The organism is Desulfosporosinus acididurans, from assembly GCF_001029285.1.
In the GTDB taxonomy this organism is placed as follows: Bacteria; Bacillota; Desulfitobacteriia; order Desulfitobacteriales; family Desulfitobacteriaceae; genus Desulfosporosinus; species Desulfosporosinus acididurans.
In genome coordinates this window covers 173,015-288,357 of record NZ_LDZY01000003.1, presented here as the reverse complement: position 1 = coordinate 288,357, position 115,343 = coordinate 173,015, and the positions used below count along the sequence as shown (strand labels likewise).

The 115,343-nt window shown below is 42.7% G+C and carries 117 protein-coding genes, 5 tRNA genes, 1 pseudogene and 1 riboswitch (2 of these 124 running past the window's edge); of the genes and pseudogenes, 112 read left to right on the top strand and 11 right to left on the bottom strand.

Annotated features, from left to right (window positions below; genetic code table 11):
- Positions 1 to 1,232: the 5' portion of a chromosomal replication initiator protein DnaA gene (dnaA, locus tag DEAC_RS05225; protein WP_047808968.1), read on the bottom strand. 130 nt of this gene lie to the left of the window's left edge; only the first 1,232 of its 1,362 coding nucleotides appear in the window; the start codon lies at positions 1,230 to 1,232; its stop codon lies beyond the left edge, outside the window.
- A 357-nt stretch (positions 1,233 to 1,589) separates the two neighbouring features.
- Between dnaA and rpmH the strand changes: the two genes are divergently transcribed.
- The 13 genes from rpmH (at position 1,590) to DEAC_RS05160 (ending at position 14,401) form a co-directional block, all read left to right on the top strand.
- Positions 1,590 to 1,724 (top strand): 50S ribosomal protein L34, encoded by a 135-nt coding sequence (gene rpmH / locus DEAC_RS22595; protein ID WP_007777819.1) that lies wholly within the window; start codon positions 1,590 to 1,592, stop codon positions 1,722 to 1,724.
- Positions 1,725 to 1,958: 234 nt separating this feature from the next.
- Positions 1,959 to 2,300, top strand: coding sequence for a ribonuclease P protein component (gene rnpA, locus DEAC_RS05220; RefSeq protein WP_047808967.1), 342 nt, complete (start codon positions 1,959 to 1,961; stop codon positions 2,298 to 2,300).
- A gap of 7 nt (positions 2,301 to 2,307) precedes the next feature.
- Positions 2,308 to 2,517, top strand: a complete 210-nt coding sequence (gene yidD / locus DEAC_RS22590) for a membrane protein insertion efficiency factor YidD (RefSeq protein ID WP_083995911.1) — start codon at positions 2,308 to 2,310, stop codon at positions 2,515 to 2,517.
- Between the two features lie 11 nt (positions 2,518 to 2,528).
- Entirely contained in the window at positions 2,529 to 3,203 is a 675-nt protein-coding gene (locus tag DEAC_RS05210; protein WP_047808965.1) for a YidC/Oxa1 family membrane protein insertase, read from the top strand.
- A gap of 31 nt (positions 3,204 to 3,234) precedes the next feature.
- Positions 3,235 to 3,861 carry an RNA-binding cell elongation regulator Jag/EloR gene (jag, locus tag DEAC_RS05205; protein WP_047808964.1) on the top strand — a complete coding sequence of 209 codons (627 nt, stop codon included), beginning with the start codon at positions 3,235 to 3,237 and terminating at the stop codon, positions 3,859 to 3,861.
- 195 nt (positions 3,862 to 4,056) lie between these two features.
- Positions 4,057 to 5,415 carry a tRNA uridine-5-carboxymethylaminomethyl(34) synthesis GTPase MnmE gene (gene mnmE, locus DEAC_RS05200; RefSeq protein WP_047808963.1) on the top strand — a complete coding sequence of 453 codons (1,359 nt, stop codon included), beginning with the start codon at positions 4,057 to 4,059 and terminating at the stop codon, positions 5,413 to 5,415.
- A gap of 8 nt (positions 5,416 to 5,423) precedes the next feature.
- A complete protein-coding gene (mnmG, locus tag DEAC_RS05195) occupies positions 5,424 to 7,325 on the top strand; it encodes a tRNA uridine-5-carboxymethylaminomethyl(34) synthesis enzyme MnmG (RefSeq protein WP_047808962.1) in 1,902 nt (633 codons plus the stop codon).
- Between the two features lie 3 nt (positions 7,326 to 7,328).
- On the top strand, positions 7,329 to 8,048 hold the full coding sequence (gene rsmG, locus DEAC_RS05190; RefSeq protein WP_047808961.1) for a 16S rRNA (guanine(527)-N(7))-methyltransferase RsmG: 720 nt from the start codon (positions 7,329 to 7,331) through the stop codon (positions 8,046 to 8,048).
- Positions 8,049 to 8,205: 157 nt separating this feature from the next.
- Positions 8,206 to 9,651 carry a VanW family protein gene (locus DEAC_RS05185; protein WP_053006287.1) on the top strand — a complete coding sequence of 482 codons (1,446 nt, stop codon included), beginning with the start codon at positions 8,206 to 8,208 and terminating at the stop codon, positions 9,649 to 9,651.
- Between the two features lie 154 nt (positions 9,652 to 9,805).
- On the top strand, positions 9,806 to 10,567 hold the full coding sequence (locus DEAC_RS05180; RefSeq protein WP_047809070.1) for a ParA family protein: 762 nt from the start codon (positions 9,806 to 9,808) through the stop codon (positions 10,565 to 10,567).
- Positions 10,560 to 11,414, top strand: coding sequence for a ParB/RepB/Spo0J family partition protein (locus DEAC_RS05175; RefSeq protein WP_047808960.1), 855 nt, complete (start codon positions 10,560 to 10,562; stop codon positions 11,412 to 11,414). The genes DEAC_RS05180 and DEAC_RS05175 overlap by 8 nt, the downstream gene beginning before the upstream one ends.
- A 1,752-nt stretch (positions 11,415 to 13,166) precedes the next feature.
- The gene (locus DEAC_RS05165; protein ID WP_047808958.1) at positions 13,167 to 13,868 is read left to right on the top strand and encodes a DUF554 domain-containing protein; all 702 of its coding nucleotides are present in this window, start codon (positions 13,167 to 13,169) and stop codon (positions 13,866 to 13,868) included.
- A gap of 29 nt (positions 13,869 to 13,897) precedes the next feature.
- Complete coding sequence (locus DEAC_RS05160) at positions 13,898 to 14,401, top strand: DUF4446 family protein (RefSeq protein ID WP_083995907.1); 504 nt, start codon at positions 13,898 to 13,900, stop codon at positions 14,399 to 14,401.
- Position 14,402: 1 nt separating this feature from the next.
- Here the strand turns inward: DEAC_RS05160 and yyaC are convergent, their stop codons facing one another.
- On the bottom strand, positions 14,403 to 14,972 hold the full coding sequence (gene yyaC, locus DEAC_RS05155; protein WP_047808957.1) for a spore protease YyaC: 570 nt from the start codon (positions 14,970 to 14,972) through the stop codon (positions 14,403 to 14,405).
- A gap of 116 nt (positions 14,973 to 15,088) precedes the next feature.
- Here yyaC and DEAC_RS05150 point away from each other — a divergent pair, with 116 nt between their 5' ends.
- The 24 genes and pseudogenes from DEAC_RS05150 (at position 15,089) to DEAC_RS05040 (ending at position 37,376) form a co-directional block, all read left to right on the top strand.
- Positions 15,089 to 16,123, top strand: coding sequence for a YkvI family membrane protein (locus tag DEAC_RS05150; RefSeq protein ID WP_047808956.1), 1,035 nt, complete (start codon positions 15,089 to 15,091; stop codon positions 16,121 to 16,123).
- 31 nt (positions 16,124 to 16,154) lie between these two features.
- Positions 16,155 to 18,050: a selenocysteine-specific translation elongation factor gene (gene selB / locus DEAC_RS05145; protein ID WP_047808955.1), complete on the top strand. Its 1,896-nt coding sequence runs from the start codon at positions 16,155 to 16,157 to the stop codon at positions 18,048 to 18,050.
- Between the two features lie 227 nt (positions 18,051 to 18,277).
- Positions 18,278 to 18,901, top strand: a complete 624-nt coding sequence (locus DEAC_RS05140; RefSeq protein ID WP_047808954.1) for a CBS domain-containing protein — start codon at positions 18,278 to 18,280, stop codon at positions 18,899 to 18,901.
- 187 nt (positions 18,902 to 19,088) lie between these two features.
- A tRNA-Sec gene (locus tag DEAC_RS23205) sits at positions 19,089 to 19,186 on the top strand.
- A gap of 237 nt (positions 19,187 to 19,423) precedes the next feature.
- Complete coding sequence (locus DEAC_RS05135; protein WP_047808953.1) at positions 19,424 to 20,161, top strand: CvpA family protein; 738 nt, start codon at positions 19,424 to 19,426, stop codon at positions 20,159 to 20,161.
- A 100-nt stretch (positions 20,162 to 20,261) separates the two neighbouring features.
- Positions 20,262 to 21,635 (top strand): aminopeptidase, encoded by a 1,374-nt coding sequence (locus DEAC_RS05130; protein WP_053006286.1) that lies wholly within the window; start codon positions 20,262 to 20,264, stop codon positions 21,633 to 21,635.
- A gap of 146 nt (positions 21,636 to 21,781) precedes the next feature.
- Positions 21,782 to 22,657, top strand: coding sequence for a mechanosensitive ion channel family protein (locus tag DEAC_RS05125; protein ID WP_047808952.1), 876 nt, complete (start codon positions 21,782 to 21,784; stop codon positions 22,655 to 22,657).
- A gap of 90 nt (positions 22,658 to 22,747) precedes the next feature.
- Positions 22,748 to 22,954, top strand: a complete 207-nt coding sequence (locus DEAC_RS05120; RefSeq protein ID WP_047808951.1) for a DUF951 domain-containing protein — start codon at positions 22,748 to 22,750, stop codon at positions 22,952 to 22,954.
- 2 nt (positions 22,955 to 22,956) lie between these two features.
- Positions 22,957 to 24,057, top strand: coding sequence for a redox-regulated ATPase YchF (gene ychF, locus DEAC_RS05115; RefSeq protein ID WP_047808950.1), 1,101 nt, complete (start codon positions 22,957 to 22,959; stop codon positions 24,055 to 24,057).
- 118 nt (positions 24,058 to 24,175) lie between these two features.
- The gene (gene rpsF / locus DEAC_RS05110; RefSeq protein WP_047808949.1) at positions 24,176 to 24,463 is read left to right on the top strand and encodes a 30S ribosomal protein S6; all 288 of its coding nucleotides are present in this window, start codon (positions 24,176 to 24,178) and stop codon (positions 24,461 to 24,463) included.
- An 18-nt stretch (positions 24,464 to 24,481) separates the two neighbouring features.
- Positions 24,482 to 24,886, top strand: coding sequence for a single-stranded DNA-binding protein (locus tag DEAC_RS05105; RefSeq protein ID WP_047808948.1), 405 nt, complete (start codon positions 24,482 to 24,484; stop codon positions 24,884 to 24,886).
- A gap of 19 nt (positions 24,887 to 24,905) precedes the next feature.
- Positions 24,906 to 25,136 (top strand): 30S ribosomal protein S18, encoded by a 231-nt coding sequence (gene rpsR, locus DEAC_RS05100; RefSeq protein ID WP_014829502.1) that lies wholly within the window; start codon positions 24,906 to 24,908, stop codon positions 25,134 to 25,136.
- A gap of 144 nt (positions 25,137 to 25,280) precedes the next feature.
- Positions 25,281 to 25,583, top strand: a complete 303-nt coding sequence (locus DEAC_RS05095) for a MazG-like family protein (protein ID WP_047809067.1) — start codon at positions 25,281 to 25,283, stop codon at positions 25,581 to 25,583.
- A gap of 22 nt (positions 25,584 to 25,605) precedes the next feature.
- Positions 25,606 to 26,535: a DUF2232 domain-containing protein gene (locus DEAC_RS05090; RefSeq protein ID WP_047808947.1), complete on the top strand. Its 930-nt coding sequence runs from the start codon at positions 25,606 to 25,608 to the stop codon at positions 26,533 to 26,535.
- A 12-nt stretch (positions 26,536 to 26,547) separates the two neighbouring features.
- Entirely contained in the window at positions 26,548 to 26,994 is a 447-nt protein-coding gene (gene rplI, locus DEAC_RS05085; protein WP_047808946.1) for a 50S ribosomal protein L9, read from the top strand.
- 120 nt (positions 26,995 to 27,114) lie between these two features.
- Positions 27,115 to 29,013, top strand: a complete 1,899-nt coding sequence (gene lonC / locus DEAC_RS05080; RefSeq protein ID WP_047808945.1) for a Lon family ATP-dependent protease — start codon at positions 27,115 to 27,117, stop codon at positions 29,011 to 29,013.
- A gap of 38 nt (positions 29,014 to 29,051) precedes the next feature.
- On the top strand, positions 29,052 to 30,386 hold the full coding sequence (dnaB, locus tag DEAC_RS05075) for a replicative DNA helicase (protein ID WP_047808944.1): 1,335 nt from the start codon (positions 29,052 to 29,054) through the stop codon (positions 30,384 to 30,386).
- 356 nt (positions 30,387 to 30,742) lie between these two features.
- Complete coding sequence (locus DEAC_RS05070) at positions 30,743 to 32,155, top strand: NAD(P)/FAD-dependent oxidoreductase (RefSeq protein WP_047808943.1); 1,413 nt, start codon at positions 30,743 to 30,745, stop codon at positions 32,153 to 32,155.
- A gap of 170 nt (positions 32,156 to 32,325) precedes the next feature.
- Positions 32,326 to 33,621 (top strand): adenylosuccinate lyase, encoded by a 1,296-nt coding sequence (gene purB / locus DEAC_RS05065; protein WP_083995905.1) that lies wholly within the window; start codon positions 32,326 to 32,328, stop codon positions 33,619 to 33,621.
- A 64-nt stretch (positions 33,622 to 33,685) separates the two neighbouring features.
- A complete protein-coding gene (locus DEAC_RS05060; RefSeq protein ID WP_047808942.1) occupies positions 33,686 to 34,969 on the top strand; it encodes an adenylosuccinate synthase in 1,284 nt (427 codons plus the stop codon).
- 72 nt (positions 34,970 to 35,041) lie between these two features.
- Positions 35,042 to 35,117 (top strand) — tRNA-Lys (locus tag DEAC_RS05055).
- A gap of 82 nt (positions 35,118 to 35,199) precedes the next feature.
- A riboswitch (cyclic di-GMP riboswitch) is annotated at positions 35,200 to 35,281 on the top strand.
- 81 nt (positions 35,282 to 35,362) lie between these two features.
- A pseudogene (locus DEAC_RS05050) lies at positions 35,363 to 37,141 on the top strand (methyl-accepting chemotaxis protein).
- Between the two features lie 77 nt (positions 37,142 to 37,218).
- Positions 37,219 to 37,294 (top strand) — tRNA-Glu (locus tag DEAC_RS05045).
- A gap of 6 nt (positions 37,295 to 37,300) precedes the next feature.
- Positions 37,301 to 37,376 (top strand) — tRNA-Phe (locus tag DEAC_RS05040).
- 225 nt (positions 37,377 to 37,601) lie between these two features.
- On the opposite strand, the gene DEAC_RS05035 is transcribed toward DEAC_RS05040, so the two are convergent.
- Positions 37,602 to 37,676 (bottom strand) — tRNA-Gly (locus tag DEAC_RS05035).
- 222 nt (positions 37,677 to 37,898) lie between these two features.
- Here DEAC_RS05035 and DEAC_RS05030 point away from each other — a divergent pair.
- The 11 genes from DEAC_RS05030 (at position 37,899) to DEAC_RS04980 (ending at position 49,045) form a co-directional block, all read left to right on the top strand.
- Positions 37,899 to 38,288 (top strand): hypothetical protein, encoded by a 390-nt coding sequence (locus DEAC_RS05030; RefSeq protein ID WP_047808941.1) that lies wholly within the window; start codon positions 37,899 to 37,901, stop codon positions 38,286 to 38,288.
- A 264-nt stretch (positions 38,289 to 38,552) separates the two neighbouring features.
- Positions 38,553 to 39,569 (top strand): metallophosphoesterase family protein, encoded by a 1,017-nt coding sequence (locus tag DEAC_RS05025; protein WP_053006285.1) that lies wholly within the window; start codon positions 38,553 to 38,555, stop codon positions 39,567 to 39,569.
- A 143-nt stretch (positions 39,570 to 39,712) separates the two neighbouring features.
- Positions 39,713 to 40,162, top strand: a complete 450-nt coding sequence (locus tag DEAC_RS05020; RefSeq protein WP_053006284.1) for a MarR family winged helix-turn-helix transcriptional regulator — start codon at positions 39,713 to 39,715, stop codon at positions 40,160 to 40,162.
- 90 nt (positions 40,163 to 40,252) lie between these two features.
- Positions 40,253 to 40,444: an aspartyl-phosphate phosphatase Spo0E family protein gene (locus DEAC_RS05015; RefSeq protein ID WP_242847074.1), complete on the top strand. Its 192-nt coding sequence runs from the start codon at positions 40,253 to 40,255 to the stop codon at positions 40,442 to 40,444.
- Positions 40,445 to 40,604: 160 nt separating this feature from the next.
- On the top strand, positions 40,605 to 40,745 hold the full coding sequence (scfA, locus tag DEAC_RS22585; RefSeq protein ID WP_083995903.1) for a six-cysteine ranthipeptide SCIFF: 141 nt from the start codon (positions 40,605 to 40,607) through the stop codon (positions 40,743 to 40,745).
- Positions 40,746 to 40,846: 101 nt separating this feature from the next.
- Positions 40,847 to 42,313 (top strand): thioether cross-link-forming SCIFF peptide maturase, encoded by a 1,467-nt coding sequence (scfB, locus tag DEAC_RS05005; RefSeq protein WP_047808938.1) that lies wholly within the window; start codon positions 40,847 to 40,849, stop codon positions 42,311 to 42,313.
- 49 nt (positions 42,314 to 42,362) lie between these two features.
- Entirely contained in the window at positions 42,363 to 44,336 is a 1,974-nt protein-coding gene (locus DEAC_RS05000) for a molybdopterin-containing oxidoreductase family protein (RefSeq protein ID WP_047808937.1), read from the top strand.
- A gap of 66 nt (positions 44,337 to 44,402) precedes the next feature.
- Positions 44,403 to 45,107 (top strand): tetratricopeptide repeat protein, encoded by a 705-nt coding sequence (locus tag DEAC_RS04995; protein ID WP_047808936.1) that lies wholly within the window; start codon positions 44,403 to 44,405, stop codon positions 45,105 to 45,107.
- A gap of 57 nt (positions 45,108 to 45,164) precedes the next feature.
- Positions 45,165 to 45,974, top strand: coding sequence for an MBL fold metallo-hydrolase (locus DEAC_RS04990; protein WP_047808935.1), 810 nt, complete (start codon positions 45,165 to 45,167; stop codon positions 45,972 to 45,974).
- Between the two features lie 20 nt (positions 45,975 to 45,994).
- The gene (locus DEAC_RS04985) at positions 45,995 to 47,149 is read left to right on the top strand and encodes a S1C family serine protease (RefSeq protein ID WP_047808934.1); all 1,155 of its coding nucleotides are present in this window, start codon (positions 45,995 to 45,997) and stop codon (positions 47,147 to 47,149) included.
- Between the two features lie 240 nt (positions 47,150 to 47,389).
- Positions 47,390 to 49,045, top strand: coding sequence for a glutamine--tRNA ligase/YqeY domain fusion protein (locus DEAC_RS04980; RefSeq protein WP_083995919.1), 1,656 nt, complete (start codon positions 47,390 to 47,392; stop codon positions 49,043 to 49,045).
- A 52-nt stretch (positions 49,046 to 49,097) separates the two neighbouring features.
- Here the strand turns inward: DEAC_RS04980 and ybaK are convergent, their stop codons facing one another.
- Entirely contained in the window at positions 49,098 to 49,580 is a 483-nt protein-coding gene (gene ybaK, locus DEAC_RS04975) for a Cys-tRNA(Pro) deacylase (protein WP_047808932.1), read from the bottom strand.
- A 172-nt stretch (positions 49,581 to 49,752) separates the two neighbouring features.
- On the opposite strand from ybaK, the gene DEAC_RS04970 reads away from it, so the two are divergent.
- On the top strand, positions 49,753 to 50,904 hold the full coding sequence (locus DEAC_RS04970) for a UDP-N-acetylglucosamine--LPS N-acetylglucosamine transferase (RefSeq protein ID WP_047808931.1): 1,152 nt from the start codon (positions 49,753 to 49,755) through the stop codon (positions 50,902 to 50,904).
- 40 nt (positions 50,905 to 50,944) lie between these two features.
- Here DEAC_RS04970 and DEAC_RS04965 read toward each other — a convergent pair whose 3' ends face one another.
- Positions 50,945 to 51,820 (bottom strand): radical SAM protein, encoded by an 876-nt coding sequence (locus DEAC_RS04965; protein ID WP_047809063.1) that lies wholly within the window; start codon positions 51,818 to 51,820, stop codon positions 50,945 to 50,947.
- 327 nt (positions 51,821 to 52,147) lie between these two features.
- On the opposite strand from DEAC_RS04965, the gene sleB reads away from it, so the two are divergent.
- The 42 genes from sleB to DEAC_RS04755 all read left to right on the top strand — a co-directional run bounded on the left by sleB (position 52,148) and on the right by DEAC_RS04755 (position 88,911).
- Positions 52,148 to 52,840 carry a spore cortex-lytic enzyme gene (gene sleB / locus DEAC_RS04960; RefSeq protein ID WP_047808930.1) on the top strand — a complete coding sequence of 231 codons (693 nt, stop codon included), beginning with the start codon at positions 52,148 to 52,150 and terminating at the stop codon, positions 52,838 to 52,840.
- A gap of 11 nt (positions 52,841 to 52,851) precedes the next feature.
- Positions 52,852 to 54,216: a PepSY1/2 domain-containing protein gene (locus tag DEAC_RS04955; protein ID WP_047808929.1), complete on the top strand. Its 1,365-nt coding sequence runs from the start codon at positions 52,852 to 52,854 to the stop codon at positions 54,214 to 54,216.
- A gap of 228 nt (positions 54,217 to 54,444) precedes the next feature.
- Positions 54,445 to 54,888, top strand: coding sequence for a YwiB family protein (locus tag DEAC_RS04950; RefSeq protein WP_047808928.1), 444 nt, complete (start codon positions 54,445 to 54,447; stop codon positions 54,886 to 54,888).
- Entirely contained in the window at positions 54,875 to 56,554 is a 1,680-nt protein-coding gene (gene argS, locus DEAC_RS04945) for an arginine--tRNA ligase (RefSeq protein WP_047808927.1), read from the top strand. The genes DEAC_RS04950 and argS overlap by 14 nt, the downstream gene beginning before the upstream one ends.
- Before the next feature lie 70 nt (positions 56,555 to 56,624).
- Positions 56,625 to 57,071: a DNA-directed RNA polymerase subunit delta gene (rpoE, locus tag DEAC_RS04940; RefSeq protein WP_047808926.1), complete on the top strand. Its 447-nt coding sequence runs from the start codon at positions 56,625 to 56,627 to the stop codon at positions 57,069 to 57,071.
- Between the two features lie 239 nt (positions 57,072 to 57,310).
- Positions 57,311 to 58,903, top strand: coding sequence for a CTP synthase (gene pyrG, locus DEAC_RS04935; protein ID WP_047808925.1), 1,593 nt, complete (start codon positions 57,311 to 57,313; stop codon positions 58,901 to 58,903).
- Positions 58,904 to 59,204: 301 nt separating this feature from the next.
- The gene (gene alr / locus DEAC_RS04930) at positions 59,205 to 60,416 is read left to right on the top strand and encodes an alanine racemase (RefSeq protein WP_047808924.1); all 1,212 of its coding nucleotides are present in this window, start codon (positions 59,205 to 59,207) and stop codon (positions 60,414 to 60,416) included.
- A gap of 19 nt (positions 60,417 to 60,435) precedes the next feature.
- The gene (locus tag DEAC_RS04925) at positions 60,436 to 60,798 is read left to right on the top strand and encodes a response regulator (RefSeq protein WP_047808923.1); all 363 of its coding nucleotides are present in this window, start codon (positions 60,436 to 60,438) and stop codon (positions 60,796 to 60,798) included.
- A gap of 217 nt (positions 60,799 to 61,015) precedes the next feature.
- Entirely contained in the window at positions 61,016 to 61,702 is a 687-nt protein-coding gene (locus DEAC_RS04920; protein WP_047808922.1) for a hypothetical protein, read from the top strand.
- 80 nt (positions 61,703 to 61,782) lie between these two features.
- Positions 61,783 to 62,427, top strand: a complete 645-nt coding sequence (gene fsa, locus DEAC_RS04915) for a fructose-6-phosphate aldolase (RefSeq protein WP_047808921.1) — start codon at positions 61,783 to 61,785, stop codon at positions 62,425 to 62,427.
- Between the two features lie 270 nt (positions 62,428 to 62,697).
- Positions 62,698 to 63,684: a class II fructose-bisphosphatase gene (glpX, locus tag DEAC_RS04910; RefSeq protein ID WP_047808920.1), complete on the top strand. Its 987-nt coding sequence runs from the start codon at positions 62,698 to 62,700 to the stop codon at positions 63,682 to 63,684.
- 72 nt (positions 63,685 to 63,756) lie between these two features.
- Positions 63,757 to 64,437, top strand: a complete 681-nt coding sequence (locus tag DEAC_RS04905) for a M23 family metallopeptidase (RefSeq protein ID WP_083995901.1) — start codon at positions 63,757 to 63,759, stop codon at positions 64,435 to 64,437.
- 176 nt (positions 64,438 to 64,613) lie between these two features.
- Entirely contained in the window at positions 64,614 to 64,811 is a 198-nt protein-coding gene (gene rpmE / locus DEAC_RS04900) for a 50S ribosomal protein L31 (protein ID WP_047809061.1), read from the top strand.
- Between the two features lie 273 nt (positions 64,812 to 65,084).
- A complete protein-coding gene (locus DEAC_RS04895; RefSeq protein WP_047808919.1) occupies positions 65,085 to 65,972 on the top strand; it encodes a DUF1385 domain-containing protein in 888 nt (295 codons plus the stop codon).
- An 18-nt stretch (positions 65,973 to 65,990) separates the two neighbouring features.
- Positions 65,991 to 67,061, top strand: a complete 1,071-nt coding sequence (gene prfA, locus DEAC_RS04890; RefSeq protein ID WP_047808918.1) for a peptide chain release factor 1 — start codon at positions 65,991 to 65,993, stop codon at positions 67,059 to 67,061.
- A gap of 30 nt (positions 67,062 to 67,091) precedes the next feature.
- Positions 67,092 to 67,934, top strand: coding sequence for a peptide chain release factor N(5)-glutamine methyltransferase (gene prmC, locus DEAC_RS04885; protein WP_047808917.1), 843 nt, complete (start codon positions 67,092 to 67,094; stop codon positions 67,932 to 67,934).
- Between the two features lie 6 nt (positions 67,935 to 67,940).
- A complete protein-coding gene (locus tag DEAC_RS04880; RefSeq protein ID WP_047808916.1) occupies positions 67,941 to 68,987 on the top strand; it encodes an L-threonylcarbamoyladenylate synthase in 1,047 nt (348 codons plus the stop codon).
- Between the two features lie 66 nt (positions 68,988 to 69,053).
- The gene (locus DEAC_RS04875; RefSeq protein WP_047808915.1) at positions 69,054 to 69,638 is read left to right on the top strand and encodes a manganese efflux pump MntP; all 585 of its coding nucleotides are present in this window, start codon (positions 69,054 to 69,056) and stop codon (positions 69,636 to 69,638) included.
- Positions 69,639 to 69,650: 12 nt separating this feature from the next.
- Positions 69,651 to 70,103: a low molecular weight protein arginine phosphatase gene (locus tag DEAC_RS04870; RefSeq protein ID WP_047808914.1), complete on the top strand. Its 453-nt coding sequence runs from the start codon at positions 69,651 to 69,653 to the stop codon at positions 70,101 to 70,103.
- Between the two features lie 145 nt (positions 70,104 to 70,248).
- Complete coding sequence (gene rpiB / locus DEAC_RS04865; RefSeq protein ID WP_047808913.1) at positions 70,249 to 70,698, top strand: ribose 5-phosphate isomerase B; 450 nt, start codon at positions 70,249 to 70,251, stop codon at positions 70,696 to 70,698.
- Between the two features lie 153 nt (positions 70,699 to 70,851).
- Positions 70,852 to 71,412 carry a TIGR01440 family protein gene (locus tag DEAC_RS04860; protein WP_047808912.1) on the top strand — a complete coding sequence of 187 codons (561 nt, stop codon included), beginning with the start codon at positions 70,852 to 70,854 and terminating at the stop codon, positions 71,410 to 71,412.
- Between the two features lie 37 nt (positions 71,413 to 71,449).
- The gene (locus tag DEAC_RS04855) at positions 71,450 to 72,706 is read left to right on the top strand and encodes a serine hydroxymethyltransferase (RefSeq protein WP_047808911.1); all 1,257 of its coding nucleotides are present in this window, start codon (positions 71,450 to 71,452) and stop codon (positions 72,704 to 72,706) included.
- 16 nt (positions 72,707 to 72,722) lie between these two features.
- On the top strand, positions 72,723 to 73,352 hold the full coding sequence (gene upp, locus DEAC_RS04850) for a uracil phosphoribosyltransferase (RefSeq protein ID WP_047808910.1): 630 nt from the start codon (positions 72,723 to 72,725) through the stop codon (positions 73,350 to 73,352).
- Entirely contained in the window at positions 73,352 to 73,822 is a 471-nt protein-coding gene (locus DEAC_RS04845; protein ID WP_047808909.1) for a deoxycytidylate deaminase, read from the top strand. Before upp ends, DEAC_RS04845 begins: the two co-directional genes overlap by 1 nt.
- Positions 73,823 to 73,880: 58 nt before the next feature.
- Positions 73,881 to 75,002, top strand: a complete 1,122-nt coding sequence (gene wecB, locus DEAC_RS04840) for a non-hydrolyzing UDP-N-acetylglucosamine 2-epimerase (RefSeq protein ID WP_282434436.1) — start codon at positions 73,881 to 73,883, stop codon at positions 75,000 to 75,002.
- A gap of 210 nt (positions 75,003 to 75,212) precedes the next feature.
- Positions 75,213 to 75,437, top strand: coding sequence for an AtpZ/AtpI family protein (locus tag DEAC_RS04835; protein ID WP_047808907.1), 225 nt, complete (start codon positions 75,213 to 75,215; stop codon positions 75,435 to 75,437).
- Positions 75,427 to 75,795 (top strand): hypothetical protein, encoded by a 369-nt coding sequence (locus tag DEAC_RS04830; protein WP_047808906.1) that lies wholly within the window; start codon positions 75,427 to 75,429, stop codon positions 75,793 to 75,795. Before DEAC_RS04835 ends, DEAC_RS04830 begins: the two co-directional genes overlap by 11 nt.
- Positions 75,788 to 76,546, top strand: coding sequence for a F0F1 ATP synthase subunit A (atpB, locus tag DEAC_RS04825; protein WP_047808905.1), 759 nt, complete (start codon positions 75,788 to 75,790; stop codon positions 76,544 to 76,546). Before DEAC_RS04830 ends, atpB begins: the two co-directional genes overlap by 8 nt.
- 108 nt (positions 76,547 to 76,654) lie before the next feature.
- The gene (gene atpE / locus DEAC_RS04820) at positions 76,655 to 76,888 is read left to right on the top strand and encodes a F0F1 ATP synthase subunit C (protein WP_047808904.1); all 234 of its coding nucleotides are present in this window, start codon (positions 76,655 to 76,657) and stop codon (positions 76,886 to 76,888) included.
- Positions 76,889 to 76,999: 111 nt separating this feature from the next.
- The gene (gene atpF, locus DEAC_RS04815) at positions 77,000 to 77,497 is read left to right on the top strand and encodes a F0F1 ATP synthase subunit B (RefSeq protein WP_047808903.1); all 498 of its coding nucleotides are present in this window, start codon (positions 77,000 to 77,002) and stop codon (positions 77,495 to 77,497) included.
- Positions 77,494 to 78,060, top strand: coding sequence for a F0F1 ATP synthase subunit delta (locus DEAC_RS04810; protein ID WP_047808902.1), 567 nt, complete (start codon positions 77,494 to 77,496; stop codon positions 78,058 to 78,060). The genes atpF and DEAC_RS04810 overlap by 4 nt, the downstream gene beginning before the upstream one ends.
- A 4-nt stretch (positions 78,061 to 78,064) precedes the next feature.
- A complete protein-coding gene (gene atpA, locus DEAC_RS04805) occupies positions 78,065 to 79,573 on the top strand; it encodes a F0F1 ATP synthase subunit alpha (RefSeq protein ID WP_047808901.1) in 1,509 nt (502 codons plus the stop codon).
- A 24-nt stretch (positions 79,574 to 79,597) separates the two neighbouring features.
- Positions 79,598 to 80,440, top strand: coding sequence for an ATP synthase F1 subunit gamma (gene atpG, locus DEAC_RS04800; RefSeq protein WP_047808900.1), 843 nt, complete (start codon positions 79,598 to 79,600; stop codon positions 80,438 to 80,440).
- A gap of 36 nt (positions 80,441 to 80,476) precedes the next feature.
- Entirely contained in the window at positions 80,477 to 81,874 is a 1,398-nt protein-coding gene (gene atpD / locus DEAC_RS04795; protein ID WP_047808899.1) for a F0F1 ATP synthase subunit beta, read from the top strand.
- A 3-nt stretch (positions 81,875 to 81,877) separates the two neighbouring features.
- Complete coding sequence (locus DEAC_RS04790; protein ID WP_047808898.1) at positions 81,878 to 82,285, top strand: F0F1 ATP synthase subunit epsilon; 408 nt, start codon at positions 81,878 to 81,880, stop codon at positions 82,283 to 82,285.
- Between the two features lie 343 nt (positions 82,286 to 82,628).
- Positions 82,629 to 83,285 carry a YwmB family TATA-box binding protein gene (locus tag DEAC_RS04785; protein WP_047808897.1) on the top strand — a complete coding sequence of 219 codons (657 nt, stop codon included), beginning with the start codon at positions 82,629 to 82,631 and terminating at the stop codon, positions 83,283 to 83,285.
- Between the two features lie 110 nt (positions 83,286 to 83,395).
- Positions 83,396 to 84,646, top strand: coding sequence for a UDP-N-acetylglucosamine 1-carboxyvinyltransferase (murA, locus tag DEAC_RS04780; RefSeq protein WP_047808896.1), 1,251 nt, complete (start codon positions 83,396 to 83,398; stop codon positions 84,644 to 84,646).
- A 153-nt stretch (positions 84,647 to 84,799) separates the two neighbouring features.
- Entirely contained in the window at positions 84,800 to 85,729 is a 930-nt protein-coding gene (spoIID, locus tag DEAC_RS04775; protein WP_047808895.1) for a stage II sporulation protein D, read from the top strand.
- A 126-nt stretch (positions 85,730 to 85,855) separates the two neighbouring features.
- The gene (locus DEAC_RS04770) at positions 85,856 to 86,497 is read left to right on the top strand and encodes a murein hydrolase activator EnvC family protein (protein WP_242847073.1); all 642 of its coding nucleotides are present in this window, start codon (positions 85,856 to 85,858) and stop codon (positions 86,495 to 86,497) included.
- Positions 86,498 to 86,631: 134 nt separating this feature from the next.
- On the top strand, positions 86,632 to 86,880 hold the full coding sequence (spoIIID, locus tag DEAC_RS04765) for a sporulation transcriptional regulator SpoIIID (protein ID WP_009619498.1): 249 nt from the start codon (positions 86,632 to 86,634) through the stop codon (positions 86,878 to 86,880).
- Positions 86,881 to 87,070: 190 nt separating this feature from the next.
- Positions 87,071 to 88,051, top strand: a complete 981-nt coding sequence (gene mreB, locus DEAC_RS04760; RefSeq protein ID WP_047809059.1) for a rod shape-determining protein MreB — start codon at positions 87,071 to 87,073, stop codon at positions 88,049 to 88,051.
- Between the two features lie 134 nt (positions 88,052 to 88,185).
- Complete coding sequence (locus tag DEAC_RS04755; protein ID WP_047808894.1) at positions 88,186 to 88,911, top strand: WecB/TagA/CpsF family glycosyltransferase; 726 nt, start codon at positions 88,186 to 88,188, stop codon at positions 88,909 to 88,911.
- A 21-nt stretch (positions 88,912 to 88,932) separates the two neighbouring features.
- Here DEAC_RS04755 and DEAC_RS04750 read toward each other — a convergent pair whose 3' ends face one another.
- Positions 88,933 to 90,036, bottom strand: a complete 1,104-nt coding sequence (locus DEAC_RS04750; protein ID WP_047808893.1) for a glycosyltransferase family 4 protein — start codon at positions 90,034 to 90,036, stop codon at positions 88,933 to 88,935.
- Positions 90,037 to 90,206: 170 nt separating this feature from the next.
- Here DEAC_RS04750 and fabZ point away from each other — a divergent pair, with 170 nt between their 5' ends.
- The 14 genes from fabZ (at position 90,207) to DEAC_RS04680 (ending at position 103,979) form a co-directional block, all read left to right on the top strand.
- Positions 90,207 to 90,644, top strand: coding sequence for a 3-hydroxyacyl-ACP dehydratase FabZ (fabZ, locus tag DEAC_RS04745; protein ID WP_047808892.1), 438 nt, complete (start codon positions 90,207 to 90,209; stop codon positions 90,642 to 90,644).
- A 251-nt stretch (positions 90,645 to 90,895) separates the two neighbouring features.
- Positions 90,896 to 91,267 carry a hypothetical protein gene (locus DEAC_RS04740; RefSeq protein ID WP_047808891.1) on the top strand — a complete coding sequence of 124 codons (372 nt, stop codon included), beginning with the start codon at positions 90,896 to 90,898 and terminating at the stop codon, positions 91,265 to 91,267.
- Between the two features lie 34 nt (positions 91,268 to 91,301).
- Entirely contained in the window at positions 91,302 to 93,020 is a 1,719-nt protein-coding gene (locus DEAC_RS04735) for a helicase-related protein (protein WP_053006282.1), read from the top strand.
- A 20-nt stretch (positions 93,021 to 93,040) separates the two neighbouring features.
- A complete protein-coding gene (locus DEAC_RS04730; protein WP_047808890.1) occupies positions 93,041 to 93,781 on the top strand; it encodes a ComF family protein in 741 nt (246 codons plus the stop codon).
- A gap of 64 nt (positions 93,782 to 93,845) precedes the next feature.
- Positions 93,846 to 94,148 (top strand): zinc-ribbon domain containing protein, encoded by a 303-nt coding sequence (locus DEAC_RS04725; protein ID WP_014829426.1) that lies wholly within the window; start codon positions 93,846 to 93,848, stop codon positions 94,146 to 94,148.
- A 463-nt stretch (positions 94,149 to 94,611) separates the two neighbouring features.
- On the top strand, positions 94,612 to 95,412 hold the full coding sequence (locus DEAC_RS04720; RefSeq protein ID WP_047808889.1) for a basic amino acid ABC transporter substrate-binding protein: 801 nt from the start codon (positions 94,612 to 94,614) through the stop codon (positions 95,410 to 95,412).
- Positions 95,413 to 95,687: 275 nt separating this feature from the next.
- Positions 95,688 to 96,365, top strand: a complete 678-nt coding sequence (locus DEAC_RS04715) for an amino acid ABC transporter permease (RefSeq protein WP_047808888.1) — start codon at positions 95,688 to 95,690, stop codon at positions 96,363 to 96,365.
- The gene (locus DEAC_RS04710) at positions 96,352 to 97,071 is read left to right on the top strand and encodes an amino acid ABC transporter ATP-binding protein (protein WP_047808887.1); all 720 of its coding nucleotides are present in this window, start codon (positions 96,352 to 96,354) and stop codon (positions 97,069 to 97,071) included. The genes DEAC_RS04715 and DEAC_RS04710 overlap by 14 nt, the downstream gene beginning before the upstream one ends.
- Before the next feature lie 257 nt (positions 97,072 to 97,328).
- The gene (locus DEAC_RS04705) at positions 97,329 to 97,526 is read left to right on the top strand and encodes a cold-shock protein (protein WP_047808886.1); all 198 of its coding nucleotides are present in this window, start codon (positions 97,329 to 97,331) and stop codon (positions 97,524 to 97,526) included.
- Between the two features lie 153 nt (positions 97,527 to 97,679).
- Positions 97,680 to 98,207 carry a ribosome hibernation-promoting factor, HPF/YfiA family gene (hpf, locus tag DEAC_RS04700; protein ID WP_047808885.1) on the top strand — a complete coding sequence of 176 codons (528 nt, stop codon included), beginning with the start codon at positions 97,680 to 97,682 and terminating at the stop codon, positions 98,205 to 98,207.
- A 158-nt stretch (positions 98,208 to 98,365) separates the two neighbouring features.
- A complete protein-coding gene (gene secA, locus DEAC_RS04695; protein ID WP_047808884.1) occupies positions 98,366 to 100,879 on the top strand; it encodes a preprotein translocase subunit SecA in 2,514 nt (837 codons plus the stop codon).
- A gap of 155 nt (positions 100,880 to 101,034) precedes the next feature.
- Positions 101,035 to 102,139, top strand: a protein-coding gene (gene prfB / locus DEAC_RS04690) for a peptide chain release factor 2 (RefSeq protein ID WP_152671351.1) whose coding sequence is annotated in 2 segments (ribosomal slippage) — positions 101,035 to 101,103 and positions 101,105 to 102,139 — 1,104 coding nt in all. Because the reading frame shifts where the segments join, the coding sequence is not laid out codon by codon here.
- A gap of 78 nt (positions 102,140 to 102,217) precedes the next feature.
- Entirely contained in the window at positions 102,218 to 103,048 is an 831-nt protein-coding gene (locus tag DEAC_RS04685; protein ID WP_047808882.1) for a transketolase, read from the top strand.
- The gene (locus DEAC_RS04680) at positions 103,041 to 103,979 is read left to right on the top strand and encodes a transketolase family protein (RefSeq protein ID WP_047808881.1); all 939 of its coding nucleotides are present in this window, start codon (positions 103,041 to 103,043) and stop codon (positions 103,977 to 103,979) included. Before DEAC_RS04685 ends, DEAC_RS04680 begins: the two co-directional genes overlap by 8 nt.
- Positions 103,980 to 104,241: 262 nt before the next feature.
- On the opposite strand, the gene DEAC_RS04675 is transcribed toward DEAC_RS04680, so the two are convergent.
- Positions 104,242 to 105,693 carry an IS1182 family transposase gene (locus DEAC_RS04675; RefSeq protein ID WP_047808880.1) on the bottom strand — a complete coding sequence of 484 codons (1,452 nt, stop codon included), beginning with the start codon at positions 105,691 to 105,693 and terminating at the stop codon, positions 104,242 to 104,244.
- Positions 105,694 to 105,797: 104 nt separating this feature from the next.
- On the opposite strand from DEAC_RS04675, the gene DEAC_RS04670 reads away from it, so the two are divergent.
- Entirely contained in the window at positions 105,798 to 106,175 is a 378-nt protein-coding gene (locus DEAC_RS04670) for a hypothetical protein (protein WP_047808879.1), read from the top strand.
- A gap of 117 nt (positions 106,176 to 106,292) precedes the next feature.
- On the opposite strand, the gene DEAC_RS04665 is transcribed toward DEAC_RS04670, so the two are convergent.
- From DEAC_RS04665 to DEAC_RS04655, 3 genes are read right to left on the bottom strand one after another with little or no spacing between them, the layout of a single operon-like run.
- The gene (locus DEAC_RS04665) at positions 106,293 to 106,991 is read right to left on the bottom strand and encodes an ABC-2 transporter permease (RefSeq protein ID WP_047808878.1); all 699 of its coding nucleotides are present in this window, start codon (positions 106,989 to 106,991) and stop codon (positions 106,293 to 106,295) included.
- A complete protein-coding gene (locus DEAC_RS04660; RefSeq protein ID WP_047808877.1) occupies positions 106,985 to 107,860 on the bottom strand; it encodes an ABC transporter ATP-binding protein in 876 nt (291 codons plus the stop codon). Before DEAC_RS04660 ends, DEAC_RS04665 begins: the two co-directional genes overlap by 7 nt.
- Positions 107,861 to 107,914: 54 nt before the next feature.
- Complete coding sequence (locus tag DEAC_RS04655) at positions 107,915 to 108,289, bottom strand: GntR family transcriptional regulator (RefSeq protein ID WP_047808876.1); 375 nt, start codon at positions 108,287 to 108,289, stop codon at positions 107,915 to 107,917.
- Positions 108,290 to 108,528: 239 nt separating this feature from the next.
- Between DEAC_RS04655 and ftsE the strand changes: the two genes are divergently transcribed.
- The 5 genes from ftsE (at position 108,529) to DEAC_RS04630 (ending at position 113,794) form a co-directional block, all read left to right on the top strand.
- Positions 108,529 to 109,215 carry a cell division ATP-binding protein FtsE gene (gene ftsE / locus DEAC_RS04650; RefSeq protein ID WP_047808875.1) on the top strand — a complete coding sequence of 229 codons (687 nt, stop codon included), beginning with the start codon at positions 108,529 to 108,531 and terminating at the stop codon, positions 109,213 to 109,215.
- Positions 109,205 to 110,095 carry a permease-like cell division protein FtsX gene (gene ftsX, locus DEAC_RS04645; protein ID WP_047808874.1) on the top strand — a complete coding sequence of 297 codons (891 nt, stop codon included), beginning with the start codon at positions 109,205 to 109,207 and terminating at the stop codon, positions 110,093 to 110,095. The genes ftsE and ftsX overlap by 11 nt, the downstream gene beginning before the upstream one ends.
- 87 nt (positions 110,096 to 110,182) lie before the next feature.
- Positions 110,183 to 111,328 carry a murein hydrolase activator EnvC family protein gene (locus tag DEAC_RS04640; protein WP_047808873.1) on the top strand — a complete coding sequence of 382 codons (1,146 nt, stop codon included), beginning with the start codon at positions 110,183 to 110,185 and terminating at the stop codon, positions 111,326 to 111,328.
- A gap of 72 nt (positions 111,329 to 111,400) precedes the next feature.
- On the top strand, positions 111,401 to 112,582 hold the full coding sequence (locus DEAC_RS04635; RefSeq protein WP_047808872.1) for a S41 family peptidase: 1,182 nt from the start codon (positions 111,401 to 111,403) through the stop codon (positions 112,580 to 112,582).
- 165 nt (positions 112,583 to 112,747) lie between these two features.
- Complete coding sequence (locus tag DEAC_RS04630) at positions 112,748 to 113,794, top strand: hypothetical protein (protein ID WP_047808871.1); 1,047 nt, start codon at positions 112,748 to 112,750, stop codon at positions 113,792 to 113,794.
- Positions 113,795 to 113,797: 3 nt separating this feature from the next.
- Here the strand turns inward: DEAC_RS04630 and DEAC_RS04625 are convergent, their stop codons facing one another.
- Positions 113,798 to 114,640 (bottom strand): HDOD domain-containing protein, encoded by an 843-nt coding sequence (locus DEAC_RS04625; RefSeq protein WP_047808870.1) that lies wholly within the window; start codon positions 114,638 to 114,640, stop codon positions 113,798 to 113,800.
- A 151-nt stretch (positions 114,641 to 114,791) separates the two neighbouring features.
- Between DEAC_RS04625 and DEAC_RS04620 the strand changes: the two genes are divergently transcribed.
- Positions 114,792 to 115,343 carry the 5' end (the start) of a substrate-binding domain-containing protein gene (locus DEAC_RS04620; RefSeq protein ID WP_047808869.1) on the top strand. It continues 840 nt past the right edge of the window, so 552 of the gene's 1,392 nt are visible here — the first part of the coding sequence; its start codon is at positions 114,792 to 114,794; the stop codon falls past the right edge of the window.

Genomic DNA, 115,343 nt, shown 5'->3' with positions numbered 1-115,343 from the left:
CCAATTTTCGGTAATGAAGAGTCTGTTAATTGACGTGATAAGTACATAGCGATTTGCCTTGGAAATGCTACTGCACGTGTTCTTTTTTTAGCTTTAAAATCATTGGGTGAAAGGTGATAATAATCTGCAACAGCGTTTTGGATAGTGTCAATAGTTATTGGTTTTGATGAATTGCTGGGTAAAATATCTTTTAATGCTTCCATGGCAACTTCGGCTGTTATTGGCATTGAGCTTAACGATGCGAAAGCAATAACTCGAATTAAGGCACCTTCGAGTTCTCGAATATTAGTATGAATTTTATCTGCGATATAAACCATTACTTCATTCGAAACTTGCAAGTTTTCAACTTTAGCTTTTTTTCTCAAAATAGCAATTCGTGTTTCTAAGTCCGGTGCTTGAATATCTGTGATCAGGCCCCATTCAAATCTTGAACGCAAACGATCCTCTAAGGTTGGAATTTCTTTAGGAGGCCTGTCTGAGGAGATAATTATCTGTTTGTTGGCCTCATGTAAGGCATTAAACGTGTGGAAAAACTCCTCTTGTGTTCGTTCTTTTCCCGCCAAAAATTGAATATCATCAATTAGAAGAATATCAACATTTCGATAATGATTACGAAATTCAATGGCATTTTCATCGCGAATTGAATCAATGAGTTCATTTGTAAATTTTTCACTAGAAACATAAAGCACTCTCGTATTCGGGGAACGTTGTAATATATGATGGCCAATGGCATGCATAAGATGAGTTTTGCCTAAACCTACGCCGCCGTATATGAATAGAGGATTATAAGATTTCGCGGGAGATTCGGCAACAGCAAGTGATGCAGCATGCGCAAAGCGATTACTATTGCCAATAACAAAGGTATCAAAGGTATATTTAGAGTTAAGACAATTTGGTACTTGTTCATTTTGTTTTGGAGCACTTTCTGGTATAGGGGACTCTAAAATTGGGTCTTTTTTTAAAGAATCCTCTGGTGAAGGGATAACAAAGCGGAGGCTAATCGAGTGGCCTAAAATTGATTGAACGGAGGACCTTATTAAAGATGCATACCGACTTTCTAACCAATCTTTAGCAAAATCATTAGGAACACTGATTACCAATGTATCCCCATCAATCTCAATTAGCTGAGTTGAACTTAACCATGTCTCAAAGCTAGGTCTAGTAAGTTCATTTTTCAGTTTTTCGAGTGTTTCCTGCCACAATAAATGAGGTGTGATTGGTAGTGGTGGCATGAATGGACCTCCCTTATTTTAAGAAATTAGTAATTACGACAATAAAAAAGTTATACACAAACTTATACACATTTGTGGATAACTTGGTCAAAATTCGAACTGTGGATAATATTAACTATGATTTGCAGTAGTGCAAGAAGGTGTGAAATTATAATATCAAGTTTTTTAAGGGTTATCAACAGGAAGATATCGTGTTTTTATAAATTATTCACAAGTGGATAACTTTTTTAATCCAGATGTTATCCACATCCTTTCCAGTGTAGTTGCTTGACAGAATAAAAATTGTTAGAGTATAATCTGTTAGTAAGTCTGTTGCTTCGTAAGCTTCTTCGCTTTTATAAAGGAGGTGTCTTTAAATTGAAAAGAACATATCAACCGAAGAATCGTCGCCATAAGCGAGTTCACGGTTTTTTAAGTCGCATGAGTACGCCAACTGGGCGAAATGTTATAAAACGCCGTCGATTAAAAGGTCGTAAAAAATTATCAGTCTAAGGCCGCAATTATGTGGCCTTTTTTAGTATAACTAGGATAAATAAGCTAACGGCTTTCGCTTAAATGTAGTGAACTCGTTTAGCTGAAGCTGAACATCGGGTCTTCGGTGGGACATTACCTCCCACCGAAGCAAAGTATTGGATAAATTTAATTCGCTCCGCAAAGCAGGTTTAATTTTTAGCTTAAGGAGTTAAAATATGATAGGATTGTCTCTTATATAAGCCTGGAGGGTTTATGCTTAAAAAAGAATTTCGACTACGCAAAAAATCAGGCTTTAAAGTAATTTTTGATAATGGCAATAATTTTTCCGAGAAATATGCCGCTATCTATATTTTAAAAGGTAAACAACAACAACGGTTTGGTTTTATTGCATCAAAAAAGATAGGTAATTCTGTTCAGAGAAATCGTGCGAAGAGATTGCTTCGCGAAGTTGTTCGATTACATATTTCTGAAATTAAGCCAGATATTCAAATTATTTTTATTGCAAGGCCTCGGATCAGAGGAGTTTACTTCCCGGAAGTAGAAACTTCTATTATGATGATGTTGAAAAAAGCAAAGGCTTTAACCACGAAATGAGTCGTTAATGATGAAGAAACTACTAATTCTGCTCTTGCGCTTTTACCAAAAATTTATTTCTCCTCTGAAAGGACAAACATGTCGTTTTTATCCGTCTTGTTCTGAATATGCGATTCAAGCGCTGCAAAAGTATGGCTTATTTCGAGGAAGCTATAAATCACTTGTGAGAATATTGAAATGCCATCCGTTTCATCCGGGAGGGCATGATCCAGTTTAAGGAGGGCTTTTGTGAGTATCATTGTGCAATGGATGACCTATTTATTAAATATTTTTTACAATCTATCATCTGCTTTGGGTCTTCCTAATTATGGTGTAGCCATTATCTTATTAACAATTTTGATTAAAACTATTATTTATCCTCTAACCTACAAACAAATGGCTTCGATGCGTAAAACTGTTGATTTACAGCCCAAGATTAAAGCAATTCAAACAAAACATAAAAATGATAAAGAAAAAGCTAATGCCGAAATAATGGAGTTGTATAAAGAGAACCAAGTAAATCCTATGGGTGGTTGTTTACCTATTGTAATTCAATTGCCAATCTTTTGGGGTTTGTACAGTACTCTGCGGAATTTTCCTTATGGGGCTTCTGCTAATGCAGCACATTGGTTTCTTGGATTCGATTTAACAAAAATTTATGGTTTTAGTTTAAGTTATCATATTATTTTACCTCTTTTTGCCGCTGCTACGACCTATTTGCAAACGAAGGTCACGAATCCTAATGCTTCATCAGATCCGACTCAGAAAACAATGTTGTACATAATGCCTATATTTTTTGCCTATATTAGTGCTACGGTGCCGTCAGGTTTAGCCTTATATTGGGTTACGATGAATTGTGTTTCAATTCTGCAGCAGCTTTATATTAATCGTAAATTGACAAATCAAAAGAAAAGCGTTGCCTAGATAACGGGGAAGACGTGAGGAGGGATCGTTCATGAGAGTTGTAGAGAAAACCGGCAAAACGGTTGAAGAAGCGATCGCCACGGGGGTTCAAGAATTAGCTGTTGACAGAAAATATGTTCAGGTTGAAATCCTTGAGGAACCTACGAAAAAAGGATTATTTGGTCTTTTTGGTACAAAACTTGCAAAAGTTAGAGTTACTTATGAAGATGATCCAGGACTTCTGGCAACTGGATTTATTCAAAATATTTGTCAAGCTATGGGAGTCAAGGCAGAAACTCAGGTAACTAGGAATTCTGAAAATTGTCATGTTAATATTACTGGACCCGAACTGGGAATTTTAATTGGACGTCGAGGGGATACCCTTGATGCTTTGCAATATTTAACCAATTTAGCAGTATCTAAAAAATTATCTGATCGTGTTCGCATTATTGTTGATGTGGAAGGATATCGGTCTCGTCGTGAAGAAACTCTTATTCGCTTAGCTAAACGATTGTCTGATAAAGTGAAAAGAACAGGTGTTAGAATCGTTTTGGAACCTATGAATCCTCATGAACGCAGAATTATTCATACTTCTTTACAAGATGACAGTAGGATTTCTACGTTTAGTGAAGGTGATGATCCTAATCGTCGTGTTGTAATTGCTCTAAAAAGAGGTTAAAAGGGTATTACTTTTTAACTGCCTTAAACTTAATGAAATGTGAAGCAAGATATTAGTTGAGTTGAGGGGGAATAACCCCTCTTTTTTATATTAGATACATCCAGACTTCGGTGGGGGACTCTACCTCCATCGAAGCAGCACTTATAGAAGTGGGAGTTTTACGATTGGATAAATAGTTGCTTTGGAGATGATTAAGTGGAAGATACAATTGTTGCTTTGGCTACTGCTATGGGAGAAGCAAGTATCCATATAGTTAGGTTAAGTGGTCCAGAGGCAAGACGAATTATTGATGAATGTTTTATACCTAGATCAAGAGAACGATGGTTACGTCAGGATAATTTCACACTTACTCTTGGTGTTTTCCAAGATGAGGATCGTGTCCTTGATGAGGTTCTGATTGGCAGGATGTCTGCTCCTAACTCTTTTACAGGAGAAGATGTTTATGAGATCAATTGTCATGGCGGACCTTTTGTTGCGCAGAGAATTCTCCATACCTGTCTTCGCTATGGTGCTCACCCTGCTGAACCGGGCGAGTTTTCTAAAAGAGCTTTTTTAAATGGTAAATTAGATTTAATACAGGCGGAGGCGATTATTGACTTAATTACATCTAAGACTGAGACTTCTGCTAATTTGGCTTTATCACAACTTAGCGGTGGATTAACAAAAATAATAATGGATCTTAGAGAAAAAATATTGGAAACTTTAGCCTTTATTGAAGCGAGTATTGATTTTCCAGAGGATGATGTTGAAACTTTAGATCGAGAATCATTAGCGAACCGATTGGAAGAAGCTCTGGCAATAGCGAGGGATTTATTAGAAGGAAGTAAGACTGGAAAAATTTTACGTGAAGGACTTCTTACTGTTATCGTTGGACGACCCAATGTTGGCAAATCAAGTTTATTAAATGCTTTATTAAAAGAAGACCGTGCTATAGTAACTGACATTCCAGGTACGACACGAGATGAGATTAGGGAATATGTCAGCGTGGGAGGAATTCTTCTCCAACTGGTAGACACTGCTGGAATTTGGGAAAGTCAGGATATTGTAGAACGTTTAGGAATTGAAAGAACATGGAATGCCTTAAAAAATGCCGATCTTATTATTCTAGTCATTGAAGCTAATGTTCAACTATCTGAGGATGAATTATATATTTTAAAGACATATTCTGATAAAATAATTGTTTTAGTCAATAAAATTGATTTACTAGAGAATGAAAAAATTGATATACCTAATATTGATCACTGGATTTCTTTTTCGGTTCTTTTACACCAAGGCTTTGATGAGTTAGAGAAGGAGATAAAAAGAAGAGTTTACCAAGGGGAGATAATTAATTCAGCTGATCCTCTGCTCTCTAATACTCGTCAAATCTCTTCTTTAGAACATTGTTATGCTGCTCTTCAACAGGCTAAGATTAGCTTTAATTCAACTATGCCATGGGATATCCTTTCTATAGATATACGTCAAGCACTTCAATACATTTCTGAGCTGACTGGACATCATGTTCAAGATTCTTTGCTAGATGATATTTTTTCACGATTTTGCATTGGAAAGTAGGTTTAGTTTTGGAATACTTCGCTGGTAATTATGATGTTATTGTTGTTGGAGCCGGGCATGCAGGATGTGAAGCAGCTTTAGCTGCCGCAAGGCTTGGCTGTGAGACCTTGTTAATTACTTTAAACCTTGATACGATTGCCCATATGCCTTGTAATCCTTCAATTGGCGGGCCCGCGAAAGGGCATTTAGTTCGTGAAATTGATGCTCTTGGAGGGCAGATGGGTATAAATGCAGATGAAACATCCTTACAAGTTAAGATGTTAAATACCGGTAAGGGCCCGGCTGTTTATGCCTTAAGAGTTCAATCGGATAAACAAGCGTATCAAAATCGGATGCGCGCAGTCTTGTTTAATCAGCCTAATTTGACAGTTATTCAGGGTTTAGCGGAACGATTGGTTATCGATCAATATCAAGTGACAGGTGTTGTGACCAGGACCGGCGCTCGCTTCGAATCTAATAATATTGTCTTAACGAGCGGCACATATCTACGTGGACGAATAATCATTGGTGATTCTATGTACGAGGGCGGACCAAATGGACAAATGCCCGCAATGTCTCTCTCTCAATCTCTGAAGGAGATTGGTATAGAATTAGGAAGATTCAAAACCGGAACTCCGCCAAGGATTCATCGCCATTCCGTTGACTATTCTCAGCTTAAACTCCAACCTGGAGATGACTCTTTATGGACTTTTTCATTTCTTTCCACAGAGAGTATTTTTTGGCATAAGGACCCTTCCCAACAAGTTCCCTGTTGGCTTGGCTATACTTCATCCAAAACTCATGAAATTATTCGTGATAATCTTTATCGTGCACCTCTTTATTCAGGAAAAATTGAGGGAGTTGGTCCAAGGTATTGTCCTTCGATCGAAGATAAAGTTGTTCGTTTTGCTGAACGTGATGCTCATCAAATTTTTCTCGAACCTGAAGGATGGAATACCGATGAACTTTACGTTGCCGGTTTATCGACCAGTATGCCTGAAGAAGTACAGACTGAAATTCTCCAAAGTATTCCTGGTTTAGATCATGTAAAAATGATGCGACCTGGTTATGCTATAGAATATGATTATGTTTATCCCCACCAGTTGTCTTTAAGTCTTGAGGTTCGTCAGTTGTCTGGTTTATTTACTGCTGGTCAGTTAAATGGCACCTCAGGATATGAAGAAGCTGCTGCTCAGGGGTTAATGGCCGGCATTAATGCAGCTTTACGATGCTTGGAGCGAGAACCTTTTGTGCTGCGTCGATCTGATGGATATTTAGGTGTTATGATTGATGATTTAGTTACCAAAGGTGTCAAGGAACCCTATCGGTTATTAACATCTAGGGCTGAGTATCGATTAGTTCTGAGACAGGATAATGCCGATCTCCGACTTACTGAAAAAGGGCGTCTTATCGGTTTAGTTGATGATGAGCGCTGGTTACGATTTCAACATAAAAAACAGGATTTTTATGAAATAAAAAATCTTTGGAAGTCAACGGTTTTTTCTCCCTCCAATCAGGAATTGAAAAAGATAATGGATGAAGTAAATTCTACTCCGCTGCGTGGAGGAATTAATGCTTCTGATTTAATTCGCAGACCTGAAATTACTTTAAATCATATGCTTGAATTAATTCCTGAATTAAAGCGTTATTCCCAAGAAGTGTTAGAAGAAGCAGTTATAGAAACAAAATATGCTGGTTACATTGATAAACAATGGACTGATATTGAAAAGTTTGCCAAGATGGAAGATAGAATATTAGCAGATGATTTTAACTATGGTGAGTTAAAAGGTTTATCTACCGAAGGCAGACAACGTCTAATGGAAGTGCGGCCTCTTAATGTGGGTCAAGCTTCTCGAATTACGGGTGTTACTCCGGCTGATATTTCGGTTTTACTTGTTTTCCTAGAACAACGGCATCGAGGGAGAAAATAAGTAATGTTTAATGTGTTTGCTTCACAAATTAAAGATCTGACGTTATTAAATTTAGGTTATAAATTATCGGACGAACAGGTTAACCAATTTTGTGTATATGGAGATCTTTTACTTGAATGGAATCAGAAGTTAAATTTGACAAGAATTATTGAACCTTTAGATATTATCCTAAAGCACTTTATTGATTCTATGGCAATTGAAAAATATCTAAAAGGAAATAAATTAGCGGACATAGGCACAGGGGCGGGTTTTCCAGGCCTACCAATTAAAATTTTGCGGCCTGAATTGGATGTGATCTTAGTTGATTCATTGAAAAAACGTTTAGATTTCCTTGATGTTGTTATTTCAAAATTGAAGTTAAAGACCACAAGAACAGTACATGCTCGTGCAGAGGACTTTGGTCGAAATGTGCAGTATCGAGGTACATTTGATTGCGTTAGCTCTCGAGCAGTGGCCCGTCTTCCAATCCTGCTGGAGTACTCCCTTCCTATATTAAAGAAAAATGGGCTATTTATTTCTCTCAAAGGATTACAGGCTCAAGAAGAGCTTAAAGAATCCCAAGCTGCTTTGAATGTTTTAGGCGGAAATGTAGAATGCGTTAAAACCTATAATTTTGGTGAAACTGCGGAACATCGAGCTATTATTGTCATAAAAAAGGGTAAGGAAACACCTTCAAGATTTCCACGTAAGGCAGGTATACCTGCAAAGTCGCCAATTCATTAAATCGGAAAATTATATATTTGACGAGAATCAAAGCTCAATCCCCATGCTTTACTACAATATATGGTAAAGCTCTTTTTAACGTTAATGAAGGGAATATGATTTTAACGTCGAATAAATAAGATTAATATCGTTTTAGTTAACAATGAGGAGGTGCGATTTGGACGAGTCACTTGATCAGAGAATTAATAGTCAGACTGAAATGATATCGGCCGAGACATTACCTAATGCATCTAAATCTATTCGAAACCGCCGGATAAGAAGAAATCGCACATCTAAAAGAAAGATTTTTTATATAGCTGCTGGGGTGGTTGTGTTTTTATTTGTTGCTTGTGGTTCCTTCATTGGTTACTACACTTGGGATCAGCATACTATTGTTGACGGTGTAAAAATTTCTGGAATTAATGTTAGTAATATGACTCAATCACAGGCTAAAATCGCTGCTAACAAGGAAATTGATCTTTTGCTAAATCAAACGGTTAAACTAACTGATGGTCAGCATAGTAATGACGTTAAATTAAGAGATTTAGGGCTATCGATTTCAGCCGATAAGGCTTTAAAAGATGCCTATGATCTTAGCAGAACCGGTTCAATATATCATAGAATTGTTGCCAAAATGGATGCTGCCAAAGGGGTTAGTTTTAAGTTCTCTTCGCAGTGGGATGATAAAAAAATGCAAGAGAGCTTAGATAAGTTATTTGGACAATATAATAAGCCGGCTATTGATGCCACCTATAAAATTACTAACGCAAATACGATGCTTATAGAACATGAACAAACTGGATTAATTTATGATGTTGATGCCTTGAAATCCCAAATCAAAGCAATCAATTACTTAAATCCTGTATCAGAGCTTAAAGTTAATTTTAAAGAGCAGCAACCAAAGGTTACTGCCGCACAACTCGAGGGAGAAAAAATTACCGGTCTTTTAGCTTCTTACACAACTCATTTTGATCCTTCTCAGACTGCACGTACCGAAAACGTTCAGCTTGCTGCAAAATCTCTTGATATGGCGGTTATTAAACCTGGTGATATTCTTTCCTTCAATAATATTGTAGGGGAGAGGACAGTCGCAGGCGGGTATAAGGACGCTTACATTATTGTTAATGGTAAATTTATTCCCGGTTTAGCTGGAGGGATCTGTCAGGTTTCCAGCACGTTATATAATACTGGTTTGTTAGCAGATCTTTCTGTTGTTCAAAGAACGAATCATGATCTTGCTATTACGTACGCACCTCTTGGCCAAGATGCAACCGTTGCATATCCTGACTTAGACCTTAAATTTAGGAATAATACCGGAGGTTATGTTTTAGTACGGACAAGGACAACGTCAAATACGTTAACCATTGATCTCTATGGAAAAGTTAAACCTGGCCAGGAAGTTGCGATTACGGATACAACTGAATCGGTAGTTCAACCTGATGAACAGCGGGTTGTAGATAAAACGTTAAAACATGGTGAGTCGGTTGTTAAACAACAGGGTCAACCGGGATATGTCGTAAATTCCATACGAACGGTTAAGTTGGATGGAAAAGTGGTTAGTTCCGAGCCTCTGCAAAAAAGTGTTTATAAGGCTCTCCCTAAAATTATTAATATTGGGCCTTGATATTATTTACTTTGCATTATGGAAATAAATATTTTTGAAACTCTAAAAAAAGCGTTCGAAAACGCTTTTTTTATTACTATTGGTTTGATAGTATTTAAAGTATATGTAAACCCTTCAGAGTGGCAGTTAGATAAAAAGGAAGTGTATGTTATTGATATCGAAAGTGATCGCAATTGCTAATCAAAAAGGCGGTGTGGCAAAAACCACTACGGCTATAAATTTGAGTGCTTGTCTGGCGGAACTGGGATATAACGTTCTACTTATCGACTTAGACCCACAGGGGAATGCTACGAGTGGGCTGGGAATAGCGAAGAATAAGTTAGTACGTTGTGTTTATGATGTTCTAATCAACGATGTTACCATTGAACAAGTGATTCAGAAGTGCGATCAGAAAAACTTAAAGGTAGTGCCGGCTAGAATTCTTTTAGCAGGTGCGGAAATCGAGTTGGTTTCTCAAGAGTATCGCGAGACCAAGCTCAAACTTTCATTAAACAATGTCCTTGCCAATTACGATTTTATTTTTATTGATTGTCCTCCTTCTTTGGGACTTTTGACTATTAATGCTTTGGCAGCTGCAACGGACGTTTTGATTCCTATCCAATGTGAATATTACGCTTTGGAGGGGTTAACTCTCCTGATGAATACTCTAGAAAGAGTTCGCAAACATATTAACCCTAGTCTTAATATTTTAGGTGCTTTATTAACAATGTTTGATGCGCGAACAAATCTAGCAATACAGGTTGTTGATGAAGTGAAAAAGTATTTTCCTCAGAAGGCCTTTCGAACAATAATATCGCGTAATGTTCGGCTAAGTGAAGCGCCGAGCCATGGCAAATCAATTAATATTTACGATAGTCGCTCGAGAGGAGCAGAAGTATACAGGGAGCTGGCGAAGGAGGTCTTAGAACGTGTCTAAAAAGGGTTTAGGTCGTGGCCTTCAAGCACTTCTATCTGACGAGATGGATGAAAATCCTGTAATTAAGGAAATCCCCATTTCAGAAATCGAACCAAATCCTGAACAACCTCGACGGGATTTTGAGCAGAATGCTCTCAATGAGTTAGCTGATTCAATCCGTGAACATGGCTTACTTCAACCTATTTTAGTGAGGCCTGTTGGTGAACGTTATATCATAATCGCTGGTGAGAGACGTTTAAGAGCCGCAAAAATTGCAGGAATCACAAAGATTAACTGTATTGTTCAATTATGTACTGATCAAGAAATGGCTGAGAGAGCAATTGTTGAAAATATTCAAAGGGCTAACCTATCTCCTTATGAAGAAGGAATGGCTTATCATCGACTTATTCAGGAATATGGTTTAACTCAAGATCAAGTTGCACAGAAAGTTGGTAAAGCTAGAACGACCATAGCTAACTTATTGCGGATTATTCAATTACCAGATGTAATTTTAGAGATGTTAAAAGCTGAAAAACTGTCATTAGGGCATGCTAAAGTTTTATTAGGAGTTAAGGATACATCTTTACAAGTTATTGCTGCAGAGAAAACTGTAAGAGAGCAATTGTCCGTTCGTGAAACAGAGGAACTTATCGATCGTCTGTTAAAGCCTACAGAAAAGATTAAAGCCGGTCCTAAAACTTATGGACAGCCTGCTGATCTTAGACATGTTGAAGATCGTCTTCGAGCCAACTTTCAAACCAAAGTACAGCTGAAAGGCAACCTAAAACGCGGAAGAATAGAAATTCAATATTTCTCAGAAGAAGAATTAAACAGACTTTTAGATATTTGGGATATTCAAGTGGAGTAAAGGCATAGGAACCACACTTGAAGAGGTGGGAGTTATACGATTAATAAAGTTTTACTGTTCCACGTGGAACAAAATTTCTAAGTATTTTTCCATTTGTTTTTAAGACTCCCACTTCTATAAGTGTCAGGGGGGAGGTCCTTCGTTAACTTCAGTTGGGGGAGAGCCCTCTTTTCCACTAAGTATTCCTATTGGAAAGACGGATCGGCAATAATAATAATGTTCACTGGAGATTATTGAATCTGAAGTACTGGTAATTCGCTTTTAGTTGAACGAGTTCACTGTGTATTCTAAACAGCAGTATGAATCTATTTAATGTTTGCTTTATTGTTCCACGTGGAACACTCACTTGGACTTACTGAATAGCCCTGAGGTTTAGGAATTGCAATAATGAAAAACGGGGCAAATACCATGTTCTAAAAAGTATGACTAAGTATCGTCAATGAAGTGGTCAAACATAAATAGAAGACTTTGTTTTAGCCTTGGAATGTAAAAAAATAAGAAACATATGCCCAACATTTTAGTTCACGTAAAAGAACAGCCAAATCTCTGAGCATGGCTCCGGAAATAGTTTTTTTCAAAGAAAAAACTATTTCCGATTGTTAATAGGCTTAGAATATGCTCAAGATGATAAACTTCCCTTCGACCCATCACTCATGGTTTACTTTAGAAAGCGATTAGATAAGAAACCATGATGACAATCAACGAAATAATCAGTCATTAGAAAACCAGCCGGCTAAACTTGATATATCATTGAAAATGACGAACAGGATTCTTAAGGTCATGGGGTGCCGCCTCTTTTAGTTGGCGGTTCCGAAGATATGTTAAACAGCAATCAGCAAACAAACAAGGTGAAATTAATCCTGGATGCAACGCGTACTCCGCTGATGCATACTAGCCAACGGATCCTTCACTGCCAAATGAAGCTAGAGAAAACAGCAGCAATCATCGACAGCTTGTATCCTGGGGATTTGGGACTTAAGAAGAAGCCACGCACTTACCGTAAAAAGCCTCCTTAACAATTCTTCTCAGTCCCCAAACAACCTAAGTCTTTAACGAATACCATACGTAAAGCCATAGGTAAAAAGCTTGGATATGTAGGAAGAAACTTAATAACGATAGGCTTCCCACTAAATTCGCACCCTTTACAAAATTGAATGTCTGATATACACCTTAAAGAGAGATCAAGTAAATGATCGAATCGTGAGCATCAGGCAACCTCGTATTCGTCAAATCGTAAGGGGATAAGGCAAAGCATAAACTGAATTTGGAGCAAAGACAGCTACTTTAAAAGATTAAGGGCTACATGCATGTGGGTGAACTTGGTTGGATCCCTTCAATGAAAGTATAAACTGAAGTAAGCGGTAGAAGATTACAAGATACACTCTGGCTATTTTACTGAAGCTGTCTTGTGGATCAAATTCTTGGGAGTTGCGAAAACCGTTGCTACGGCATGAAGAATTGATCCAATCGGAAGACTCCCACTTCTATAAGGGGGAGTGGGACTCTCGTACTCTGCTTTGGTGGGGTAGAGTCCCCCACAGAAGTTTCGTTGTTCGGCTTTAACTGAACGAGTTCACTTCTCATGAGTGGCCCAGGCTCAGGGAGTCGAAAGCTGCAAGTGTTCCACGTGGAACAGAGATTCTAAATTATGTTCCACGTGGAACATAATCAAAGAACTGAGCTAATGTACTTGAGATATAAGGATTATCTCATCACTATTTTTAATGTCTTACGGAAGGTGGTAAACTCAAGTTGTTAGGTACAATAGTAAACGCTATGGCAATTATCTTAGGCGGCCTTATCGGTCTATTCTTTGGACAAGCACTTTCAGAAAAGATGAAGACTACGGTGATCCAAGGAATTGGACTTGTAGTTTTACTTATCGGCATAACAATGGCCATACAAACAAAAAATACTCTGGTTGTTATTGCAAGTCTTGTATTGGGCGGGATAATAGGCGAATTGATAGATATAGAACTGCGCTTAGAAAATTTTGGCCGTTGGTTGGAAAGTAAACTTGCGAGAAATGGAGAAAAATCTGGTTTTACTAAGGCATTTGTTACAGCAAGTTTGATTTATTGTGTTGGTGCAATGGCTATAATGGGTTCTCTGGAAAGCGGGCTAAAGGGTAATTATAATATACTTTTCGCTAAGGCGATGTTAGATGGAATTTCCGCAGTAGTATTTGCTTCCTCAATGGGGCTTGGCGTTTTAGCATCAGCAATTCCGGTATTTATCTATCAAGGGGCAATTACTCTAGGAGCAGGACTGCTTCAGGGGATATTATCAGGTCAAGTTGTGTCAGAAATGGGGGCTGTCGGAGGACTATTAATTGTTGGCATCGGTTTTAATATCTTAGAAATAAAAGAAGTAAAAGTGGGTAATCTATTACCAGGTATTTTTATCGCTATTCCGATAACCCTTTTGTTCACGAAACTTCATCTAGGTATGTAAAGGCTATAAATTAAAGGAGGCAATTTCCCTTGACATTATTATTAGGAACATCACCTGCTATTTGGTGGGGATTTGGAGTATTAGTTATCTTAGTAATTATCGCTTATAGTATTAACATAATATTATTTAGACGTATGAAACGCTTCGAGGAGGCATACTTAACATTAAAAACCTTCATGTCAGGCGATGATTTGGAAAGTATACTTCATGAGTTTCAACAAAAATTAGGCGATCAAGAGACAAAGTTAGAACAATGTGCTAAACGGCTTGATCCAATTGAACTAAAATTGAAAGCAAGTGTTGATCGAGCAGCAATGGTCCGTTATCGAGCATTTGAAAATGTAGGAAGCGACTTAAGCTTTGCCTTAGCATTACTAAATCAAGATGGGGATGGAATTGTCTTAAACTCGATTCATAGTCGGGAAGATTCAAGGGTATATGCTAAACCTATCAGTGGTGGGCAATCTACTTATACCTTAGCTAATGAGGAAAAAGAAGTAATTGCAAAGGCAATGATCGGTCCTAAAATCTAATTTAATGATAGTAAGTTTTTAAATAAGAATGAGCAATAAGGGAGCTAATGTTCTCGGACATTTTCCACACCAAGTTAAGGCGAGTATTTTGTAAAACAATGAATTCCATAAATCCACCGACATTAACAATACCAGTCATATGAGCTTCTCCAACTTCAGGCAGCTTCTTATGAACTCCGGCGCCTGGTTTTAAGGGTCCATCAGCAAGAGTAATGCAGCCAATCGAATCCAGGCGCCCGAGACAAGCATCGACTGCAATAATAAAAGGCTCGTGGTATGATTCTCGGATTATTTGGAGAGTATCTCGGAGGTTAGTTGCATGGACAGGATCATCAAGAGTACCGTAAACATGAAGCTGAGGGAGCTTTAAACGAGAAAGATGAGTTCCGATCAGCGGGCCGAGAGCATCACCTGTAGAACGGTCAGTTCCAATGCAAAATATGATTGGCTGACGTTGTTTTGCCGAGACAAATAACTCCGAAAGCCTTGTTTCCAGTTTTGCCTTCGCAAAACTGTCATCAACATGGGCTTTAATTTTTTGTGGTTCATGGATTAATGAAAAGAAACTCACAAACTACCCTCCTAAATTTCCTAAGGATATTCATCTATTATATTTTCCAAAGGACAAGCCATTTATGCATGATATCCCTCTTAAGACCATAAGTATGATGGCGAGGAGGAAAGTGCATGAAATGGAAAACGTCGTTTCAAGTGGCAGCCACATATGTAGGTGCTGTTATGGGAGCAGGTTTTGCATCGGGCCAAGAAATCCAACAGTTTTTTGCCCGTTTTGGAGTATGGGGACTAGCAGGGATCGTTATAAGTTCTTTTCTGTTTTCACTATTAGGATGGTGTATGATTGATCTTCAAGAACGTTGGAAAGTTTCATCATACCCGATGTTCTTTGACCGTTTATTAAGTTCAAGATGGGGAAATTGGGCTGATGGACTTGTAAGCGTCCTATTATTTGTAGGAATGATGGCAATGATATCGGGGGGCGGTGCCTTATTCAATGAATACTTTGGTTTCTCAAGATGGTATGGGATTATTTTAACGGATTCCGTTATAGCTCTAGCCCTATGGTTTCGTGGAGAAGGAGTATTATGGATTAATACTGTATTAATTCCCTTAAAGTTTGCTTTTTGTCTGGGTATTGCAGCCTTAGCAGTTTTTTTAGCCAAACCCGGAGATGGTGAGGGAATTGTTGTTTTAGCAAATCCAATCGTAAACAATTGGGCCTTTTCTGCAGTCCTTTATGTTTCTTTTAACTTAACATTAGCTATGGTGGTTTTTGCCTCTCTGGGAAAGGATGTACAAAGGAGTGGGGCACGCTTAGGGGCAATACTTGGAGGAGTAGCTTTAGGAATATTTGCGTTTATAATCGGTGCAGCATTGCTTAGATTTCCGGAAGTCCTGGGACTAGAAATACCAATGGTTGCAGTTGCGGGAAAACTTGGTGATTGGGCGGCATTTTTTTACGTTGTCGTCCTTTGGCTAGCCATGATTACAGCCGCCATAGGGAATGGATTTAGTCTGGTGACCCGGGTTGTAGAGACAGGAAAATTAGATTATAATCGAACAACATTGATATTATTGCTTCTTCTTTTGCCAATAGCAGGCGTGAAATTCTCACAAATAGTTCAATTTATCTATCCACTATTTGGTTACCTGGGATTAGTGTTTATGCCTGCTATTTTGTATTTGTGGATGACTAAGAGATAATATAAAAAAATAAATTTTAAGGGGAACAGTAATGGTTGAGAGACATTATTTAATTGGAACAGCAGGACATGTTGACCACGGAAAGACAGAGTTGATACGTGCTCTTTCAGGCATTGAAACGGATCGATTGAGAGAAGAAAAGCAGCGAGGGATTTCAATTGAGCTCGGTTTTGCGCACATGCTGCTGCCAAGCGGACGGAAAGTAGGAATAGTAGACGTTCCGGGACATGAGAAGTTTATCCGGCAAATGTTAGCTGGAGCAAGCGGTATGGATATTGTCATGTTAGTGATAGCAGCTGATGAAGGAATAATGCCTCAGACAAAGGAGCATTTGGATATTTTAACGCTGCTTGAAATTCCTCGCGGAATTGTTGTTATCAATAAGGTCGATCTCGTTGATGAGGAATGGCTTGAACTCATGGAAGAGGATATTCGTGAAAAGCTAAAAGATACAGTTTTTCATGATGCTCCCATCTGCCGTGTATCAGCAGTAAAAGGTTTAGGAATAGATGCGTTAAAAAACGAGATCGACAAGTTGCTCTCAGAAGTGGAATGCAAAAGCTCTTCAGGTCCCATACGAATGCCGATTGACCGAGTGTTTAGTATTCAAGGATTTGGTACGGTAGTTACCGGAACGTTACAGAGCGGTACTATAAGTTTAGGGCAGGAGCTTTTAATTGAACCAGGAGAGATAGTTGCTAAAGTTCGCTCAATTCAAGTGCATAATCAAAAGGTCAAAGATTCCGGGGCCGGACAACGAGTAGCGGTTAATCTTGCAGGAGTCGAAGTTGCCGAGGTTGAGCGAGGATCAGTCCTAGTTTCTCCGAAGGTATTTCAAGTTGGAAATATTCTTGATCTATCACTGCATAATCTACCGTCCTCTGTAAAACCGATTACCCAAAGACAGAGGGTCCGGTTTCATTTAGGAACAACTGAAATATTAGGCAGAATTCACTTGCTGAATCATGATGAACTCCCTCCAGGTCAAAATGGGTTTGCTCAAATCCTTTTAGAAGAACCAGTATTGGCTGCTCCCGGAGACCGATTTGTCCTCAGGTTTTATTCACCTACCCAAACTATTGGCGGAGGTAAAGTTTTGGGAGTAGCTGATTTTAAGAAGAAGCGTTTTAAAGAAAATGTATTAGATCAGATGAGAATAAAAGATTTAGGAGACCCTTTAGAGTTATTAGAAAAAGAAATCAATGAGCCAAGAAGTTTTGAGGAACTGTTAACTTGCTTACAGATTAATGCTGAGGAATTAGATAAACGCATAACCACTCTGAAAAACAATAACAGGGTAGAAATATTCATGGAGGATGATACCAAGTTATTGTGGGGGATCGAAGAAGCAGAAAAGTGGCGCCGGTCGTTAATTGAGGTTGTGATGAACTATGAGAAGCAAAACCCCTTACGACTTGGAATTAGCCGAGGGGAGTTGAAGACACGTCTCGGCATACAATGGACAAACCGTCGCTGGCAGACAGTACTTGAACAGGGTGCAAAATATAATACATATTATCTAAAGGGAAGTAAGGTTCAAACAACTGAACATGCTATTATGCCTCCGCTAATAGCAAAACGTCTTCAGGAATTAAGCGGTAGATGGGAATCATTTAAACTTATGCCGCCGGATTTACAAGCTGGGGCAGAAAATGTAGGTATTTCAAAGAATGAAGCTGTAGAATATGCTCAATATTTATGTGAGATAGGTGAGTGGATTCATATTGATCAATTGTATTATCCTCAAAAGGAAATTGAGGGAGCTCAAACGGTGTTAACTGATTTTCTCAAAAAACAGGGTGAAATTGCTGTTTCTGAGGTTAGAGAACTATTGGGAATTTCAAGAAAATATGCAGTTCCTCTGCTTGAATATTTTGACCAGCAAAAAGTCACCAAGCGGGTCGGTGATAAAAGAACACTTTGTTAATAGTATTGTTAAACAGAATTAAATAATTGACACAATAGTGCAAGAATTATAAAATATCTATGTGAATAAGGCGAATTTATCCAATTGTAAGACTCTAGCTTTGACAAGTGTGAATGGTTCCCATACCTTGATTCAGTGGGGTAGAGTCCCCCAGCAAAGCCCCGATGTTCACTTTAGCTGAACGAGTTCACTTAAAGTATTTTTAAATAGAGAAGGGGTAAGGAAACATGTATGTTCGTCAATTTATGACCACTCAAGTATTCACGATCTCTCCAAATGAGTCTATTGCTGAAGCTATGGCTCTTATGCGTGAGAAAAAGATTGACCGACTGCCTGTAGTAGAAAAGGAAAAGCTGATAGGACTTGTAACTGATGGAGATCTTAGGGAAGTATCACCTTCTCCGGCGACAACACTTAGCATCTTTGAGCTCAACTATCTTGTTGCCAAAACGACAATCCGAGAAATTGCGGTTAAAAAGGTCATTACCTGTCATCCTGATATGGGTATTGAAGATGCGGCTTTGCTCATGAGAGAACATAAAATTGGAGGCTTGCCGGTTGTAGAAAACGAGAAGCTGGTAGGAATTATAACGGGCTATGATATATTGGATGCGTTTCTGGATATTATGGGCTCGCGTAGTCCCGGAAAACGTTTTGTGATTGAACGAAAAGACGAAAAAGGTGTTTTGCTGGACATCGCAACGACGTTTAAACAATATGATACTAATGTTTCAAGCCTGGCTTTCTATCATTTGCGAGAAAATAAATTTCAGTTATTGGCCCACCTTCAAGGAGAGCAACTTACTGAGGTTAAAGCGTCATTAGAGGGAAAAGGCTATAATATTCGTTAAGTCAATGGCTGATATGGGGTGACCATTCGGCCATGAGTGGACAGTTAACAAAGTATTTTGTTTATTTTGTTGCGTTCACTTTTAGTTTTAGGCATTAACTTAATTAGATTTAGCAGTTCTTTGCTATGATTCCTGAGGACACACTTCCATATTATAAGAGAATATGTTAAAATTACTGACGTTGAATGGGGATGGATGGTGGCTGGTGCTGCTCCCGGACTTCAAATCCGCGTGTCGGGACGCAGAACGTTCCGAGGTGTGTTCGATTCGCACGCATCCCCGCCATACTTTATTCGTAAGACTATTACGTCTCCAAGTGGGAGTGGTTCCCACACGATGTATAGTTAGGTAGTTAAGAAGCAAATGCCAAATTGCAGATATTTAAGTGACGAGACAGCGAAGAGCTGTCTTTTTAGCCATTGTGGGGACTTTTTTTGTAAGAGAACAAGGAGAAGGATTTTCGGATTGGAGAATAGAATAGGTAACTCATGGAACTACAATTTTGAACAAAGGGGGGACTGTATGAATTTAATTGACATTCTGATCTTGGGATTTATTTTATTCGGTGCATTATCTGGTTATCGGAAAGGACTTCTAACCAGTATCATACATTTAGTGAGTTATGTAGTAGGTTTTCTGGTTGCTTCATGGAAATATAATGCGTTTCTTTCTTGGATAGAACAATATTTCCCTCTTCGGCAATGGCTAGAGCCTTTTGTATATAAAACAATTCTCCCGCTGGTTCAGACTAAAGCTTCATCTTTAGAACAACAAATATTGGGAAACTTTGTTGGGTCTTTACCCGAAGAGTGGAGGAGTGTTTTTTCTTCAATTCATATTACGGGTCAACCAATGACACAAACCATTGAGAAGGTCAGTCAGCGTTTAGCAGAAACTCTTACAGACAGATTGCTGAATCTTCTTGCCTTTGCTCTAGTGTTTTATGGCCTTGTACTTTTAGTTCAATTAAGTATGACTATTTTATTAAAACCCTTAGGAATTTGGGGTAGTGCTCTTAACCGAGGGGGAGGTCTTTTTATAGGTGCTTTAAGCTCAACCATAGGGCTGGCTGTTTTGGCGGGATTAATTTCTCCCCTTTTAAAAGTTGGCTTTAGCGGCGGCTTTGCAACGCTCTTGCAGACATCAACAGCTTACCCATATTTAGTGAAAATTTTTAATGGGATAGACCAAGCCTTGGCGACTCAAATTAGTCAAAAATTAATTGACCCCCTCATTAAAGAAAAAGGAATTTGGTTCTAATACATAAATTTAGATATGAAGAAGAAAACTTAGATTGTGATAAGAGGTTTAATATCCATCTTCACTCTAAAATTCATCTTAAAAAGTAAGGAGTTTTTTTGTGAGTAATCAAAAGAAAACGTTAGCTTGGGACGACCTGTCACTATCGGATAAGGAAGGGCAGAATGTAAACGATTATTTATCCTTCCTCAGTGAGGGGAAAACAGAAAGAGAATCTTGGAGGATAATTGAACGATATGCCGCTGCCGTTGGATTTAATCTGCTGTCTGAGGCGAGGACATTCGCAAGCGGTGAAAAAATTCGCTTAGGAGTCCGTGATAAAGCGGGCATTTTAGCTATTGCCGGCAAACGTCCCTTAAACGAGGGATTCCGTTTAATTGCCGCTCACATCGATGCTCCTCGCCTTGACCTAAAACCGTGCCCTTTATACGAAGAAGAAGGACTTGCTTTTTTTAAAACCCACTATTACGGCGGAATAAAGAAATACCAATGGACAGCACTGCCTCTCGCCCTTCATGGTGTGGTTATTTTGGAAAATGGCAAGAAAGTTGACGTAGTCATTGGAGAAGACGAGAAAGATCCTATATTTACAATCAATGATTTATTGCCGCACTTGGCGAAGGATCAGTATGATAAAAAATTGCGCGAAGCCATTCCAGGGGAAGGCCTGAATCTTTTGTTGGGGCACAACCCCGCTGAAAATAAGGGAGAAGAGCGGGTTAAAGGTGCGATTCTCGATATTCTTAAGGAAAAATACGGGATGAACGAGGAAGACTTTGCCAGTGCTGAACTCGAGATTGTTCCGGCAGGGAAAGCCCGCTGGGCAGGATTAGATAAAAGTTTTATTGCCGGTTACGGGCAGGATGACCGAATTTGTTCCTTCGCCGCCTGGAAGGCAATCGAGGCTATAGAAGCTCCTGAATGGACAACAGTTGTTCTATTTGCCGATAAAGAGGAAATTGGCAGCTCTTCAAATACGGGAATGAAAGCGTATTACTTGGAAAATTTTATTGGAGAACTCATTGCCTTACAAACCGGGAGCTATAATGGACTTTTGGTAAGACGATCGTTAGCAAATAGTAAGGCACTCTCGGCAGATGTCGCCGCTGCGTATGACCCTAATTTTGCTGAGGTTATGGACAAACGGAATGCTGCTTTCCTTGGACGAGGCATTGTTGTTTGCAAGTATACAGGAGCCAGAGGAAAGGTCGAATCGAATGATGCTAATCCTGAATTTATAGCCGAAGTGCGCCGCATTTTTAACGAAAATAAAATTTCTTGGCAAATCGCTGAGCTGGGTAAAGTTGACCAAGGAGGCGGCGGAACTATTGCTCAGTATATGGCAGTATACGGCATGGAGGTTTTAGATTGCGGTGTTGGACTCTTAAGCATGCATGCTCCTTGGGAAGTTTCTTCAGTAGCTGATTTCATTATGTTAATGCGCGGATATCGAGCCTTTTTGCTATCTAAATAGCTTACTGTCCGTTTTACAGAGTTGGTTTTTATTCAGCTTTAGCTGAACAAGTTCACTTGTGAATCAGCATAAGTATTGTATAATATGATGTTCAAGCGAGTTTAACTAGAGGCAGAAAAAGGCAGTAGAAAAAGGACGAATTAGAAATGAATGTCTCATGGCTACCCCATAATATTACTGGTTTAAATTGGCACGATCTAGAATCCTTTGTTCTAAATAGCTTGTTATATATTGTCGTGCTTTTGATTCTCGCTCGTCTGGCCTATGGTTTGTTGATTTACTTTTTAAGGCGGATGTTAGTTGAGCGAAAAGGCAAGATACTATTAGAGGATCGAAAAGCGAATACCTTGTTCTCCCTCTTGCGCAGCGTATCCTTTTATCTGATGACATTTTTGGTTGGCTTACAGATACTCCAGCGTCTTTTCAATTTCCCTACGGGGACATTATTGGCTTCAGCAAGCGTTTTAGGTGTTGCCCTGGGATTTGGATCGCAAAGCCTGGTCAAAGATATGATCAGCGGCTTTTTTATACTTTTTGAAAACCAATTTTCAGTAGGAGATTATGTGAAAATCGGTGAGTTTTCGGGTACAGTCGAAGAGACTGGTGTTCGGACAACTCACCTAAGGGCCTGGGGCGGGGAATTGCATATTATCCCAAACGGGAGTATAACAGCGGTTACTAACTTTAGCAGAGGAAAAATGTTAGCCAATGTTGAGATTCAAATACCTTATGAAGAAGATCTTGAAAAGGCAATGGATGTGATGCGGGCAGTCTGTGAGGAAGTTACCGCCGAATTTGGTGAAAAAATTGTTGAGGCACCTACTGTCCAGGGAATAACTCAATTCGGAGAACGAAATGTTGTTCTCAGAGTGATTGCTTTTACAAAGCCTGATGAACAGTGGGAATTAGAGAGAGAGTTACGGCGCAGAATTCATAGTGCATTTTTAAAAGAAGGAATACGAACACCTCGCTTTCAAAGTGTTATTATTACGGATCCTACGAAAGGTTCAGTTCGAGAGTGAGGCAAGGTTTGGGAACAACGCCCGCTTGTAGACGTGAGACACTTACGATTGGATAAAAAACTGAATAGTTATTAGGGGGAAGTCACAGACATGGTTCAATTAAATGTGGGGGATATTGTACGGCTAAGAAAACCGCACCCCTGCGGAAGTCTGGAATGGAAAATTATGAGGACCGGTATGGATTTTCGGATCCAGTGTTTGGGATGCCAACATCAAGCGTGGATTTCACGCATAAAGCTTGAGCGCAATATCAAGGAGATTCTTCAGAGCGCTGAGGAAAATGAAAAAGGAGTGTAATCATGACATTACATGCTGGAATTGTCGGTTTGCCAAATGTCGGTAAATCAACGTTATTCAATGCAATTACCCAAGCTGGCGCGGAGGCGGCCAACTATCCCTTTTGTACGATTGATCCTAATGTTGGTATGGTAGAAGTACCGGATTCTCGCCTGCAAAAACTTGCTGAGATGGTTCATCCTAAAAAAATAGTGCCGGCGACTGTTGAGTTTGTTGATATTGCGGGGTTGGTTAAAGGGGCAAGCAAAGGAGAAGGCTTAGGAAACAAATTTCTTTCGCATATCCGTGAAGTGGACGCAATTGTACACGTTGTGCGCTGTTTTGAAGATTCGAATGTCGTTCATGTTGAAGGGTCGATTGATCCCAAACGGGATATTGAAACCATAGATCTTGAATTGATTCTTGCCGATATGGAAAGTATTGAGAGACGTTCGGAACGTTCTAGCAAACTTCTGAAAATGGGCGATAAAAAAGCGCAGGTTGAAGTTGAGCTTTTGAATCGGCTGAAAGATGTGTTCAATCAGGGTAAAGGGGCGCGCACACTGACTTTTTCAGATGAAGAGCAGGAAATTATTAAAGGGCTTTCGCTGCTGACCTTAAAGCCGGTCCTTTATGTTGCCAATGTACGAGAAGATGGCTTGGACAATACAGCAGATAATCCATACGTTCAACAAGTTCGAGAAATTGCTGCCGCGGAAGGGGCAGAAGTTGTCGTCGTCTGTGCCCAGATTGAAGCGGAAATTGCAGAACTTGAGGCGGACGAAAAAGAAGTTTTTCTTCAGGATTTAGGATTAAAGGAATCAGGACTTGATCAACTAATTAGAGTTTCATTTCATCTCCTCGGACTTATGACATTTTTCACGGCAGGTCCCATGGAAGTCAAAGCATGGACGATTTATCAAGGGACAAAAGCGCCCCAGGCGGCTGGAGTAATTCATACAGATTTTGAGCGGGGCTTTATACGAGCCGAAGTGGTATCCTATGAGGATTTTGTTGAAAATAATGGTTTGAACGGAGCCAGAGATAAAGGTTTAGTTCGGCTTGAAGGAAAAGATTATGTAATGCGTAATGGTGATATTGTACATTTTCGCTTTAATGTTTAGGCATTTTACGGCGATAATAGTTGCTTTTGAGCGGACAAAATGTTATAATTTTTAACTGGTAATAAAAATATCCCTGCTCCGTTTACGGGGCCGTTTTAGTCCGAGGGGAGGTGCAAATATGAAAGCGTACGAAATACTTTATATTATCCGGCCAGATATGGATGAGGAAGCTACGAATGCCCTTGTTGACCGTATAAGTGGACTCGCTTCCAGCAATGGCGGGCAAAATGTAACGGTTGATAAGTGGGGTAAACGTCGTTTGGCTTATGAAATCAAGGATTACAAAGAAGGCCAATATGTCCTCATGAACTTTGAAGCCGAAGGAAAAACATCCCAGGAAGTTGAAAGAAATATGAAAATTTCCGATGATGTCATTCGCTTTTTAACCGTTAAAAAAGATGATTAAGAGGGCGGTGGGGCAACCATGTTGAATCGGGTCGTTTTGATTGGCCGTTTAACTAAAGACCCCGAATTGCGTTACACTCCTACAGGAGTTGCTGTAACCAATTTTACATTGGCAATTGATCGCAATTTTAAAAATGCTCAGGGAGAACGAGATACGGATTTTATACCTTGCGTTGTTTATCGGCAGCTTGCTGAATTTACTGCGAATTATTTGGCAAAAGGAAAAATGGCTGCCGTCGACGGAAGAATTCAAGTTCGTTCCTATACAGCTCAAGATGGACAAAAACGATGGGTTACGGAAGTTATAGCGGAAAGTGTTCACCTCTTAAGTCCCAAAGACAGCGGAGGTCAGGATCTTAATGCTCAAACTGGAACTCGTTCCTTTGGACATGAAGTAAATTTGGATGATGACATCCCATTCTAAATAAGGAAGGGAGATTTGTATGAAACGTGAACGTGGACGACGCCCTCGAAAACGGGTGTGCAGTTTTTGTGTTGATAAAGTAGAATCTATGGATTACAAAGAGACACATAAACTTCGTAAGTATATTACGGAACGCGGTAAAATTTTACCTCGTCGAATTTCAGGGAACTGCGCCATGCATCAGCGCCAAGTGACATTGGCCATTAAACGTGCTCGTAGCATTGCCTTATTACCGTATAGTGTAGAGTAGAAAAAGGGAGCGAGAGCTCCCTTTTTGATTTAATAGGTTTCCTTGGGAGTATTTTCATAGGGAAACGGGGAAGGAAATTAACAGAGTTATCACGAATTGTATTTTGAAGAAATCCAGCTTGAGGAGGGAGCGGTCCTGGAAAATATGGAAGTAGATGTTGTAAAGGGCTTAAGGGCTATCGAAGAACTCAAAGTAGGATTAATTCAGGCCCAGTGGCAAATTCAACACGGGACGCTAAGTGGATCTGAAACTGAGATGCTTCAAGGTCTGGCAGATTTGGTAGGAATGAGCTATCTAATGGCCAGAAGGTTAGGCTTTGATTTTTCCCGTCTGGACCGTGTGCTTTTACAACGTCTTGAGGATATAAAAAATGCGGACGAAATGAATCTTGAAAAGCAGTGGGGAGATTTAAGTTTACTTTTAAGTTATCTTGCACCTGAGGACTAAGTTAATAGGAGAATCAGAGGATATGTATTTACGCGATGAAGTGGCTGTTAGCTATGTAGCAGAAGCCATTCTCTTATCCTTTCCTTTGCTGGGAGTTGTATGGGGTACGTGGGGCTTTTTTTGGACCGTACTCATACTGTTGGCTGTGTTTTTAGTTGGATTGCGCAAAGGGTTGCTGATTGCCTCGACTCTAACCGTGATCGGTTTTATTGTCCCATTGGTCAGCATCGGATTTCCTGCTCTGAGTCAAGTAAGTTTTGTTCCTTTGGCGGGTTTACTCGGAGTCTTTGGCTGGCAAAAATGGCCGGTTCGGGTAACGTTCTTTTGGAGTGCCGCATTGGCATCGATTCTAGGCGTGATACCCGCTCTTTTATTTGCCGGACAAGGAATTGATCCTAAGTCTGTAACGGAAATAATTAATTCCATGGTTCAACAATATCAGGCTTCCGGCTTGCTGTCTGCGATGCAGCAACAGGGAATTACAGAAATCCAGCTTCGTCAGTTAATGCAAGAGGGTATTCAGTTTTATATATTGATTCTCCCGAGTTTTGTTGTGTTGAACGCTTTGCTTGAGTATGCTTTTGTCTTTTATTTTTTTAGACGTTGGCTGAACTCGAAGGGACGTATACCCTTCACCCATTGGCGGCTGCCCTGGTATGCGGTTTGGGGGGCTGTTCTGGGTATAGCATTTTATCTTTTAGGGGATCAGTATTCCTGGATAACTCTTCGTGCATTGGGAATAAATCTGATGGTTATTTACGGGGCTGTGACGTTAATTCTTGGTATTGCAGTTTATTCATATTTGCTTCAATCGCCTAAAATACCGCGATTTCTAAAATGGATTTTGATAGTGGCAAGTCTTGTTTATTTCTTTTTTAGTGTTTCCAGCATTATATTATTGGGGCTTTTTGATTTAGTTTTCAACTTTCGTCGTCTACCCGAGGAATCATAAGGGGGAATTCAAATGAAGGTTATTCTTCAAGCAGATGTTAAAGGGACAGGTAAAAAAGGACAGGTTTGTGAAGTAGCTGACGGATACGCTCGGAACTTTCTGTTCCCTAAAAAATTAGCCGTAGAGGCAACTACAGGAAATATTCAGGATATTTCTCATAAGAAAGCTGCAGAAGAGCGTCGAAAAGCTAAGGAAAAAGAGGATGCCATTGTTTTAGGAAACAAACTTAATGATCTTCAGGTTGATGTTAAGATTAGGACTGGTGAGGGCGGACGAATATTTGGCTCCGTAACCAGTAAAGAGATTGCAGAAGGTTTAAAAAAACAACATGGTATTGAAATCGATAAAAGGAAACTTGAATTAAAAGAACCTATCAAAGCCTTAGGAACTTATGAAATTTCGGTAAAAGTTCATCCTGATGTAACAGCCAAACTTCGTGTCTATGTTTCGGCAATTTAAGTTTGGTATGGCAAAAATAGTATTATAGATAGAGGGCCGAGTACTTCCGGCATTGCAGCATAATTAAAGACGCCAATGGTTATTATTGGCGAAGTTTGATCTCGTGAAAGGGGACCCCTAATGAAAGGGATTTTGACAAAATGGCTGAATCATACGAATTTTGGAGATCGGTTGCTTGATGAGGAAGAATGGGGCCAAGAAGTTGAGGCTCTTTATAGTCTAATTTCAAATTATTATGGAACAGATAAATTGGTCCTGAAGGCCACTAAATTAGAGGCCTTAGCCTTGATGCGTTCGCATAATCTAATTGAACGAGTCGCAGGGCTGCGAAAAATTGTGATGGATGATCCAACAGGTTATAAACTTCCGCAAAAAGAGGAGATCCCTAAACTATTAGAGGATATCGAAGACAAAATTGCGGAACTGATTGCTAAGCGTTCCATTGAAGATCGTTTAGAACGGATTGTCTCGGAAAAGATTCAAGAACGTCATGAAGATTATGTTAAAGAAATAAAGATCCAAGTTCTTCAGGAAACGGCAGGTCCTGAAAATGCTCAAACTCTTAAAAAGTTAGCAATTATCGAAAAGATGAATACAATTTCTCTCAATCGTTCGGCTGCAGAGGTACTTCGTCCTCAGACCATCGAGGAAATTATTGGTCAAGAGGGCGCCGTTCAAGCTCTTTTGGCGAAGCTGGCAACGCCTTTCCCTCAGCATATTCTAATTTATGGTCCTCCGGGAGTTGGCAAGACCTCTGCTGCTCGCGTTGCCCTGGAAACAGTTAAGAATCACTCTAATGCTCCCTTTGCTAAAGAAGCTCCATTTATTGAAGTTGATGGAACAACTTTGCGCTGGGACCCTAGAGATGTAACAAATCCCCTTATGGGATCTGTCCATGATCCTATCTACCAGGGTTCAAAACGTGATTTGGCGGATACAGGAGTACCGGAACCCAAAATGGGTTTGGTAAGTGATGCTCATGGGGGTATTCTCTTTATTGATGAAATAGGAGAAATAGATTCTTTGCTTTTAAATAAATTGCTTAAGGTTCTTGAAGATAAGCGTGTTACGTTTGATTCTTCTTATTATGATCCAAGTGATCCAATGGTACCTCAATGGATTAAAAAACTTTTCGATGAGGGGGCACCAGCGGATTTTGTACTCATAGGAGCAACCACACGTGATCCTAGGGAGCTAAATCCTGCCTTGCGTTCTCGTTGCTCTGAAGTTTTCTTCGTTCCCCTGGAACCTAAAGATGTTCAGCATATTGTCCGGCAAGCGTCTCAAAAATTGGATGTTGTTCTCGAAGACAATGTCCCTGAGATTATTAGTGAATATGTTATCGAGGGAAGAAAAGCGACAAGTATTCTTATGGATGCTTATGGCTTAGCAAGGTTTCGAAGTACAGATGGGGACACTGTTAAGATTACTTGTGCCGATGTTCAGGAAGTCTTGCATTCGGCTAGGCTTACTCCCTATGTTTTTCGTAAAGCCCGGACTGATGTTGAGATCGGTCGCATTTTGGGGCTCGGAGTTGCTGGATTTTTAGGTTCAGTTTTAGAAATTGAAGCAATAATCTTTAAAACTCTGGATGACAAGGGGACTGTGCGTTTTAATGAAACTGCTGGAAGTATGGCAAGAGATGCTTTCTTTAATGCAACCTCAGTAATTCGTGAACTGACTGGAGAAAATCTTCACAATTACGATGTTCATGTTAATGTTGTAGGCGGAGCTAATATTGATGGGCCGTCAGCGGGATTAGCCACAACTTTGGCAATATACAGTGCCTTGAAACAACTGCCCATACGTCAGGATGTTGCCGTAACTGGGGAAATTTCCATACAAGGCAACGTTAAACCAGTTGGTGGTATTTATGAAAAGATTTTTGGGGCTAAGCAGGCTAGTCTTCAAAAAGTCCTCATCCCTCTGGAGAATATGGCTGATGTCCCTCAGAGCTTGCGCGGGATTGAAGTTGTAGGGGTTAGTACGATTGAAGAAGCCATAAAGCATGTCTTTTAAGCACTAATGACTGTGAGTGACTGGGAGGAGAAGCAGATATGGAACTATTAAAAGTTCCACCTCAAAACTTAGAAGCTGAACAGGCAGTCTTAGGGGCTATGATGCTTGAACCTGAGTCTGCCAGTTCTATTTTTGAATTTCTTCAGGCCGAAGATTTTTATCGAGATAATCATCGCTTAATTTTCTCAGCCATTCGGGAACTTTTTGAAAAAGGAGATCCTATCGATCTTGTCAGTGTGGCAGAAATTCTGCGCCAACAGGGTCGTTTAGAGCAGGTTGGCGGGGTTGCTACAATTTCGGAAATTGCTCGTTCAGTGCCTTCAGCGGCAAATGTAGATTATTATTCGAAAATTGTCAGTGAAAAAGCGCTTTTGCGTCAGCTTATTCAGGTAACCAGCAGTATTTATGAACGCGGCTATGAACCTGGCGAAGAAGCAAAAACTCTTCTCGAAGATGCAGAAAAGCTAATTCTTGATCTTTCACGCCGACGGGTCAAAGACGGGTTTAGCGTTATTCGCGATATTCTTTTAGGTACTTTCGAAAAAATTGAATATCTTTATGCTAATAAAGGCAATTTAACTGGGATACCAACTTTTTTTACGGAATTAGATCGCATGACCTCAGGATGGCAGCCGTCGGATCTAGTGATTATCGCCGCCCGCCCATCCATGGGAAAAACGGCTTTAGTTTTAAATATGGCTCAAAACGCAGCCGTCAGGGCCAACGTTCCGGTGGCTATTTTTAGTTTAGAAATGTCCAAAGAACAATTAGTACAACGGATGCTCTGTGGAGAGGCAATGGTTGATCAGCAGCGAGTTAGAACCGGTGATTTATTGGATGCGGATTGGCCAAAGCTGACACGGGCTGTGGGGCCTTTGTCCGAGGCACCTATTTTTATTGATGATACCGTTGGGATTTCTTTAGCGGAATTACGCTCCAAGGCCCGTCGCTTAAAAACAGAACATGATTTAGGTATAGTCATTATTGATTACTTACAATTGTTAACAGTGGGAAAAAGGACCGAAAGCCGTCAGCAAGAGGTCGCTCAGATCTCAAGATCTCTTAAAGGGCTTGCCCGAGAACTGAAAGTGCCGGTAATTGCCTTATCCCAATTGAATCGTGGAGTAGAACAACGTCAAGATAAACGCCCGCTTATGTCGGACTTATTGGAATCAGGTGCCATTGAAGCTGATGCCGATGTTATTTCCTTCATCTATAGAGATGAGTACTATAATCAGGAATCGGAAAAAAAAGGAATTGCCGAGTTAATTATAGCAAAACATCGTAATGGCCCCGTTGGAACAGTAGAATTAGGTTTTCTCAAAGAGTTTACGAAATTTGTGAATCTCGATCGTCAACACCAAGTGCAATGATAACTTCTCACCCTGTTTGTTTTTGAAACGAACAGGGATTATTTTTCTCTTAAGACCCCCACTTCTATAAGCAGAGGTGGCTCCTTCGTTGTGATGTTCAGCTTTAGCTGAACGAGTTCACTCCAAAATTTATCAGGTAAATTACCGAATGATGAACCTAGTAAAATAGGAGCATTACGATTGGATAAAACTCTATTTAGAAATTATTGTAACGGCTTGTCGAATGTTAATCATGTATTCTTGATGAATGTTCGGTAATTCCATTGACAATGGGAAGGAGGATTGTTAAGATGAGAGTGTTTGCGATAAGAAGTTCCTTCTCTAAGCAAACGTAAATCTCTCTCGGAGGGGATACCTTGAAACATGAAGTTGATGTCTTAATTATCGGAGCAGGGCCTGCTGGAATATTTACGGCTTTAGAGCTATCAAAGCATAATAAAAACCTGAAAATTCTGATTGTGGATAGCGGTCGAACAATAGAAAAAAGAAAATGTCCAGCTCGAACGACAGGTGTTTGTGCAGGGTGTAACCCTTGTGCCATCACGAGAGGATGGTCCGGGGCCGGAGCGTTCAGCGATGGGAAATTGTCCCTAAGTCCTGCTGTGGGCGGCCGCTTGACAGAATATATGAAGGACGATCAAGCACAGGCCCTTATAGACTACGCAGACTCAATTTACCGACAATTTGGGGCTCAGGAAACTGTTTATGGTTTAGATACTCGCCGGGTTGAGGAGATTCAGTATGATGCATCCCGCCATAATATTCAGTTAATCCATTGTCCTGTACGTCATTTAGGCACGGAGTTAGCCTATGAAGTTTTAAAGGGCATGTATCAACATTTAATGACTGAGACGAATACTGCCTTTTGGGAACTTGCTGAAGTCAAGGATATCCTGGCTGATCCTGTCGGAGCCCAAGGAGCAATCATACAGCGTCGTGATCAAGCTGAGCTTGATGAAGTAAGGGCTAGATATGTTGTTGCAGCTCCCGGCCGTGGGGGGGCAAATTGGCTTGCGGCACAAACGGTTCGCTTAGGAGTTATTACCGAAAATAATGAGGTCGATATCGGAGTTCGTGTGGAAGTTCCCAATTCTGTTATGGATCATTTAACTAAAGAACTATATGAAGCTAAGCTCGTTTATTATTCAGACACCTATGATCTTAAAACCCGGAGCTTTTGTGTTAATCCCGGAGGAGTAGTATCCGAAGAACACTATGACGGAGGAATTGCTGTTGTAAACGGTCATAGTTACGCTGATGCGGCTAAAAAGACCAAAAACACCAATTTTGCCTTGTTAGTTTCCACTCATTTTACCGAACCCTTTAACCAGCCAATCGAATATGGACGGTATATTGCCAGATTAGCCAATATGTTGACAGGCGGGGGTGTCATGGTTCAGCGCTTAGGCGATCTTCTGCAAGGGAGAAGGACAACAGACAGTCGCCTTCGTAAGTCGACGACAGTTCCTACACTGGTGTCTGCAGTACCGGGAGATCTCAGTTATGTGTTTCCTGAGCGTTATCTTACGTCGTTAACAGAAACACTTAAGGCTTTTGATAAAATTGCTCCGGGAATGTATTCTAAGAACACCTTGCTCTATGGAGTTGAGGTAAAGTTCTATTCTTCAAAGGTAAAAGTAAAAAATAATTTTGAAACGGCCATTCCTCATTTATATACGATTGGAGACGGAGCGGGAATTACACGTGGATTAATGCAGGCTTCCGCGACGGGAATTGTTGTAGCACGGGATATTGTATCTAAAGAATAAAATTATAGTTACAGGATTAGGACTACAGATGGGGTTAACCCATCTGTAGTTTCGCTGAGTAATCGGAACTCATGAGAATAGGCACGTCTTTCTAGTGTAAATGATAAGAAAGCTTATTACTTGGTAGTTAATGGACTAACGGAGAGTAATGGATTGGGGGCGCAGAGAAATTGCTGGATCGATACACACACCCCGAAATGGGAAAACTATGGAGAGACGGTTACGAATATGAGCGCTGGCTGGAAGTAGAACTTGCAGTTGCAGAAGTTATGACTGAACGGGGAGAAATTCCTCTTGAGGCGATGGAAGATATCAGACGTTCGGCGAAAGTAAATTCTCAGAGAGTTTTAGAAATCGAAGCTATAGTTAGGCACGATCTTATAGCCTTTTTACAAGCCGTTGTCGAGGAAATCGGAGAATCAGGAAAATACTTGCACCTCGGTTTAACCTCATCAGATGTGAAGGATACTGCCTTAAGTCTGGTCCTGCGAGATTCAGGTAAACTGCTCAAGAAGGACCTTCATGGACTGAGAGACGCTCTGTCTCAAAGAGCTTTGGAAAGCAAATATACGGTCATGGTGGGTCGGACCCATGGGATTCACGCTGAACCTTTGACGTTTGGTTTAAAACTTGCCTTATGGATTGCCGAACTGGATCGTCAGGAGGAACGCTTGGATCAAGCAATATCATCGGTGAGCGTGGGCAAAATATCCGGGGCAGTCGGAACTTATGCAAATGTTTCCCCGGAAGTCGAAGGTGCAGTGTGTAAGCATTTAGGCCTAACGAGTGCTTTAGTAAGTAACCAGATATTACAGCGGGATCGGCATGCTCATTTTATGACTACCCTTGCCCTAATTGGCGGTTCATTGGAAAAGATAGCAACCGAAATTCGCAATCTGCAGCGAACAGATATCCTTGAGGTGCAGGAACCCTTTGCCGAGGGGCAGAAAGGCTCTTCAGCGATGCCTCATAAGCGCAATCCTATTGTCTGCGAACAGGTGAGCGGAATGGCAAGACTATTGAGGGGCAATGCCTTAGCGTCTATGGAGAACATAGCTCTCTGGCATGAAAGGGATATGACCCATAGTTCGGTGGAAAGAATAATTTTGCCGGATAGCTGCGTGCTTCTAGACCATATGCTCAGGCAAATGACCCGCATTATTTCCGGCCTAAAAATTCAAGAAGAACAGATGAAGCGAAATCTGCAGAAAACCTATGGCTTAACGTCGTCACAGCGCATTCTTTTGGCATTAGTGGAACATGGATGTATGCGGGAAGAAGCTTATGCCTGGGTTCAGCAGGATGCGTTTCAAGCCTGGGATCAAGGAAAGGATTTTATCGAGGTTGTTGCTAAAGATACGCGAATAGGCAATTATTTAACGGAAAAGGATTTGCGCAGTCTTTTTGATTTGGGCTATCATCTCCAACATGTTGATGATATTTTTAAACGGTTGGGTTTAGAGTAGAATGTTTTGATCTGGGAACTTTAGTTAAAAGGGATGTTAGATTGAAAGACGGGGGGAATTATTGATGGCTGGAGTTATATTAATTGGATCTCAATGGGGAGACGAAGGAAAAGGTAAGATTACAGATTTCCTGGCGGAAAAGGCGAATATGGTTGTTAGATACCAGGGCGGCAATAACGCAGGACACACCGTTGTTGCTGATGGAGAGGAATTTAAGCTGCACCTTATCCCCTCCGGAATCCTCTATCAAGATAAGACTTGTGTCATTGGCAATGGCGTAGTCATTGATCCTAAAGTTTTATTGGAAGAACTTAGTTATTTGGAAAAGCGAGGAATTAAAACCGGGAAGCTCCTAATTAGCAGCAATGCTCACGTAATTATGCCTTACCACCTGGTATTAGACGGCCTGGAAGAAGAGGCTCGCGGGGACCATAAAATTGGAACAACGAAACGAGGCATCGGTCCTGCTTATATGGATAAGGCCTCACGAGTTGGAATCCGTGTGATCGATCTTCTTGACAAAGAAGAGTTTGCCGAGAAATTGCGTCGAAATTTAGAAGAAAAGAATAATCTTTTTGTTAAAGTTTATGGTAAGGCAGCCATGAAATTTGAAGATATCTATGACACTTACTTAGGATATGCTGAGCAGCTTCGCCCGATGGTCACAGATAGTTCATTAGCCATAGACGAATGCCTCAAAGGTGGGGAAAAAGTGCTCTTTGAAGGTGCTCAAGGTACTTTACTGGACATAGATCATGGAACATATCCCTTTGTAACCTCATCCAATCCGATCGCCGGGGGAGCCTGTGTCGGCGCAGGAGTTGGGCCAACGCGCATTGATCATGTTGTTGGGGTTGTTAAAGCCTATACCACACGTGTTGGGGAAGGCCCCTTCCCTACAGAACTTCTCGATGAGATAGGAGAAGAAATGCGGGCTAATGGACACGAATTTGGAACGACAACTGGCCGTCCCCGTCGTTGCGGCTGGTTTGATGCTTTGATTGCTCGCTATGCAGCACGTGTCAGCGGGATTTCAGATTTTGCAGTCACAAAACTTGATGTTCTTACAGGATTAAAAACCCTAAAAATTTGTGTTGGCTATCGGGTCAATGATGAAGTTATCTACGAGTTTCCTCAAAGTCAAAAGATCTTTAAACTATGTCAACCAGTGTATGAAGAACTGCCGGGATGGCAGGAAGATCTGACGCAGGTTCGCCGCTTTGAAGATCTGCCTCAAGCCGCCCAATACTACATTAAGCGGATTGAAGAATTAACAGGTGTTACGGCAACGTTAATTGCGGTTGGCCCTGGCCGGGAACAAACTATTGTACGGGGATCAATATTTTAAATAATAAGAGTTTGTTGTAAAAAATTGAATCTTGACACATTTGCAACTTTCCTGTAAGATTTAGACCGGTAAGAGCCATTAGCTCAGTCGGTAGAGCACCTGACTTTTAATCAGGGTGTCCCGCGTTCGAGTCGCGGATGGCTCACCATCCCTTTTGCAGAAACATCTGGCAGTTTCAGATGAAAAACGGCTGGACATATTAGTTGGATTTACATATTGAAACACAGAGGGTTTGAAAAAGGCAAACCCAGTGAGAACTGGGGACGCAAAGCTACGGGTCTTCCATATAAGGATGATGGCCGAGTTACCAAATAAGACTCAGTCGCTGTCCCTTGCGGACGGCGATTTTGTTTTAGGTAAATCAATCTATTTTGTAAGGGAAGGGTGTCGAGGTTGAAAAAAATTAAATATCGGATTCTATTGCTCTTATTGATCACTACCCTAATTATGGCTTTAATTCTCGGTGGGTATAATATTTATACTACTATTACATCAGAACAAGCTAATATAGCTCAATATCGAACAACGTTGTATGAACAATTCGACAGACAAATCAAGTTGGAAGTTCAAACTGCTTATAGTCTAGTTCAAGATGTTTATAATCGTCAGCAAAAAGGAGAATTGACACCTGAGCAAGCTAAAAACCATGGCGGCTGATTTAGTTAGGAACCTTCGCTATGACCAAGAAAATTATTTCTGGATTGATACAACAGAAGGGGTCAATGTTGTCCTGCTTGGCAGAACTGCCAATGAAGGCAAATCACGTCTTAATGCTCAAGACTCTCATGGTAAATATTACGTTAAAGATTTTATTTCTAATGGATTGAAACCCGACGGCGGTTATACAGACTATACCTTCGCTAAACCGAATCAGACGGTACTTCTGCCCAAAAGAAGCTATACACTGCTTTTTAAGCCCTATAACTGGGTTATTGGGACAGGCAACTGGGTTGATGATATGGATAAGCTTGTGGCAGTTAAACAGCAACAGGTTCTGAAGGCTGGACAGAAAAGTGTTATCTATACCATTTTGTCTCTGATCTTAGCATTTGGAGTTGCTTTAGTCTTGGGAACGCTTCTGAGTGAATTAATGAAAACATTTCGAAACAGATCAGGGACGTGGCGGATACCGCCGCAGAAATTGCCAAAGGGAATTTAAATATTAATAAACTAGAGATAGACACAAATGATGAACTAGGCCAATTAGGAAAGGCTTTTAATACTATGACAGATAACCTAAGACAGCTGGTTCAGCAAGTATCATCCTCTGCAGCACAGGTTGCTGCCTCATCAGAAGAACTTAGTGCGGGAGCTGATCAATCTGCTCAAGCATCCAGCCAAGTAGCTTCTTCCATCATGGAAGTTGCCAAAGGGGCCGAAAAACAGCTGAATTCTATGAATGAATCATCTGCTATTGTTGAGGAGATGTCAGCTGGGATTCAGCAAATGGTGGAAAATGCCAAGGTTGTCGTACAGTCTTCTGAAAAAACGGCCCTTTCTGCTTCAGAAGGCAGCGCGGCCATTGATAAAACGATTCAGCAAATGGCGACCATTGATCAAACTGTAACCGGTTCGGCAGAAGTGGTTATGACATTAGGAGAACGGTCCAAAGAGATTGGGCAAATCGTTGATACTATATCAGGGATTGCAGAACAAACGAATTTGCTTGCCCTGAATGCGGCCATTGAGGCAGCTCGTGCCGGGGATCAGGGCAGAGGTTTTGCTGTAGTAGCTGATGAGGTTCGTAAACTGGCTGAACAATCCCAAGTGGCATCACGACAGATTGCTTCATTAATCCATGAAATTCAACAGGATACTCAGAAGGCTGTCTTATCAATTAATGAAGGAACACATCAGGTAAAACTGGGCACTGAGGTAGCTGAAACTGCGGGATCAGCCTTTAGCCAGATTTCCTCCTTAATTGTAGCCGTTTCGAAACAAGTCGAAGAAATTTCCGAAGAGATCCAACAAATGGCCTTGGGAAACGAACGAATTGTTGCCTCGGTTTCAGAAGTCTTTGAGACAAGTCGGAGTATTACGGATCAAACTCAGACAGTATCTGCAGCCACAGAGGAACAAACCGCTTCCGTTCAGGAAATAGCTTCCTCCAGTAAAGTTCTGTCTTCTATGGCTGATGAATTGCAAGCAGCTTTAAATAAGTTTAATGTTTAACCTCCTTTTCTAAGAGTACTTGACACACGGCGAGCTTTCCTGTAAAATTCATATCTGTGAGCTAGGTTTTGAGAAGAGGCCCGTTGGTCAAGCGGTCTAAGACATCGCCCTTTCACGGCGGTTACACGGGTTCGAATCCCGTACGGGTCACCATAAAATGCCTCGGTAGCTCAGTCGGTAGAGCAGAGGACTGAAAATCCTCGTGTCGGCGGTTCGATTCCGTCCTGAGGCACCATTTACTGTTTATTATGACAATCTTATAAACATATCACAAAAATGAGAGTTCTAATTCTTTCCTTTGGGAAAGAGTTAGAACTCTTTTTATTCACTCACTTAAGCGGCCCCGATGGTCAGCTTTAGCTGAACGAGTTCACTGCTCGTTCTTATGGTTCGCAGTCAGGAAGATTTATAATTTAAAAATAATAAAGTCACTGCTTTATGCAGTGACTAATAAACAATATGGAGCGGACGACGAGATTCGAACTCGCGATCCTCGGCTTGGGAAGCCAATGCTCTACCGCTGAGCCACGTCCGCTTAATAGATTACCGATTTCCGTTTGAACAATATATATTAGTTCATCCGACAAAGAAAATTATAAGCGTTATGATTAAATATGTCAACTTATTGTGAAAGAGAGTATCCGCGGCAGCGGATGAACAAATTAATGGGGGTTAAGTTTGACATCTTAAGACAAACCGTATAGAATTCATTATTAACTATCGAAATATAATAGAAATAATTTTCGGGGTGATTTTAGTGGGTAAACTTCTTTCGCGAGTATTTGGTTCTAAAAATGATAATCAAGATAGCACTCAAGATAGCAATCAGGGTAAAAAAGATTCAGCAAAAATTAAAATACCATATACAAAAGAATTTCCCTATGTTCCGTCATATCACTGGGTACAAGCCTTTGAGTTCACTCCGGCGACCTCTGAGGAACCTTTGGCTAAGGCAAAATATCTTATTCATAAATCAAAGGATACTGTAGTTTATGAGGCTTATAAAGCTATTTTAGTTGAAGATGGATGGACTATTACCGAGGAAACTAAAGTCATAAATTTTGTCGCACAAAAAGACAACCATATTGCAAATATTTCCTTTTCTATTTTCGAAGAAAATGTTTTATTGACGATTTTGGCAAACTAAAACTAAAAGATAATATATACCAGGGGGGTGTCGTAAACTATTTTTTAAGTAGTAAATGATGCTCCCCATTTCTTTCGTTCCATGAATCACAACGCAGCGATTTTAGCGTAAATTACGATGGAAGGATTAACAAAAAAAGGACATAGAATCGTGTCGATACTTGTGATATTATGGGCAATAAAGACAAATTTTATAAAACACATTACCAAACACCTATGATTTAGTCATAATTAACAGAATAGTAGGAAAGTTAGGAGCTAAAATATGCCGACAAGAAGGGATTTCTTGAAATGTTTGGCGGGGTTAGGAGTTGGAACACTACTATCTTGGAATGTTATGCTGCCGAAAGCAGCAATTTCAAAATCATTAGGAACTGAAGAATGGACTGATAATCAAAACACCAAATTATCGTTTGTTGTCGTCAGTGATATACACATTGGCCGCATGAACGCTATAAATCATTTCTCTGCCTTACTTGAGGATAATTTTAATTCCAAACCAGATGCAATGGTTGTTGTTGGTGATCTGGGGGATGGTGTACCATGGGATTATCGGCTGCTAAGCAGCGAACTTTCCAGGCATAAACTGGAAATTAATTACCCGATCTATTGGACAATTGGCAACCATGAATTTTACGGAAGTTTTTATCGAAATGGTCACTGGTCACCGAGAACATTTCCTAATAGAGAAACTGATGCTCAGGCGATCAATCGGTTTCTAACCTTTGCCAAGAGGGATAAAGTTTATGGAGATACTTGGATTAAAGACTATCATTTTATTTTTTTAGGAACTGAAAGATCACGTATGAGTAATAGAAGATACATGGATTCGGCATTTTTATCAGATGCTCAGCTAGATTGGCTCGAGAATACACTTAAGCTTGATCGAACACCTAATAAACCTGTTTTTGTCTTTCTCCATCAACCAATTCCCTATGCAGCATTAGGAGGATTTCAGCGCGGTTATGTCTTACAGTGGCAAAGGCTGAACGATATTTTAGCGCGATACCCGGGGGTGATTCTATTTAATGGGCATACTCATTATAAAATTGATTATAATACTATGGTTAGTGAAGAGAATTATGCAATTGTCAACAGTTCATCCCTGGCCTATCCGATTGACAGAAACAGGCGACATATTTTAAAATCTGCTCCAGGCTTAGTTGTAGAGGTATATGCTGAAAAGGTAGTCATTAAAGGCAGAGAATATTTAAAGCCTGATTGGATAGAAGGAGCAGAAATTACTGTTGCTGAAAATACCACCCCCCCAAAGATCGTTTGATAAAGAATGACCAATGGACAGAAATTCAAGTCTCTTTGGAAGATGTACATGCTTCTTAGCCCTGGGGACGATTTCTTGACAAACATAAACGCATATTAGATAATTTACTAACTAATGAGATCGTTGAGATTAGGTGGTAAAAGGTGAAACTTGATAAAAATGAGGCTATTGTGGCGGAATTAGAGCGGACTATGGCCCAATTTAGGAGGTTTGGTGGTCAGATTAAATCTTCACATGCCATAAGACCTAGTGAATTCACATTGCTTCATACAATAATTCAGTGTACGGAACGTGATCCCAAAGGAATCAAAGTTTCAGACTTAAGTTTCCAATTGCAAATAACACCTGCTGGGGTTACTCACATTATCAATACCTTAGAAGAACGAGGATACATGGAACGCCTTGCTGATCCAACGGATCGGCGTGTTGTACTGGTAAGAGCTACGGAAAAAGGTAAAGAAATAGTTCAAGCAATGAGAATAGAACACTTTGATTTTTTAAAGGGTTTAACAAATTATCTTGGAGAGCATGACAGTAAGGAATTAATCCGCATTCTATCGGCAGCATTGAGCTATCTTAAAAATCGAGGATAATAATAGCGCTTGCTTTTTTAAACACAATATACTAAAATATACCAGTAAAGGGATTAACTAGGAAGTTAGTTAATTTTTTTTACGGTTTTATTGAAAAAAAGAGGTGCGATTGTCAAAATGGATGCCTTAATGTCCTTAATTGAAGATGCTCGTAGAAAGCTAAATGATTCTGCTAAAAGTAAGAGCCTAACTGATCCGGAAATTGTTAATATGAGTCAATGTTTGGATAGGTTGCTCAATGAGTATTATTTAATGAAAGAATTAGGCAGTTTAGCTTCTTAAGCGGACTGTTAACACAAAGCAAGGATATTATTTTGATCCAATCGTAAGACTCCCACTTCTATAAGTGGGAGTGGGTCTCTCGAAGTTTTGCCTTTTCTCTTATCCATATGATATAATCAAAAATGGATTATTACCAATGATTCGAGAGGAGGGTGTTTGAATGGCAAAACACATTCAGACGGTTGTGAAAGCAAACCTAAGTGCTACGGTTAAAACTGGAGGTTGTGGAAATTGTCAAACCTCTTGCCAATCAGCATGCAAGACGTCTTGCACGGTTGGTAACCAAGTTTGTGTTAAATGATGTAGCTCTGAATTTGTACATGATCTCAGAACCCAATCCATTCCGGGCTGGGTTCTGTTCTATTTTTAACGATCTACTAAGAAGTGAGAGAGAGGACGCCAATGCTAAATTTTAAGGAACTAGAAGGCTATAATTTTCAAAAGAATGTTCATTGCTTCCAACAGGGAGATTTATTGATCGGTTACGATGTTAATTCAGGTTCAATTCATCTGCTGGATGAGGAAACCTTTACGATTTTAAAAACTTTGGAGAGCCTGTACTCAACGGAGGGGCATCTTTCTCAGGAAGCTTTGGCAAGGGAGCTCAGATTAGCCGGGAATCTTCCCAATAACGAAACAGTCTCCGAAATTTTAGCAGAACTAGAAGAACTTCGTCAGGAAGGGACATTGTTCTCCAGAGAACCGGAAAAGATTGCAGCAGTTTATCCTGAGAAACCCATTGTCAAAGCAATTTGCCTCCATGTTGCTCATGACTGTAATTTGCGCTGTGAGTACTGCTTCGCCGGAACCGGGGCTTTTGGGGGCAGCAGAACCTTAATGGATTTGGAGACCGGTAAACGGGGAATCGACTTCGTTTTAGCAGCCTCAAGACATAGGAATCATTGTGAAGTGGATTTCTTCGGAGGAGAACCGCTGATAAATTTCGGTGTGGTCAAAGCCTTAGTTGACTATGGGAAAAAAGCAGCACGAGCTCAAAACAAAACAATTAAATTTACGTTAACGACCAATGGTGTCTTATTAAATGAAGCGATACAGAATTTCCTGGAAGAAGAGGAAATCAGTGTGGTGCTGAGTCTTGACGGACGACCGGAGATTCATGACCGAATGCGTCCTCATGCTGATGGCCGCGGAAGTTACGGGGAAGTTGTGCCAAGAATACAACAATTTACTTCCCTGAGACCGAAAACGTCGCCCTATGCTATAGGTACCTATTATTACGTACGGGGTACGTATACCCATTTTAACTGTGACTTTGACCGTGATGTTTTACACATGGCGGATTTAGGGATTCGGCAAATTTCCGTTGAGCCTGTTGTAGCGGGACCGCAAGATCCCTATGCTTTCCAAGAGGGAGATTTGGCTGAAATCTATGATGCCTATGACCGTTTGGGCGAGGAAATCCTTGAGCGGCAAGCTCAGGGGCGAGGCTTTAATTTCTTTCACTTTAATGTTGCTCTTGATAATGGTCCCTGTCTGCCTAAAAGGTTGTCGGGTTGCGGAGCAGGTCACGAATATGTGGCTGTTTCTCCTGAGGGTGATCTTTATCCCTGTCATCAATTTGTAGGGCAAGAGGCTTTTAAACTTGGGTCCCTTTATAATCAAGACCCCTTAGACCTTAAAGCGGATTTAGTTCAGGAATTCCGGGCAGCGAATATTTATGCTAAACCAGCCTGTCAAGATTGCTGGGCTCGTTTTTCCTGCAGCGGAGGGTGTCATGCTGCTAACACAGCTTTTACTCAGAAACTGACCGAAGTATATGAACTTGGATGTAAATTACAAAGAAAACGTTTAGAAGTGGCTCTATACGTTAAGATTAAGGGAATCCAACAAAATCGAGATGAACTATAATTCTCTGATGTCCAGTTTTTAAGGCAGATATATTTGGGAGGAACGAGTAATGACGCTGGTACGTTCTGCGTGTCCTTTGAATTGTCCTGACGGATGTGCCTTTCTCGTAGAGATGACGAAAAACGGTCTTCGAGTTAAGGGTGACCCTTTAAATAGTATTACGAAAGGATTTGTCTGCTCCAAAGGACAGGCTCTAGCAAAACGTGTCTTTTCCCCGGATAGACTGAGATATCCCTTATTAAGACAAGGGCAAGGATGGCAAAGGCTGAGCTGGAATCAAGCCTATGATCTTCTGACGGAAAAGATAAAAGAGACTCTGTCTGATGTCGGACCCTGGGGGATTTTCCATCATTACGATTATGGAAATAACGGCGTCCTTCGGGAGCTGGACCAGAGGTTTTTTCAAGCTCTGGGAGGTGTCACAGAACCACGAGGGAGTATGTGCTGGGGAGCGGGGTATCGGGCTCAAGAATTAGATTTTGGCGGAGTCTTTTCAAATTCCCGTGAGGATTTAGAGGATGCTCGGACTATTGTCCTTTGGGGAAGAGACCCGGCGGTGACGAACGTCCATCTTATACCCCATCTCTTAGCGGCCAAGAAACGGGGAGCCCGTGTTCTGGTAATTAACCCAATTCGTGTTAAAAGTGCGGAGTTTGCCGATGCTTTTTACCAGGTAAAACCTGGGACAGATGGAGCTCTAGCCTTAGGACTTAGTCATATTATTTTGCGGGAGCGCTGGCAGGATACGCGTTTTATTCAAGACTATGTTCATGGTTTTGAGGAATTTGCCAGAAGAAGCAAAGAATTCTCTCCGGAGAAAGTAGAAGCCATAACCGGTGTGAGTGTCAAGCAAATAACCGAACTTGCCAGATCTTTAAGCCACTCTCGTCCTGTATCCTTTATCTTGGGTTATGGGCTTCAACGATATGTGTGCGGCGGTAATACAGTTCGTGCTATTGACGGCTTGGCTGTTATCAGCGGAAATATTGGCCGGGCAGGGGCAGGGGTACATTATGCCCATCAGTACCATCGCGGCAAAATGAATTCCTTGCTGCTGCCCCCTGAACGCTATCAGTCAAGAACTTACCCCCACCCGATTCTTGCAGAAGAACTCCTTAAAGCCAATCCCCCTGTTCAATTAGCGGTTGTGACTCGTTCCAATCCCTTAGTTCAGCAGCCAAATACACTTCTCTGGAGAGAGCTTTGGCGAAAGATCCCCTTTAAAGTCGTTTTAGATACGGTTCTGACAGAAACGGCCAGGCAGTCGGATTTAGTTTTACCCGTGGCGACGATTTTCGAAGAGGAGGAATTAGTGAGGACCTCATGGAGTCCCCTCATTCATTATGCTCAAAAAGTTCTTGAACCCCAGGGAGAGGCTCAAGCAGAACCAATGATTTTTACCGAATTGGCGAAAAGATTGGGGCTAGAAAAAGACTTTCCTTATGCTGCGGCAAGAGAATGGCTGGAATTTGTCCTTGGGCCTTTGACTGAAGCATATGGGACAACTCTTGATACACTTGCCCAAGGGCCGATCTATGCACCTTATATACCTAAGGTGGCTTGGGAAGACAAAGACTTTAGAACGCCCAGCGGAAAAATTGAACTCTCTTCAGAACTTGCCCGCGAAGAACTGGGGGAAGCAGTGGCGACATATATTCCGGCAGAGGATCGGGAGGATAAGGCTGAATTTCCCTGGCACTTGATTACTCCCCATCCAGGGAATGCTCTGCATTCTCAGTTCCATCAGGATGACGGTTTCACAATGTTTCTCCATCCGGAGTTAGCGGATAAATATCGTCTTAATCATGGAGACCGGGCAATTATAGAGACTGTGTACGGACAGCTCGCTGCTTCCGTGGTTTTATCTGAAGACATCCATCCTGAAACGGTAGTTCTCCCTGAAGGGACGACGGCTGAAGGGCTGGGGGTCAATCAACTGATCCTTGGTAAATGCTCTGATATTGGAGAAAGTACTTCCTACTACGATATGCGATGTCAGATTCGTAAATGGTGTTTAGATTAAATGTGGGTTGGGCAGATAAAGCAAGTGTGTTACAATAATTGGAAAACAGAATAGGAGGCGGGAGGTTTGAGGAGAGGTAAATACCGTGTTTTCGCTATCATTCTTGTGAGCCTTATAATTATTGCTATGGTAGGTTCGGGATTCGCTTTGTTTTTCAGCGGCAGCGGAATTCAGGTCCCGAACCAAAACTCAGCAACGAATTCTGTGAACACTGCTGCGGATTATCAGGCCAAGAAGGCACGTTTGGCTGATTTGGCCGCGAGGGCCAAGAAGGATCCGAACAACGTTGCTCTGCAAAAGGATCTCGGCGACGAATATTATGATGCGGGTTCGGAGGCAGAAACGGCAGCGCCTTCTGAGGCGGCAGAAAATTATAAGCAGGCTGTAGCAGCTTATCAAAACGTCCTAAAGGTCAACAAGGATCCCAATGTCATGGTGGATATGGCAACTTCAGCCTTTAAGAGCGGCCAATATGATTTAGCCGAGAAAACATATCAAGAAGCTTTAAGCATCAAGCCGGACTTTGTTAATGGTTTAGTGAATTATGGCATATTTCTTGCCTATGCGAAAAATGATTTATCCGGGGCTATTGTCCAGTGGCAGAAAGCGGAGAAAGCAGCTCCTGCGGGTACGGTAAAGGATCAAATTGCTGCCATGATCAGCCAGGCCCAAAATCAGCTCAAAGGATCTAACGCATCATCAAGTGGTATATCCAACCCGAATCCGGCTCTGAATAAGGGGACATCATCTCCTGCGCCGACAGGTAAGTAACTCACTCACTCACTCACTCACAGAGAAATAGAGAACATCAGATGGAGGAGACGTATCTTGCATTTTACAACGTTGGCAAGCGGAAGTTCGGGAAATGCAATCCTTGTCGGGGAAGGACACAGGCATCTGCTCGTGGATTGCGGGGTAAGCGGCAAGAGTTTATTAACTAATCTCGCTCAGCTTAATATTGCGGAATCGGAGATTGAAGGAATTATTGTTACTCATGAACATATTGATCATATTCGGGGAGTCGGCATCCTGGCTCGAAAGCTGAAAATTCCTGTTTATGCAACTGCCGGTTTATGGAAGGCCATGGGCCGTTCCTTAGGAAAACTTGCGGGGAATCAGTGTGTCGAAGTTAGTGCGTCCTTCACCTGCGCGGGTCTTGAAGTGTTGCTCTATCCCACGTCTCATGACAGCTGCGAAAGTTATGGCTTGCAAATCTTGCGGCCCGGAAAAGGGGGCAAGAGCCGCTTAATGGTGGGAATTGCTACTGACAGCGGCAGAATAACCGATGAAATGAACCGCTATTTAAAGGGTTGTGATGGATTTGTTGTGGAGGCAAATTACGATGATGAAAAGCTGCATAACGGTCCATATCCGGCGTATTTAAAGAAACGCATCAGCGGATATTTCGGACACTTGGAAAATTCTCAGTTGGCAAGAGGATTAACGGAGTGGATTCAAGAGAATACCCAACGGGTCGTGCTGGCCCATCTGAGTGAGGAGAACAACACTCCTGAAATCGCCTTGTCAACAGTACTGAATATCCTCAGGGAATCGAAGGTTTCCCAAACGTGTCCTGAGGTAAAAGTACATGTAGCTCCACGCCATACCCCGCATGAACTAATTATTTTGCGGGAATAATTAAGGTAAGGAGGGTATCTATGAGTTATTATAATGACCAAAATGATTACTCAAAGAAAAGAAGGCCAAGTTTCCTTTCAACCTTGGTAATTGCCGTAATCAGTGCAGTGATAGGCGGAATTATTGCAGTTGCCTTAATTCCTTCCGTATATGGAAATAAACAGGCGGCTCCGATGAATCGAGTAATTATAAACGGACCGGGAACAACCCCGACCATTAATACCGGAAGTAATGATAATTTCCCAGTAGTACAGATCGCCAAAGCCGTCGGTCCTGCTGTTGTGGGAATTGCCAATTTTCAATCCCAAGGATCTTTGTTCGGCGGCGGCGGTCTAACAGAAGCAGGTAGTGGTTCAGGCTTTATTATCGATGCCCAGCACGGTTATATTGTTACTAATAATCACGTAGTGACCGGGGCAGAGAAACTGGTTGTCAGTCTGGCTGATGGGCGTAATCTCAATGCAAAGTTAGTAGGTGCTGATGATCGCACGGATTTAGCTGTAGTACAGATAAGCGATACCAGTAAATTAACGGCAACTCAAGAAGGGGATTCTACCAAACTTCAAGTTGGAGAACCTGTAGTTGCCATTGGTAATCCGGGAGGTCAGGAATTTGCTCGTTCTGTTACGACAGGCGTAGTATCAGCAACGAACCGGATCTTGGATATTCCCGGTGAATCGAGTTTCAACCTTATCCAAACAGATGCTGCTATTAATCCGGGAAACAGCGGAGGTCCTCTTGTTAATTATCAAGGCCAGGTTATCGGCATTAATTCAGCCAAAAACCAAGAACAGGGCTTTGAGGGAATGGGGTTTGCCATCCCCATCTCGGATGCTTTGCCGACGATTGAACAATTAATCGCGAAAGGGTACGCCAGTCATGCAGGCTTAAATGTGCAAATTGATCCGCGCTATACAGCAGAGTACGCCAGTCAAAGAGGTTGGCCTGCCGGGGCCTACGTTTCCAAAGTCGTTTTGGGAGGGCCGGCCCAGAGAGCCGGTATTACAGCCGGGGATATTATCACAAAAATTAATGGCAAAGATATTAAGAGCTCTTTGGAGTTGACGCATGAATTGTTCAAATATAAGGCAGGGGATAAAGTAACTGTTACAGTATTTCGTAATAGTAAGACTTTAGAGATGTCTGTGACATTGACGGAGATTAAATCGCAGTGAACTCGGGAATCACTCCCATTTGTAGAAAAAATGCATATTCTCGGTAGAGTACGAAGAATTGCTTGTGTCAGAGATTATTTTCGAAGATGCAAGCTTTTCTGAGTATAGCGGAACATTTAGTGGTTTAGAAACATATAGTTTAAAACATAAAGTTGAACTCTTTTCAGGTATAATGTATTATTTAATATTAAGGATAAATAAGCACGAACAGGATCACACGATTTAGAAAGGTTGATCATGATGGAACATAAATCCTCATCGAATTTTTTGAGAAACATCATTCTTGAAGATCTTAAATCAGGTAAAGCTGACCATGTTGTTACCCGTTTCCCACCGGAGCCTAACGGCTATTTACATATAGGGCATGCAAAATCTATTATTCTAAATTTTGAATTAGCTGATGAATTTAAGGGAAAAACTCATTTGCGTTTCGATGATACAAACCCTGCTAAAGAAGATACAGAATATGTCGAGTCCATTAAAGAGGATGTTCAGTGGCTGGGATATCAGTGGGATGAATTGTTTTTCGCTTCTAACTATTTTGAGGAAATGTATAACCGTGCCCTATTGTTAATTAAAAAGGGGAAAGCCTATGTCTGCGATTTGAATGCAGAGGAAATCAGGAAAACAAGAGGGTCTCTGACGGAACCAGGACAGCCTAGTCCCTGGCGAGAGCGATCTGTTGCAGAAAATCTGGAACTCTTCGAGGAAATGCGGAGCGGAGCTTTTAAAGATGGGGAAAAGGTATTACGGGCTAAAATTGACATGGCCTCTCCGAACATCAATTTGCGCGATCCTGTCCTTTATAGAATAGCTCACGCATCCCACCATAATACCGGAGATAAATGGTGCATTTATCCCATGTATGATTTTGCCCATCCTTTGGAAGATGCAATTGAAGGTGTTACTCATTCGATCTGTACCTTAGAATTTGAAGACCACCGTCCTTTGTATGACTGGATAGTGCGGGAATGTGAAATGGAAAATGTACCGCACCAATATGAATTTGCCCGCCTAAATCTTACAAATACGGTTATGAGTAAGCGTAAGCTTAAACAGCTTGTTGAAGAAAAGATTGTTGATGGCTGGAATGATCCGCGGATGCCGACGATTTCCGGTCTTCGACGAAGAGGGTATACTCCTGAGGCTATGCGTAATTTTGCCCGGGAAATAGGAGTTGCCAAAGCCGACAGCGTGGTTGACACTAAAATGTTGGAACATTTCATTCGAGAAGATTTGAAACTTAAAGCACCGCGCACTATGGCTGTTCTGAAGCCGATAAAGGTAGTCATCACCAATTATCCGGAAGATCAAGCTGAGATGCTGGAAGCGGAAAACAATCCTGAAAATCCGGAGATGGGTGTTCGCATGATTCCTTTTTCCCGGGAGATTTATATTGAACAGGATGACTTTGCAGAGAACCCGCCGCCAAAATATCACAGACTTTATCTTGGCAACGAAGTACGTTTGAAAAATGCCTATTTCATTAAATGTAATGGAATTGTAAAAGATGAATCTGGGAAGGTAATAGAACTTCATTGCACTTACGATCCGGAAACTAAGAGCGGTACAGGGTTTACAGGAAGGAAAGTTAAAGGTACGATTCACTGGGTAGATGCCCGACAGGCTGCCCCGGCAGAATTTCGTTTATATGAACCTCTGATTTTAGAAAATGAGACTGATGATGGAACGTCCTTTTTAGAGCATACTAATCCCCATTCTTTGGAGATTGCCCATGGCTTTGTAGAACCAACTATGAAAACGTCAAAATCCCAAGATAAATTCCAATTCTTTAGGCATGGCTATTTTAATGTTGATCCTTTGCATTCTTCAGCGGATCATCTCGTGTTCAATCGTATTGTATCTCTGAAAAGTTCCTTTGAACTGCCAAAGTAAGGCGTAGAAATGGCTCCCATTCGCAGAAGTGGGAGCCTTACCATTGGCTAAATTAACTGGGTTCGGTTGTAATTTTGCCAATTTTGGCTTTTGTGGCCCTAATTAAGTCAGATGAGGGCAAGAAGATTTGAAGTCCACGCAGACCGGCGCTGACAGCAACCTTTTCTTGGATAGTAACTGCAGAATCAATAAAGGTGGGGTAGGACTTCTTCATACCAAGCGGCGATACACCGCCCCGAATATATCCAGTTAGAGGTTGGACTTCTTTGAGAGGGACAACCTCTACTTTTTTGTTTCCGCTCAGAGCTGCAAGAGACTTTAGATGGAGTTCAAGGTCACCCTGGATACAGGCTACAATGACCCCGGTTTTATCACCGCGGGCGACTAGGGTTTTATAAACTTGTTCGATAGGAAGGCCTACCTTTTGGGCAACGGAAATTGCCGATAAGTCTGATTCATCGACTGGGTATTCTTTAAGCTCATAAGATAGTTTTAATTGATCGAGGATACGTGCAGCATTGGTTTTACGCATGATTTTTATGCTCCTTTGTTAGTTGCTGGTTCTTCCTGACAGTTGTTAAGAGAGTGCTTTTATTTTACTGATACGTTTAATCTTCTTTCTTTTTTGAAGGGTAATCCCTATAATATAAACAGAACCACAAAGATAGAATTCGTATCAGGCTAGTCTATGAGAGGGAGGGCCGACTTTGAAAGAACTTAGGGTTCTCGTATTTTCTGCCTCGTTTGGCAATGGACATTTAAGAGCGGCTGAAGCCGTTATTGAAGGAATAAAGATGAAAGTGCCTTCTGCTGAAATTATTCATTTGGATTTCGGCGCATTTTTAAATATAAGAGTTAACTCAATCATAAAAGATTTTTATAGCGGGCTTCTCAGAAGAGCCCCAAAACTTTGGGGCCGTTTTTATTATAAAACGGGCAAGAAGCAGCCGCAATCGATGAGTCAACGCTTGTTAAACCAAATCGGACGGAGCAATTTTCTCAATTACATTCAGCAAGTAAAACCGGATTTAATCGTTTGTACTTACCCGACTGTATCTTCGATTCTCGCCCAATTAAGAGTTAAACAGATTCTGCTTGTCCCGGTGGCTACGGTAATCACAGATTATACGGCCCACAGCCATTGGGTTCACCCAGGAGTTGATTGCTATATAGTAGCTTGTGCCAAAGTTAAGGATCTGTTGATGTCTTGGGGAATACAAGCTCAAAATATTCATGTAACAGGTATTCCTGTCAGTCCAAAATTTGAATATAAGGTGGATCGCTTGTCTACTTGTAAAGCATTGGGATTAATGCCGGATCTTCCGACCGTCTTATTCATGGGCAGTTCTTATGGAGTATGTGAAAGCACCAAAAGAATTTGCCAGAAGCTTGCTGATTCTCAAGACCCTGTTCAATGCCTTGTCGTATGTGGACATAATGACAAACTTTATAATTCTTTAGACGAAGTAATCGCACTGGCCCGAAATCCCTTGCTGCGCTATAAATTTGTAGATAATGTTGAAGAATTGATGTCCGTCTCTGACTTGATTATTACGAAAGCAGGGGGATTAACGGTATCAGAAGCTTTGACGAAACACTTGCCTCTGGTGATTTTCAGGCCGATTCCGGGACAAGAGGAAGAAAATGCACAGTATATCAAAGAGGTTGGGGTCGGATGCATCGCTGAAAGTGAGGAAGAGTTAGATCAAAGACTGTGTTACTTTTTAGAACATCCAGAGGAGATCGAAAGGATGCGTACTCAAGCGGCGATGGTCTCTGAAGGCCATTCCGCAGAACGAGCAGTTGAAGAAATGCTGCAATTGGTGATAACATCAAGCAGAAGGCAAAGAATCGGTTGAAATGATTCTTTGCCTTTTAATTTGTTTTAGGCAATTTCTCTTAAAATCCTCGCCAATAATCCGGACGCAATTCGCCAGGGTCAGAGGTTTCTAAAACTCTATCAAGGGTTTTTAGAATTGAGGTGCGGTCTTCGGGCAGCGCAGCGCGAAGAGGCAGGTAATTGGAAGCATGATTACTCCGAAAAATACAGCGAGACACATCGAGGTTCTCCAGCATAGATCTGAGTTCAACTAAAGATTCCCAGGGATCAAGAAGTTGAAATTCACCTCGTTGAATAACTTCGTACAGAGGGGCCTCCGGTTCTACCATCAAGGTCAAAGCACCTAAATATTGAGGATCTATCTCACTGATGACCCGGGCAGTGTCGCGGGCATGAGCCTGGGTTAAGGCTTTTCCGCCTAAACCAATAATCACTGTACACGAGATAATTAGGCCGCTTGCTCTAAGCTTCTGACCGGCATTAATCATTTGTTCCGGGTTAACCCCCTTACGGACAAAGTTTAACACTTCAGAATTTCCGCTTTCGACACCTAAATAAACGATGGTTAGTCCATGTGCTTTAAGGGCGGCGAACTCTTCAGGTGTTTTAGCAAGAATATCCTTGGGTCCTCCGTAAATGCCGACTCGTTGGAGGCAGGTGAAGCTTGCATAAAGTTGATCAAGAATTTCAAGAAGCAGAGAGGTGTCAACAGCAAGAGCATCCCCATCCGCTAAAAAAATTCGCTCTGCCCTTGGGTTCTGGATTAAGCCTTCAGCGATCATTGCCTTAATTTCTGTACGTGATTTTAGGCGAAAGGTTTTTTCTTTATACATGGTGCAAAAAGTACAGGCATTGTGCCGACAGCCAACAGTAATCTGGAGAATAAGGCTTCTGGCTTCACTGGGCGGACGATAGAGAATTCCTTCATAATGCACAGTATCCCCTCCAATAATTGTTTTGTTTTGGCTTCTCTTCTTTTCTTTTCTACAAGCTTTAAAGAAGTACCTGCCAGTAAATTTAATCAATAGCAGTTTATTCAGTAGAAAGACTCCTGCTTTTGTAAGCATGAGCAGCCCCCTCTGCTATTCTTCAGTAATGGTAGACTACCCAGCCGAAGTCTCGTTATTCAGCTCAGGCTGAATGAGTTCGCTTGGCTGACTACAGGGATTTTCTCGGCTGGAGACCGAAGATTCCAAGCATATTCTGGATAATTTTTTTACTCTTTTGCCACACTAATGATTATTAAAAAGTGAGGTGAGGGTATGATTTTGCGTTTTCGATCTCGGTGGATTGTTCTCATCGTGGGAGTGATTCTTAGTATTGCCCTGGCAGGAATTGCTCATGGGGCTTTAGGTGAGCGCCTGCTGGGCAGAGGGAGCAGTGGCTCAGATGTTCAAGAAATGCAAAGGAGGCTGGTACAGTTAGGTTATGTTGTCGGCCCCATTGATGGGAAATTCGGTCCCAAAACTGAAGCAGCTATACGTAACTTTCAGAAAGATCGCGGCATAAAGGTTGATGGCTTGGCAGGGGCTAAAACCATCAGCGAACTAAAACGTTTAACAGGACAGAGTACGAACGCTTCAGGGAAGGCCATTGGTTATAAGAACGTTGATATTAATCTCTTAGCCCATGCGGTAAATGGTGAGGCTCGAGGTGAACCTTATCTCGGACAGGTTGCGGTTGCTGCGGTTATCCTTAACCGCATAGCAGATCCTGTCTTTCCCAAGACAATTGCCGACATTATTTATCAGCCGGGTGCCTTTTCGAGTGTTAGTGATGGCCAAATTAATTTGACGCCGACAGCTTCTTCTATTCGCGCAGCTCAAGAAGCAGCAAGCGGGGTTGATCCTTCGAAAGGTGCTCTCTTCTTTTTTAACCCGGCGAAAACAACTAATAAATTTATTTGGTCCCGGCCTGAGCTCGTCAAAATTGGAAATCATATTTTTACGAAGTAGGAGGAAGAGACATGCATAAAAGATTATGGGTAGGAACTTTAGCTGTTGCTCTTTTAATCTCCTTAGGCTGGGGAATTAATGAATATCGTCTGGCTGGGGATTATCGTCTTGCTTCGGAAAATAACAGCCGCAGGGCATTCAGCGATTTTGCGAGTCATCTCGATCAAATGGAGACAGTTATGGCGAAGGGCAACGTAGCCAATACTCCCAACCAACAGATATATTACTTAAGTGAGGTATCGAGTAAAAGTGAAGGTGCCCTAAAAGATTTTTCGCAGCTTCCTGCAGATCAAGCGGGATTGAGTTACATTGGACAGTTTTTAACGCAGTCGGGTGATTTTGCACGAACTTTAGCACAGAGAGTGGCAGGGGGAGGGACAATTACAGCCGATGATACGAAAACACTTCAAACGATGCATAACCAATTGATACCGGTTGATCAAAAGGTTCAAACCCTCATGTCGAGAATCGATACAGAGAATTTAGCCTGGACAGATCCTGGTCCCTCTCTGAGACAAAAGTTAGGTTTGGGTGGGCCGCAAATTGCAGAAGCAGCAGCCGACGGCTCGGAAGCATCGTCTAAATCCGTTAGGTCGGGATTAGATCAGTTAGATGCAAGCCTGCAAAAATTGCCGCCTTTCACCTATACAGGTGAGTACTCAGCGCGAGTTGTGCAGAAACCACTAGGTCTTCCGTCGGGACAGGTCAACAAAGCACAGTCCCAAAATGCAGCACGGAGCTTTTTAACTAAAGTGGGGTATGCCGATGCGACTCTAAGCTTTGCCGGAGAAACTAATGGCGATTTTAAAGGATATTCATGGAAATACAAGGATGCTTACCTTGAGATCAGCCGTCAGGGCGGTGTCGTAACCCTTTACCGGGATCAACGTTCTCTTAATCCACGTACCTTAAGTATTGACGATGCTATTCAAAGGACTAAAAAGATTTTGACAACTCTTGGCTGGAATCTTGTGATTACTTCAAGTGAGGACTTCGGATCCTATGTAGAATTTGATGCTGTTGCTGAGCAGAATGGGGTAAGACTTTATCCGGATAAAGTCCGATTAATGGTAGCTCTAGATAACGGACAGCTTGTTGGACTCGATGCAACGCCTTATTATGCCTTCCATCATACAAGAACTTTTCCGGCAAAGATTACTATGAACCAGGCTGTGCAAAAACTACGCACCAATTTCAAAATACAAGAGAGCCGTCTGGCGGTTATTACCAAAAGCGGTAATCAGGAAATTTATGCGTATGAGTTTCGGGGACGATATCAGGGTGAAGATTATCTCGTTTATCTTAATGCCCAAAATGGTACGGAAGAAAAAATTCAGCGAATTATTAAGACACCACGTGGAGAGTATCTGCAGTGAGTGAATTACGGGGGACCCACTCCCACTTAAAGAAGTTGGGAGTCTTATGCTTGGATAAAAACAAATCAGCGAGAGGGACGGTCCCCTCTCGCTCTTCAATATTAAGAATAAAAGAACAGGTTATTTAGGATTTTGTAATTTAAGTGAGAATTTAAACGTTTATGAAGGAGTTTTTTAGCGTAAGCGCGAATAGGCATTATAATTTTTAATAGATAGGGGTTAACTCATTTGCAAAAGAATGTGACCGTTCAAATCTTGGGCAGTCAAAAGTTCTCTGAGGGCCATGAAGATCAGCAGGAATTGTCTGTGCCGGGAACGTTTTATGAAAGGAACAACGCCTTCACTGTTGTCTATAAAGAGCCGGAAAGTGTCAGTGGATTTGAAGGAGTAACGACATTTTTGACCGCTAAAAAGGGTTGTGTAACGTTAAATCGTAAAGGTTCTGTCGATTTACTGCAAGAGTTTCAAGTTGGTGCTCGAAGCATCAGTAAGTATTCTACACCATTCGGGAAACTGTGGCTGAGCGTTTTGCCACAACGTGTTGAGAGTGACTTGACAGCGCAGAGGGGACGTATTAGTCTAGAATATGACCTTTTTGTCGATGATAATTTTGTAAGTCATAATTTGCTGTGGGTAACCATAAAGGAGGATAACCCTCATGAGTCTCTATGAGGATATTAAAACAAAAATAATTAGTCATTTGGAACAGGCTGCAAACAGTGCTAAAGAAAAAGGGGAACTAAACTTCGAGGAGCTCCCTAACTTCGTTTTAGAAGAGCCAAGGGAACGGCAGCACGGAGACCTTGCCACGAATTTAGCCTTAGTTATGGCTAAACAAGCGAAACGTTCTCCTCGGGACATCGCTGCGACGCTCATTCAACATCTGGATAAAACAGACACTTGGATTGAAGCCTCTGAAATTGCCGGGGCTGGTTTTATTAACTTGCGTTTAAATCCATTATGGCTTACGGGTGTAATAAAAGAAGTACTTCAGGCAGGGGACCGCTACGGGCAGGTCGATATGGGTAAGGGCCAGAAAGTTCAGGTTGAGTTTGTGAGTGCCAACCCGACAGGATTATTACACATGGGTAATGCTCGCGGGGCAGCTCTTGGTGACAGTCTCGCCTCCTTACTCGCTATGGCCGGCTATGAAGTTTCCCGTGAGTTTTATATTAACGATGCCGGAAACCAAATTCAAAACTTCGCCTTATCCTTAGAAGCCCGTTATTTACAACAATTGGGCCAAGACGCTCCTTTCCCGGAAGGCGGCTATCATGGAGAAGATTTGATTACGACGGTGAAAGGTTTAATTTCTAAAGTTGGAGATAAATATCTCTCCGTGGAACCCGGCTTGAGGCGGGAGTTTCTGGTAAGGTATGCTCTTGATGAAAAGATGCGGAATATCCGGGAGACCCTGGAGGATTTTGGTGTCAACTATGACGTCTGGTTTAGTGAACAATCTCTTCATGATTCCGGGGCCGTGCGTTCAGCCTTGGAAGACCTTCAAAAGAAAGACTATATTTATGAAAAGGAAGGGGCGCTTTGGCTGAAATCGACCTTGTTTGGGGATGAGAAAGACGAAGTAGTTGTCCGGAGTAATGGAACTCCAACCTATTTCGCGGCAGACATTGCTTACCACAGCAATAAATTTGATCGTGGTTTTGATAAAGTTATCAATGTTTGGGGTGCTGATCATCATGGACACGTTGCGCGAATGAAGGGGGCGATGTCTGCCTTAGGCTATAATGCGGACAACTTAACCATAATATTGATGCAGCTTGTCCGCTTGATTCAGGACGGCGAAGTCGTTAAAATGTCTAAACGTTCCGGACAGTATATTACTCTGCGGGAGCTCATGGACGAGGTCGGAAAAGATGCCGCACGATTTTTCTTTAATCTACGGGATCCGGATTCCACCGTGGATTTCGATATGGATTTGGCCAAGGCTCAATCCTCAGATAATCCTGTGTATTATGTTCAATACGCTCATGCACGTTTGTCCAGTATTTTAAGGCAAGCTCAAGAGCTCGGGAATGTCGGCAATCCATCTGAGGAAGACCTGAAATTATTAACGACTTCGGAAGAGCGAGACCTTCTCAAAAAAATGGCAGATTTGCCAACGGAGATTGCGACGGCGGCTCGATTATTGGAACCCCATCGTTTGGCTCGTTATGTGCTTGATTTGGCAGCCTTGTTCCATACATTCTATAACAGCCAAAGAGTGCTGGTTGAGGATGAGGCCTTGCGCAGAGCCCGCCTCAACTTGGTTCGTGCTGTGAAACAAATTATTGCTAATGTTTTAGGTATTCTAGGTGTTTCTGCCCCGGAAAAAATGTAATTTTTCCTGAGATTATTTTATGTTTTAAAGGAGCGATTAGCAGGAAATATTTAGGGGTGGACCGAATATAGTGATATTCAAAACGACGAAGGGCGGTGGAGCTTTGAGCCACTCTTTAAGTAAAAAGAATAAACCGACAGAGGCAGATATTGCTTATGAGGTTCTGAAAGCCCATGGTAACCCTATGCATTATCAAAATTTAATTGATCAAGTCCTCCAACATTTAGGAATATCCAAGGAGGCTGTACGGATTGCCGAGGCACTGACCAAGATTAACCTTGATACCCGTTTTACATTTCTCGGGCGGGGAGAATGGGGGCTAAAGGTTTGGGAGCCGGCAAAAGCCTCGCGGCGCTCTGCTGCAATTACGTTGATGAATAAGCCTCCAGTGGATGACGATGATAAGCTGGGTGTTGATGCTGAGGATTTGGAATATGATGTCTTAGATGAAGATCCCCTTGAACTGGATGAAGGCTTTGAAGAAACAACTGAGACACAATCTGAAGAGAAATGGTAAGCTCTCATTGAGTAAGAATGGCTTCTGCCAAAGGATGTCCGGCTTGACATCCTTTGGCTTGCTAGCTAAAATAGATGAATAGGATACGAGAAAGAAACAATGTGACATGGCTTTGGTGTATACATGTCAATAAGGTCTTTCTGAGGGATAAAGTAAAGCTAGTACATTTGCAGACTAGCTTTATTTATGTGTTTGAGCACGTTCAATTATTTAAGGTCTGAAAGGAAAGGGTAAAGCGCATGACAAAATTTATTTTCGTAACAGGCGGTGTTGTATCATCATTAGGTAAGGGGATTACAGCCGCGTCCCTGGGTTGTCTTTTGAAAAACAGAGGCTTAAAAGTGGCTATTCAGAAGTTTGACCCTTATATCAATATTGACCCTGGAACGATGAGCCCTTATCAACATGGTGAGGTCTTTGTTACGGATGATGGAGCAGAGACGGATTTAGACTTAGGTCATTATGAGCGCTTTATTGATGTGCCGGTATCGAAAAACAGCAATGTTACTACAGGAAAGATTTACTGGTCCGTTCTGCGCAAAGAGCGTAAAGGTGATTATCTAGGAGGAACCGTTCAAGTTATTCCCCATGTCACTAATGAAATTAAAGAACGGGTTTATCGTGTTGCTCGAGAAAGTCACCCTGACTTTGTTATTACTGAAATCGGTGGAACGGTTGGGGATATTGAATCCTTACCTTTCCTAGAAGCAATCCGTCAGATGAAAAATGATATCGGCCTGGAGAATGTGATTTACATACACGTTACTCTGGTCCCCTATTTACCGATGTCGGGTGAATTAAAAACAAAGCCAACTCAGCACTCTGTTAAAGAGCTGAGAGGCATAGGGATTCAACCGACAATTATAATTTGCCGGACTGAAAAAGAACTCTCTAAAGAAATGAAAGAAAAATTGGCCTTGCTTTGTGATGTAGAGCAGGAGGCGATTATTCCTTGTGTAGACGCTTCAACAATCTATGAAGTACCTTTAATGCTGCAAAAAGAGGGCCTCGATGATATAGTTCTTCGCCGCTCAGGCATTAAGGCTCCTCCGGCTGATATGACTGCTTGGAAAGAGATGGTCGAAAGGATTAAATCTCCAACGTTAGAGACTGAGATCGCCATTGTAGGCAAATATGTTGAGCTGCCTGATGCCTATTTGAGTGTAGCGGAGGCTTTGCGTTCAGCGGGTACTGAGCATGGGGCCAAGGTAAAAATTCGCTGGATTAATTCAGAGAATATCGAAGAAGAATCTGCGGAAAAGTATCTTGAAGGGGTTAATGGCATTCTTGTCCCCGGCGGTTTCGGAAATCGTGGTATCGAAGGAAAAATTGAGGCAATCCGTTATGCCCGAGAGCAAAAAATTCCATTTTTAGGAATATGTCTAGGCATGCAGACGGCTATAATTGAGTTTGCCCGCAATGTTTGCGGCATGACAAATGCCAACAGTACGGAATTCGATACCGATACGGCTTATCCTGTTATTGACATTCTTCCTGAGCAAAAGGATGTTGAGGAGAAGGGCGGGACAATGCGTCTGGGAATATCTCCTGCTAAGCTCGTCGAGGGCAGTGAGGCTTTTCGGGCTTATCAAGATCAGGTGATTTATGAAAGGCATCGTCATCGTTATGAGGTTAACAATCAGTTCCGCGGTGAGCTAGAAGCTGCCGGCCTGCGTTTTTCGGGAACGTCACTCGACGGACGGCTTGTTGAAATAACGGAATATCCGGATCATCCTTGGTTTGTGGCGTCTCAGTTTCATCCAGAGTTTAAATCTCGTCCCAATCGGGCCCATCCGCTGTTTAGGGAGTTTATTAGAGCGGCGCTTAAGTAGGGGACCTGTGTCAGACAGCGCACACCCTTGTGCGCTGTCTGTGTCAAGGGGACGGTCCCTTTAACACGCATGTTTGCGTGTTAAAGGGACCGTCCCCTTGACACACCCTAGGAGAGTTCTGCTAGGCCTTAAGGGGGATTGCATGAACTCTTCCTGTGTATTAGAGGTTTTTTAGATTAACTATAGCTAACCCTGGTAAGAATGATTGGATGAGGGATTGTGGAATCATTTAGAGCCTATATTCTGATGTGGTTAAAGGGATTATTGGCAAGCTGCGGCGAGCGCGGAGGGGATGAAAGACATGACGGGAACCTGGATTGAGGTCAATCTTGAAGCTGTCGTGGCGAATTATCGTGAAATTACCAAACAGCTTCAACCGGGATCAAAATGTATGGCCGTTGTTAAAGCAGATGCTTATGGCCTGGGTGCGGTGGAAGTGGCGAAAGTCTTAGAGCAGGCTGGATGTGAAGCCTTTGCCGTTACGAAAGTTGAAGAAGGATTGATACTGCGGGAGCAAGGGATTAAGGGAACTATTTTAATATTAGGGCCGACGACTAAAGAAGAATGGTATCAGGCTGTTAAAGCGGATTTGCATTTGACTCTTTCAGAAATTTCTTGGATTAATGATTTGAACGAAGTGAGCGGACAGCTGGAAACGGAGGGCTTTCCGCAAGTTAAGGTTCATCTCAAGTTAGAGACGGGTATGGGTCGAACAGGATTTTGGCCTTCGGAGCTGGAACCGTTGGCCAAGGCTTTGCTTGCAGCATCTCATATCCAAGTTGCGGGAGTCTATACTCATTTTGCCCGGGCGGCGCAAAGGGACAAGAACTATACTGTGGAACAGTATAATCGCTTCCGGGATTCCTTGGCTCGCCTGAAAGGCTTGGGAATTAACCCGCTTTGGCAGCATGTCTGTAACAGTGCGGCGTTTTTGGATTACCCCGAGTGGCATCATAATTTCGTGCGCATTGGGACTTTGTTGGTGGGGCATTATCCTGGGGTAGGTTTTTCCGGAAGAATTAAACTGCAAGACCCCTGGACCGCAAAAAGCCAAATTGTGCAATTACGCAGAGTTCCTAAAGGAACATATGTGGGATATCAAAGTATTTATCGGACAAAAGCAGAGACACAGTTAGCCGTCATTCCTGTTGGGTACGCAGACGGCTTTGGAGTTGCCCCTCACTTTGTGCCCCAAGGATTCATTGACTTTCTTAAGATTATTATTAAGAATTTAGCAGCTTTATTTGGCGTAACTCTCGGCCAGGAACGGGTGGTGCTGAAAGGTCAGTCTGTGCGTATTGCCGGAAAAATCGGCATGCAGTTGACGGTTTTGGACATCGGAAATCTGAACTGTGCCTTAGGCGATGAAGTGGAAATTCCCTTGCGCCGTACTTTGGCAAACCCTCGAACCCTGCGAATATATCGACAAGGCCAACAAATATTGTCAAAACGCGTTATAAAAGAAGGAGTTTTACCGCTATATACAGAATATTCCTCCATGACAGAAACTTGACAAGAAAGGGATGTAGCATGTGGCTAAAATTCTTATTGTCGATGATCAGCTCGGGGTCAGGCGACTGCTGTTCGAGACCTTTCGAGAGGATCAACATGAGGTTGAAATGGCTGCAAATGGAGTAGAAGCCCTTCGTTTGTTTGAATCCTTTGGACCTGATCTCATCTTAATGGATATGAAAATGCCTGGGATGAACGGTTTAGAAACATTAGAACGGATACGTGCCTTGAATCGCCAGGTAGGAGTTATTATGATGACAGCCTATGGAGATATTCAAAATATGGAACAAGCAAAGGACTTGGGGATACTTTGTTATATGGGGAAGCCCTTCGATTTATTTGAATTGAGAGAGCGTGTACGGGGAATCTTGAAGACAATATAAGTGGCAGCATGGAGTTTAGTGAGTACCATTAAGTTTTTTGGAGAGGAATAATTTATCTTTAATTTACTAATCTTAGGCATTATTTTTGATTTTTTAAATTTATTTCTTACTTTTTAGGCGAGAGTATGAGTACTCTCGCCTAACACTTTTTATTGGAGCTATGGCAGGAAAATCTTTTTGTATGACGAAGTATAAGCTGTAGGAAGAGGTGGGAAATATGATTCTAACGACAAACACGACCATAGCAATTCAATGTCCCCAATGCGGGGAGCTAGAATTTCATGCCCTCTCTCTCTTTGCATTTTCTCAACAAGGACGCAAGAATCTGCGTTGTGGTTGCGGCTTACAATTAGTATCCGTTGCCAGCCGGAACCGTCAGCAGTTCAATATCAGTTATGCTTGTGCTTACTGTGGGCAGACCCATTATTTAAGGTTAAATCGTCGTGCCATTTGGGGCAAAGAGGCCTTGCCTCTTACCTGTCCTGCCGTAGAATCTTCCGTAGGATATATTGGTCCCAAGCAGAAAGTTACCCAGGCATGTCATGAACGCGAAAAATCTATTGGGGAATTGGCTGTGGAGCTGGGTTATCAAGAGGAGTTTGAAAACCCGGAGGTAATGCTTCGGATTTTGGATCATCTTCATGCTCTGGCCAAGCAAGGAGATTTGGGCTGCGCTTGCGGCAATCACCAATTGTCCTTTGAGTTATTGCCGGACCGAATCGAATTATATTGTGACTGCTGTGAGGCCGTGGGAGTTATTTATGCAGACAGTACGGATAATGTTCGTCAGGTTGAAGGGATAAACTCAATGTATTTAGAAGAAAATAAAACCTGGAGAATTAACAGTCCTTTACGTGGTCAGCCCCTCGCGAAAACCAATAAGGAGGAAGAAAAATGGCGCTAGTTCCTTGGGTAGTTATGAGATAAGGCGCCTAAAAGTCTCTAGCGGCAAAGGAAAAGTTTAAATGGAAAGTAGGCGATAATATGCAATTTTTCTTAGATTCAGCGAATCTTGACGAGATAAAAAAAGCTTGGGATATGGGTGTGATTGCCGGTCTCACCACTAACCCGAGTTTAGTGGCCAAAGAGGGAAAAGATTTTCACGAGTTGCTTAAGACGGTTACGGGAATTATCGATGGCCCCATTAGCGCTGAGGTTATCGCCCTTGATTACGAGGGGATGCTTCGGGAAGCCCGCGATCTCGCAAGAATCCATCCTAATATTGTCGTGAAAATACCTATGACCGAGGAAGGCCTTAAAACTGTTAAAACTCTGAGCTCGGAGAACATTAAAACGAACGTTACGCTCATTTTTTCTGCGAACCAGGCCTTATTAGCAGCGAGAGCCGGAGCTGCTTATGTAAGTCCTTTTCTTGGTCGTCTCGATGATATTGGTGAAAACGGGCTTAACTTGGTTGCTGATCTATGTGAAATATTTCAAGTTCATAATATTGCTACTAAGGTTATTGCCGCCAGTATTCGTAATCCTGTTCATGTTACTGAAGCGGCCAAGTTAGGTGCTGATTATGCAACGGTGCCTTTCTCCGTTTTGAGACAACTGTTCCGTCATCCCTTGACGGATGCAGGGATTGATAAGTTCCTGGCAGATTGGAAAACTTTAAAATCATAACTCTATGATTGGGATTTATCCGATATTTTTTCAATTACGAATGGTTAACTGGCATCAGCTAATCTGAGCAAGGATTGGCTGATGCCAACATTTTTGTAAAAGATAGGCTTAATCTTCTAGTATGTAGTGGTTGAAAAGCCCCTAAAAGTATGTCACAATAAAACAGAAGAGAAGAAATGTGATACATATTTGGGAGTTTTTGAACGTGTATCAATCCTTGGATGTGAATAACTAAACAGATAATGAGGATAAATAGAAGGGGGTTCTAAATTGGAACGTGAACTTACCATGGAATTTGCTCGGGTAACTGAAGCCGCGGCTCTGGCATCGGCGCGGTGGGTAGGATTAGGAGATAAAGAGGCTGCTGACAACGCGGCTGTTGAAGCGATGCGTGCAGTATTTGACACGATTCATATGGATGGAACGGTAGTTATCGGCGAAGGGGAAATGGATGAGGCCCCTATGCTTTATATTGGAGAGCGAGTGGGTAATGGCGAAAGCCCGGAATTAGATGTTGCCGTCGACCCTTTGGAGGGAACAAATATTGTTGCCAAAGGGATAGCAGGAGCCATTGCTGTTGTGGCTATTGCTAAAAAAGGTTGTTTATTGCATGCACCAGATATGTACATGGACAAAATCGCAGTTGGTCCTGCAGCAGCAGGAAAAATTAAGTTAGATGCACCTGTGGCGGAGAATGTGTCTAATGTTGCGAAGGCTTTGGGAAAAAGTATCTGTGATATGACCGTTGTGATTTTGGATCGTCCCCGCCATCATAAATTGATTCAGGAAGTACGTAATTGTGGTGCAAGAGTTCGTCTTATTACAGATGGAGATGTTTCTCCTGCTGTAGCTTGCGCCTTTGAAGACACGGGAGTAGATATGATGATGGGAGTTGGCGGAGCACCGGAAGGGGTTCTTGCTGCAGCTGCTCTTCGTTGTATGGGGGGAGAGATGCAAGGGCGCTTGTGGCCTGAGAATGAAGGGGATGTTGCCCGGGCCCAGGCTTTGGGGATTAAAGATGTCAATAAGTTATTGACCATGGATGATTTAGTAAGCAGTGACGATGTCTTTTTTGCAGCAACGGGAATCACAGAAGGTGCTCTTTTGCGGGGGGTAACCTTTACCTCAAAAGGAGCCCTAACCCATACTGTTGTAATTCGAGGAAAGTCAGGAACTGTTCGCTTTATTGAAGCTCGGCATCGTTTCGATAAGAAGCCGCAATATGCTATGAAAGGTTGTCTTGATGGTCCGGTATAATTAATCTTAATTATGGGTAAGATACCTCGGTGTGTCTGGTAAATAATTGCGCTTCGAGGTGGTTCCGTTTCCATGGATTGTTTTCAAGATGAAGGAAAGCGGCGCATTGCCATAGTTACTGGAAGCGTCGCTTTCTTCATGGGTCTCAGTTGTTTTTTTCTGGAGGCTTCGCCTGTCAATGCTCAGGCAGCCACAGACCATATCGTTTGTTATTCGGTTTTCAGTCTGGAATCCAAGGCGGAGATGAAGGATGTTGCCGAAAGGTATCAGACGACAGTTTCGGCACTTACGAAGCAGAATCCTGCTAAATCATCAGGAAACTGCTTGAGTGTAACTTTGAAGGATAATTTTAAGAGCGCCAAAAAACTTTCAAGGGGAAAGGACATATCCTATATATGGCCGACAAATGGACCGGTAACCTCAGGATATGGCCCCCGCGATGATGGGGATTTTCATCATGGCCTGGATATTGCTGCCTCCATTGGGACCCCTATTAAGGCAGCCGGTTCGGGTGAAGTAATTAAGACAGGTTGGTACGGAGTTTACGGCTTGGCTGTGATCGTGAAGCATGAAGATGGAGTCGAGACACTTTATGGACATAACAGTAAAATCTTAGTTAAAACTGGTGATAATGTTCAAAAAGGGGAGACCATATCTTTTTCCGGAAACACCGGAAACTCAACGGGGCCTCATCTGCATTTTGAGATTCGTATGGATGGCAAAGCTGTTAATCCTATAAAATTCCTGCCTTGAATTCCCATTAATTCCCTTCATGTTTTATAACATTAAGTTGAAATTAAAGATAAGACTTCAAAGATCTTGACCTTAGAATAGTTTTCATGCTAAAATAGTAAGAGTTGACTGGAATCGTGTCATCAACGGGTGCGGCAAAAAAGCGCCTCGATCCAAATGGGAAAGAAGGTGAAGATATGAAAGAAAAAATTCACCCGAAATACGAACAAACCACAGTGACATGTGCTTGCGGCGAGGTTATTCATACAGCAAGTACTAAAAAAGATATCAAAGTGGAAATTTGTTCGAAATGCCATCCCTTTTACACCGGGGTACAGCGTTTTGTCGATGCTGGCGGACGGGTTGAACGCTTTAAGAAGAAATATGGGATGTAAACAACGGCCTGCGGTCGTTGCTGAAGGGAGAGCAGAGCGCAAGCTCTGCTCTTCGCGGCATAAGCTCGGCACAAGCCGAGTTTTCTTTATACTACTGGAAAGCATAACTTTCGGTTGTATACTGCAAGAAGAGTTAATACATGTGAAGACAGTGTCTTCGGGTGCCAGCCAAGTTTTCTTTGTAACTTTGGCATCATGAGGGTGGCACGTGTCGCTTTTACGAAGCATAATTTATTATGCCCTTAAGAAAAATAAACGTGAGGAGAGCAGTGGATGGATAGACCAGTCCAATATGGCGGTCAAGCCGTCATAGAAGGAGTCATGATGCGCGGCCCACGGGAAAGTGCTATTGCAGTCAGGCTTCCTAACGGTGAGATTGAGGTAACATGTATTGAAATCCATCCTTGGGCCAAAAAATTGATTTTTAAATTGCCTTTGATTCGTGGGTTTGTGGCACTGATAGATTCTTTAGTCGTTGGGACACGGGCTTTAACATTTTCGGCTAATCGTTCGCTGGGAGAAGAAGACGGTAAAGAGAGCGAAGAACTTGGCTTCTGGGAATTGGCTTTAACCATCGGCTTGGCTTTTGGTTTAGGCTTATTGTTTTTTGTTGGTTTGCCGACCGGTGTAGCGCATTTGTTTCAAAGTAAAGTGACAGGGACTCTCTGGCAAAATCTTCTAGAGGGAGCAATACGCTTAGCGATATTTTTTATCTACATTGTGATTATTTCCCGGCTTAAGGATGTTCAGAGGGTTTTTCAGTACCATGGCGCTGAGCATAAGGCAATTTTCACTTATGAAGCAGGAAAAGACTTAACTGTAGAAAATGCGCGTTCTTTTTCCAGACTGCACCCGCGCTGCGGAACAAGTTTTTTGTTAATCGTAGTTGTGGTGAGCATCTTTGTTTTCGCCTTTGTCGGTTTACATCCTTTATGGTGGCGTATTGTATCTCGTGTATTACTGATGCCGTTGGTAGCCGGTCTTGCTTATGAGATCCTCAAATTCTCCGCACGGCATTTGGAATCACCACAGTTTCGCTGGCTTATTGTTCCGGGTTTGTTACTGCAGAAATTAACAACGCGTGAACCGGATGATTCGCAGCTTGAAGTTGCCTTAGCTGCCTTGAAGGGTGTTTTGGATTCGGGTCAAGAACTAACCTAATTTTTTGGGGTGTGAATAATGCTAGAGAAACTTTATGAAATAGAACGTAAATATGATGAGCTTACAGAGCTTCTAAGCGATCCTGAGATTATTGCCAATCAGACAGAATGGCAAAAATATGCTAAAACTCAAGCAGGCATGACAAATCTTGTTACGGCTTTCCGAGAATACCAAGAGGTGACACATCAACTGGAAGAAACAGAAAAACTTCTGCAAGAAAAGCTTGATCCAGACATGCTGGAGATGGCAGAACAAGAGCGGGATGACTTGAAAGGCCGGTCTCAGAAACTTGAGGAGTCTATGAAAATCTTACTTTTGCCCAAAGACCCTAATGATGAAAAAAATGTCATTATGGAAATTCGGGGAGGAGCCGGCGGCGAAGAAGCAGCTCTGTTTGCGGGGGATCTCTATAAGATGTATACTCGTTATGCTGAGGAACAGGGCTGGAGGACAGAAGTCCTGAGTGCCAGTTACACTGATATTGGCGGATATAAAGAAGTAATTTTCATTGTTGAAGGTTATGGGGCTTACAGCAAGCTGAAGTTTGAAAGTGGTGTCCATCGGGTTCAACGGATTCCAACTACAGAATCAGGGGGAAGAATTCATACCTCAACGGCTACTGTTGCAGTTTTGCCTGAAGCAGAGGAAGTGGAAGTTTCCATTAATCCCAATGATCTGAGAATAGATATTTTTTGTTCGAGCGGGCCGGGAGGTCAATGTGTAAATACTACCCAATCAGCTGTAAGAATTACACATTTACCGACAGGAATAATTGCAACTTGTCAGGATGAGAAATCTCAACTTAAAAACAAGGAAAAGGCTTTGCGCGTTTTACGTGCTCGTATTTTAGAAAAAGCTCAAGAAGAGGCTATGGGCGAACAGGCTTCCGAACGTCGAAACCAAGTTGGCACAGGAGATCGAAGTGAGCGTATACGGACGTATAATTTTCCCCAAGGACGAGTAACTGATCATCGTATAGGTCTAACCATTCACCGTTTGGAGACTATTCTGGCGGGAGATATGGAAGAAATCATCCAAGCCTTAATCACGTCGGATCAAGCCGAACGCTTAAAGAACGAGATAGCTTAGGAGACATCGAATCAGGAGGTTAACTTAGCTTTGAACGTACTGGAAGGGATGCGCTGGGGTGAGGCACAGCTTCTGGACAAGAATATTGATAACGCCCGCTTTGATGCAGATATGCTGCTGGCTGAAGTTCTCAAAGTTTCAAGAGACAAACTGTATTTTGAGCGGGATCGCCAACTAAGCAATGAAGAAGAAAATGCTTTCAAGCATTGGATTGTCCGTCGTTCTGAGCATGAGCCTCTTCAATATATTTTAAAATCCCAGGAGTTTATGGGACTTCCTTTTTATGTCGATGAGCGAGTGCTTATCCCCCGCTCAGATAGTGAGACGTTAGTCGAGACTTGGCTGGAATTAGTTCGTCAGGAAGAAAAGCAAGGGCGAGCAAGGATAAAGGTGGCGGATCTCTGCACGGGAAGCGGAGTTCTTGCCATCTCCATGGCCTATTATTATCCCAAAGCTGAAATTGTGGGCTCTGATCTTTCCTCAGACGCCCTTGAGGTGGCTCGAGTGAATGCTGGCAATTTAGGTGTTTCAGTGAACTGGCGGGAGGGTGATTTTGCAGTTTCCATTAGGGGGGAATGTTGGGATTGGATTATCTCTAATCCTCCCTATGTTTCAATGGCAGACTACGTTCAGTGTGCTCCTGAGATATTTCGTGAACCTTCCATGGCCTTTTTAGGCGGACAAGACGGCCTGAAATTTTATCGCCGGCTGGCAGAAGAGGCGAAAACGCTCTTAAAACCGGAAGGGAAAATTTTATTGGAAATTGGTTGGGATCAAGGAGAAGCCGTTTGCGGTATTTTTCAAAAGAAGGGTTTTGCGACTCAAGTGTTCCCGGATTTGGCAGGCCGAGACCGGGTGATCTTAGCGAGGTGAACATCGGTGCAGACAAAACGAGTATATATTGACGGAGTATCTCCGGAACCTGAATTAATATCTGAAGGAGCGAATTGGCTTCGCGCGGGAGAACTTGTGGCATTTCCGACAGAAACGGTTTATGGCTTGGGGGCTAATGCCCTAAGTGCTTCTGCTTGCGCTAAAATTTTTGCTGCCAAAGGCAGACCCCAGGACAACCCTCTGATTGTTCATGTTTGTAATCGGGCCATGGCCGACAGGTATGTGGACGGGTGGACAGCTGAAGCGGAACTATGTGCTCATCATTTTTGGCCTGGGCCATTAACGTTAGTACTTAAAAAGAGGCCGCTTATACCAGATAATGTCACAGCCGGATTGCCTAACATAGCTCTCAGAATGCCGAGCCATCCTGTTGCTCTGCGTTTAATCGAAGAAACAGGCCTTCCTATTGCGGCACCAAGCGCCAATCAATCGGGTAAGCCCAGTCCAACTAACGGCAGCCATGTCTGGCGTGATATGAAGGGGAAAATCCCCCTGATTCTTGATGCCGGAGCATGTCCGGTGGGGCTGGAATCGACGGTTCTTGATTTAAGCGGGAATGTGCCTACGATTTTGCGCCCAGGCGGAATCACTAAGGAAAAATTGGAAGAAGTTCTGGGAGAGGTTCAGGTTGATGTTCCCCAAGAGAATCAAGCTCCTAAAGCGCCGGGAATGAAGTATCGTCACTATGCTCCTCAGGGTGAAATGATTTTATTGGTGGGCTCTTCACAACGCGTTGTACAACGCATGGGAATGGAAATTCAGCGTGGCCATGCGCGGTTAAAAAAAGTTGGGATTCTTTGTACCCTTGAAAGCGCCCCGCTTTTGCACCATCTTCTTCCGGATCTTCTTTTTGTCTTGGGCTCCCAAAATCGGCCCGAAGAAATTGCTGCGAGCTTGTTTGAAGGACTTCGGGTTTGTGATGAAAGAGGCATGGATTTGATTTTAGCAGAAGGAATAGAAGAGACTGGTTTAGGGAGTGCAATTATGAACCGCTTGCAGAAAGCAGCCGGGCAAAGGGTAGAATTTATATAGGTTTTAACCTCGCGTCTAAGAGGCCCTTCCCTTAGCATATACATAGGGAGAACGGAGGGAAGGGTATTGAATTTAGCGTGGGTTATTGCCGTAGCAATTGCCTTAGGCACTGATGCATTCTCCTTATCACTGGCGATCGGCTTGTCCGGAATTAGGAAAGCCTTAATGTTGAAATTTATCGTTGTAGTAGCTGCTTTCCATGTGCTGATGCCTTTGGGTGGAATGGTCTTAGGTCAGGCTTTAGGAGCTATTTTAGGACAATTTGCAAGTTGGATTGGTGCCTTGATATTGATAGGCTTGGGCGGGCATGTATTTTACAAAGTATACCATCCAACGAAAGAACAATTTTCCTTTGCTGAGGCTAAGAAAGCCTTGCGGCAGAAAAGGCTGTTTGTAGACATTTCCTATAAAGGATGGAGCCTTTATGTGATGGCAGCTAGTGTCAGCTTGGATGCTTTGAGCGTAGGCTTTTCGCTAGGGACATTTGGCTTCAATATCTTGATCAGCGTTATAGCAATGGGTCTTATTGCGGGATTGATGACAGGAATGGGCCTGCTTTTAGGACGCGTAATCGGTACACGTTTGGGAGATAAGGCGGAATTATTGGGTGGCATCGCTTTGCTTTTAATTGGCGTAAAATTGTTATTCTGATGGGGTGTCGTTATGGCGTTAAAACTGCTGTTTGTATGCACGGGTAATACTTGCCGAAGTCCGATGGCAGAAAGGCTGGCCCGGCAGATTTTGGGCAAAGAGGTTCAAGTCGCTTCGGCAGGAATAGAAGCTTGGGAAGGTGAGAAGGCAAGCCTTCAGGCTTTAGAAGTTCTTAAAGAAAAGAAACTGGATCTTTCCGATCACCGGGCAAGGAAAATCAGCGCAGAACTAATGAGTGAGGCAGATTGGATTATTCCAATGACCCAAGCTCAGGAAGAACGTCTCAAATATCGTTTTCCTGAATTCGCTTCTAAAATTCGCTGTTTAGGCGGATGGGGAGAGCGGGGACGAGATATTCGCGATCCTTGGATGGGTTCAGTTGATGAATATCGTCGGACAGCTTTAGAAATTGAGGAGCTGCTACCCTCTCTTAAAGAACGCCTTGCAGAGGATATCGAGAAATGACAGAGCAAGGCATAAGATGAAATGAAGATGATTACACTAGCGACGTTGTCGCTATTTTTTTTGGGATTGCCAAGTTTTCATAGTTTGCAGGGATTTTGTAAGTATTTGTAGAACTGAATGAATACATAGAAATGGAGGAATTAAAGTGAGAGTTGTTCTTGGAGCAGACCATGGAGGATACGAACTCAAGGAGGCCATTCGCGGTCACCTAGAGTCACAAGGATATGAGGTTCTCGACGTAGGAACTTACTCGACAGATTCAGTAGATTATCCCATGTATGGATTTGCAGTGGGTAATGCCATCCTAAAGGGTGAAGCTGATTTGGGAATTGCGGTATGTGGAACGGGACAGGGAATATCTATAGCCGCTAATAAACTTCCGGGAATTCGCTCTGCCGTTTGCACGGAGACCTTTTCGGCAAGGATGGCTCGAGAACATAATAATGCCAATGTTTTAGCATTAGGCGGAAGAGTTGTAGGTGTTGGACTGGCGCTAGACATCGTTGATATCTTTCTGAAAACTGAATTTTCAGGAGGGAGACATGAACGACGCATAAATTTGATTACCGACTTTGAACTTGGCAAGAAGGTTTGATCCGGTTTTTAAGGCCTCCACTTCTATAAGTGGGGGTGGGTCCTTCGTTGCCTCGGCAATAATGTCCACTGGACATTATTGTATCTGAAGCACCGATGTTCGGCTTTAGCGTAAGCGAGTTCACTTAAGTCCGTGGAAGGAGGAGCCTTGTACGTGGAAAACGATGCTTCGCAAAAACTTCAAGAATTAAAGCAAGAGTGGGAAGGAATTCTTGACGGCTTCTTTCAGCAAGTGACACTGCGTTCTCAGCAGATTCTTGTTCTAGGATGCAGCACCAGTGAGGTCGTTGGACATCGAATAGGGCAAGGAAGCAGTTTAGAGGTTGCTGAGATATTATTGCCGCCCTTGTTAAATCGAGTTCGCCAAAAAGGAATTTATTTAGCAGTTCAGGGATGCGAACACATTAACCGTGCTTTAGTTGTCGAAGAGGATTGCGCAGAACATTATGGCTTAGAGATCGTTACGGTACTTCCTGCGCTCCATGCCGGAGGTGCTATGACTGTTAAAGCTTGGGATTCCTTTATGTCACCGGTCATGGTTGAGACCATCCAAGGTCATGCCGGGATAGATGTTGGAGATACTTTCATCGGCATGCACCTGCGCCCGGTCGTTATTCCTGTCCGGCTTCACGTTAAAGAATTGGGCGAAGCTCATCTTACCCTCGCCCGAACTCGCCCGCGCCTTATCGGAGGTCCAAGGGCCAGATACGAATGATCTTTCATACTCAAACTACAGAATAGGAGCGAATAACATGGATTATATCAATCAATGGGTTAAACCACAGGACCCGGAAGTCGCTGCAGCAATGGAACAAGAGGAAAATCGACAGAGGCAGACTATTGAACTTATTGCTTCCGAGAACTTTGTAAGCAGAGCCGTCTTAGCCGCTCAAGGTTCAGTTTTAACCAACAAATATGCCGAAGGTTATCCGGGCAAACGCTACTATGGAGGCTGCGAATATGTCGATGTGGTAGAAAATTTAGCTCGGGAACGGATTAAAAAAATTTTTGGGGCCGAACATGCCAATGTTCAGCCACATTCAGGATCTCAAGCCAATATGGCAGTATATTTCGCTATGTTAAAACCTGGAGACACTGTGCTGGGAATGAATTTATCTCATGGAGGACATTTAACGCACGGCAGTCAAGTGAATATTTCCGGAACTTATTTTAACTTTGTTTCTTATGGAGTCGATAAGGAAACGGAACGTATTGATTATGAAATGGTACGCAAATTGGCCCTTGAGCATAAGCCAAAATTAATCGTTGCCGGGGCGAGTGCTTATCCGCGAATTATTGATTTTGCTAAAATGCGAGAAATAGCCGATGAAGCAAAAGCTTTATTTATGGTTGATATGGCACATTTTGCCGGTTTAGTGGCGGCAGATCTTCATCCATCTCCAGTACCTTATGCTCACTTTGTAACTTCAACAACGCATAAGACCTTGAGGGGACCGCGGGGAGGGTTAATACTCTGTAAGGAAGAATTTGCCCAAGCCATTGACAAGGCCATTTTTCCCGGGATTCAGGGAGGGCCGTTGATGCATGTTATTGCTGCCAAAGCAGTCGCCTTTGGAGAAGCTCTGCATCCGGAATTTAAAGAGTATCAAAAACGAATCGTGGAAAATGCTCAAGCACTGGCGCAGAGCCTGGTAGAAAAGGGGTTCCGACTTGTTTCCGGAGGAACGGACAATCACCTTATGCTTGTGGACGTAAAACCAAAAGGGCTAACTGGTAAAGAAGCCGAACATATTCTCCACGAAGTCGGTATTACTGTCAATAAAAATACGATTCCTTTTGAAACGGAAAGTCCTTTTGTCACCAGCGGCATTCGTATTGGCACGCCTGCTGTTACTACTCGGGGGATGAACCCTCAGGCTATGGTGCAAATCGCCGAAGCAATTGACCTCGCCTTGACCTCTCACCGTGAACCTGATAAACTAGCGAAGGCACGGGGAATTGTCAGCGCACTGTGTGCTGAATATCCCTTATACGCTAATTTAAATTAGGAGTTGAGACCAGAATATGGCAAAACTTCAAGTTCTTGACCACCCTCTCATTCAACATAAGTTATCCTTAATTCGCGATGAAAAAACGGGTTCTAAAGAGTTTCGGGAGCTTGTTGAGGAAGTCGCAATGTTGATGGCTTATGAGGTAACCCGGGATTTTCCCCTTCAAGAAGTCGAAGTTCAAACCCCGGTAGGTTTGGCTAGAACCAAAGTAATTGCTGGTCGAAAAGTTGGGTTAGTTCCTATTCTTCGAGCGGGATTAGGTATGGTTGACGGCATGCTGCGGTTGATTCCTGCGGCAAAGGTTGGACATGTGGGCTTGTATCGGGATCCGGAGACTCTCTCTCCGGTAGAGTATTATTGCAAACTTCCCAGCGATATTGCCGAGCGGGATCTGATTATTATCGATCCCATGCTGGCAACAGGAGGTTCGGCCTCTGCTGCTATTACATTTTTAAAAGATCGTGGAGCCAAAAACATAAAATTAATGTGCCTCATTGCAGCACCGGAAGGTATAAAAGCTGTACAAAGTGCACATGCTGATGTTGATATTTTTGTTGCTGCCGTCGACGAACGTTTAAACGATCATGGCTATATAATCCCGGGGCTCGGTGATGCTGGGGACCGTCTGTTTGGGACAAAATGATGAAAAGGGAAAAACGCCCTAGCTGGGATAGTTATTTCATGCAGCTGGCACATGTTGCAGCCGGACGTTCTACCTGTCTGCGACGTCAAGTTGGAGCTGTAATTGTTAAGGACAAACAAATTTTAACGACCGGATATAATGGGAGTCCTTCGGGACTCCAACATTGTGAACAAATTGGGTGTCTGCGGCAGAGCTTAGACGTTCCTTCAGGGGAGCGTCATGAGATCTGCCGTGCTGTGCATGCGGAACAAAATGCTATAGTACAGGCAGCCAAGCATGGAGTGGCAATAACGGGGGCGGATCTTTATGTGACCCATCAGCCCTGTGTGCTCTGCACAAAACTGCTTATTAATGTCGGGATTATACGTGTGTTCTATCGTTATCCCTATCCGGATCAACTAGCCCTGGAGATGGCTAAAGAAGCGGGACTTCAGTTGATTCACTTTGAGGAAGACATTCCGAAATTGTGATAGTTTGGTCACCTCTCTATATCAATTGAGAGGTGACTCAATCGAAGGGAGAAAGCCTGTGATCAGACGAAAAAAAGTGATGGTGGTGTTCGGTACTCGGCCAGAGGCAATTAAAATGGCCCCTGTTATCCAAGCCCTTAGGCAGCAAGAAGCAATTCACTGTCAGATCACCGTGACAGCCCAGCATCGCGAGATGTTAGATCAGGTTCTGGAATTGTTTAAGTTAACTCCTGATTTTGATCTTAATCTAATGAAACAAGGTCAAACTCTGACCGATATAACAACACGCGCTCTTAATGGACTCCGGGAAGTATTCCAGCAGGAATCACCTGATCTTGTATTAGTTCACGGAGATACAACGACTACCTTTGTAGCTGCTCTGGCAGCCTTCTATGCCCAAATACCTATCGGGCACGTTGAAGCGGGATTGCGTACGGGGAATAAATATTCTCCCTATCCGGAAGAAATGAATCGCAGACTGGCTGGAGTCCTGACAGATCTGCATTTTGCGCCTACGGAAAGAGCAAGAGAAAATCTCCTGCGGGAAGGGGTTGCGCAGGAAAAAGTATTTGTTACAGGTAATACTGTAATTGATGCTTTGCTGGCGACGGTAAAAGCTGATTATCTTTTTCGGGAACCCCAAATTCAAGCCATCCTTAAACAAGGTAATACATCGCGAATGGTTTTAGTTACCACCCATCGCCGAGAAAATCTTGGGGAACCGATGCGGCAAATATACCAGGCTTTAAGCAAGATGCTGGAAATATTCCCTGAAACATATGTAGTATTTCCAGTTCATAAGAATCCAAAGGTTCGAAAAGTGGTTGATGAAGTCCTTGGAAAACACCCTCGTGTCTATCTTATTGAACCAATGGATTATGAACCATTTGTAAATCTGATGGCACGGTCGTATTTAATATTGACAGATTCAGGTGGGATTCAAGAGGAAGCCCCTTCTCTCGGTAAGCCGGTTTTAGTAGTCAGAGATACTACAGAAAGGCCTGAGGCAGTGGAAGCTGGGACAGTTTCCCTTGTTGGTACGGGGTATGACAGTGTGTTATCTGAGCTTAAACGTTTGTTGAGTGATGATGATGCTTACCGAAAAATGGAAATGGCAAGCAATCCGTATGGAGATGGCCATGCAGCAGAACGAATCGTGCAAATTATTAATAAAAATTGAATTCAGCAATAGAAATATACTATGTATAAAAAAGCACAAAGTTATGGTATAGTATGTTACAATAGGATTTGGAAATAACGCAAAAGATAAAGAGCAAAAGATAATATTAAAAATAATCTTTTGAATACTCTTTTATCGAGGATAAAAAGAAGGATTTATACATTAGTTACGTGGAAGTATTTACTAGCACATAGCAAAGGACGAGGGAATGTGGCGAGTAGTCTTAAAGGATGGCAAAAGGCACTAGCGATAGGTTCAAGTATTGCGTCCATATTGGCGGGACTCGTCGGTGGAGGATTTTTTTGGGGGCGATATCTGGATGCTCGTTGGGGAACACAGCCCTTATTCACTATTGGCCTGATGCTGGTTGGGTTAGTATTCGGAGCGAGCTATCTAATAATTACTTTAAAAGAGTGGATAGCCGATGAGAAGTAGCCGCGTTGCCTTCTGGGGCGTAACAGCATGTTTATTACTGGGATTTGCAGTGACAGGCTATCAAGGTTTCTTGGGAAGTTTAGTAGGGTATTGGGCCGGTTTCGGTTATACCATTTGGGTCTACCGTGATACGCTAATTAGTTCAGAGCTTGATATACATAACGCAATAAGACATATGCGCCGAAACTTTTTATCTCGGTTAGGAGTAGTTACCTTAATTGTCGCCGCTGTGGGACGTTTTCAAAGGGGCTGGCTTCCAGGTTTAGCATTAGGGATTGCTGTGGGGTTGATAATTTCTTTTATCACCGTTGCAATACAAAGAAATCATTTAGAAAGGGGGGAGGAAAAGAATGGCTGACGAAACCGTATTATGGCACTTGGGAAACATGACCTTCCACGCAAGAACATTAATTAATACTTGGCTGGTAATGGCTGCTATTTTAATTTTTTGCTTAATAGGGGTTCGTAATTTAACAAGCGGCAAACCTGGTAAAATGCAGAATGTCATGGAATGGATTGTCGACTTTGTTAAGAACCTGGTATCCGATAATATGAACTACGAACAAGGACGCCCGCTCTTAGGTTATTTATTGACGTTGATTATGTTTGTTTTCTTTTCTAACATGGTCAGTGTGATCCCGAACCTAACATTTGGCCTTTTCGAGAATTTTCACATAGACTTTGCCCATTTGAATGAGATTTTTGCACGTCAAGAGTATTTTTCAGCTGCACCCACTTCAGATATTAATGTTACCATGGCTTTAGCATTATTAACAATTATTTTGGTAGTAAGCCTGGGCATAAAGACTAAAGGGGCGCATTATTTCCATCATTTTGTTGAACCCAATCCGGTATTTGCGATTATTCACCTTATTGACTTATTGGCTAAGCCATTGACGCTCGCCTTTCGTCTATTTGGAAATATCTTCGCCGGCGAGATCCTTGTCAAGGTTATTTGGATGCTTCCAGGAATGAGTGTTCTTCCAGGAGTATTGCCGCAGGTTGTTTGGCTGGCCTTTAGTATCTTTATCGGTGCCATCCAAGCATATGTATTCACGGTATTGACTACCGCGTATATATCTCAGGCGGTCACGCCCTCTGAGCACTAATTTAACCGTTTTTGTCACCATTCTTAGGTTAGTTTTCAGTGAAGTTTTGAAGTTCACTGAGGGAATAATTTTTATTAATTTTTGGAAATTAAGAAGGGAGGAAATTTAATGGAAGCGCATGCTGCAGCTGCACTTGGTGCAGGAATTGCTGCTGGTTTAGCGGCCTTTGGAGCATCACTCGGTAATGGTAATGTTATTAGCAAAACGATTGAGGGTATCGCCCGTCAACCAGAGGCTAAAGCAACATTACAATCAACCATGTTTATCGGTGTAGGCTTGGTTGAGGCTCTGCCACTCCTTAGCTGGGTCGTTGGACTGTTGTTGATGTTTACAGTGAAGTAAGTTCGTATGATGGGCTAACGGATTGCGCCTATCTTAATCAAGGGGGGACGTAAGTTCCCCCTTGAAAAAAATCATCCCGACGACAATCAGACTCGAGAGGGGGGTAGACCATTGGGTGGGAATCCTATTCAATTCGACTGGACATTAGTAGCTACAATTATATCATTCCTGCTGCTCGTTTGGCTGCTGAAGGCGAAAGCATGGGGCCCGTTAATGAAAGTAATGGAAGAACGACGGACTCATATTGAATCCATGCTGTCCCAGGCGGAAAATGAACGACTACAGGCTGAACAAATAAAACGTGAATACCAAGAAGAAATGCGTAAAGCTCGTCAGGAAGCTCAAGAGGTGATTGCCAAGGCCACAAAGGTGAGTGAACAACGTGCCGCTGAAATCTTGGCTGAATCCCACGAGGAAGCTGAAAAAATCAAGAAATCTGCCCTTGTAGATATTGAAAGAGAACGGGATCGCGCAATTTCTGAAGTTAAGGCACAAGTTGCGGATTTGTCAGTTCTCGTGGCTGAAAAGATTATTCGTCAAAAGCTTGACCTGAAAGGTCAAGGGGATCTCATTGAACAATTCATTCAAGAAGTAGGGGAAATGCAATGATAAATGGATCACTTGCTCGCAGATACTCTCAAGCCTTGTTTGAAATTGCCTCGGAGACATCCCTTGATTCAATTGATGCCGACTTACGTGAACTAACGAAATTGGTTGAGGGAAATGATGAGGTCAAAAAAGTTTTGCTCCACCCACATATTTCGCTTAGCGAAAAGAAGTCGGTGATGGCAAAAATTCTTAGAGACGACTTCAGTGAAACTGTCCGTCATTTCCTCTATCTTTTGATTGACCGCAAAAGAGAAAATCTCTTGCCGTTCATTCAACGTGAGTTTACTCGGCTGGCGGATGAGGCACGAAGAGTTGTTGAAGCAAAAGTGGCTAGCGCCATTGCCTTAAGTGCTTCGCAACTCGACGATCTCAAAAAGGCTATAGGCCGTATGACGGGGAAAGATGTCCGTCTAATCAGCGAAGTACGAGAAGAACTCATTGGGGGAGTTCTTATTCAAATCGGAGACCGCGTGATGGATGGGACCATTGCACACGCTTTGGCTAAAATGCGTGAGGATTTACGTAAAAGCACAGATAAACCTCAGGAAGTAGGGGTGAAATAAAAGGATGAACTTGCGTCCAGAAGAAATTAGTTCTATTATCAGACAGCAAATTGAACGTTATGAATCGGCTGTCGATACCGTAGACGTCGGGACAGTTATCCAGGTTGGAGACGGAATTGCGCGTGTCTACGGTTTAGAGAAAGCCATGGCCGGTGAACTTTTAGAGTTTCCCGGTAAAGTATATGGCATGGCCATGAACCTTGAAGAAGATAATATTGGCTGCGTTATTCTTGGACCCTTCGCAGGGATCAAAGAGGGCGATCAGGTCAAGAGAACAGGTCGGATCGTGGAGGTCCCTGTCGGCGAGGCTTTGATTGGCCGGGTTGTTAATGCTCTTGGTCAGCCTATTGACGGCAAAGGGGAAATTGTAACGGATAAATTCCGTCCTATTGAAAACCGGGCATCTGGTGTTATTTCCCGGAAATCAGTACATGAACCTGTGCAAACCGGTCTTAAATCAATTGATGCTATGGTTCCGATTGGCAGAGGTCAGCGGGAATTAATCATCGGCGACCGTGAAACAGGTAAAACTGCTGTAGCAATCGATACGATTATTAACCAAAAAGGCCAAGATATGATTTGTATCTATGTCGCTGTTGGACAAAAAGCTTCGACCGTTGCCAGCGTCGTTCAAAAATTAGAAGAAAACGATGCTATGAAATACACGATTGTCGTTGCTGCCACAGCTTCTGAATCAGCACCAATGGTTTATATTGCGCCTTATTCCGGTGCTGCCATGGGTGAAGAATTCATGTATAACGGCAAGCATGTCTTGATTATTTATGATGATCTCTCGAAACAAGCGGTTGCTTATCGTGAACTTTCACTGCTCCTGAAGCGTCCGCCAGGCCGTGAAGCATATCCTGGGGATGTTTTCTACCTCCACTCTCGTCTCTTGGAGCGGGCTGCCAAACTTTCTGACGAACTCGGCGCCGGTTCAATGACAGCACTTCCTATTATCGAGACTCAGGCCGGTGACGTTTCGGCCTATATTCCTACAAATGTTATTTCCATTACAGATGGTCAGATCTTTTTGGAATCAGACCTCTTTTACTCCGGTTTCCGTCCGGCCATCAATGTCGGTCTCTCTGTTTCCCGGGTAGGAGGCAGTGCCCAAATCAAAGCTATGAAACAAGTAGCCGGTCAGCTCCGTTTGGACCTTGCCAGCTATCGTGAATTAGCAGCATTTGCCCAATTTGGTTCTGATTTGGATAAAGTCACCCAAATGCGCCTTAACCGCGGTAAAGTGACCATGGAAATTCTTAAACAGGCTCAGTATGCAACCTTACCTGTCGAAGAAGAAGTTGTCGTAATTTACGCTGCGGTTAAAGGATTTACCGATGATATTGACGTTGAGAAGATTGGGAAATTTGAGCAAGAGTACCTGCGTTTCATGCGCTCCGTTAAGGCTGACCTGTTGACTAAAATCCGCACCGAAAAGGCGCTCTCCAAAGACATGATCGCCGAACTGGAAAAAGCGATTAACGAATTCAAACAGGGGTTTGTGGCCTAGATTAAAAAGGAGTAGGTGAATGAGGTGGCAGGAGTACGCGATATTCGTCGCCGGATCCGCAGCGTACGCAATATGCAGCAGATCACGAAGGCGATGAAAATGGTTTCCGCGGCCAAACTCAGAAAAGCCCAACAAAAACTTATCGCTGCCCGCCCGTATGCCAACCAATTGCAAGGGGTCTTGGAGCGCCTATCACAGGCTGGGGATACTGTTCATCCGCTCTTAGTCAAGCGGCCTGTGCAAAAGGTGGTTTATGTATTAATTACATCGGACCGTGGTCTTTGCGGAGGGTATAATGCTAACCTGATTCGGAAGACGACCGGTTTGATTGCCGAAACGCCGCAAGAAGTTAAGTTGGTGACGGTAGGCCGCAAAGGTCGGGATTTCTTCCGCCGCGGTAAAATTGAGTTTTTGGCTGAGTTTGTAGCGCTTGGTGATGATCCAAGTTTTAATCAAGCAAAAGAAGTAGCTAAAGAAGTAATACGGCTTTATGAGCAAGGTGAAGCGGATGAAGTTTATTTATTGTATACTGAGTTCGTGAGTGCTATCACTCAAAGACCTTCCCAAGTCAAATTACTTCCCATCGAAAAACCTGAAGGTAAACACGGAAAACAATATATTTTTGAACCGTCTCCAGACGAAATCCTTGCAAGCTTATTGCCGAAGTATGTGGAAACACAGATCTTCCGCTCAATTCTTGAAGGAAAAGCTAGTGAGCAAGGTGCCCGGATGACGGCTATGAGTTCGGCAACAGATAATGCTACGGATATGATTGACCGGCTGTCTCTGGCCATGAATAGAGCTCGACAGGCGGCAATTACCAAGGAAATATCTGAAATTGTCGGTGGAGCAGCAGCATTAGAATAAGCTGCCGGAAATACCTAATAAGGAGGTTATGCGCCTGTGAAGAACGGCAAGGTATTGCAAGTCATGGGACCGGTAGTTGACGTTGCATTTGCACCCGATGAACTGCCGGAAATATATACTGCTATTAAGATCAAGGTTCCTGAAAAGAACATTGATCTAACCTTAGAAGCAGCTCAACATCTTGGGAACGACACTGTACGCTGCGTAGCTATGTCCTCAACCGATGGTTTGCAAAGAGGCATTGAGGCTATAAACACCGGTGCGCCGATTACGATTCCTGTCGGCCCCGCGACCCTGGGACGGATGGTTAATGTCTTAGGAGAACAAATCGATAACGTTGGTGAGATCAGTAATGAGCATACTTATCCGATCCACCGTCCGGCTCCGGCGTTTGAAGATCAAGAACCATCAACCCGTATTTTGGAAACCGGAATTAAAGTTATTGACTTACTGGCCCCCTACTCAAAGGGTGGAAAGATCGGACTCTTTGGTGGTGCCGGTGTTGGTAAGACAGTATTAATTATGGAACTCATTAATAACATCGCTAAGCAACACGGTGGTATCTCAGTATTTGCCGGTGTTGGTGAGCGGACTCGTGAAGGAAATGACCTTTATCACGAAATGAAAGAATCCGGCGTTATTGATAAGACTGCCATGGTGTTCGGTCAAATGAACGAACCGCCTGGAGCACGTCTGCGTGTAGGATTGACCGGGCTGACCATGGCTGAGTACTTCCGTGATGAACAAGGTCAAGACGTGTTGCTCTTCATCGACAACATTTTCCGCTTTACCCAAGCTGGATCTGAGGTTTCGGCTCTGCTTGGCCGGATGCCTTCAGCCGTTGGTTACCAACCAACCTTAGCAACTGAGATGGGTCAATTGCAGGAGCGGATTACGTCTACTCGTACAGGTTCTATTACATCGGTACAAGCTATTTATGTGCCGGCCGATGACTTAACAGACCCGGCTCCGGCCACAGCATTTGCTCACTTAGATGCTAAAACCGTTTTGTCCCGTGCTATTGCTGAGATCGGGATTTACCCTGCAGTGGACCCGCTGGATTCAACATCACGGATTCTTTCGCCGCAAGTACTTGGTGAAGAGCATTACGCGGTTGCCCGCCAAGTTCAGCAAATTCTGCAAAAATACAAGGAACTGCAAGATATTATCGCAATCCTGGGTATGGATGAGTTATCTGAAGAAGAAAAACTTATCGTTGCTCGGGCTCGTAAGATTCAACGTTTCTTGTCGCAGCCATTCTTCGTTGCTGAAAACTTTACGGGCTCACCTGGAAAGTATGTGCCCTTGAAAGACACAATTCGCGGCTTTAAAGAAATTGCGGAAGGTAAATACGATCACATTTCAGAGGCAGCCTTCCTAATGGCGGGACCCATTGAAGAAGTGGTTGAACGAGCCAAGAAAATGGAGGCGTAAGCCATGGCAAGTACATTCACTCTAAACGTTGTCTCTCCTGAAGGGAATGTTCTGAAGGAAGACGTTGAGTTCATTGTTCTGCCCGGTGGAGCCGGTGAACTCGGTATTTTGCCTAACCATGCGCCGCTGATTGCAGGACTTGATGTCGGTGTCGCTCGTATTACAAGCAATGGCACAGTTAAACGTGTAGCAGTAGCAGGAGGTTTTGTAGAAGTTGCTGACAATTCTGCGACTATTTTAGCAGATACGGCAGAGCTAAGCGAAACTATAGATCTTCAGCGTGCCATCGCTGCGAAAGAACGAGCAACCAAGCGTTTGTCATCACAAACCAGTGAAATAGATGTGAAACGGGCAGAGTACGCTCTGCGTAAAGCTTTGGCTCGTATTAGCGCATCAGAGAACAAAAAGTAAAATCATGAAGTGATTTCTTTTCACGGATTTCACGATTCCTCTGGAAGAATATATGGTTTTAAATTAAAAGGGACCCTTTGGGGTCCTTTTTCTTTTGCTTGGAATATCCAGCTGGTCAATTAATTGCCGCAAAATATTTGTGTTGTCAGCGAGGCATATACTTTGGGATCAGAATTTGCAATGCGAAAGAGACTGATAATTAAGGCAAATTTGAACGGGTCAATTTTAATGTCTAGCTAAATAAAAATTTAAAAAATAATTTTAAAGAGTGTAGATAATATCGTTAGCTTTTGTTCGATTTGGTAAAACTAAATATAAGTCGAACGTGAGCGAGGTTTGAGTTTTGAAAGATAAAGTCCTAAATCAATTTGAAAATCAGAGCCGATTCATCGGCATAATAATGATTTGTCTTTTGCTTATCACCATGGAAGCAAACACTTTAATGGCAAATAGTCAAAGAACTACGAAATATAGTCCTAATAAGACTGTACCGTTACTATTAAATTCAAAATTGGCGGATAGTACTCTCGCGACGATTAAAGTGATCATTTGGTTTGATAATTCTAACCTTCGAATTGATCACTTATCAAAGCCTCCTTTGAAGAATTGGACATGGTCTTCGAAATACTCTCAAGCAGGAAATGGTAGTCGTGCGTTGACAATTTCAGGGGAAGGAATCGTAAATAAAATACAAGAACTTCAAGTGTATACGTGGTATACTATAATGGTGCCGCAAATCGCTAAAGAAGGCGGAAGGATATACTTCGATGAGCGTATTCCGGAAGGCCTTGATATATCAGCCTATTTAAACTACATACAGGCTCAGCCGGTTCAGTGGACCCTATCAAATAATTTAATATCCATTGCAGCTTATGAACAGCACCTTAACCCGAGCGTGAAGGTTGGCAAAGACTCCCTAAACCTACAAGTGCTTAGCCGGGGAACAGCAAGGAAAGGTGAAACCGTTTTAGCTATTCCTGTATTATTAGAGGAATTTTAGAACAATTAAAGAGGAAATTCGTCGAAATCAAGCAGGAGAAAATACTAGGTAGAGAGAATAATAGTTAGCTGTGCTAATCATTAACCTAGAATAGGGGGTGTCTTCATAATTTGAGTAAGCTTATAATTACCGGCGGTAAACAGCTTGAAGGGACAATTACTGTAAGCGGAGCAAAAAATGCTGTACTGCCTATCATAGCTGCAAGTTTGCTTTGTGCTGAACCTATACGACTCGAGGATGCTCCGGATTTACTCGATGTAAATATCATGAATCAGGTGATTTCTGCTTTAGGCGCAAAGGTTGTCCGGAAGGGTTCAACACTGGAAATACAAGCAAGTTCGATAGATTGCATTGAGGCCCCATATGAACTCGTTTCTCAGATGAGAGCGTCGATCGTCACCATGGGCCCAGTTTTAGCTCGTCAAGGACATGTGCGAATTTCTCATCCTGGAGGCTGCGCCATAGGTTCCCGTCCCATAAACTGGCATCTCAAAGGCTTGGAAGCCTTAGGCGCAGATGTTAGGATGGATCACGGGTTTCTGGATGTTACAGCGAAAGAGCTAAAAGGCGCCAGGATTTATTTGGATTATCCCAGTGTTGGCGCAACAGAAAATATTATGATGGCGGCGGTGTTGGCTCAGGGAACAACGCTGATTGAAAATGCAGCACAAGAACCGGAAATTGTCGATTTAGCAACATTTATTAATGAAATGGGTGGAAAAGTTCGAGGTGCCGGAACGAGTATAATTCATATTGAAGGTGTACAGGAACTACATGGTACTACGCATACGGTGATACCTGACCGTATAGAAGCAGGAAGCTATATGTTGATGGCTGCTGCGACAGGCGGAAATGTTTTAGTACAAAATGTCATCGCGGATCATCTTAAACCCTTAATTGCGAAAATGGAAGAGTCAGGGATTGATATCAGCGAAGAAGGTGATGGAATTCGGGTCATTGGCGACGGCAACTATACTGCCGTTGATATCAAAACTCAAGTGCACCCCGGATTCCCGACGGATTTACAGGCGCCTTTTATGGCTTTTCTGACTCGAGCTAAAGGTACGGGGTTAATAACAGAAACTGTCTTTGAAAATCGTTTTATGCATGTCGATGAACTTAAACGCATGAGAGCAGAAATTAAGATCGAAGGACGAAGTGCCGTTGTCCAGGGGATTCAACGTCTGAATGGAGCGCCTGTGACAGCGACGGATTTAAGAGCTGGCGCTGCTCTAATACTAGCTGCTTTAACGGCTGAAGGAACGTCTGAAATACGAGGAATTCAGCATATAGATCGAGGGTATGAGAAGGTAGAAGAAAAACTTTCTCGTATTGGGGGCAATATTATTCGTTCGGAGTAATCCAGAGCTGGGTTGTAAAAACAAAGATGGGGTGATAACAAACTTGCTGTTTGTTATCACCCCATTTGTTTTTGAGTTCTTTTATAGCTCTTGCCATATTCGAAAGTCAGTCTGCATAGATTGAAGAGAAGGCTTGGACTTTGGGGGGATACAATGAAGAAAGAGTGGATGTGGCTTATTGTCATCTCGATATGTATAGGATTGTTAATTCCTTGGAGTGTGCTGCGCTGGCAAAGGGAGAAAGTTGCTGCCAATGACATATTTATTAGGGTACTTATGACCAATGGGAAGGTCTCGTCAATGCCACTTGAGGATTATCTTATAGGTGTTGTGGCGGCGGAAATGCCGGCAGACTTTCAACTCGAAGCGCTAAAGGCGCAGACAATAGCAGCTAGAACCTATGCTGTTAAACAGTACAGTGCGAGAAAATTAACTGATAAAGGTTATGATGTCGACACAACCGTTAAGACACAGGCATGGCTTACAAATGCTCAAATCAGAAATAAATGGGGCCTCATAAATTATTGGCGGTATCGAGGAAAATTAGAAAAGGCTGTTAAAGAGACGCAAGGAATGGTACTGGTTGCCAATGGAGATTATATTGATGCCTTTTACCATAGCAGCAGTGGAAGAAAGCCAACAGAACGGTCAGAGGATGTCTGGACTTCTTCTCGTTCATATTTGCAAAATGTTAGTTCTGAAGAGACAAACCCTGAACGGTATGTTAAGAGTATCAGTTTCAGCCGAGGGGATTTAGCGAAGAAACTGGGAATTTCCTTTGTTCCGCAGCAATTTAATTTTCAAATCTTAAGTAAGACAACTGCAGGAAGGGCGAAGACGGTAAAGATTTTGGGTAAAGTATTTGAAGCCACTCAGCTTAGAGTATTACTTGGATTGCCTTCTACGGATATAGAAGGGGTTGTTCAGGGAGACCATCTAGTGATTACGGCCTATGGCAAAGGACATGCAGTTGGTATGTCGCAGTGGGGAGCTAATGATATGGCTCTCCGCAATATCAAAGCCCAGGAAATATTAACTCATTTTTATCCGGGTGCTAAAATTATGCAGATAACAATTAACTAGAGAGAGCTTGTGATAATATCCTGCCCCAAAACTCTTAGATCCTGTTGTCTGATGGAGGACTAAAGAAAAGAAGAATCGGCAACGATACTACTTGAGGTGAGAGCGATGATTCACTGGAGAGTATCCTTGAGTTGGATTTTAGTTTGGAGTTGTTCACTCTTAGTAGGGATTGCTATTCTATGCTTTGGCTATTTTGATAATATGTTAAGCCATTTCCAGCAACTTGAGCCATCAAAAATAGAACACGTGACACAAGCAGCAGCAAAACAAGAGACGTTACCAAGACTGCATAGTTCGAAAACAGGATTAGCCTTAGAGTCCCAGGCTCAGAAAGAAAAGGTACCGAATAAGGCAACATTAACATACAAGGATTTTCCAAGCCCTGTTCAAGGAAAAATTCTCCGTGGGATTGGAAACTGCTATCTTGCGGCCATAGAAAGTTACATGTTCCATCCGGGCGAAGATTTTTTGGAACCTGAAGGGACTGTTATTCGAGCAACTCATCGAGGAAAGGTCATTTTTGCTGGTCATGACCCGCTTCTAGGAGAGAAAGTAGTCTTAGATTGCAGTCAAGGCTGGATAGTAACCTATGGCTGCTTGGAAAATATCTGGGTCAAGACCGGAGAGAATGTAGAGAAACAAGAGATGCTTGGCCAAGTTGGATTTAACCCGGGTGCAGAAGGAATTAATGATCAGCCCCAGCTGCATTATGAGGTTCGGCACGGCAATACAATCCAAAACATTGAAACGGGTGGGTCAAATTTATAACGGTTAAAGATTTAGAGGAATATGTTTAATGAGAACACAGTATTTACCATGTGAGGACATCCATTTATGGATGTCTTTTTTCAATGAGAATGCATATAAATGTACTACACATGTGGACGAAAGGAGGACTCTGCGTGCAAGAGTATATTCGTAAACGGGTACTCGATATAGGGACGTATATTTTGGAATCGAGTGCAACAGTTAGGCAAACAGCAGATGTTTTTGGTGTATCAAAGAGTACTGTACATAAAGATGTGACAGAAAGGCTGCCTTTGGTTAATGAAAAACTCTCTATGGAAGTCAAGCACATCCTAGAAACTAATAAGGCAGAGCGTCATATTCGGGGAGGAGAAGCTACAAGAAAGAAATATCAAGAAAATTAGCTAAAATCATGGACTAGAAAATAAAGAGAATGTGTAAAAAAGTTAAGAATCATAAAGGATTTAGAAATTATATCACGAATTGATACCTTAGAAGTAAGCAAATCTCCCGTAAGGGAGATTGTGCTATTTGATGCTATATTTGGAATTGAATTTGGACAAGCTATTGATAACGAAAGGGGTATTTCCGGGAATGTTTGGAATAGACTTAGGGATAGATTTAGGTACGGCAAGCGTTTTAGTTTATGCCAAAGGGAAAGGGATCGTCTTACACGAACCTTCAGTAATTGCTATTGACCGTAATTCCAGCAAACGCATAGCAGTAGGAGAAGAAGCGCGCTTAATGATAGGACGGACGCCGGGAAATATTGTTGCCGTGCGGCCTATGCGTGATGGCGTAATTGCAGATTATCAGACAACTGAATTAATGTTGAAATATTTTTTGGAAAAGGCGGGAGCAAAACGCTTGCCCTTTTTTAGGACTCGTGTGGTTGTCTGCATTCCCTCTGGGGTAACTGAAGTAGAGCAGAGGGCGGTGAAACAAGCAGCCTATCAGGCTGGTGCTAAAGACGTCAAAGTCGTTGAAGAACCCTACGCAGCAGCCTTAGGTGCAGGCCTGGACATTTCCGGACCTACTGGCAGCATGGTTGTTGATATTGGCGGAGGAACAACAGATATCGCCGTTCTTTCTCTCAATGGTATTGTAGCAAAACGCAGTCTTCGAGTTGGCGGCGATAAATTTGATGAAGCCATAAGTCGATATATTCGAAGAGAACATAATTTAATGATTGGTGAGAGAACCGCTGAGGAAATTAAAATTGCCGTGGGAGCTGCAATACCCGAAGGCAGACCATCTGCAGATATTGATGTACGCGGACGGGATCTTATCACGGGGTTGCCCAAGACAGTAAAAGTCAATTCACAAGAGTGTTACGTCGCCTTAGAGGAATCCGTTGAAGCCATCGTCGCAGGTGTCAAGGAAGTCTTAGAGAGAACTCCGCCAGAGCTTTCTTCGGATATTCTTGATAAAGGAATAATAATGACTGGCGGAGGCTCTTTGATCTATGGATTTGATACGCGTATTTCCCGCGAAACAGGATTGCCGGTAAGTTTGGCAGAAGATCCCATTTCCTGTGTAGCCTTAGGCACGGGCAAAGTACTCAATGGGTTTTAGGACTTCAGATCATAACTCTTTATCCCCCACGATATTATCCAAGGTGAGTGTCCTAGCGGATGGAGCCTTCCGTTCGATTTTAGGCCTTCCCTTGGATTTTTTACGTGATACCCTAAGCGAAAGGAAAGATTGTTGTGAGAGTAACTGTCTTGGGGGTTACTGTAGATACATATACCATGGCTGAAACCGTGGAGAAAATCAAACTAGCGGTTCGAGGTCAGACAGCGATTCGAATTGTAACGGCAAACCCTGAAATGATTTATGCTTCTCAGTATAATTCTGATTTGAAGAACGTATTAAATTCGGCCGACATAATCACCGCAGATGGAATTGGAGTCGTCTGGGCAGTGCGTCAATTAGGAGCTCAAATTAAGGAGCGAGTGACAGGGATTGACTTAGTACAATCGCTTTTCCCAATTGCTAATGCTGAGAAATGGCGGATATATTTTTTAGGTGGAAGACCGGGAGTTGCAGAGCGGGCAGTGGAAGAAGTTTCTTCTGACTATCCCGCAATAACGTTTTGTTTCAATCATGGTTATTTTAGCTTACAAGAAGAGGCCGACATTATAAAAAAAATTACTGATTTCAAACCAGATGTTTTGCTGGTTGGTTTAGGGGCCCCGCGGCAGGAATTTTGGCTGGAGGAGCATCCGGGTTTAGCATATGTGGGTATTGGTGTTGGGGGCAGTTTTGATGCGCTTGCCGGGACAGTCCAGCGTGCACCTAAAAAAATTCAGGACCTTCATGTTGAGTGGCTCTATCGTTTGCTGAAAGAACCTTGGCGGTGGAAGCGTCAAAGCGTTTTGCCCCGATTCCTTTTCAAAGTATTGTGGCAGCGTTTTAAACTGAAGAGCCTTTGAGGCAGAGTCTTGGTTACGATATTATGCAAGCAGCATCCTATATAGCTCCTCGGTCGCTCGAACCATCTCTTCGATGGAAAATAAAGACCAGCGTCTTTGCCCTGAAGAAACAAGGGAATGAGCCAGCTCAGGATTTTCAAGAAGCAGAGTACAGGCTTTGATAAGTTCCGGAACATTTTCGGGAGGTACTAATAAAGCCTCTTTCTCAGGGCGAACAATCTCAGGAATTCCGCCAACGTCACTAGCCACAATGGGTATTCCTATTTGCATGGCTTCGAGAAGAACTAAGCCCATACCTTCACTGACGGAAGGCAGCACAAAAATATCCATGGCTGGGAGAGCCCTATAAGCTTGTGGAAGATATCCGGCTAAAGTATAAGACAACGAAGTTTTTTGCAGCTCTGATTCTAGACTTGCATGCAGGGGTCCCTCACCAATGATCAAAAGATGAAGTCTTGGGAAGCGGCGACTTAGTTCGCTGGCAGCACGGCATAAATAAACATGACCTTTGGTAGGATGCAAACGGCCGATAGTTCCTAGCACAAGAGCATCATTGGGAATCCCCCATTGCTTTCGAAATCGATCACGTAGTATCGATGCATCGATAAGGGGAACAGGAGCCTGCCCGTTATAAATCGTTGTAAGGTGTTTACCTCCTCGGGAAGAGACTTCGTTCGCGAGGTAGCGGGAGACCGTAATTATAGATGAGGTCAACGGGAGGGTAAGCCGATCGAGGCCAATTGCCAGACGTGCCGACCAAGGAGACAAATAATCATGAGCAAGTGAACTGTGGACAGTTGTTACATTAGGGAGCTTAAGCAGACCTGCGCCAAGTCGGCCAAGAAGATTGGCCCGTGAACCATGGGTATGGACAAGGTCAATGTTTTGTTGACGGATCCAGCGCATAAGGCTGGGAAGGAGGGAAAGATCCAGGGGGTGGCGCATAGAGAAGGTTTGAGTAGGCACAACGGGTTCTGCAAGTGCAGCAAAAGGCCCCTGGGTCAAACAGACTAACGAGGGAAGAAAATGTGATTGATCCAGATTTTGAAGCAGGGTAAGAACATGCTGTTCAGCTCCTCCAATTTCTCCCCCTCCTATAATATGTAAAATTTTGAAGGTTTTCATAAGGCTTGTCATCTTCCCTTCAACTTGAAACTTAGGTATACTAGGTATAAGAATTATCATGAAATAAGATATGGATGTCAACGTTATGAAGAGTATCTGATTCTCATCATAAGATAAAGGTGTACATGTCTGCAAGTATTTGCTTTGGCAAGATTCAAGGAGGAGTTTTCGTGCTAACTAGTCAAGAGATTCAGGAGATTATTCCTCACCGCTATCCTTTCTTATTGGTGGATCGTATTATTGAATTGGAGGAAGGAAAACGGGGTGTAGGAATTAAAAATGTATCGATAAACGAACCTTTTTTCCAAGGGCATTTTCCGGGCCATCCTATTATGCCTGGGGTTTTAATTCTTGAGGCTTTGGCTCAAGTTGGGGCAGTAGTCATTCTGAAAATGCCTGAATATGCCGGATTCTTAGGGTTATTTGCCGGTTTGGATGAGGTGAAAATTCGAAGACAAGTTACCCCCGGAGACCAATTGCGTTTGGAAATCGAGCTATTAAAACTTAGGAAGACCTTCGGAGTTGCCAAAGGCAAGGCCTATGTGGGAAATGAACTTGCCGTTGAAGGTGTTCTTAAATTTTTCTTAGAGAAACGACAAGACACTTGACTCAAACGTAAGACTCCCGCTTCTACAAGTGGGAGTGGTTCCAACATCCTGTTTCGCTGAGGGGAGAGTCCATCCTTCAGCTGAACGAGTCCACTGCAGTAACTATACTATAAGTCAGCAAAGCCAGGAGCAGCTTCGTACGCCTCCTGGCTTTTTGTACTATTAGCTAACCTTCTTTTTTTGCCGGAGGCTGCAAGAGAATTCACTCACCTTCTGATTAGAACATAAGTTGTAAGCAGGAGGTGAAAAGAATGTTATTGTGGTCGCTTATGATAACACTGATTATTTTACTGTGGAATACGAATCTCCATTGGGAATGGAGAGTTCCCCTGAAATTGCAGATGTTTATTTATGCTGGAAAGGAAACGTTAGAACGTAAGACGAAACGAATAGTCTATGATTGGAAGAAATTAAGGGAAGATGAACTAGAGAAGAGTATAAGAGATCTTCATAAAGAATTTCCTCGTCTGCATAATATCCATCATTGTCCTGTTTGGATTGAGGTTCTATTGGACCAAACAATGTCCATAGAAGCAAGAAATAAATACTTAGCATGTCTTCAGCGCAGATTCCCAGATATAGAAATTTCAGAGGGTCAACAAGAGTGTGGGGAGTTAGGGTAATGACTCTAACATAGATAGAAATATGAGGATTATTATGTACTTTTATCTGACGTTAAATGAAGACGGTGACGTCGGTTATACTTTTAATAAAGAAATGGACAGGTTATCTTCCAAGGCCGGCTGTCTTAAGATACCACTGCCTTTGGGGGTCATTCAGTCTGTACAAATTCAAATGACAAAATTTAAAAACCAAAGGTGTTTTGGATTGAGAAGAAACCGTCATGAAAGGATAAAATCTGAGCTATGCCGGGTATTAAATAGCCGTGACTGGGACGTGCCGAACGTTTCATGGGAAAAGGACTTTGTAAGTTTAACGAGCGAAATGTCAGCTTCAACAGCTGGCAAAGGAGATGAGAAAGGGCCTGTTTTTCAATCTTTTGATCGGCTTGTTCGGGGAAGACAACTTTCTTGGGAAGACTTAAAAATCTTAGCTCATGAGTTAAAGTGTCATGAGGAGACTATTTTACAGTTTGCCCAGATAAATGTTGCAGAGAAGAAGGCAGAGTGGATCCCTGCCGTGTTGCGCCAAGGAGAGGACTGGCAATGTCAGCGATGCGGCGAGAAAAATATCAATGAGTGGCCTAGTTTTTACGGCAGAGCAGGGACCTGTCTGAGCTGTAAGTCCTTGGGATCAAGCACTTCACTGAAGGCAATTTACCGTGACTATCGTTCCTTGCTTGGGAACTCGGAAAAGGTTGATTTCCGTCCGCATTGGAAATTAACAGAGGCTCAGCGCCTTGCCGGTGAGGAAATATTGGATTTCTTAAAGGATTCTTCCGAGCCAAAAGCTCTTTTATGGGCCGCATGTGGCAGCGGGAAAACAGAAGTGTGTTTTCCTTCTGCAGCTTGGGCTCTCGAACAAGGAAAGTCAGTTCTATTCGCAGCCCCCCGCCAAGATGTTATTAATGATGTAGCCCCAAGACTGAAACGCGACTTTCCTGGAGTCGACATCCAAGTTCTGACAGGTAGTGGACCTATTAAATTTCAAAAGGGAAGGATGGTCTTGGCAACAACCCATCAAGTCCTTAGATTTTGGCAGGCTTTTGACTTAATAGTTCTTGACGAGATGGATGCATTTCCGTATCGGGGAAACGGGGCTTTGGAGTGGGGCCTGAAACACGCCTTACGCTCAAATGGCAAGCTGCTTTATTTAACGGCCACGCCTTCGCCTGATGGTTTAAAAGAAGTTTACCTCAGGAAGATGCGTCTGATTCGTCTTCCGGCACGACATCACCGCTTTCCGTTGCCGGTTCCGATTATCGAGAGATCTTCTCAGGAGTTTGATCCCGAACGGAATCCGCCGTCTCTGAAAAGGGGCCGTTTTGAATCATTACGTCATGAAGGACAAATTCTGGTTTTTGTCCCGAAAATATCTTGGCTTCAGCCATGGATCAATCGATTTCGCCAAGGCTTTCCTGAGTGGGAGATTGACGGGAGCTATAGCTCAGATAGGGAGCGGTCAGTAAAACTCGAAAATTTACGCCAAGGCAAATTTGATCTGTTTTTAAGTACGACAATTTTAGAACGGGGAATAACCTTAGAAGGGATACAGGTTGTTGTTTTAGGAGCAGATCATCCAGTATTTGATGAACGAGCGCTGGTCCAAATGGCAGGCAGAGTTGGGAGGACCCGGAAAAATCCTGGGGGTAACATTTTATTTATGGCTCATTTGGAGACAACGGCTATGAAAAAAGCAATCCGGTGGATTGAAGATCAAAACCGCTTGGCGCTTAAGAAGGGTCTTATTGACTAAGGCCTTAAAGGGGATTTCAAATGAATGAGCTTGTTAAAGAAGGATTTAAAATAATTCGTGCCTTATGGTATTCGGAAAAATATGGATGCGCTCTCTGTGGAGGATATCCTGGCCCAATTTGCCCAAACTGCAGTGAAGAGCTCCTTCATCCGGAATTAAGCCGCTGCCTGAGATGTGGGAAATTAATTGCTCAAGAAAGGGTTATTTGTACGGATTGCTCAGAGGGAAGAGGCCCCAAGCATTTAAAAAAGGTAATTGCCTGGGGGCATTATACTGGCTGCCTAAAGGAATTTATCCAAGACGTGAAGTTTGGAGCGAATCCCATGCGCATGATGCAGATCAGTCGGCCGTTAGCTGATTGGGCGATTAAAGAGCTGCCACTAGTTGATGGTATTTTGGCAGTGCCAATGCATTCAGCACGCTTGGCGGAGCGGGGATTCAACCAGGCTGAGGTTATAGCATCACGAATACACTGGGAGCTGGGGCTGCCGATTCTTCAAGGAGTCAAACGGGTTAAAGCAACTCCGCCTCAAGTTTCCCTCTCCCGTCAAGAACGGCTGCTGAATTTAAAAGACGCTTTTGCCTTGCAGGGCAAAGAGCCTTTTAAGGGACGAAGTGTATGGGTTATCGATGACGTCACAACCACAGGATCAACCTTAGATGCGGTGGCAGAAGTCCTGTATGAAGGCGGCGCCAAAGAGGTTTATGGTTTATGTTTGGCTGCCGGCTTTGAAAAAGTACTTGTGCCTGAGTTTGATTAGAGTTATAATAACAAGTGGATGGGCAGAGCCTGTTACATTTTTTTACGTAAGGGGAATATCTTTCATGGCCTTTGAAGACAAAGAACTAGTATGTAAGGACTGCGGAGCAACATTCATTTTTACCGCCGGAGAACAAGAATTCTACGCTGAAAAAGGGTTCGAAAATGAACCACAACGTTGCCGCGAGTGCCGTAACGCACGTAAAGCCAGCCGTAATGCACAAGAGGGCAGATCACGTGAAATGTTTACTGTAGTTTGTGCGGATTGCGGAGTGGAAACTCAAGTTCCTTTCCAACCGACATCCGATCGCCCGGTATATTGCCGCGAGTGCTATCAACATCATCGTCCTGCTCGTGAACAATATTAATTTGATGCATTTAGATTGATTAATTACGATTTAACAAGCATTGGTTGACTATGTCGGCCAATGCTTTTCTTCTTGTCTGCCTGGAAATATTCATCGACAAAGTTACCCACAACTTTTCTGGGAGAAAAAGCGCATTTTTGACACTTATCCACATTATCCACAATTGGTTGTGTGTAACTTTCGAGGGATAACTTAATAAGAGCCATTCTTTTAATGTCTACGAAGGTATGTAGATATTTTTTTATAAGAAAACTTCATCAGTCACAAGAATAGAGTTAAAACTGCATTGAATAGTATTAGCGTTAAATAATTTGAACAAAGGAAATTAAAGAAGGAAAAAAATAGGTATTGAATATTTATGCATCTATATGTATAATTGTAACCACAAGGATAAGCTGCCTGAATGTATACCTTATTTTAGGATTTATTCAAGGACAGTGCGTAAAAAGGGAGGAAAATTTAAATGTTCAAACCAAAGTTTCGTGTGATTTTGGCTGGATTACTTAGTCTCAGTTTGTTTGCTCTCGCAGGATGCGGAAGCACAAGTGCCTCTTCATCAACGTCAACTTCAGCATCGTCGTCCAGCGAGAAGGTTCTAAAAGTCGGTTCCGATATCACCTATGCGCCCTTTGAATTTATGGATGATAAACAACAACCAACGGGATTCGACATGGAACTTATTCAAGCTATCGGAAAAGATATTGGATACAAAGTGAGTATTGAAACGTGTTCCTTTGATGGTTTGATCACTGCTCTGCAAGCGGGCAAGTACAATGCTGTTATTTCTGCAATGACAATTACCCCCGCGCGTGAAAAGAGCGTAACCTTCAGCGACAAGTATTTTAAATCTATGCAGTATATTGCCATGAAAAAAGGTTCCAACTTCAAAACGCTTGAAGATCTAAAAGGGAAAAGAGTCGGGGTTCAACTTAATACTACTGGCCAATTTGATTGTGAGGCTAAAGGAATTACCCCCAAAAAATATGATACCACTCCAGACGCTTTAAACGACTTGCTTAATGGCGGGGTAGATGCTGTTGTTGCAGATTCACCGGTTGTTCTGTGGTTCCAAGCCCAAAATCCAACGGCTCAAATAGAATCGGTTCCAGCAAATGTTGATCCTGAGTATTATGGAATTGCTATGAAGCAAGGAGATAAAGAATTAGCCAGCAAGGTTAATGCTTCCTTGAAAAAGCTGATCGATAATGGAACATACGGCGAAATTTACAAAAAATGGTTCAAAAAAGATGCCCCTAAACTATAAAATTCCGGAAAAGATTATGCCGGGAAAGACATGTTTGAAAAATAAATAATTAGTAAAAGAGAAGGTAACTGCTATGCCTTCTCTTTTGCATCTAAAGGAATTATCCAAAATTAATTTTTAGTGGTATAAAATTGTATTCATGGTTTATGTGGGTATTTTAGCTTGTATAAATTTAAGCTAATAGGTATAATTTTAGACAGCGATCACGGAAATCATAAATTTCTGTTACCTGTTATTGGATTGTTCTGACAAAATGAAAATGAGGAGGATTTTTCGTGGGATTGAACTGGAATGCAGCCATTGAAAGCATCCCTGTATTAAATCGTGCGGCTCTACTTACACTGGAATTAACAGCCGGTGCAGTGGCCATCGGGGTTGTGATTGGACTTATTATGGCCTTAGGACGGTTGTCGAAAATAACAATTTTGCGCGGAGCTGCTATTACCTATATTGATTTTTTTCGAGGGACCCCTTTATTAGTCCAAATCTTTTTGGTATATTTTTTAATACCTAAACTTCTCCATTGGCAGGAGCTTCCTGACAACTATCAATATATTGCGGGTATTGCTGCGATGGGGCTTAATTCGGGAGCATATATAGCCGAGATTTTTAGAGCAGGGATTCAATCAATTGACAGGGGACAAACTGAGGCTGCTCGTTCCTTAGGTATGACGCATTCACAGGCCATGCGTCATGTTATTCTTCCACAAGCCTTCAAGCGTGTTATCCCGCCGTTAGGAAATGAGTTCATTGCTTTACTGAAAGATTCCTCCTTATTGTCGATTATTGCTATTGAGGAGCTTTTTTACAGTTCCAAAATTATTGCCGGGCGAACCTTCCAACCGATACCCATGTATATTGCAGCCGCATTGTACTATTTAGTAATGACTCAATTAATTTCTCAGTGGGTTGCGTATATGGAGAGGAGGCTGGGCAAAAATGATTTACGTTAAGAATTTGCATAAATCCTATGGGAAGCTGGAAGTGCTTAAAGGGATTGACTGCCATATTCGTGAAAAAGAGGTCGTCGTGGTAATCGGACCCAGCGGCTCTGGGAAAAGCACTTTCCTGCGCTGCCTCAATAAGTTGGAAGAGCCAACCAAAGGTGAAATAATTATTGACGGCATCCCCCTTAATTCTGAGGTAAATGTTAATGCCATTCGCCGCGAGGTTGGAATGGTTTTTCAACGCTTTAATTTGTTTCCCCATATGACGGCTATTCAGAATATAACCTTGGCTCCGGTAATCGTAAGAAATATGAATAAAGCGGAAGCTGAAAAAATAGCCATGGAGCTTCTGGCCAAAGTTGGACTTTCCGACAAAGCCCATGAATATCCGGATCACCTCTCAGGCGGACAACAACAACGGATAGCCATAGCCCGGGCACTGGCCATGAAACCAAAAGTCATGCTCTTTGACGAGACAACATCAGCCTTAGATCCGGAAATGGTTGGAGAAGTTCTCGCAGTTATGAAAGACCTGGCTCGAGAAGGTATGACTATGGTAGCAGTAACCCATGAGATGGGTTTTGCTCGTGAAGTCGGGGACCGAGTGATTTTCATGGATGAAGGAATTATCATGGAAGAAGGAGAACCTGATGAGGTGTTCTCAAATCCCAAGAATTCCAGAACACAGGCATTTTTGAGTAAGATATTATAAAGAACCTTTTTAAGCGCGCCGAGGCTACAAGCTAAAGGCGCGCTTTTCTGTGCAGCGTGTCAGGGCGTGTCAGGGCGTGTCAGGGGGACGGTCCTGGCGACACGCAACCTCCGCGTGTCACCAGGACCGTCCCCCTGACACGCGCCCCCGACACGCTGACGTTTAGACTTCCCCAAACTTGGTTATCCTCCTAAAGGTAAGTATTAGTTCAAGGATTTATCCTTTGAGCTATAATAATCAAGGAAGGTGTATTTTTTGTGGTAGGTAAAGTCAAATGGTTTAACAAACAGAAAGGCTATGGCTTCATCGAGCAGGAAAATGGCCAGGATATCTTTGTCCATTTTCAATCGGTTGTCGGAGAAGGCTTTCGTACTCTCGAGGAAGGCCAAAATGTTGAGTTTGATATTGTTCAAGGCCCGAGAGGGGAACAGGCTTCTAATGTAATGGTTCGCTGAGAAGGGTTTAGACTGCCAGGGAAAGAATCGTTTTTTTAAAACGATTCTCTCTTTAGGTTTAAACAAAAATATCTTGGAGAAAGTTTAAAATCAGCAGGATTTTTTCGAGAAATCGGGAATGTTACATATACCAGCTATAAAGGGGGTTGAAATATGAATATCATTATTCGTGGTAAACATATTGAACTAACAGACGCATTGAAAGAATATGTTACAAAACGGGTAGGAAAACTTGAAAAATTTTCGGATGAGTTTATGGATGTCCAAGTAACATTACTTGTTGAGAGAGATCGCCATCGTGTTGAGGTAACTGCACCGATTCATGGAATGATTCTACGCGGTGAAGAAGAAACTGAAGATATGTATTCTTCAATCGATATGGTTGTAGAAAAGCTGGAACGTCAAATTGATAAATACCGGACACGAATTAATAAGCGCATGCGTTCTAAAGTTATGAAAGATCATGATATTCAACCGGCTTCAACCGTCGAAGAACCGCGTGAGGAAGTTGTGCGGCATAAGAAATTCCCAGTGAAACCCATGTCCGTCGAGGAGGCTATTATGCAAATGAACCTCATTGGACATACCTTCTTTGTATTCACAAATTCCGAAACGCAAGAAATGAATGTGGTATATCTGCGTAATAATGGAGACTATGGTTTGCTTCAGCCCCAATTTTAAAGTGTCAAAATAATTATACTTCAAGCGCAGGCCCGCTTTCGCGGGCCTTTTTAATGTGAAGGAAAATTATCCCATTGACAAATCGCCTGCTTCAGTTGCAGAGGGCTGTCTGGAATGTTAAAATTATGAAGACACAAGATTGAAGAAGGGTGGATATAATGGGGCTTTTAAATTTGTTTGATGATAATGCCCGGGAAATCAGGAAATATCAAAAACGTGTTGATGTGATTAACAGCCTTGAACCGAAGATCCAAGCCCTGAGTGATGAAGAACTGAAAGGAAAGACTAATGAGTTCAAAGAACGCTTAGATCAAGGGGAAAGTTTGGATAGTTTACTGCCGGAAGCTTTTGCCGTTGTTCGTGAAGCCAGTCGCAGGGTTATTGGACAACGACACTATGACGTCCAGCTGATCGGAGGAATGGTTTTACATGATGGCCGAATTGCTGAGATGCGTACTGGAGAAGGGAAAACTCTTGTAGCGACGCTCCCCTCTTATTTGAATGCATTGACCGGGCAAGGTGTCCATATAGTAACAGTTAATGATTACTTAGCTCGCCGCGATAGCGAATGGATGGGCCAAATCCACCGTTTTCTGGGCCTGACTGTGGGTCTCATTGTTCATGGCTTAAGTTACGAGGAGCGTCGCAGCGGCTATGCTGCAGATATAACCTATGGGACGAACAATGAGTTCGGGTTTGACTATTTGCGGGATAATATGGTTACACGTCCGGATAGCCTTGTTCAACGGGATCTTAATTATGCCATCGTTGACGAGGTGGACTCAATTCTCATTGATGAAGCCAGGACCCCTTTAATTATTTCCGGCGAAGCGGACAAGCCAACAGAACTATATTTTAGGGTTGCTATGGTTATTCCCCGGTTAAAGCCGGAAGAGGATTACAAGGTCGTTGAAAAAGAGCGTGTCGTCACCTTGACAGAGCAAGGGGTAAGCCGTGTAGAGAGCATGTTGGGCGTGGAAAATCTCTATGAAGATATCCATACAGAGTTAGCCCATCACGTGAATCAGGCCTTAAAAGCTTATACTCTTTTTAAACGTGATCGCGATTACGTAGTAAAAGACGGTGAAGTTATCATAGTCGATGAATTTACCGGGCGGTTAATGTTTGGCCGTCGTTACAGCGAAGGGTTACACCAAGCTATTGAGGCCAAAGAAGGCGTGAAAGTCGAAAAAGAGTCACAAACCTTAGCGACAATTACCTTTCAGAATTACTTTAGGATGTATAAGAAACTTTCCGGCATGACGGGAACAGCTATGACCGAGGAACCGGAGTTTCGAAAAATTTACAAACTTGATGTTGTGGAGATTCCTACCAATAAGCCTGCGATCAGGAAAGATGAGTCTGATGTCATTTATCGCACGGAAAAAGGCAAATTCTTAGCGGTTGTGGAAAGCATAATTGAACGAAATGCTAAAGGGCAGCCCGTTCTTGTCGGAACTGTTTCTGTAGAAAAATCCGAACATCTTAGTGCTATGTTAGAGCGGCGGGGAATCCCCCATCAAGTCCTCAACGCCAAGTATCACGAAAAAGAGGCTGAGATTGTTGCCCAAGCAGGGCAGCTCGGCATGGTTACCATCGCGACGAATATGGCTGGCCGTGGAACCGATATTATCCTTGGCGAGGGTGTCGATGAACTTGGAGGTCTGCACATTATTGGTACGGAACGCCATGAATCCCGCCGGATTGATAATCAATTGCGAGGCCGGGCAGGACGTCAGGGAGACCCGGGTTCAACACAGTTTTTTATTTCTCTGGAAGACGATTTAATGCGGATGTTTGGTGCGGAAAATATTATGGGGATTATGGATAAATTGGGAATGGACGATTCCGTGCCGATTGCTTCTCGTATGATTTCCCGCTCCATAGAGTCTGCTCAGCGCCGCGTTGAGAATCGCAACTTTGATATTCGGAAACACGTTCTTGATTATGATGATGTCATGAATCAACAACGTGAGGTCATTTATGCTCAGCGTCGTGCTGTATTAATGGGCGAAAATCTCAAAGATAATATTCTCGAGATGCTTGAAAAAACCGTTAAAGACAGCATTGCTATGTTTAGCGGAGAAAGTCCTTTCCCTGAAGAATGGGATATGGAAGGCTTGGCTGGTTATGTAGAAAACTTCTATTTGCCGGGGACCCATTTGGATCCTGAGCAGTTAGGCGATCTTTCCAGTGAAGAGGTCGAAGAATTCTTATTGGAAAAAGCAAAAGAACTGTATCAAAAACGAGAAGAAGAATTTGGCTCAGAACTAATGCGGGAAATTGAACGTGCGGTTATGCTGCAAGTGGTGGACAGCAAATGGATGGATCATCTTGACGCTATGGACATGCTGCGGGAAGGAATTGGGCTGCGAGCTTACGGACAAAAAGATCCTTTGGTTGAATATCGTCGTGAAGGATTTGAAATGTTTCAGGCTATGATCGATTCTATTCAAGATGATATTATTCGTTATGTTCTCCGAGTGACTCCTCAGGTTCGGGAAGAAACTTCAGAGCAGCCTCGAAACATTACTGAGAACCGCTATGAGGAAGAACCCAGCGCCCCTGTGCATACGGGGGATCAGATTGGTCGGAATGATCTCTGTCCTTGTGGCAGCGGAAAAAAGTATAAGAAATGCTGCGGTGCAGAAGACAAAGCGAAATCAAAGTGAACTCAAAGTGAACTCAAAGTGAACTCGTACAGCTAAAGCTGAACAACGAGAAGAGTACGGGGGACCCACTCCCACTTATAGAAGTGGGAGTCTTACGATTGGATAAACGAAAAGGTTACACTATTAAAAATTAGGTTTGGAAGGGTGAATTGACAGTGCTTTCTGATTGGAAAAAGGATCTGGAAACTTTAAATGCACGCTTGGCAGATTTGAGGGTTTCCCTTTGACGTCGCCCAGAGAATAGAAAAGATAAGTGCTCTGGAGACTGAATTTCATCGCCCTGATTTATGGGATGATCCTGTTCTTGCTCAAAAGATTATGCAAGACTTAGCGTTTCACCAGGGAAAGGTAAAACTCTATGAGGAGTTAAAAAAGGATCTGGAAGAAACGGAAACTCTTTGGCAGTTAGCGATGGAGGAAGATGATCTAACTCTTGAGCCGGACGTCGAGCAAGGAGTTAAAGCACTGTTAACCAAATTTGAAGCCTTGGAACTGGAACTTCTTTTATCAGGTCCCTATGACAGGAATAATGCCATTGTCACGCTCCATGCCGGTGCAGGGGGCACCGAGGCCCAGGACTGGGTACAAATGCTCTGTCGGATGTATACCAGATGGGGCGAACAACACGGATTTAAAGTCGAAACTTTGGATTTCTTACCCGGTGAGGAAGCGGGTATAAAAAGTGCCACGCTGTCTTTTAACGGTGAAAATGCTTATGGATACGCTAAGTCGGAAAAGGGAGTCCATCGACTGGTACGAATCTCCCCCTTTGATGCTTCTGGTCGTCGTCATACTTCCTTTGCTTCCGTTGATGTTATTCCGGAAGTTGCCGACGACAGCGAAATTACAATTGATCCGGAGGATTTGAGGGTAGACACTTACCGCTCAGGCGGAGCGGGCGGTCAGCACGTCAACAAGACTGATTCGGCCATTCGGATTACTCACTTGCCTACCGGAGTTGTTGTTCAATGCCAAAGTGAACGTTCTCAGATTCAAAATCGAGCTGCTGCCATGAGGGTTTTGCAGGCTAAGCTGCTGGAATTAAAACGTAAAGAACAAGAAAATGAGATCTCGGAACTACGAGGTGAACAACAAGAGATTGCTTGGGGCAGCCAAATTCGTTCCTACGTCTTCCATCCCTACAGTATGGTGAAGGACCATCGAACGAATGTTGAAACAGGAAATGTGTCTGCCGTGATGGACGGTGAACTTGATTCTTTTATTGCAGCGTACCTGCAAAAAACAAAAACAGTCCGTTAATTTTAGCGATAAAATAATCTTGTTGTGAGTATTGAAGAAAAACCTCACTCGGAAAAGGGATCTAAAGGAGGGAATCTCTTGAGCATTGTTGATTTAAAACGCAAAGCGAATCTTATTCGCCAAGACATTATTACCATGCTGGTGCCCGCAAAGGCAGGACATCCCGGGGGAAGCCTATCAGCTGCCGATATTGTGGCGACTTTGTACTTTAAGGAAATGAGAATAAATCCACAAGAACCTAATTGGGCAGATCGAGATCGTTTTGTTCTTTCTAAAGGACATGCTGCCCCAGTTCTCTATGCTGCTCTTGCTGAAAAGGGCTATTTCCCCAAGGATGAACTTTTGGGCCTGCGGCAAACGGGCCGAATGCTTCAAGGGCATCCCGATATGAAAAGGACGCCTGGTGTCGATATGTCTTCAGGCTCTTTAGGACAAGGCCTTTCAGTAGCCAATGGTATGGCTCTGGCCGGGAAGCTTGATAAGAAAGACTATCGTGTTTACGTATTGCTTGGTGACGGAGAAGTTGCTGAAGGACAGGTTTGGGAAGCGGCGATGGCTGCAGCCCATTATAAACTGGATAATCTTACAGCCATCTTAGATTATAACGGCTTGCAAATTGACGGACCAACAGACAGTGTTATGTCGTCAGCGCCTTTGGCGGATAAATGGCGTGCATTTTGCTGGAATGTGATTGAAGTTGATGGGCACGATATTGAGGCTTTAGAAAAGGCCTTTGCTGAAGCAAAACAGGTTAAAGGAAAGCCAACAATTCTCATCGCTAAAACAGTAAAGGGCAAGGGGGTTTCCTTTATGGAAAACCAAGTGGGTTGGCACGGCAGTGCACCGAATGCCGAACAAGCTGAACAGGCCCTCAAAGAATTACGAGAGGAGGGACTATCCCTTGGCTAATAAAGCAGCAACACGAGACGCATACGGCAAAGCTCTTCTTATCTTAGGGAAGGAAAATCCTAATGTCGTTGTTTTAGATGCCGATTTATCGAAGTCGACGAAGACTGCGGAATTTGGCAAGAACTATCCCGAACGTTTCTTTAATATGGGCATCGCTGAAGGGAATTTGTTGGGAACGGCAGCGGGGTTAGCTGCCGCCGGGAAGATTCCTTTTGCCAGTAGTTTTGCCATTTTTGCCACCGGCCGGGCATTTGAGCAGATTCGTAATTCCATTGCCTATCCGAAACTGAATGTAAAGATTGCGGCAACTCATGCAGGGATCTCTGTCGGGGAAGACGGCGGTTCTCATCAAGCCATCGAAGATGTCGCTATTATGCGTGCTCTCCCGAATATGGTAGTCCTAGTTCCCGCAGACGGGGAGGAAACTCGCCAGATGGTTTTAGCGGCTGCCGAGCACCAAGGCCCCGTTTACATTCGCATGGGACGCTTAGAAGTGCCTGTGCTCTTTGATGAGGACTATCATTTTGAAATCGGGAAGGCAAAGGTTCTCAAAGAAGGAACCGATGTTGCTATTATGGCCAACGGCCTGATGGTAGCTGTCGCCCTGGAAGCTGCTGAACTATTAGCAGGTGAAGGAATCAGCGTCAGTGTTGTTAATGTCTCTTCAGTAAAACCTCTTGACGAAGAGACAATTCTGCGTGTGGCTAAAGAGACAAGAGCTGTAGTAACTGCAGAAGAGCACAACATTATCGGCGGTCTGGGCAGTGCCATTGCCGAGGTTTTGGGAGAAAAACTGCCGACACCTATGGTACGGGTCGGTCTCAAAGATACCTTTGGAGAGTCCGGACGTCCTTACGAACTTCTTGAGAAATTTGGCTTAGGGAAAGAAGATCTCGTGAAAGCCGTTCGCGAAGCGCTGGCGAAAAAATAAACTTAAATCTATCTGACTGTAAATAATCCCGTGGGGAACAAAACTCTAAGTTTTGTTCCCCACGGGATATTTTTTAATAGCTTATCTTAGTAGTATAGCGTTGTTATCCAATCGTAAGGCTCCCACTTCTAAAAGGAGGCCACTGAAAAACTTACGTTTTTCTTCCTGGTAGTTAAGTAATCAAATAAAAGAGACGGTCCTCATTCTTTATTCGAATGAAGATCGTCTTTTTCTAACCTTTGTATGCGGGTATGTAGTTTTTTTATTCCATTAGTTTTAATATCCTTTTCAAATTTACGCTGAATATGGCCATCGCCCCTTGTAATTCCATGCCAATTAGACCCGAGGATGATGCAACATCATACCCGTGCCTGTGCTTTAGCTCACTATTTTTAGCTTCAATTTTATATCGTTCTTTAGATTTTCCTTTAAAATAATCGCTTTCTTGAAAATTTGCTTGTTCTGTATGTTCATTTGATTTAATAGATACAGAATAAGTTTTATTTTTAGCCCCTTCCTTATAACAACCATCTTTAAATAAACATCTCTTGCACTTTTCGATGTCAAAGTGATATGTATCTGTTTGATTTCTGCCTTGACCTTTTTTACCTTGTCGGGCCTTCCGAATTGCCATATGACCTGCTTTACACACATACATTCCGGCATCTTTATTAAAATTGAATTCATCTTCCTTTTTCCGATTCCCTTGAGTAATCGAAGGATTTAATTTAGCAACTAATTTGATGTTGTTGGTCTTACTATATTTAATATTTTCCTTTTCTGAATAGGCTGCATCTCCAATGACTGTCTCAATTTCCATGCCAGCAGCCACACTTTTTTCAATCAGTGTAACTAATTCTTTCCCGTCACTTTTTTCGCCTGTTGTGACCGTCGCTGCAGTGATGATTCGTTCTTCACTCATTGCGAGATGGGTTTTATACCCAAAAAATGAGGAGTCTGCACTTTTGTGTCCAACTCTCGCATCTTGATCGCCCGAGATCCAGAGGTGTTCGATATCTTCAGCGATGATTTCGTTTAATAGGTTTAGCTGTTCTTTTACTATTGGATACTGGGAAATACTTTCTTCTTTTTCGATCACTTCAATAAGCTTTTGGCAGTAGGATAGTTCATCTTCCAATACATCAGTTGTGTTTTTGGCGGGGAACTTGTCCTTCATTGATTCATCTATTTTGTAAACGGCTTTTCTTAGCTTTTTGGACCGATCCATCAAGATTTCCTTGGGGGTCTTCTGATTATAGCGAGATTTCGTATGAGTGGCATCAACGATAATAGCTTTGCTTTTGATGATTTCCTTTTCGATCGCAATTTTTACGGTTTTATTGATCAACATATCCAAAAGGTTGAGATCTTTCAAACGCAGTTTGCGAAATTTGGTCAATGAACTCGGCTCAATAACTGCCTCTTCTGGTGCCATATGAAGAAAATACTTAAAAGACATGTCATATTTTGAACGCTCAACTACATCAACATCCGACAAGTCATAGATAGTCTTCAACAATAAATATTTGAACATCCGAATAGGGTCGATGGCATTTCGACCGTTATCAAGACAATATTTATCTTTAAGTTCGTCATACAAAAAAGAGAAGTCAACCAGTTCGTTCATTTTTCTCAATAGATTATCCTTTGGTACGACTATATTATATATATCCATAAATGGACTGAGGATCATTGATTGTTGTTTTTGAATCATAGAACTCACCTACATGAAATTGATACTATAATTATAAAACAAAAAAGGTATAACTTCCTCTATATTATGAGGTGTTATACCTTTTTACTATAAGGACTTTTTCAGTGGCCTCTCTAAAAGTGGGGTGTTTTCCATACCTTGCTTCGCTGAGAGTAGAGTCCATCCTTCAGCGCGATAGAATTTGTTATGGGCTAGGCGCTTTCGGCGAAAGTGTCCACAGGACACTTACGTCACCGAAGCCTCGATGTTCAGTTTTAGCAGACGAGTTCACTGGATCTATCCGCCCGGAAGGCTGTTCTAAAAGGCTTTTGACCTCAGAGAAAGGTGGATTCGCCCACAAAAGTGAACTCATTGCATGGAGAGGCGGCAAAGTCCACGAAGATTGCGTAGGAGAGCGGAGCCATGGTTCACATCAGGTACTGCCCGGAGGTTTGGTGAAGCTCCCGCGCAAGCGAGTGGGCGAGCCTTGGAATGCTGAGTGAACGGTGTGGGTGAAGCCGCCTGACCCGAGGGCTTTAATACATTCTTTCACTTGTCCACATCAGCCAGCATACGCATAAAGGAGATTAGACTCAGGCTAGTCATCAGATACCCGTGACTTAGAATTCCCTATGGGCATAAAATCTCAGCGATAGTCCGGCAGATAGACTAAACATAATAATGTTCAGCGCCGCCAGATAACAGCCAATTTGCCAATCGGTTTGGAATTTCAGCCACACGGCAAACTTCAGCAAAGCCGCTGAAGCCGTTTGCAGAAGCTGGCTATGATCAATTCCAGGGGAATGAGCAAGAAGTCCGGCGGCAAAAGGGATAGAAAAGAAACAAGCAAAGAAGAGAATCATACCGAACATTCGGGAACGAAGGTATCCGAATTTGAAGTAAAGAGGAAAATAGATTGAAACAAGGATAATGAGAGCACTGGCAGCACCTATAAGTCCGGGAATCGTGATTTTCTGGACCTCAAGGGATATTCCTAAGAACGACACGACGACCTGAGCCAGGAGATAAGAAAATAAGCCGATAATCCCGTAGAGAAAAGCTGAGAAATACTTAGCCAGGACTATATCTCTTCGTAAAAGGGGGAGACAAATGACCATAATTTCAGATTTGTTTTTTTCGTCCTGGGCACAAGCTTGGGTAATAAGACTATAAGCTACACCGACAAAAACAGCGCTTAGTACTCCACTTTTAAGGTTAACAAAAGCAATAAGAGCAAAAAACCCATAAAAAATTGGAATCCATAAAGACTTTTTTAAAATGAATAAATCTTTTTTAATCAGATTAAGGATGGTCAACATGCAGATTCCCCCTTTACGGTATAAAGCATGATATCTTCTAGGGTCGGCTTTTCCAAAACGACGCGCTCTTTAAAGCTTTGAGCTAAGCTTCTTTTATCCTTGATTAGTCCCTCGAAACCATAACTGTTTATTTTTAGGCCAACGAATAGATGTTTTGTTTCAGAGGTTAGCAGTTCTTGTGCCCCTTTAACAATTCCGTAATTATCTAAAATGTCATCCTTGGGCGAACTTAAGACAATTCGGCCATTGTTAAGAAAGGTAACAAAATCGGCGATCCTATCGAGATCAGAGGTAATGTGGGTTGAGAAGAAGACCGATTTTCGCTCATCTTGGAGCAGAGCGGTTAGGATTTCCAACAGTTCATAGCGAACCAGCGGATCCAGGCCTGCCGTTGGTTCGTCCATAATTAAGAGTTCTGCTTGATGAGAGAGAGCAATGGCAAGGGAAAATTTCATTTTCATTCCTTTGGACAGTTGCTTAATTTTTTGCTTAGGATTGAGATCGAAGTCCTTTAAATACCGGGCAAATACCTTAGGATCCCAGTACTTATAAAAAGAAGCAACGATTCTACTCATGTCCCGCAGGCTTAGTTCGTCATAGTAATGGTTCTCATCGAAGACAAAGCCAATTCGCTCTCTAATCTCTAGGGCGTGGACTTGATGATCCAGCCCGAAAATATTGATCTCTCCGCTGTCTTTGCGCAGCAAATTCATAATTAACTTAAGAGTTGTAGTTTTCCCGGAGCCGTTGGGACCGATGAATCCCATGACATAACCCCGTGGCAAATTAAAACTGACCGATTGCAAGGTAAAATCTTTAAAGTGTTTTGTCAAATTTTGCACAGAAAGGATATCATCTGTTGAAGTCATACCGCTTCCTCCTTAGAAAAAAATTTGTGGGAATTCAATCTTGCACGCAAGGTTTTAGCTGTCTTCATAAAGTAACGTGAACATTTCCAGAAGTTCTTGTTGGCTTAAACCAGCGATTCTGGCCGCGGTAATAGCTTCAGAAACCTTTTCCTCAACAACACGTAAGCGTTTTTCCCGCAATAGTTCTTTATTCTGAGCTGATACAAAAGAACCTTTTCCGGGGACGGTTTCTATATAACCATCTCTTTCCAGATCTTCATAGGCTCTCTTAGAAGTAATGACACTAATTTGCAATTCCTTCGCCAGAGAGCGAATGGAAGGGAGCGCTTCGGCTTCGGAGAGTTCTCCATTGAGAATGAGGCGTTTGAATTGGTTAACAATTTGTTGGTAGATAGGCTCAGGAGAAGAATTAGAAATAATGATGTTCATAGCCAGACAATCACTTCCTTCCAAATAAGGCTGCCTGAATTCCAGTTCGCCCGTACTGTGTATGAACAATATATACGGTATGAGCGGTATTGTCAAGGGTGCCGTCAAAGAGGTTTAACAAAATCTTTAGATCTAAAAAGAAATTGGCTGAATTTATGAACAGGAAAATCGCGAGAGGTGTCGAATAAATAAGGGTTATGCTAAAAAGGGCGTGGCTCACGAAAATCAAGGAGGACTGTATGATTCAGTTAAGAAATGTATCCAAGATTTATCCGAATGGTGCCAGAGCCCTCGTAGATGTCAATCTGAAAATTGACAAAGGGGAGTTTGTGTTTTTGGTGGGACCAAGCGGAGCCGGAAAGTCGACTCTGATTAAATTGTTCTACCGCGATGAAACTCCGACTCGGGGACAGGTTCAAATCAACGGAAAAAACTTAGTTCGGATGAAAGAAAGGGAAGTTCCCTACCTGCGGCGCAGTATTGGGGTAATCTTTCAAGATTTTAAATTATTGCCCAATAAAACTGTTCAGGAAAATGTGGCCTTTGCCCTTGAGGTAATTGGTGTCTCTAGGAAAGAGGTTCGGGCTCGTACCAGCAATATGTTGGAACTCGTTGGGCTTGCGGGTAAGGAGAATGCCTTTCCTAATGAATTGTCCGGCGGGGAACAGCAGCGTGTTTGTGTGGCACGTGCTATAATTAACAACCCGGCTTTATTAATAGCAGATGAGCCGACAGGGAATCTTGATCCTGAGACGGCATGGGGGATTATGGACTTACTCTTTAACATTAACAAGCGAGGAACAACGATCGTTATGGCTACTCATGCTCGCGCTATTGTTAATAAAATGCAAAAACGAGTAATTGCTATTGAAAATGGTCGAGTTGCACGAGATGAGGAAATGGGAGGATACGGTTATGACGTTTAATTTTCCTCGCTATATTTTGCGCGAAACCGGCCACTCCATGAAACGAAATCCTTGGCTAAGTATTGCATCGGTACTGACCGTTATGGTATCCCTCGTTATCTTAGGTTTTTCCATCTTCTTTTTAGCCAACGCTTCCAATGTGGCCCAATCCTTTGAATCTCAGCTTGAAATTGCAGCCTTTGTCAAAGACGATGCTACCGCGGTCCAAGTTCAGACTCTTCAGAGTCAAATTCAAGGGATGACGGGAGTTGCTTCTGTGACTATTGTAACCAAGCAACAAGCCTTGGCTGATTTTGGGAAAAACATGGGAGGTTCGCAAAGTAATCTTGTGACAGATCTGGGGGGGACTAATCCTTTTCCTGATAAGTTAACGATTAAAGCAACCAATCCTCAAGATGTTGAAAACCTTGCCGCCGCCATATCGGCTTTACCGGAAATTGATACTGTACGTTATGGACAAGGGTATGTGGATAAGCTATTGCAATTTACTAAATGGCTGCGCTGGATCGGTTTTGGTGTCGTTGGTGCCTTCAGTGTTGCGTCGGTGGTGCTTATTTCTATTAATGTAAAAATGAATGTCTTTTCCAAACGCCGCGAGATTCAGATCATGAAATTAGTTGGAGCAAGCAATGGATTTATACGCTGGCCGTTTCTGATTGAAGGCCTGACCTTAGGCCTTCTGGGAGGGGGGCTCGCAGCTCTGGTTGTCGGAATGGGCTACAATTGGATAACAATGTATATTCAGTCAACACTTACCTTTTTGCCGGTTGTGCGCAATGTTGTCCTCTTCCGTCAAGTATTAGGAGGGCTTTTACTTGCCGGTATGGCTATGGGTGCTGTTGGCAGCGGGGTTTCTTTGCAGAAATTCCTGCATTCCTGAACGAAAATGAGTTATGTGCTAAGGATAATGCGTAACAATGCATTCCTTAGCACGTTTTTGAATCTGTGAGTCCTAGGGGGGGAGTGTATGTCCAAGAAAAAAGTGAGCCTAATCGTGACACTATGTCTTGCGCTGCTTATAACCTCAAGGGTGCCCACTCAGGCCAGCGAGCTTAACGACGCAGTAGAGCAGCAGCAATCAATCTCCAGCCAAAAGAATCAAGCACAGAACAAATTACACCAATTGACCTATACTGCTGATAAATTGAAAGTGCGGCTTGTTCAGTTGGATACCCAAATTTCCGCCGCCCAGTCGCTGCTAGCACAAAAGCAGATTGCTTTTACCCAGGCACAAACTCAAGTCCAGATTGCACAGAAAGAATTGGCACAGAAACAACAGGAGTTAGACGATCGCAGAACCGCCCTCGGGAAACGAGCGCGGGGAATTTATGAGAATGGGCAAATTAGCTATTTTGAATTGCTCTTTCAATCTGCCAATTTGGGTGACTTTATAACGAGGATGGAATACTTTAACAAATTGATAGCTAATGATCACAAGTTATTAACAGACATTAAGGATCAAAAAGAAAAAATTACTCAGAAGACGCAAGACTTGCAAAAAAAGAGGGATCAAGCCGCTCAGCTGCAAGTTCAGGCGGCAAAGGCCAAAGCGGACCTAGATGGCAAAAAGGCACAACAGCGAACAGCCTTGGAGGAAAATCAGAAAGCAGTACAAGCTTCTTATGACGAAGTAGAACGTCTGCAAACAGAGGCTGATGCTCTTAATGATAAGATTCGAAAACTCCAGGCGGCTCAAGCCGGAAAAAACAAAGGAGACGGCACTATCTCCACCTGGCCCTTGCCTGGGCATTATGAGATCAGTGACCCTTATGGTTGGCGGACTCATCCTATTACCCATCAGCAAAGCTTACATACGGGGACAGATATAATGGCTCCCATGGGTACCGAGATTCATGCTGCCGGAAGCGGGGTCGTTATCGTGGCCGGTTGGAATGTTGCCTATGGCAACATGGTCATCATCGATCATGGTCACGGGATTTCTTCGCTTTATGGACACCAATCAAAATTGAATGTTACCGAAGGGCAAACTGTGGAAGCGAATCAAGTGATTGGCTATGTTGGTTCCACTGGCTGGAGCACTGGTCCGCATTTACATTTTGAGGTAAGAGTTGGTGGAAACCCAACGGATCCACTGCAATTTTTCCCCCACTAAGGGATAAGCAGTATTTCTGCAGGGGGATAAGCATATAATAGAGCAAGACTTGAGGAAAGGGTTTGACTTTGAGTGCAGGAGTGGAATTGGAAAAGAATATTAAAACCTATTGGCGTTGTCTTACTTATAGTTTGTGTGCTGGTAACCGCCACCGTAGGCGGAATTGTGATCGCCAACGTCGATAATATTGGACGTTTGGTTCACGTTGTCCAACTTATTCACAACGATTATCTCGAGAATGTTTCGAATGCTCAGTTAGTAGAGGGGGCTACGAAGGGAATTGTTGACATTTTAGGGGATCCCTACTCAACCTATATGAATGCTCAGGAGAACCAAGAATTGTTTCAAGTCCTTGAGGGTAAATTTGGCGGCGTGGGAATCGTTCTAAGTTTAAAGGATCCTAAAAAACTTGTAGTTTTGCGTCCGATCAAAAATTCGCCGGCGAGCAAAGCGGGAATTCAGCCTGGGGATGTTGTAAACAAAATTAATAACACTGATACAGCCGGGATGGATCAAGATAAAGCGGTTAATTTGATGCGCGGTGACCCCGGAACAAAGGTCGTCTTAGGCTTATATCGGGCGAGCACAAACAAAAATTATACGGTGAGCTTGACGAGGGAAGATATTACAGTTCCCACCGTTGATGGGGAAACATTGCCAGGGCATCCCAATATTGCTTATATTAATATTACTCAGTTTGCCTCAGATACCGGCGATGAATTAAAAGATACATTAAACACCATGAATATCAAAAAATATAAAGGCATAATCTTAGATTTAAGATATAATCATGGCGGCGAGCTTAATGCGGCAGTTCAGGTTGCAAGTTATTTTGTTCCATCGGGACCTGTAGTGTATATAGTTGATAAACAAGGTAACGTAGATACTAAAATGGCTGCCGGAACATATCTAGGAATGCCCTTAGTTGTCCTTGTCAATGAAGAGAGTGCTTCAGCTGCGGAGATTGTCTCCGGTGCCATTAAAGACGATGAAACCGGAACTTTAGTAGGCGTGAAGACTTTTGGCAAAGGGATAGTCCAAACAATTTTCCCTCTTGATGCAGGGACGAGTGTTAAACTAACGACGGCGAAATATCTTACTCCTAAAAAGATCTCTATCCATAAAATTGGAATTGAGCCCGATGTGAAGGTTGAACTGGGCAAGGGCCAGCAGGCTACTCTTTCACCGACGGATACTAATTTTGATCCTCAGCTTTTAAAAGCAGTTCAAACGTTGCAAGGGAAATTTAAGTGAACTCGGGAACGATTCCCACTTGTAGAAAACTAAACTAAACTAAACGAGGTTGCTGCAAACCATTTTGCAGCAACCTCGTTTTTTATCCACTAGCTATAAATTCACCCCCGCAGGCCCAGTTGCATAGACTACGCTGATATAAAAAACAACGGGGGTTGGTTGAGGATGGGAAATAAAACAGGGGTGAGACATTACTTTGGTGAAGGAATAACGACACGAGGGTATATTTCCCTGCTGCCCAATATGATGCCTAATTGGCAAAGAGTCTATGTGCTGTTAGGGGGGCTCGGAACGGGTAAATCGACCCTAATTAAAGTAATTGGCTTGGAATTATTGGATCGGGGATACGAGATTGATTTTATGCGTTCTGCTCGAGACCCGGATTCCATGGCAGGTTTTATTATGCCGCGTATGGGACTGGTGATGCTGGATATGATGGAAATCTCGCCACTGCGCTGGCGTGCGCCGGGAGTAGTGGAGACGTTTATAGATTTCAATCATTTTTGCGATGAGCAAAAGCTTGAGAAGCAGCGGTTACATATTCTAAAGCTTGAAACCCAGCTTCAGCTGCTTCAACAGAACGTGGAAGAAGAATTGGCAGCTGAATTAAGTTCTTTAATCGGGAGAAGCACAGCAAGAAAGCACAAAGGTGAAGATATGTCTTGGATTTTGAGCAATTCCGCTCATTTAAAGGTGAAAAAGGAAAATACCGGTCCTTGGCCACTGGCAGAGAATGCTGTAAAACTACTGCAAAAGAGTAGTATTAATCCGTATTTTTTGCATGGCTTGACTGCAGAAGGCTGGCTTAACCTTGCGCCTTATTTCCTCATGGACTTCGATCAGATACGTCTTGAAGGAGACGAAACGTTGGATGCCTTAGATTGGGTTTTAAGTGAAGCCCAACAACTTGGGCAATTGATCGAAATTGTGTTACATCCTCTTAACCCAGATGAAGTCATAGGAATTGTATTTCCGGAACGTCATTTGGCTATTTGGCAAGGGAATCCGGATAACTTAGCTGACCAGGGTTTGGAACGGCCATTTGGTGAAAAACTAATTGAAGCATTGGCAGTTTGGCAGACCCACAGGTCACAGCTTAAAGCTTATTATACCGAAACCGTAGATTTTGAAAGGCTCGATGGCTACAGGGAAACTATTCTCAATAACATTTTGGGAGACTTAAAATTAATGGGTGATTTAAAGCGGGTTTGATGTCTAGCCAAAAATGGAGGGATCAACGAGGTACTCGCCAACTTCTGCAATAAGACGTTCTAGATCTTTTTCCTTGAGGTTAAAGCGGTCTAGAATTTCTTGCTGCAGGGGGTTGAAGAAGCTGTCTACACCGCCGCCGGTACCGAGTAAGCTTGCCAAGCCATTAGCAATATGGATGATTGATGCTAGATCAATGTGGTTTTGGGCCTTTAAGGGAGAATGATGGTAAGAGATCCCTTCCACCAGGTCATCCGGCAGATTCCAGTTGATGGCTAAGTATCCGCCGACCGTTGCATGGTCATAGCCAATTACTTTTTCTTCAAGTTCAACATAAGAAAGGGCGGATTCCTGGACTTTCCTAACCAAAACAGCACTGACTTCTTGTATATAAATGGAAATAACTAATTTCCCAATGTCATGAAGCAAACCAGTGGTAAAGGCTACTTCGGTAAAGGGAAGTTTTAAATATTGACATAGGCGCTTTGCTGCCATAGCTGTGAGCATGGAATGTTTCCAGAGACCTTCTTGTTCAATTTCGTAGCCAATAAGACCGGTTTTAAGCATTGGAGCTACGGCAGAGGCCATGGCCAATCCTTGAACTGTCTGAAATCCTAACATAACGATTGCTTCTTGCAAAGAGGAAATGCGGCGAGCGTAGCCATAGTAGGCGGAGTTAGCCTGTTTCAGTATCCCGGCAGCTAAAGCAGGATCTTGTCCAATAACAGCTTCCAGTTCTTTTACTGTAGTAGAAGGATTTTTTGTTAATGTCACGACTTGTACGGCTGCAGTAGGCAGAGGAGGAAGAGCGTTAACACGATTAAGAATATGTTCCAATTTGACAGGCAATTTCAGCACTCCTTTAAGCTATTGAGAAGTCATACAAATTAAGAAATAGTCGAATGTCACTTAAACAAGCAGTTGGACAAACTGCATTATTTTAAAGGACAAGGGAAAACTAAAGACAAGACAAAATTAGGAGTTCGAAAGGAGCGTTTCCATGGCAAAAAGAAAACGAACCCTAGTTAGTTTTTTGAGTTTTTGTTTATGTCTTAGTTTAACCACAAGTGGCTGTGGTCTTCAAGCCCTTTTAGGCAACAAAAACAAAACTTCTTCAGCCAGCACGTCGAAAACTTCAACTATAGCAGTTTCGTTAAATGATAATGATCCTAATAAATTGCTGATTACTAAAGGCATTGATGATTTGGCAAAGAAAGAAGAGGTTAAAGTCAAATATCTTGGTGCCAGCGGATCCGGAGATGATTCAGCCTTAAAAGGAGCTAAAGTTTTGATCTATCAGGCAGGAAACGCCAATCTTCTGAAAAATGCCCAGACGAATAAAGTTCCCGTCCTAGCGCTCAGTCAAGTACCGGCAGGCATTAACCTCGCAGGAGTAGTAACGCCGGATCAAGAAAAAACGGGTGAACTTATGGCCCAAGCCCTGGTAAGCAAAGTCTCAGAGGGGCAAGTCGTCATTTTACAGGGAGATCCCAGTGAAACAGGTTCACAAGAACTTTTGGCCGGGAATAAATCGGTGCTCAGCAAGTACCCC

What these genes read in the sequence shown, in the direction of transcription:
- rnpA (WP_047808967.1), top strand. Translation starts at nt 1,959, where the DNA reads ATGCTTAAAAAAGAATTTCGACTACGCAAAAAATCAGGCTTTAAAGTA.
- yidD (WP_083995911.1), top strand. Translation starts at nt 2,308, where the DNA reads ATGATGAAGAAACTACTAATTCTGCTCTTGCGCTTTTACCAAAAATTT.
- jag (WP_047808964.1), top strand. Translation starts at nt 3,235, where the DNA reads ATGAGAGTTGTAGAGAAAACCGGCAAAACGGTTGAAGAAGCGATCGCC.
- rsmG (WP_047808961.1), top strand. Translation starts at nt 7,329, where the DNA reads ATGTTTAATGTGTTTGCTTCACAAATTAAAGATCTGACGTTATTAAAT.
- DEAC_RS05150 (WP_047808956.1), top strand. Translation starts at nt 15,089, where the DNA reads ATGAAATGGAAAACGTCGTTTCAAGTGGCAGCCACATATGTAGGTGCT.
- selB (WP_047808955.1), top strand. Translation starts at nt 16,155, where the DNA reads ATGGTTGAGAGACATTATTTAATTGGAACAGCAGGACATGTTGACCAC.
- DEAC_RS05140 (WP_047808954.1), top strand. Translation starts at nt 18,278, where the DNA reads ATGTATGTTCGTCAATTTATGACCACTCAAGTATTCACGATCTCTCCA.
- DEAC_RS05135 (WP_047808953.1), top strand. Translation starts at nt 19,424, where the DNA reads ATGAATTTAATTGACATTCTGATCTTGGGATTTATTTTATTCGGTGCA.
- DEAC_RS05125 (WP_047808952.1), top strand. Translation starts at nt 21,782, where the DNA reads ATGAATGTCTCATGGCTACCCCATAATATTACTGGTTTAAATTGGCAC.
- DEAC_RS05120 (WP_047808951.1), top strand. Translation starts at nt 22,748, where the DNA reads ATGGTTCAATTAAATGTGGGGGATATTGTACGGCTAAGAAAACCGCAC.
- ychF (WP_047808950.1), top strand. Translation starts at nt 22,957, where the DNA reads ATGACATTACATGCTGGAATTGTCGGTTTGCCAAATGTCGGTAAATCA.
- rpsF (WP_047808949.1), top strand. Translation starts at nt 24,176, where the DNA reads ATGAAAGCGTACGAAATACTTTATATTATCCGGCCAGATATGGATGAG.
- DEAC_RS05105 (WP_047808948.1), top strand. Translation starts at nt 24,482, where the DNA reads ATGTTGAATCGGGTCGTTTTGATTGGCCGTTTAACTAAAGACCCCGAA.
- rpsR (WP_014829502.1), top strand. Translation starts at nt 24,906, where the DNA reads ATGAAACGTGAACGTGGACGACGCCCTCGAAAACGGGTGTGCAGTTTT.
- DEAC_RS05095 (WP_047809067.1), top strand. Translation starts at nt 25,281, where the DNA reads ATGGAAGTAGATGTTGTAAAGGGCTTAAGGGCTATCGAAGAACTCAAA.
- DEAC_RS05090 (WP_047808947.1), top strand. Translation starts at nt 25,606, where the DNA reads ATGTATTTACGCGATGAAGTGGCTGTTAGCTATGTAGCAGAAGCCATT.
- rplI (WP_047808946.1), top strand. Translation starts at nt 26,548, where the DNA reads ATGAAGGTTATTCTTCAAGCAGATGTTAAAGGGACAGGTAAAAAAGGA.
- lonC (WP_047808945.1), top strand. Translation starts at nt 27,115, where the DNA reads ATGAAAGGGATTTTGACAAAATGGCTGAATCATACGAATTTTGGAGAT.
- dnaB (WP_047808944.1), top strand. Translation starts at nt 29,052, where the DNA reads ATGGAACTATTAAAAGTTCCACCTCAAAACTTAGAAGCTGAACAGGCA.
- DEAC_RS05060 (WP_047808942.1), top strand. Translation starts at nt 33,686, where the DNA reads ATGGCTGGAGTTATATTAATTGGATCTCAATGGGGAGACGAAGGAAAA.
- DEAC_RS05025 (WP_053006285.1), top strand. Translation starts at nt 38,553, where the DNA reads ATGCCGACAAGAAGGGATTTCTTGAAATGTTTGGCGGGGTTAGGAGTT.
- scfA (WP_083995903.1), top strand. Translation starts at nt 40,605, where the DNA reads ATGGCAAAACACATTCAGACGGTTGTGAAAGCAAACCTAAGTGCTACG.
- scfB (WP_047808938.1), top strand. Translation starts at nt 40,847, where the DNA reads ATGCTAAATTTTAAGGAACTAGAAGGCTATAATTTTCAAAAGAATGTT.
- DEAC_RS05000 (WP_047808937.1), top strand. Translation starts at nt 42,363, where the DNA reads ATGACGCTGGTACGTTCTGCGTGTCCTTTGAATTGTCCTGACGGATGT.
- DEAC_RS04985 (WP_047808934.1), top strand. Translation starts at nt 45,995, where the DNA reads ATGAGTTATTATAATGACCAAAATGATTACTCAAAGAAAAGAAGGCCA.
- DEAC_RS04980 (WP_083995919.1), top strand. Translation starts at nt 47,390, where the DNA reads ATGGAACATAAATCCTCATCGAATTTTTTGAGAAACATCATTCTTGAA.
- sleB (WP_047808930.1), top strand. Translation starts at nt 52,148, where the DNA reads ATGATTTTGCGTTTTCGATCTCGGTGGATTGTTCTCATCGTGGGAGTG.
- DEAC_RS04955 (WP_047808929.1), top strand. Translation starts at nt 52,852, where the DNA reads ATGCATAAAAGATTATGGGTAGGAACTTTAGCTGTTGCTCTTTTAATC.
- argS (WP_047808927.1), top strand. Translation starts at nt 54,875, where the DNA reads ATGAGTCTCTATGAGGATATTAAAACAAAAATAATTAGTCATTTGGAA.
- pyrG (WP_047808925.1), top strand. Translation starts at nt 57,311, where the DNA reads ATGACAAAATTTATTTTCGTAACAGGCGGTGTTGTATCATCATTAGGT.
- alr (WP_047808924.1), top strand. Translation starts at nt 59,205, where the DNA reads ATGACGGGAACCTGGATTGAGGTCAATCTTGAAGCTGTCGTGGCGAAT.
- DEAC_RS04920 (WP_047808922.1), top strand. Translation starts at nt 61,016, where the DNA reads ATGATTCTAACGACAAACACGACCATAGCAATTCAATGTCCCCAATGC.
- fsa (WP_047808921.1), top strand. Translation starts at nt 61,783, where the DNA reads ATGCAATTTTTCTTAGATTCAGCGAATCTTGACGAGATAAAAAAAGCT.
- DEAC_RS04905 (WP_083995901.1), top strand. Translation starts at nt 63,757, where the DNA reads ATGGATTGTTTTCAAGATGAAGGAAAGCGGCGCATTGCCATAGTTACT.
- rpmE (WP_047809061.1), top strand. Translation starts at nt 64,614, where the DNA reads ATGAAAGAAAAAATTCACCCGAAATACGAACAAACCACAGTGACATGT.
- DEAC_RS04895 (WP_047808919.1), top strand. Translation starts at nt 65,085, where the DNA reads ATGGATAGACCAGTCCAATATGGCGGTCAAGCCGTCATAGAAGGAGTC.
- prfA (WP_047808918.1), top strand. Translation starts at nt 65,991, where the DNA reads ATGCTAGAGAAACTTTATGAAATAGAACGTAAATATGATGAGCTTACA.
- DEAC_RS04870 (WP_047808914.1), top strand. Translation starts at nt 69,651, where the DNA reads ATGGCGTTAAAACTGCTGTTTGTATGCACGGGTAATACTTGCCGAAGT.
- DEAC_RS04855 (WP_047808911.1), top strand. Translation starts at nt 71,450, where the DNA reads ATGGATTATATCAATCAATGGGTTAAACCACAGGACCCGGAAGTCGCT.
- upp (WP_047808910.1), top strand. Translation starts at nt 72,723, where the DNA reads ATGGCAAAACTTCAAGTTCTTGACCACCCTCTCATTCAACATAAGTTA.
- DEAC_RS04845 (WP_047808909.1), top strand. Translation starts at nt 73,352, where the DNA reads ATGAAAAGGGAAAAACGCCCTAGCTGGGATAGTTATTTCATGCAGCTG.
- DEAC_RS04830 (WP_047808906.1), top strand. Translation starts at nt 75,427, where the DNA reads ATGAGAAGTAGCCGCGTTGCCTTCTGGGGCGTAACAGCATGTTTATTA.
- atpB (WP_047808905.1), top strand. Translation starts at nt 75,788, where the DNA reads ATGGCTGACGAAACCGTATTATGGCACTTGGGAAACATGACCTTCCAC.
- atpE (WP_047808904.1), top strand. Translation starts at nt 76,655, where the DNA reads ATGGAAGCGCATGCTGCAGCTGCACTTGGTGCAGGAATTGCTGCTGGT.
- DEAC_RS04810 (WP_047808902.1), top strand. Translation starts at nt 77,494, where the DNA reads ATGATAAATGGATCACTTGCTCGCAGATACTCTCAAGCCTTGTTTGAA.
- atpA (WP_047808901.1), top strand. Translation starts at nt 78,065, where the DNA reads ATGAACTTGCGTCCAGAAGAAATTAGTTCTATTATCAGACAGCAAATT.
- DEAC_RS04790 (WP_047808898.1), top strand. Translation starts at nt 81,878, where the DNA reads ATGGCAAGTACATTCACTCTAAACGTTGTCTCTCCTGAAGGGAATGTT.
- spoIID (WP_047808895.1), top strand. Translation starts at nt 84,800, where the DNA reads ATGAAGAAAGAGTGGATGTGGCTTATTGTCATCTCGATATGTATAGGA.
- mreB (WP_047809059.1), top strand. Translation starts at nt 87,071, where the DNA reads ATGTTTGGAATAGACTTAGGGATAGATTTAGGTACGGCAAGCGTTTTA.
- DEAC_RS04750 (WP_047808893.1), bottom strand. Translation starts at nt 90,036, where the DNA reads ATGAAAACCTTCAAAATTTTACATATTATAGGAGGGGGAGAAATTGGA.
- DEAC_RS04740 (WP_047808891.1), top strand. Translation starts at nt 90,896, where the DNA reads ATGTTATTGTGGTCGCTTATGATAACACTGATTATTTTACTGTGGAAT.
- DEAC_RS04735 (WP_053006282.1), top strand. Translation starts at nt 91,302, where the DNA reads ATGTACTTTTATCTGACGTTAAATGAAGACGGTGACGTCGGTTATACT.
- DEAC_RS04730 (WP_047808890.1), top strand. Translation starts at nt 93,041, where the DNA reads ATGAATGAGCTTGTTAAAGAAGGATTTAAAATAATTCGTGCCTTATGG.
- DEAC_RS04725 (WP_014829426.1), top strand. Translation starts at nt 93,846, where the DNA reads ATGGCCTTTGAAGACAAAGAACTAGTATGTAAGGACTGCGGAGCAACA.
- DEAC_RS04720 (WP_047808889.1), top strand. Translation starts at nt 94,612, where the DNA reads ATGTTCAAACCAAAGTTTCGTGTGATTTTGGCTGGATTACTTAGTCTC.
- DEAC_RS04710 (WP_047808887.1), top strand. Translation starts at nt 96,352, where the DNA reads ATGATTTACGTTAAGAATTTGCATAAATCCTATGGGAAGCTGGAAGTG.
- hpf (WP_047808885.1), top strand. Translation starts at nt 97,680, where the DNA reads ATGAATATCATTATTCGTGGTAAACATATTGAACTAACAGACGCATTG.
- secA (WP_047808884.1), top strand. Translation starts at nt 98,366, where the DNA reads ATGGGGCTTTTAAATTTGTTTGATGATAATGCCCGGGAAATCAGGAAA.
- DEAC_RS04675 (WP_047808880.1), bottom strand. Translation starts at nt 105,693, where the DNA reads ATGATTCAAAAACAACAATCAATGATCCTCAGTCCATTTATGGATATA.
- DEAC_RS04665 (WP_047808878.1), bottom strand. Translation starts at nt 106,991, where the DNA reads ATGTTGACCATCCTTAATCTGATTAAAAAAGATTTATTCATTTTAAAA.
- DEAC_RS04660 (WP_047808877.1), bottom strand. Translation starts at nt 107,860, where the DNA reads ATGACTTCAACAGATGATATCCTTTCTGTGCAAAATTTGACAAAACAC.
- DEAC_RS04655 (WP_047808876.1), bottom strand. Translation starts at nt 108,289, where the DNA reads ATGAACATCATTATTTCTAATTCTTCTCCTGAGCCTATCTACCAACAA.
- ftsE (WP_047808875.1), top strand. Translation starts at nt 108,529, where the DNA reads ATGATTCAGTTAAGAAATGTATCCAAGATTTATCCGAATGGTGCCAGA.
- ftsX (WP_047808874.1), top strand. Translation starts at nt 109,205, where the DNA reads ATGACGTTTAATTTTCCTCGCTATATTTTGCGCGAAACCGGCCACTCC.
- DEAC_RS04640 (WP_047808873.1), top strand. Translation starts at nt 110,183, where the DNA reads ATGTCCAAGAAAAAAGTGAGCCTAATCGTGACACTATGTCTTGCGCTG.
- DEAC_RS04630 (WP_047808871.1), top strand. Translation starts at nt 112,748, where the DNA reads ATGGGAAATAAAACAGGGGTGAGACATTACTTTGGTGAAGGAATAACG.